The organism is Thalassospira indica, assembly GCF_003403095.1.
Taxonomy (GTDB): Bacteria; Pseudomonadota; Alphaproteobacteria; order Rhodospirillales; family Thalassospiraceae; genus Thalassospira; species Thalassospira indica.
The window spans coordinates 4,327,826-4,443,168 of sequence record NZ_CP031555.1 but is presented as its reverse complement, the minus strand read 5'-3'; the positions used below and the strand labels follow the sequence as shown (position 1 = coordinate 4,443,168).

Genomic DNA, 115,343 nt, shown 5'->3' with positions numbered 1-115,343 from the left:
CTACGCCGAGGGCGTCAAGGGCGGTGTTGCGGCGACGGGCGGAACCACCTCGATGGGCACGGTCGGCAGCGCGGCATCCGAGCCTGGCAGCTCCGGCCCGTCCTTCGCCGATGGCCCGCCAGCCTGGGCGAAGCGCATGCGCCATAGCCACGCCGTGAGCCATGGCGTGCGCGCTGCGGCCCATGCCGTCCGGTCGGGCGACAGCCACGGCTCGGGCTCCTCCGTCAATCTCTCCGAAAGGGATCGCTCATGAACCTCTTCAGGCGCTCCGCCACCCATTATGGCAAGACACCTCAGCCAGAGACGCCCTATCAGAGGGCCGCGCAGGTCTGGGACGAGCGTATCGGCTCCGCCCGCGTCCAGGCCCGCAACTGGCGCTACATGGCCTTCGCCAGCCTGATCCTAGCGGCGGGCTTTGCTGGCGCCCTGGTCTGGCAATCTGCGCGTGGTACCGTCGTACCCTGGGTCGTTCAGGTCGACGCGCTCGGCGAGGCCCAGGCTGTCGCGCCGGCCTCGGCCGACTACGAGCCCACCGATCCGCAGATCGCCTTCCATCTTGGCCGTTTCATCGAACAGGTTCGTTCCATCCCCGCTGACCCGATCATCGTGCGGCAAAACTGGCTGCGCGCCTATGAGTTCACTACGGACCGTGGCGCGGCAGCACTTAACGACTTCGCCCGCGCCAACGACCCGTTCACCCGCGTCGGTCGCCAACAGATCGCTGTCGAGGTGTCCTCTGTCATCCGGGCCTCACCGGGATCGTTCCGCGTCGCCTGGACCGAGCGCCACTACGAGAACGGCCAGCTTTCCACGACCGAGCGATGGACCGCGATCCTGACCGTCTTGATCCAGACCCCGCGCAGCGCCGAGCGCCTGCGCGCCAATCCCCTCGGAATCTATGTCAATGCGATCTCCTGGTCGCGGGAGATGGGCCAATGACTGAACAGCATCTTCATGCAACCAGGTCTCCGGACATCAGGACGCCGATGTTGGTGGCCTTGTTGCTTTCCGCATCCATGCTGGCGGGGTGCGCCAGTAACCCGGTACCGGAATTCAGCTACGACGAGTCCGTGCCGCCGTTGCCCACTCCACCTGTCTCGGTCACCGAGAAACGCCCTCGGCCGCTGCATACGCCGCCCGTCTGGATAGTGGCGCATGGCGGAGCGGCGGCAGGCACACCGACCGGACGTATCGAAAACGCCAATGCCGCCGCCCGGGTCGAGCCGCGCCGCGAGGGCTACTACAATGCGATCCAGATCTACCCTTGGTCGGAAGGCGCGCTCTATCAGGTCTATGCCGCTCCCGGTCAGATCACCAACATTGCACTCGAGCCAGGCGAACGTCTGACCGGCGCGGGTCCGATCGCTGCGGGGGATACCACGCGCTGGATCATCGGCGACACGGAGAGCGGGTCCGGATCCACTGCCCGCGTCCACATCCTCGTCAAACCGACGCGGGACGACATCTCGACCAACCTGGTAATCAGCACTGACAGGCGGGTGTATACGATCGAGCTGCGTGCACGCGAGGCGCTCTACATGCCCTCGGTTGCCTGGGCCTATCCGGCAGCGCCTCGTGGTGGGCGACAGGCTGTGGCAACCGCGCCGACCATTCCGGCGCCCTCTGCCCGCAATCATCGCTACGGCTTGCAGATCCAGGGGGAAAGCCCGCCCTGGCGCCCGGTTTCTGTCTTCGACGACGGCCGCCGCGTCTATGTCGTTTTCCCGGCTGGTATCGCCCAGGGCGAGATGCCGCCGCTCTTCGTGCTCGGCGCCGACGGAGAACCACAGATCGTCAACAGCCGCATTCACCGGAACGTGCTGATCGTGGATCGCCTCTTCGGTGCGGCGGAGCTCCGGCTGGGGGCAGGAGACCGCCAGCAGGTGGTCCGGATCGTGCGCATGGAGGAGCGCGAGGCGGATGCGCGGGCGGAGGGGGATGCGCGAAAGGGAGGGGCGTCATGAGTGACACCGATCCCGCGGCTCCGATGCGTCTGCGTCCCGATCCGCCCCGCGTGACCAGACTGTCGCGCAAGGTTCTGGCCGGTGTCGGAGCGGTCGCGCTGTTGGGAATCGGGGGGGCGCTGATCTATGCGCTCCAGACCCGTGAGGCTGGGCCGGGAGGTGGAGAACTCTATTCCATAGACAACCGACCGGCAGCGGACGGCCTGGAAGGGCTGCCGTCCGACTATACCGGCCCGGTTCTGGGACCCGCACTGCCCGGTGACCTCGGGCGACCGATCCTCGATGCGCAGGAGCGCGGAGTGCCCGTGACCCCTCCGCCGATTGTGGGCCCGACCGTCGATCCGGAAGCGGAGCGCCGCAGGGCAGAGGAGGAAACCGCGCGTCTGAGCGGTGTCTTTTTCCAGACGGCATCTGGCAGGGCGACGACGGCCGGGGTCGGCGTGAACCTTCCGGGTCTGGGCGGCACCGAACAACCCGAGGGCAGCCGGCATACTTCTTTCCTCAACGGTCCGGTGGACCGGCAAACCGTCGCATCGGATCGCATTCAGCCGCCAGCCTCGCCGTACATCCTTCAGGCCGGAGCGGTGATACCCGCCGCGCTTGTCACCGGCATTCGCTCCGATCTCCCGGGGCAGATCACCGCGCAGGTCACCGAGAATGTCTATGACAGCCCGACCGGATCGCTGCTGCTGATCCCACAAGGAACCCGCATCATCGGCCAATACGATGACGGTGTGACGTTCGGCCAACGCCGCGTGCTGCTGGTCTGGAACCGCCTGATCCTTCCCGGAGGCCGGTCCATCGTTCTCGAACGTCTGCCGGGCGCGGATGCGAGCGGCTATGCCGGCCTCGAGGATGGCGTCGACTACCACTGGTGGGATCTTATGCGCGCAGCGGGTCTGTCCACGCTGCTCGCGATCGGCGCGGACCTCGCCACCGATGACGAAGACCGCCTGGTCCAGGCGATCCGCGATGGCGCGGTGGACACGATCAACCAGGCCGGACAGCAGATCGTCCAGCGTCAGTTGCAGGTCGCGCCGACACTGACCATTCGCCCGGGGTTCCCGGTCAGGATCATCGTCACCCGCGATCTGGTATTCGAACCGGCAGGAGGTTGATCATGTCGAAACTGAAGCTTGGGCCGCTGCCCGATGACAAGCCGGTGAAGGTGACAGTGGAATTGCCCGCGACCGTTCATCGCGATCTTGTCGTCTATGCCGAGGTGCTGGGACGGGAGACGGGGCAACCTGTTGCCGATCCTGTCCGGCTGATCGTTCCCATGCTCGAAAGGTTTATGGCAACGGATCGCGGCTTCGCAAAAGCACGTCGCTCGCCCCAATCTGCGAAGCCGCTTGCCTAAGCTTCGCGGCCTTGGCAGATGCCGCCTTTGCCATGGAGAGCAACCTGCGGAACGAGGGATTGTCGTTCGCCGGAGACCAGACCGCCGAAAATGGAAGCATCTCGCCGGCGATGGGCCGGTATGTGATGTCTGGAAGCGCGGCCACTGTCATGGCCTCGCTTACCAGCGTAAGGCCCTGGCCGATCGCCACCAGAGGCAACAGATTGTCCCGGCCGACCGATTGAACCTGGATTTCGGGATGCCGGCCGAGGTCCGCCAACTCCCGCACCAGATGGTCATGGATCTCCTGGCCCGGCGCAGCTTCGCTGACGATGAAGGGCTCATCGGCGAGGTCTCTCCACATCACCTCGTCCAAAGCCGCCAGGGGGTGGAGATCGGGCAGCACAACGAAAACCCGCTCGGACCACAGAGGCGCCCGGTCGCATCCGGGCCATTCCCGGTCGCCGGTCAGGAAGGCGACGTCGAGGCGGAACTGGCGGATGGCCGCGACGTGTTCGGCAGGATTGCCATCGATCAGTTCGATCCTGACGTCTTTATGAGACCGACCATAGCTTGCCAGCAGCTTTGCCAAAAAGCCCGAAGCGATGGACGAATAGATGCCGATCCGCACTCGTCCCTGCTCGGATCGTCCTGCGGCGGCAACTTCGTGAGCGCCTTCGTCTATCGTCTTGATAGCCCGACGCGCGCGATGAAGGAAACGCTGCCCCGCAAAGGTCTGCGATACGCCCCATGCGTGCCGGTGAAAGAGTGACGCGCCCATCCTGTCTTCGAGGTCGGCGATGCAACGGCTGATTGCCGATTGCGATAAACCTAACGAACTCCCTGCCTTTCGGAAGCTGCCATGTTCGGCAGCGGCTATGAAGTAGCGAAGGTGACGAAACTCGATGGAGTCAGGGAACTTGGCGGTCTCCTTCATCCGAGGGCCGCCGTCCGGATCATATGCTCACGGACCATAGGCAAGCCAATTGTCCCTCTCCGATTGTCGAGCATTCACGCGATGACGAGATGTATCGCGCGTAGCGGGTCACAGCCAGATTATACAACATTTGAACACATAAACAACTGTTCAATATTTGTATGGAGACGGGAGATGATCGAGAGAGGCGATGCCACCGCCAGTCCATCATGCCGGGGTCTTAAAACGAGCCCGTGGCGCTTGAGGATCGCGGTCTTGGCATGTCGGATGCTTGCGGCTTACAACAGTGGCAAGGTCAAGCAGATAGTTTCTGAACTTTGCCTCTTGACCTTCCAACGGTGGAAAGCCCCATTTCCCAGAGGACTCAAATCAAGGAGCCCTCCATGTATCTCTTCACCGTTCCCAACATGACATGCGGCAGTTGCGCCAAGTCGGTAACCAAGGCGCTGCAAAGCGTTGATGCCGCCGCGAAGATCGAGACTGATCCGCCCAAGCGTGAGGTCCGTGTTGAATCATCCGCGACCGAGGCGGACCTGCGTGCCGTTCTCACCGAAGCGGGCTATCCGGCCGAAGGCGCCGCGGCGGCCGCCTGATGCTACCTCCTGCCTACTGATCGCGAGCGCCAAGCCGCTACCGAAGGTGTCCCCAGGTTCATAGCAGTGTCAAAATGGGCAGTCCTTGGACTGCCCATTTTGTTTTCGAGGATGAGCCAGATCTTCAACGTCGAAGGTGTCAGCATTGCTCTGTACGCGGTCACTGCCCATCGGCTCTAGAGGCTCCGGGCAGATGGCAAAAAAATCGCGCAGCCGGTTGACAGACATATACTTGAACACCTATTCAATTGTTGACTTGATGTAATCGGAAACGAGCAATGGCAAACTCATCACACTCCCACAGCGACCATGACGGTCACGACCACTCCAAGCACGACCATAGCCACGGTGGCAGCCACGATCATGACCACTCGCATGTCCCGACAGTCACGAAGGACAACGAGCGCAAGATCCTCATTTCGTTCTTCATCATCTTCACTTTCATGATCGTGGAGGCCGTCGGCGGCGTGATCTCGGGCTCGCTCGCGCTGCTTGCCGATTCCGGCCACATGCTGACCGACGCAATTGCGCTCGGCCTCGCCTATGTCGCCTTCCGCCTCGGCCGCCGCGCCGCCGACAGCCAGCGCACCTTTGGCTATGCCCGCTTCGAGGTAATCGCCGGCCTGGTCAACGCCCTTACACTGTTCGGCATCGTCGGCTTCATCGTCTATGAAGCTATCGAACGGTTCCGGGAACCCCAGCCGGTCCTCGCTGGCTCGATGTTCGTCGTTGCCATTATCGGCATGCTCGTGAATCTCTTCGTGCTTTGGTATCTGACGCGCGGAGATTCCGAGCACGTCAACGTCAAGGGCGCCATCCTGCACGTCATGGGCGACCTGCTCGGCTCGGTCGGCGCGATCGTTGCAGCTATCGTGATCTGGTATACGGGCTGGACCCCCATCGACCCCATCCTGTCGGTCTTCGTGTCCCTGCTGATCCTGCGCAGCGCATGGAGCCTGCTCAAGAACACCTTGCACATCCTGCTCGAAGGCGCACCTGTTAACGCCGGAAGCACCCAGATCTCCGAACATCTGCTCAAGACCGTTCCGGGGCTTCAGAAAGTCAGCCATATCCATGTCTGGTCGCTGACCTCCGGTCGTGTGCTGGCGACGCTTCAGGTGCAGCCGACGGAAGATGCCGATATTCGGGGTGTCTGCAAGCAGGTCGAGCATGAGTTGAAGAGGAAGTTCAGCATCGAACACCCGACGATCGGCATCGACTGGGACGGTATGGCCAGTTGCAGCCTGGAGGAGCCGAACACCGCAGCGCTCTCCCATGCGGGTCATTCGCACTGACCGGCTCCACTTGAGGGAAGGGTTCATTCGAAAGGTCGTGTCCGTCAAGGTGGTGTAAATTCCCGGATGGCCTGAGGTCATGATCAGGCGGCTTTCGTGGTAATGCTGAGAATGGGGTCGATCTCCTCCTTGTCGATCTGGGCGAAGGCCTCGACCATCATGTAGCGGCTTGATGTCTGCCAGTCGTCGTTGGCTTCGAACAGGACGGCACCGATCAGACGTGTGATGGAGGCTTCGTTCGGAAAGATCCCGACGACGTCGGCGCGACGCTTCACCTCTTTGTTCAACCGCTCGATGGGGTTGGTCGAGTGCAGCTTGGTGCGGTGCTGGCGGGGGAAGGACATGTAGGCCAGAACATCGTGCTCGCTGGCATCCATGAGGTCTGCGAGCTTTGGCCAGCGGGGGCGCAGCTGTTCTGAGACCTTGTGCCAGATCTCACCAGCATGGGTGCGGTCAGGCTGGTCGAAAGCCTGGCGGATCGCCGCGGCGACCACAGTGTGCTGGCCCTTCGACACGTGGGCGAGTGCATTCCGCATCCAATGAACGCGGCAGCGTTGCCAAGTCGCCTCGAAGACGCGAGCGATGGCAGCCCTGAGCCCCGTGTGCGCGTCGCTGATGACCAGGCGCACGCCGTCCAGTCCCCGAGCTTTCAAGGAACGCAGGAACTCGGTCCAGAATGTCTCGGCCTCCGACGGCCCGATGCCCAGGCCGATGATTTCCCTGCGCCCCTCCGTGTTGGCTGCCACGGCGATTATGGCCGCGACTGGCACGATACGCCCGCCCTGGCGGACCTTGAGGTAGGTCGCGTCGAGCCAGACGTAGGGCCATTCGCCGGTCAACGGGCGGTTCAGGAACTCGCCGACCCGCTCATCGATGTCCTTGCACAGCTTCGACACCGTGCTCTTGGAGATGCCGGACAGGCCCATCGCCTGCACCAGCTCGTCGACGCGACGGGTGGAGACGCCGCCGATCCACGCTTCCTGGATTACGGCCACCAACGCCTGTTCAGAGGTCTTCCGAGCCTCGAGGAAGCCCGGGAAGTAGCTGCCCTGCCTCAGCTTCGGTACCCGCAGGTTCAGCGTGCCCAGACGGGTATCGAGCGCGCGCTCACGATACCCGTTCCGCCATGTCGTTCGTTCGCCGCTGCGCTCGTGGCGCCCAGCACCGATCAAGCTGTCGACATCGGCCTCCATGATCAGTTGCAGCACCGCCTCGGCGATAGTGCGAAGGAAATCGCCCTGGTCATGCTTGGCCATAAGCTCGGACAGGTCCATGTTCGTCTTGGTCATCGGGGTCTCCGTGTGATCCGTGGTTGAAGTCGCCAAACTCCACCTCGATCATACACCTCGGTGACCACCCGGGATTACACCTTCGACGGCGCTGAAATTACACCACGTGCGTGGACGCTACCATTCGAAAGATCGGAAAGGTAACGACGTGAATACGGCAGAACCTATCTCATCGCAGGATCTGAACTTTCTGGCCGAGGCCTTCCGCCTGCAGGGATCACCCAGCAGGCGGAAGATTCTCCTGCATTGCGAAGACAGTCCGAAGTCAGTGACCGATATTTCCGAGGCGCTGGAGCTATCCCAGTCACTCGTTAGCCATCACCTGCGTCTTCTCCGTGGAGCGCGGCTGGTGACGCGCGTTCGCCATTCGAAGCAGATGTTCTATGAGGTCACAGACAGGCATGTCGGTGACATCCTGCTCGACATGCTTTCCCATGCGCGTGAGGAAAGACGGAACGATCCGCAAAGCGACGGCATTGCTCGCCACTCATGAGTCCTGAATTTTCCCGCAACACCACGAAGCCGAAGCGCCTGCTTGCGGCAATGTTTGCTACCTCTCGATAGCCGTGCTGCCAAGATCGGCTCGTTACAGGTCGGCCAGACATGAGGCATTTGTCTGCCGGTGCCCTCGACGCCTACAGCCGGCTTCGGATGCTCTCCATCTGGTCAATCTCCTCGCGCTGCGCCCCGATGATTGCCTCGCACAGCGTCTTCAGTTCTGGGTCAGCGAGCTTCGCCTCACGGCACATCAGGATCGCCCCGGAATGATGCGGGATCATCGAGTCGATGAACTGGCCGTCATCAATCAGTGCCTGGCTTCGGGTCGCCCAGAAGGAACCGGCCGTCAGGAGGGCGAAGACGACATAAAGGACAATATTCACGCTGGGGTTCGGAAACATGCCCGGCATCGTCGCTAACATGAAGATGCCCATCGGTGCCCACATGGTTATCGCCATGTAGAGCATGTTCAGATTGTTCCGGAAGTCGCCCCAACCGTCGATCATCGAAAACATCACGACATACATGACGACGAGGCCAAGGATCATGTTGATCCAGAACATCAGATAGGGACGGCCATGGGAGCCGTGGCTATTCCCCGAATGCCCCCCATGAGCCGTGTGGCCGCTCGCCATTTGATCGTCCTTTCGCGGTTGTCAGTGTCCAATGCCCATCGGCTTGAAGATCATCCAGACCGCCATGCTGATCATCATGAGGTTCTCGGTGAGCGACACGAAGCCGAGCGGCACATTGCTGTCGCCGCCAACGCAGGCGCATTTCAGCTCGCGCTTGTCGATATAGACCGCCTTGAACACCGAGACGGCGCCGATGCCACCGATGAACAGCGCGACGGGGATCGACACCCACATCAGCGCGCCGGCCATCATCAGGACACCGGCGAGTGCCTCCGCGAAGGGATAGATGTAGGCATATCGGACCCATCGCTGCGCCAGAAGGTCGTAGTTCAGGAACATGGTAGCGAAGCCTTCCACGTCCTTCAGCTTCTGAAGGGCAAGAAGGCACATCGCGATGGCGATGAACCATTCGGCGGCCTGGACCGTTGCGAGGTTTCCGAACGCCGCCCAGCTCGCGGCCAGCGCCATCAGCGCGGCCATCGCGAACAGCGCGATCACCGGCTTGTAGGTGACGGCATCCTTGTCCTTGACCTCGCCGCCGAAGAACCGGACGAGATCGTCATACCCGCCGATCCGCTTCCCGCCGATAAACGTCTGCGGCGTCGATTGAACATTATGCTTTGCCTTGAAGGCGTCCGTTTCGGCGCGGGTCGTCAGATGGTGATCGTCGACCTCGTAGCCTCCGCGCTTGAGCAGATCGAGCGCCTTAAGCCCGTAAGGACAGGTATGGTTTTCCATCACCATTCGATGAAGCTCGGCGCGTTTGGCAGCATGGGTCGCCATTGTCTGATCCCTTCGATCTATAGTTTCGCCTTTGCGAACACCTCGACCAACTCGTTGAACTTAGCCCGCTGAAGGTCGGCATCGCCCGAGGCGATCGCCTCCTCGACGCAACAGGCGGCATGCGATCGCAACACCTGGTTCTCCACCTTCGACAAGGCGGCTTTGACCGCGTGGATCTGGTTGAGAATGTCGATGCAGTATCGCTCGTCCTCGACCATCTGACCGACACCGCGGACCTGGCCGGCGATCCGGTTGAGCGACGCAATGATCTGCTTCGAGTTTTTATTGCACATCCATCTACCCCTACCCGGTATGGGTATATATACGTTTGAGGAAAGGTTTCGTTCCCGCAAAACCCAAGAGTTTTGCCGGCCTGTCAGCATCGAAGCAAATAATTGTGGGAGTTCCGATGGACGATACTGCAACTGTCCGGCGCAACATCACCGTGCTGACCGCCGCGCAGGCGCTCGGAGGATCGAGCGCGCCGATCGTCATGTCGCTCGGCGGCCTGGTCGGCCAGCAGCTTGCCGACAACCCCGCATGGGTGACGCTGCCGGTCAGTCTCTTCGGTCTCGGGCTTGCAATCGGCACGCTGCCGGCCGCATTCGTCATGCGCGCCTGGGGACGCCGGGGCGGTTACCTGTTCGGTGCTTTATTCGGCGTCGCGGCGGGTCTCATTGCCGCGCTTGGCATCTTCGCGACATCGTTCCTGCTGTTCTGCGTCGGCTGCTTTACCGCCGGTCTCTATGGCTCCTACGTCCAAAGCTATCGCTTCGCCGCTGCCGACGCTGCCGAGGGCGCTTTGAAGGCAAGAGCAATCTCCGAGGTGATGGTCGGCGGGCTCATTGCCGCCGTCATCGGTCCGCAACTCGTCATCTGGACACGCGATTCCTTCCCCAGCACGCCCTATGTAGGCAGCTTCCTCAGCCAGGCGGCGCTTCCGCTACTCTCCATTCCCATTCTCCTGATGCTGCGCACGCTGAAATCGGCTTCGCAGTCGGCGTTGGAAAGCTCGGGCAGATCCCTAATGGAGATACTTCTGATGCCCCGCTACATGCTGGCGGTCGCGGCCGGCGTCGTCTCCTACGGTCTCATGGCTTTCGTCATGACGGCCTCACCGATCGCGATGGTCAACACCGGCCATTCGGTCGACAGCGCCGCGCTGGGAATCCAGTGGCATCTTCTGGCGATGTTCGCGCCGAGTTTCGTTACTGGACGTCTCATGACGCGCTTCGGCAAGGAGCGTGTGACGGCGGCAGGGATGCTGCTCATCGCTGTCTCGGCCGTGGTCGCGCTGGCGGGGCTTGAGCTGATCAATTTCTGGGGGTCTCTCGCTATCATGGGGATCGGCTGGAACTTCAGCTTCATCGGAGCGACGGCGATGGTCACCGACTGCCACACCCCCGGCGAGCGTGCCAAGGCACAGGGCGCGAACGACTTCATGGTGTTCGGCGCGACCGCCGCCGTCTCGTTTCTGGCAGGCAGCGTCCTGCACAGCTCGGGCTGGGCGACGATCAACTGGTTGCTGTTTCCTCCGGTCGCCCTGATCCTCGTGCCTTTGCTCTGGCAGGCGGCGCGTAAGCCGCAAGACTGAACCCAATGTCCCCGCCGTTGCCTTCGGCTGGAACATTGCAGAGTTAAAACCGCACTCAGCGCCTTCGCGGTCGAAGGGCGGAGGATGCGGTTATTGCAGCGAGCGACTAACCGCGCCGGAACGAGGCCGGATCGAAAGATCCTCGTTGTCCTGGTCGGTTTCAAGGCGCTGGAGGATCGGGCAATGCGGGCGATGGTCCCCATGGCAGGCATTCACCAGCATGGTGAGCGAGTGGGCCATGTCTTGCAGAACCACGATCTTCTTCTCCAGCGCGTCGATATGGCCTTGGGCCAGGCGCTTCACTTCCGCGCTCTGCCGCGTCTCGTCGCGCCAGAGGTTCAGCAAGTCGCCGATTTCGGCCACCGAAAAACCGAGGTCGCGCGCGCGGCGGATGAAGCGCAGCATGTGGACGTCGGTATCCGAATAGTCGCGGTAGCCGGAGTCCGTCCGGTCGGCGGCCGGGATGAGGCCGGTCTGCTCGTAGTAGCGGATCATCTTGGCCGAAACGCCTGATGCCTTTGCTGCCTGTCCGATGTTCATCATCAATCTCCCGTATGGTGCGACAGCCGACCCTTCATATAGGGTCGGCTGTCTGGTTCTTCAGTTCGCAACCTTGAAAGTCTTGAGCCGCAGCGCATTGCCGAGGACGAAGACGCTCGACAGGGCCATGGCGCCGGCGGCGAAGACCGGCGACAGCAGGATGCCGTAGCCCGGATAGAGCAGACCGGCGGCGACCGGGATCAGGGCCGTGTTATAGGCGAAGGCCCAGAACAGGTTCTGCCGGATATTGCCAATCGTCGCCTTGGACAGCGCGATGGCGTTCGGCACCCCGGTCAGGCTGCCTGACATCAGCACCACGTCCGCCGCCTCGATGGCGATGTCCGTCCCCGTGCCGATGGCGAGGCCCACATCTGCCTCTGCCAGCGCCGGAGCGTCGTTGATGCCGTCGCCGACGAAGGCCACCTTGCCATACTCGGCCTTGAGGCGACGGATCGCCTCGACCTTGCCGTCCGGCAGCACTTCCGCCACCACCTCGTCGATGCCCAGGCGGGCCGCGATGGCCTTGGCCGTCCGCTTGTTGTCGCCGGTGATCATTGCGACCTTCAGGCCGAGGTCGTGCAGCGCCTTGATCGCGGCAGGCGTCGTCTCCTTGATCGGGTCCGCAACGGCAATGATCGTCGCCAGCTTGCCGTCGATCGCGGCATAGAGAGGTGACTTGCCCTCGTTGCCCAGACGTTCGGCGACCTTGGCGAAGCCCGCCACATCATGGCCGAGTTCGACCATGTAGCGGTCCGCGCCGATCTCGACACGCTTGCCGTCGACCACGGCCTTCACGCCGAAGCCAGTGACCGACTCGAAGTCCGACACTGCGGGCAGTGCGATGCCTTCCGCCTCGGCCGCGTCCACGATGGCGCGGGCGATCGGGTGTTCCGACTTGGCTTCAACGGCTGCGACCAGGCCCAGCACCGTCGTCCGCTCGAAGCCGGCGGCCAGTTCGAGGTCGGTCAGGGCCGGCTTGCCTTCGGTCAGCGTGCCGGTCTTGTCGACGGCTACCACCTTGGCATCCTTCAGCAGTTGTAGAGCTTCACCCTTGCGGAAAAGCACGCCCAGTTCCGCGCCCCGGCCGGTGCCGACCATGATCGAGGTCGGCGTCGCCAGACCCATGGCGCAGGGGCAGGCGATGATCAGCACAGCGACGGCATTGACCAGCGCGAAGGTCAAAGCGGGCGAGGGGCCGAAATAGAGCCATGCAGCGAAGGTGAGCGCGGCGACGGCGAAGACTGCCGGCACGAAATACATCGTCACCTTGTCGACCAGAGCCTGGATCGGCAGCTTCGAGCCTTGCGCTTCCTCGACCATGCGGATGATCTGCGACAGCACGGTATTGCCGCCGACCGCCGTGGCGCGGATCGCGAAGGCGCCCTTCTGATTCACGGTTCCGGCAACGACCTCGCTGCCGCTCGTCTTGGACACCGGGATCGGCTCGCCGGTGATCATGGATTCGTCAACATAGCTTTCGCCTTCGATGACCTCGCCGTCGACCGGGATACGGTCGCCGGGGCGGACCTCCACGACGTCGCCGGACAGCACCGAGTCGATCGGCAGATCCACCGTATTGCCGTCACGGCGCACGCGCGCCGTTTTGGCCTGAAGGCCGACCAGACGCTTGATCGCTTCCGAAGTGCGGCCCTTGGCGCGGGCCTCCAACAGCCGGCCGAGCAGGATCAGCGTGACGATGACCGCTGCGGCTTCATAATAGACGTTCACCGTCCCGGCAGGCAGGAAGCCCGGCGCGAAGGTCGCCACCAGCGAATAGAGGTAGGCAGCGAGTGAGCCGACGGCGACCAGCGAGTTCATGTCGGGAGCCAGCCGCCAGATCGCGGGAAGGCCCTTGTCATAGAAGCGGATGCCGGGCACGAACAGTACCAGCGTCGTCAGCACGAACTGAAGATACCAACTGTTCTGCATGCCGATGGTCGCGGCGATCATGTCGTGCGCGCCCGGAATGAGGTGCGACCCCATCTCCAGGATGAAGACCGGCGCGGTCAGCACCGCCGCGATGGTAAAATCGCGGGTAAGCTCCCGGCGTTCGGCTTCCTTCTTCTCGGCGCGATCATCGACCTCGGCCTGGCTCGACCCGGTTGCCGCTGCGATCACCTTGGCGTCGTAGCCCGCGTTCTCGATTGCCGCGATGACGGCCGCCGCGGCGGCGGTTCCCTGGATCGTGGCCTTCTCGGTTGCGAGGTTGACGACGGCGTTGGTGACACCCGGCACGGCCTTGAGGGCTTTTTCGACACGCCCGACGCAGGAGGCGCAGGTCATGCCCTCGATCGCGACCTCAAGCGAAGCCGCCGCCGGCGCAGTGAAACTTGCCGAAACCGCGTAGCCTGCGTCTTCCACGGCCTTCACGACGACCGCTCGGCCCACCGGGCCGTTCGTCGTGATGCTGGCTTTCTCGGTAGCTAGGTTGACCACGGCATTGGCAACGCCGGGGATGGCCTTGAGGGCCTTTTCCACCCGCCCCACGCAAGAAGCGCAGGTCATGCCTTCGATCGGCACCTCAAGGAGAGCAGATTTCGGCGCACTGAAGCTGGCCGGCACTTCATAGCCAGCTTTCTCGACAGCCTTGACGAGCGCTATGCGATCAACCGTGTCGTTCGTCGTGATGCTTGCCTTCTCGGTCGCCAGATTGACGACCGCGTTGGCGACGCCGGGGACGGCCCTCAGGGCGCGCTCGACACGGCCGACGCAGGATGCGCAGGTCATGCCCTCTATAGGCAGGGAAATTGCTGCATTCATCTTGTCCGCAGCTCGAACAGGGGCATCCATTGCCGCCTCCTTTCTAAGTCAGAATTCGAGTTCGGACACTGATATGCTCCTTCCAACGATGGGAAGGTCAAGGGTAAAAATTACTTTTCGATTCCTCTTGACCTTACCATCTTTGGAAACCCCAACTTAAGGACCATGAGAACCGAACCCAAAGGAGAAAGCTCATGGAACTCAAGATCGAAGGCATGACCTGCGGCGGTTGCGCCAAGTCCGTCACCAAGGCGATCCAGTCGGTCGATCCGACCGCCAAGATCGACACCAACCCAGCCCAGCGGACAGTCAAGGTCGAGACGACCGCAACCCCCGCTGTCCTTCAGCAGGTTCTCGAAGAGGCTGGGTATCCGGCGACCGTGAATTGAACAGGAGCAAGATCATGCACAAGCTGACCCCGATTTTCATTGGCGGCGCACTCGCCATCAGCGCCGGCCTCGCCATCGCACAAAGCCAACTGAACACGGATACCACCATGCAAGGCCACGAAATGCCGGGGCATTCGATGCCGGCCTCCGACAACCCATCCACGCAGGCTTATATCGAAGCCAATGATCGCATGCACAAGGACATGATGGTCGAGTTCACCGGCGATGCCGACATCGACTTCATGCGCGGAATGATCCCGCACCACCAGGGCGCGATCGACATGGCGCGGGTCGTTCTGCAATACGGTACCGATCCTGAGGTTCGTAAGCTGGCCGAGGACGTGATCTCGGCCCAAGAAGGCGAGATCGCCATGATGCGGGAATGGCTCACCGCACGCGGGCAATAAGAATCGCACCCGCGGCAACGCCTCGCAGATCCACAAATTTGGGGGCATTCTGCGAGATCGCCCATACCGGGCCGGGCTGTCCAGTTTGAAACGGCACATGAAAAGCCAGCAGCGAAGTCGTTCGCGGCTGGCTTTTGTCACTGGCGGACTCGGACCGCGGCAGATCACTCTACCGTCGCTGCCGCCACTTGCTCTTCCGGCGTGAAGAAGACATCGGCGTGCATGTCTTCGGGACGCAGGCCCCGCGCGAAAACCACGTCCATCGCCGCATCGACCATCGGGGGCGGACCTGCAACATAGGCTTTCCACCCGTCGAAGTCGGCGAGATCCTCGACCACCGCATCGGTCACGAAGCCGTGCCGATGGAGTGCTGCCTGCATATCCGACAGGACAGCCGTAAAGCTGAGGTTATTATGACGGTCCGCCAGTGCCTCGAAATGCTCGACGAGATAGAGGTCGCGCGCGCCGCGTGCGCCAAAGTAGACATGGATCGGCTGCTTCATGCCGTGAGCAAGGGCCGTTTCCACGATCGACTTGATCGGCGCCAGACCGGAACCGCCAGCGATGCACAGGATCGGGCCGGAATGATGCTGACGGAGGTAGGAGGAGTCTAGCGGAAATTCGAGCGTCACCTTGTCGCCGGCTTTCAGCGCGTCATGGACGTGCTGTGACGTGATGCCCCCCGGAACCTTGCGAATGTGGAATTCGAGGCTGTCGTCGCCGTGACGATTGGCCATGGAGTAGCTGCGCGCAGGCACACCATCGAATCCGACCTGGGCATACTGACCGGCCGTGAAGAGCAGGGGAGAGCCGTCGGCAGGCGCGATCCGAACCAGCTTGATGTCGTGAGTGAGGTCATCGAGGCCGATCACGATGGCATCCAGCCGTCGAGGAGCCGTAACGGCATCATCGTCATCGCTGCCCAGCCAGGCGACTGCCGCATCGGTCTTCGGCACCGCACGGCATGCCAGGATCAGGCAATCGGCCTTCTCTTCCTCGCTGAGGGCGAAGCGAGAATGCTGGAGCAGCTCCACCTTACCCTCGATCAGGCGGGACTTGCAGGAGCCGCAGCGGCCGGACCGGCAACCGTGAGGATAGGGGATGCCGGCGGCGAGCGCGGCGTCGAGAATTGTTTGGCCCTCATGGACCTCAAGGCTGGTCCGCGCCTGCCGGATGTCAACAAACTTGCTCGTCATCTGCGTCTCCTCACAGGCTCCCGGCGAGCCCGAGCGCCTTGACGAGGCCCGGCTTCTGGCTCGGGAAGGTCCCGTAGAAGACGTCCGATCCGATGATGGTGATCGGAGCGACCCGGACGCCGGTCCGGGCCTTTGCCTCCTCGGCGATCTTCGGGTCGGTGAGGTCGCGTTCCTCGTAGGCGAGGCCCTGTTGGTCGAGCCAGCGTTTGAGCGTGTGGCAGTCCGGACAGGTCGGTGTGGTGTAGATGAGAATCTGGGGGGTGCTGCTCTCCGTCATCGGTCTTGCCTTTCTCTGAATTCGACATGGTTGCCCCGCTGCCTAGCCGCGTAACGGCGGGCGGATTTGGCAGGATTGTCGTCAGCGTGCGGCTTCCAGCGCTTGTAAGGTCAAGACTGTTCTTGCGCGGAAAAGGAAAATTCGAGATGTGACGCAGGGGCAGAGAAGGGCAGCGCCAACTGTCCCGCCGATCGACAGCGACCGTGTTTCGCATTGTAATTGCGCGCCCATCCGGTAGATTGGGCGGGACCAAACAACGCGGACAGCTCTTGGCGGTCAAATGCCGGCAGGTTCCGTCCCAAAACTCAGGTAAATCTAGCAGATGACTGCTCTCAAGAAGACAAACATCAAAAAGCCGGACGAACGTGCGATCTCCGCACATGCGGAGGCTGAAGGCCATCTCCTGCTTCCTTCGCTCTCACAGAACGAGGTCACGATCCTGGCGGAAACGTTTCGGCTGCTTGGCGATCCCTCACGGTTGAAAATCCTGTTGAGTTGCGTCCCGGCGCCGATCTCGGTGGGCGACATCGCCGAGCGGCTCGACCTGTCCGTGACCCTCGTCAGCCACCATCTGCGCCTGCTGCGCGGGGCGCGTCTCGTCAAGGGCGATCGCCAGGGCAAGCAGATCTTCTACGAGATCGCCGATCATCACGTCAGCCATGTTCTTCAGGACATGGCGACGCATATTTCGGAGGACCATGCGGACGACTGATCTGCCGGGAAAACAGCACTATTTTCAAATGAACACTTGAATAGCTGTTCAAGTGTGTTATTTACTCCTTCCGAAGCCGCGCATGGCGTCTGAGCACGCGCGCCCGCTGCGGCGGCCGGAAAGGAGATCGGAATGACAACTGGACTTTCAACGCCGGGCGCTGATGAGCGGCTCGGCTTTCGCGTCGACGGCATGGATTGCGCAAGCTGCGTCGGCAAGATCGAGACGGCCTTGGGCCGTCTGGGAGGTATCTCCGAGGTAGCCGTCAACTTCGCTACCGAGACACTCTTGCTATCCCGCGATGCGACGAGCAAAACGACCTCGAAGGATATCGCCAAAAAGATTCGCTCGCTCGGGTTCGACGTGACGGAACTGCCGGCTTCTGCGATTCCCGCCGCGCCTGTGCAGCGCTCCGACGCCCATGCCGGTCATGATCACAACGGCTGCGCCGGCGATCACGGTGCTTGCGGTGGCGATCACGACCACGCTCACCACGATCATGATCACGGCCACGGTGGCTGCTCTGGACATGATCATGCGGGCCATGCGCCAACTCCGCGCGCCGCACCGGTCTCTCCGCCCAATGTCTCGATGCGCGTCGAGGGGATGGATTGCGCAAGCTGCGTCGGCAAGATCGAGGTCGCGCTGGCGCGGATGCCAGACGTTTCCGACGTGCGCGTAAACTTCACGACCGAAACGCTCGAACTGACGCTCGGCGCCGGCGCGCTCACCAAGGTCGCGGACATCGAAAAGACGATCAAGAGCCTCGGCTTCGGGGTGTCCAACACACGCGAGCTTTCGGCTTCGTCCGATGCGGCCATCGACGTCGAACCCGCGCCAGCGATGCGCAATCAGCGCTGGTGGCAGACCCGCAAGGGCAAGCACGTCATCGGCCTCGGCCTGCTGATGGGCTCGGCCTACGTCGTTGCCCAGTTCATCCCGCTTTATGCGGAATGGATTTTCGCTGCTGCCGTCATTGCCGGTGTCATTCCCTTTGCTCGCAAGGCGTTCGCGCTCGCGACCTCGGGTTCTCCCTTCTCCATCGAAACGCTGATGGTCGTCGCCTCGATCGGCGCCCTCGTGATCGGCGAGGCTGAGGAGGCGGCGGCGGTCGTGTTCCTGTTTGCTGTCGGCGAGCTGCTCGAAAGCGTCGCGGCCGGGAGAGCGCGTGCCGGCATAAAGGCTCTCGCGTCGCTGGTGCCAAAAACGGCTGTTCTCCTCGACTCGAATGGCGGCCAGCGCACCGTGCCGGCATCGGCGTTGCGAGTGAATGATCTCGTTCTCGTGCGGCCGGGCGACCGCGTGCCGGCCGACGGACAGATCCTACAGGGAACCTCCAGTCTGGACGAGTCGCCCATTACCGGCGAGTCGGTGCCGCGCTCGAAGACCACTGGCGAAAGTGTGTTCGCCGGTTCGATCAATGTTGATGGTGTCCTCCAGGTCAGTGTCGAGAAGACTGCCTCTGACAATACCATCTCGCGCATCATCCAGCTAGTTGAGCAGGCGCAGTCGGCCAAGGCCCCGACCGCTCGGTTCATCGAGAACTTCAGCCGGTATTATACTCCGGCGGTGATGCTGATCGCCGCGCTGATCATCACCGTCCCGCCGCTGGCGATGAACGGCGATTGGGACACGTGGATCTACCGTGGTCTCGCCCTTCTACTCATCGCATGCCCCTGCGCGCTCGTTCTTTCGACGCCTGCAGCGATCGCCTCGGGCCTCGCCGTGGGTACGCGCCGCGGTCTGCTGATCAAGGGCGGCAATGCGCTCGAAACGATTGGCAAGGTTCGCGCCATTGCTTTCGACAAGACGGGAACGCTGACCGAAGGCAAGCCGCGTGTCACCGAGGTTCTCGCGCTCGGAAACAATGAAGAAAGCGATGTCATTGCTCTGGCAGCGGCGGTTGAAACAGGTTCAAGCCATCCGCTTGCCAAAGCAATCATCGGACGCGCCGAAACCGACGGTATCGCCGTTCCGCTCGCTCGGGACGCATCGGCGACCGCCGGCAAGGCCGTGCATGCGACTGTAGCCGGGCGTCGCCTCGCAGTCAGTTCCCCGACCCATGCCGCCAAGGCGGCAACGCTCGGCGCGCTGGAACGCAGCGCCATCGAGAAGCTCGAGGATCTCGGCAATACGGTTGCCGTTCTTTTCGACGAGCAGGCAAGGGAAGTCCTCGGTCTCATAGCCCTGCGCGACGAACCGCGCCGTGACGCGCGCGAGGGCGTTGCCCAGCTCAAGGCGATGGGCGTTCGCTCCGTCATGCTGACCGGAGACAACCAGCGCACCGCCCAGGCGATCGCCAAGGGTCTCGGTATCGAGTGGAGCGCCGAGCTGCTTCCGCAGGACAAGCTCGATCTCGTCAACGAGATGAAGCGGAAGACCAAGGTGGCCATGGTCGGCGACGGCATCAACGATGCTCCGGCGCTGGCGACGGCGGACGTCGGGATCGCCATGGGCGGCGGAACCGATGTGGCGATCGAGACCGCGGACGCCGCCCTGCTCAAGAGCCGTGTCACGGACGTTGCCCATCTCGTCGCGCTTTCGCGCGCCACCATGGCCAACATCCACCAGAACGTGATCTTCGCTCTTGCGCTGAAGGGAGTGTTTCTCGTCACCAGCGTCCTTGGGCTTACTGGCCTCTGGATCGCGGTACTCGCAGATACGGGCGCGACCGCCATTGTCACACTGAACGCTCTGCGGCTCCTGCGGTTCAAGGGTGCCAAATCCCCAGAGGATAGCGGCCGTGACGAAGGAATGCCTTCACGCCAGCTTATCGCGGCCGAAAGTCACTAATTCCCTGCACTAAAGACGTCGCCAGTCATCAAGACTGGCGGCGTCGGCCAACCGGGCCTGCTGGTTCACCGATCTAAATTTGGGAACGGCGCCGGCTCGAAGATGTCGGCGAAGTACGGAATGCGGCAGTCCGCGGCATGAACTGATGATCGCGTCAAGGGCCTATACGGAAATCGTTTTCCAAAGGTCTTGACCTTCCTATCGTTGGAAACCGCACCTTCGTCGAAAATGCACTCGCCGCGCCCTGGTCGCTGGGTACGCGCGCCCTATGAAGGTGAACGAGAATGAGTAAAAAAGCCGCCGCTCTGCGATTGGTCGGTGCTGCTATCGCGGTCGGTACTCTTGCAATCATATATCGAGAGGACATTGGCCCGTATACAAAGGGCCTGAGGTAGCGTCCACGCACGTGGTGTAATTTCAGCGCCGTCGAAGGTGTAATCCCGGGTGGTCACCGAGGTGTATGATCGAGGTGGAGTTTGGCGACTTCAACCACGGATCACACGGAGACCCCGATGACCAAGACGAACATGGACCTGTCCGAGCTTATGGCCAAGCATGACCAGGGCGATTTCCTTCGCACTATCGCCGAGGCGGTGCTGCAACTGATCATGGAGGCCGATGTCGACAGCTTGATCGGTGCTGGGCGCCACGAGCGCAGCGGCGAACGAACGACATGGCGGAACGGGTATCGTGAGCGCGCGCTCGATACCCGTCTGGGCACGCTGAACCTGCGGGTACCGAAGCTGAGGCAGGGCAGCTACTTCCCGGGCTTCCTCGAGGCTCGGAAGACCTCTGAACAGGCGTTGGTGGCCGTAATCCAGGAAGCGTGGATCGGCGGCGTCTCCACCCGTCGCGTCGACGAGCTGGTGCAGGCGATGGGCCTGTCCGGCATCTCCAAGAGCACGGTGTCGAAGCTGTGCAAGGACATCGATGAGCGGGTCGGCGAGTTCCTGAACCGCCCGTTGACCGGCGAATGGCCCTACGTCTGGCTCGACGCGACCTACCTCAAGGTCCGCCAGGGCGGGCGTATCGTGCCAGTCGCGGCCATAATCGCCGTGGCAGCCAACACGGAGGGGCGCAGGGAAATCATCGGCCTGGGCATCGGGCCGTCGGAGGCCGAGACATTCTGGACCGAGTTCCTGCGTTCCTTGAAAGCTCGGGGACTGGACGGCGTGCGCCTGGTCATCAGCGACGCGCACACGGGGCTCAGGGCTGCCATCGCTCGCGTCTTCGAGGCGACTTGGCAACGCTGCCGCGTTCATTGGATGCGGAATGCACTCGCCCACGTGTCGAAGGGCCAGCACACTGTGGTCGCCGCGGCGATCCGCCAGGCTTTCGACCAGCCTGACCGCACCCATGCTGGTGAGATCTGGCACAAGGTCTCAGAACAGCTGCGCCCCCGCTGGCCAAAGCTCGCAGACCTCATGGATGCCAGCGAGCACGATGTTCTGGCCTACATGTCCTTCCCCCGCCAGCACCGCACCAAGCTGCACTCGACCAACCCCATCGAGCGGTTGAACAAAGAGGTGAAGCGTCGCGCCGACGTCGTCGGGATCTTTCCGAACGAAGCCTCCATCACACGTCTGATCGGTGCCGTCCTGTTCGAAGCCAACGACGACTGGCAGACATCAAGCCGCTACATGATGGTCGAGGCCTTCGCCCAGATCGACAAGGAGGAGATCGACCCCATTCTCAGCATTACCACGAAAGCCGCCTGATCATGACCTCAGGCCATCCGGGAATTTACACCACCTTGACGGACACGACCGGGCCTGATGTCGCTGGTCTCTTCGACATCGGCATCGGAAGCTGAGGCACAGCCGGCGCAGATGCCCGTCCCGCAAGTTCCCGTGGCTGAAGTCATCATTCGCCAAGTTGCGGCTTCTACGGAATTCACTGGCCATCTCGAAGCGATGAAGACCATCGAACTGCGTTCGCGTGTTGGCGGTGCAATCGATACCGTGAGTGTCCCCGAAGGCGGTATGGTGCAACCTGGAGACCTTCTCTTCCAGATAGATCCCAGACCTTTCGAGGTTGCATTGAATGCAGCAAAGGCTCAGTTGCAGCAGGCCAATGTCCTGCTTGAACAAGCCGAGACCGACTTCAGGCGTACAGAATCGCTGTCTCCCAATGGTACGGTATCACGCAAAACACTCGATGACGCGCAAGCGCTGCTCGGTCAGCGCCAAGCCCAGGTAGAGATTGCCAAGGCGGCTGTCGCGGCTGCCGAGCTCGACCTTTCCTACACAAGGGTCACTGCCCCAATTGCCGGACGCGTTGACCGGGTTCTTGTCACGGAAGGCAATCTTGTTGCAGGCGGCAATGCCGGTGCGGCTACGTTGCTCACCACGATCGTCTCGGTCGATCCACTCTATGTTTATTTCGATATTGACGAGGCCACCTATCTCGGCTTCGTCGGTAATGCGCGCGCGCCCGAAACGGGCAAGGTCGCGGAAAAGCTTGTTGTCCAGCTCGGTCTGATGACCGATACAGGCTTTCCGCATACCGGCCAACTCGACTTCCTTGGCAATCGTGTCGACCGGAGTACGGGCACGATCCGCGCCCGGGCCATCGTCAGGAATTCCGACGGCAGGCTGACTCCCGGCCTCTTCGCACGGGTCAAACTCGTTACCGCGCAACCGGCTCAAACCGTTCTTATCGACGATCAGGCGATCGGCATCGATCAGGGACGGCGCTACGTCCTGGCGCTTGGCCCCGAGAACAAGGCGGAATACCGCCCCGTCGAAATCGGACCTATGGTCGACGGACTGCGCGTCGTCTCCAAAGGTCTCACTCCGACTGACAAGATCATCATAAAGGGCCTTGTGCGCCCCGGTATGCAGGTTGTCCCGCAGATGGTCTCAATGCTTCCAGGGCAGGCTGCTGACGGCGAGCGGGCCTCCGGGCAAGCGCAGGAGGCGCGTCGATGAACATTCCGCGCTTCTTTGTCGACCGCCCGATCTTCGCGGTCGTTCTCTCCGTCTTGATGCTGATCGCCGGCGGCCTGACGCTGCTGAAGCTCCCGCTCAGTGAGTACCCGCAGGTGACGCCGCCGACAGTCCAGGTCACTGCGAGCTATCCGGGCGCCAATCCCGAAGTGATTGCCGAAACAGTCGCCGCTCCGCTGGAGCAGGCGATCAACGGCGTCGAAAACATGCTCTACATGAGTTCGCAGGCAGCGACCGACGGACGCATGACCCTGACAATTGCGTTCAAACAGGGCACTGACCCCGACATGGCGCAGATTCAGGTGCAGAATCGGGTTTCTCGCGCCTTGCCCAGGCTTCCGCTGGAAGTGCAACGCATCGGTGTCGTGACGCAGAAAACCTCCCCCGACATCCTTATGGTTGTCCATCTCGTCTCACCTGATGACCGCTATGATCCGCTCTATCTGTCGAACTTCGCGATCCTTCAGGTGCGCGACCAACTGGCCCGCTTGCCGGGCGTGGGCGACGTCATCCTCGGGGGCGCTGGCGAGTATTCAATGCGGATCTGGCTCGACCCTGCCAAGGTGGCCGCGAGGGGGTTGACTGCCAGCGACATCGTCGCGGCGATTCAGGAACAGAACGTGCAGGTAGCAGCCGGCTCGGTCGGTCAGCAACCGGAAGCCTCGGCTGCCTTTCAGGTCACCGTCAACACGCTTGGGAGGCTTTCTAGTGAGGAGCAGTTCGGCGAGATCGTCATAAAGGCTGGTACGGACGGCCAGGTTACCCGTTTGCGCGACGTCGCCCGTATCGAACTTGGCGCAGATTCCTACGCCCTTCGCAGCCTGCTGGACGGCAAGCCGGCACTCGCGATGCAAATCATCCAAAGTCCTGGCGCAAATGCGCTCGACGTGTCGAGCGCCGTCCGCACCACCATGGCCGAGTTTCAAAAGGGCTTTCCGGAAGGCATCGAATATCGGATCGCCTACGATCCCACGGTGTTTGTGAAGGCGTCTCTCGAGGCCGTGGTCATGACGCTGCTAGAAGCCGTCGTGCTGGTGGTCATCGTCGTCGTGCTGTTTCTCCAGACCTGGCGGGCGTCGATCATCCCCCTCGTCGCCGTTCCCGTCTCCTTGGTCGGCACGTTTGCGCTCATGTATATGTTCGGCTTCTCGCTGAACACCTTGTCCCTCTTCGGCCTCGTTCTCTCGATCGGCATCGTGGTCGACGACGCGATCGTCGTGGTCGAGAACGTCGAGCGCCACATCGCGCTTGGAGAAACGCCGAAAGAGGCGGCGCGCAAAGCCATGGATGAGGTGACAGGACCGATCGTCGCCATCACCTCCGTCCTGTCGGCCGTCTTCATTCCATCCGCGTTCCTGTCTGGCTTGCAGGGCGAGTTCTACCGCCAGTTTGCGCTGACGATTGCGATCTCGACCATCCTGTCGGCGATCAACTCTCTTACGCTCTCTCCCGCGCTTGCTGGCGTGCTGCTGAAGCCGCACCACGGTGACGTGAAGCGGGACCTTCCTACACGCGTGATCGACTTTCTGTTTGGCTGGTTCTTCCGGCTGTTCAATCGCTTCTTCGACGGCGCCTCGAACGCCTATGTCTGGTCGGTGCGCCGTGCCGCGAGGCTCAGCGTTCTCGTCCTGCTGGTCTATGCCGGCCTGGTCGGCATGACGTGGGTCGGCTTCCAGACGGTGCCCAACGGCTTCGTGCCGGCCCAGGACAAATACTATCTCGTCGGCATCGCCCAGCTCCCGACCGGCGCTTCGCTCGACCGGACCGAGGCCGTCGTCAAGAAAATGTCGGAGATCGCACTGGCCGAGCCGGGCGTTGAGAGTGTCGTTGCTTTCCCGGGGCTCTCGGTCAACGGGATGGTCAATATCCCCAACGCAGCGGTCATGTTCACGATGCTGAAGCCGTTTGACGAACGAAAGGACCCGTCGCTTTCCGCCTTTGCCATCGCCGGCAAGCTGATGGGCAAGTTCAGCCAGATCCCCGATGGCTTCGCCGGTATGTTCCCGCCGCCGCCCGTTCCGGGTCTCGGTTCCACCGGCGGCTTCAAGATCCAGATCGAGGACCGAGCGGGCCTGGGCTTCGAGGCACTCGCCCAGGCTCAGGGTGCGATCATGGGTCGGGCGATGCAAACGCCCGAACTGGCGGGAATGCTGGCGAGCTTCCAGGTGAACGCGCCGCAGGTGCAGGTCGATATCGACAGGGTGAAAGCGAAGTCGCAAGGCGTTCCGCTCAACACGATCTTCGAGACATTGCAGGTCAATCTCGGCTCGCTCTATGCGAACGACTTCAATCGCTTCGGTCGCACCTACCGGGTGATGGTGCAGGCGGACGCACCGTTCCGCATGCAGCCCGAGGACATCGGCCGCCTTAAGGTGCGCAATTCAGCCGGCGACATGATCCCCCTCTCGGCCTTGCTCACCATCAAGCACAGCTCTGGCCCCGATCGGGTTATGCACTACAACGGCTTTCCGTCTGCCGATATCAGCGGAAGTCCCGCGCCCGGATATTCGTTCGGGCAGGCGACGGCAGCGATGGAGCGCATCGCATCGGAGACCCTGCCGCCCGGCATGGCCTTTGAATGGACCGATCTCGCCTATCAGGAGAAGCAGGCCGGCAACACCGCCATGTTTGTCTTCCCGCTGTCCGTCCTGCTCGCGTTCCTGATCCTCGCGGCGCAGTACAACAGTTGGTCGCTTCCTTTCGCGGTGCTGCTGATCGCTCCAATGGCGCTCCTCTCGGCGATCGCCGGGGTGTGGTTCACCGGCGGCGACAACAACATCTTCACGCAGATCGGATTTGTCGTTCTGGTCGGTCTTGCCGCGAAGAACGCAATCCTGATCGTTGAGTTCGCCCGAGCGAAGGAGGACGAAGGGGTCGATCCGTTGGCTGCCGTCCTCGAAGCGGCTCGCCTGCGTCTGCGGCCGATCCTGATGACGTCGCTCGCCTTCATTGCCGGCGTGGTTCCGCTCGTCATCGCCACCGGAGCGGGCGCCGAAATGCGGCACGCCATGGGCATCGCCGTCTTTGCCGGCATGCTCGGCGTAACGCTGTTCGGCCTGCTTCTGACGCCGATCTTCTATGTGGTTGTGCGCCGGCTTGCGATCAGGCGGGACCCGTCGCCCCAACAGGCGACCAAAGCCCATGCCTGAGCAGGTCGACACACGATTCCGCGCCGGGGCGGCCCATGGGCCGTCGCCGCACCCCGGCGCGGTCGGGCCTTGAGGGCCTCAGCGATAGAACACGCAGCAAATCATCAACACGCGGCTATCCGGAAGGAACTTCAAACATGGATATCGGCATCGGCGAACTCTCTCAGCTCACCGGCGTCAAAATTCCGACGATCCGCTACTACGAGCAGATCGGGTTGCTGCGCGAGCGCTCGCGGAGCAAGGGAAACCAAAGACGCTACGACCACGGGGCGGTCCATCGCCTTCTCTTCATTCGCCGCGCCCGCGATCTCGGGTTCAGCATCGAGGCGATCAAGGACCTGTTTCGACTTGCCGACGCCTCGTTCTCAAGCCCGGCCGAGGCGCTCCGCATCGCAAAGGAGCAACTCGCTGCGGTCGAGGAAAAGATCGCTCAACTGGAAACACTCGAAAAGGTGATCCAGCTCGTTGCTGAAAGCGAGAATGACGGGGATCTGATCCCGCTCGATATTTTGCCCTCTAATGACAGCGACCGCGATGGCGATGCTGAGGTGAAAGCTTCAAGCAGAGGCCGAGGATCGATTCACTAGCCTCATCCCAAGGACCTGCGAAGTTGAGATACTATTCCCATGTGAAAAGGAGCCAGAACTGCATCGTGGTCGGTGCGGGACCGGCGGGCCTGATGCTCGGTCTCCTACTGGCCCGGTCGGGGAACCGCCGTCGGACAACGCCGACCTGGTTCTCGACCTGTCCCTTCTCCCAGCCGGATGCCGGGGTGCAAGCGACGGGATCGACGAGGTAATGGCTGCACATCTGCTGGAACCGGCGGTTGTAGGCTCGGTCGCGGCCGACGAAGATCGTGTCGACCGCGGTCTTCATGTTGTCGTAGATGCCCCGCGTGCAGGTGCCCCCGAAGAAGGCGAAGGCCTTGTCATGGGCGTCGAAGACCATCTCCTGCGTCTCGCGGGGATAGGCACGCACGAACAGCATCCGGCTGTGACACAGGCGGACATGTGCCACCTTCACCGTGGTCGTCGCGCCGTCGATCACCACGATCTCGTGGCTCCAGTCGAACTGGTAGGCCTCGCCTGGATCGAAGGTTAGCGGGACATGGGCGGCCGCAGATGCCACCGCTTCCTCCTTCGACCAGGAGGCCGCGTATCGCCGGACCGCATCATAGCCACCGTCATATCCTTGAGCCCGGAGTTCCTCAAAAATGCGGATGCGAGTCAGTCGCTCGCGCTTGGGCTTCCGCGCGTTCACCGCCAGCATCTCGTCGAGCATGTCTTGCCAAGGCCCGATCTTCGGCAACGGCTGAATGGTTCGCTCATAGGTGAGCTCCGTCGCACCGGACCGGATCACCTTGCGCACCGTGTTCCGCGATACTCGCAGCTCCCGGCAGATCTGCTTGATCGACTTCTTGTCCTGAAAATACGCCCGCCGGATCTTCGCTATCGTCTCCACGACCAACATCCCACACTGTGCTCCCCGATGACCTCGGGGGCATCATCCACATCAGTGTAAGGGGGTCATTTTTGGACGCCGATCACCCCGCTACGGGGTCAATTTTGATGGTGTGGATGCCCCCGCCCGACGGCATCGCGATGTGTCAAGATGGTGATGCTGAAGTCACCATAGGGAGAGGAGGCATCCATGGATGAGATTAGCATCGTCGGCGTCGATCTGGCAAAGCAGGTCTTCCAGCTTCATGGCGCTGCGGCGGACGGGCGCGCGCTTTTCCGCAAGAAACTGTCGCGGCCACAGTTCGCGAAGTTCATGGCGGCACTGCCGCCATGCATCGTGGCCATGGAGGCCTGCGGGACCGCGCATTACTGGGGCCGGGAACTCGCACTGCTCGGCCATGACATCCGGCTCATCCCGCCTGTCTATGTCAAACCCTTCGTGAAGCGGCAAAAGAACGATGCCGCGGATGCGGAAGCGATCGCCGAGGCGGTCCAGCGACCGAACATGCGGACGGTGGCGGTGAAGAGCTCCGCACAGCAAGCCCGCGCGATGCTCTTCCGGACCCGCGATCTGCTCGTTGGTCAACGCACCCAGCTGGTCAACGCACTGCGTGGCCATCTCGCCGAACACGGCATCGTTCTGGCCAAGGGCATCGCCAACGTCGAACGTCTCGCCCTTCGTCTGGAAGACGATGACCTGCCAGACTTGGTCCGGCACTTGGGGCGGATCTATCTCGATCAGATCGCGCAACTGGGGGCTGAGATCGAAAAACTCGACAAGCGCATCGTCGCGGCCGCGAAGCAAAACGGGGAGGCCCGAAGGCTTCAGACCATGCCTGGGATCGGCCCGGTCTGCGCGATGGCGATTACGGCTTTCGCGCCGGACATGCGTGAGTTCCGTAGGGGACGCGACTTCGCGGCCTGGCTGGGCCTTGTGCCACGACAGCATTCGAGTGGCGGCAAACAGAAGCTGGGTCGGACCTCTAAGATGGGGCAGCGCGACATCCGACGCCTGCTGATCGTGGGGGCGATGTCGATCGTCCATTGGCGAGGTCGCGACGGCGGGCGGCCAGGATCATGGCTCGCGCGTATGCTGGCCCGAAAGCCGCGCATGCTGGTGGCTATCGCGCTGGCCAACAAGATGGCACGCATGGTCTGGGCCATGCTCGTGCGCGAAGAGGACTACCGGGATCCAACCGGCGCGGTCTGCTGACCGCGGCGCGCGGAGCGTCGGCGATGTGAGGAGAGCGACGACCCGTATGGGCAAATGATCGAACAGATCCGGGTTGGGAAAACCAGTGGCGTGCAACGAGCCGCGAGCTCGCAATTTTGATCTGGTCCCCGATCCGCGCATCACCATACCGGCCCGCGGCATGTCTTGGCCGCACCTGAGAGGCCTGAAACATGACCGCACTCGATCACGCGCTCAAAAGGTCAGAGAAAATCCTTGCATCGAAGGGGGCATCCAAACATGCATGCCGGTTCACACAAGTGCGCTCCTCCATTGCCCGGCGCCTCGGGATGGAGATCGGTGCGCTTGCCCCGGTCGATCGTGACGTCGAGGGTGTGGTCGAGATGATGCTGGATGCGACGCAGAACTATGCGTCCCCCCTCACCGCGGAACGGCTCTTCGCCTGGCATGCCGCACTGTTCCCGACCGGGCGCAGCGGCATGGCCCGGATCGCCGTCGGCGCATGGCGCCCCCCGGAGACCGGACCGATGCAAGTCGTCTCCGGCCCCTACGGGCGTGAGCGCGTGCATTTCGAAGCGCCGAAGGCAGAACGCCTGCCGGACGAGATGGCGGCGTTCCTGGACTGGTTCGAGACGCGCGATGCCACGGATCCGGTCATCCGCGCGGCCATCGCCCATCTCTGGTTCGTGACGATCCATCCGTTCGAGGACGGGAATGGGCGTATCGCCCGCGCCATCGCCGATATGGCTCTGGCCCGATCCGAGGGGAGTGCGCAGCGCTTCTACAGCATGTCGGCCCGGATCCGGCGTGAGCGAGGAGAATACTACGCCATGCTGGAAAGAACGCAGAAGGGCGGGTTAGACATCACCGGCTGGCTCGACTGGTTCCTCGGATGCCTGGACCGGGCTTTCGACGGCACTGAAGAGGTTCTGGGCCACGTTCTGCACAAGGCACGCTTCTGGGAGGCCATGGCAGGCGAGATCTTCAGCGAGCGTCAGCGCGCCGTGATCAACCGGCTGCTCGATGGATTTGAGGGAAAGCTGACATCCTCGAAATGGGCAAAGCTGACCAAGGTTTCCTCCGACACTGCGCTCCGCGACATCACGGACCTGGTTGACCGGGGTGTGCTTGAGAAGGAGGATGCTGGTGGCCGCAGCACCAGCTACAGGTTGGTTGGGCGGGCGCGGGGCTGAAGGTTGGAGGCTACCTGGTCAGTTCCGACTCGTATCCGTAAGCAAGTCAGCGGGCCGCCAAAGCGGTTTTCAAAGCCGGCAGAACAGGTTATGCTAAGCGGCAAGCTTCGGGATTTGACGCTCGACCAATCGCAAGTATCGTTGGTTGCACGCCCCCGCAACCACTTCTGTTATAAATCGCTCCTTTGCGAGATATAACAGAACCCTAGATCAAAACACCCCGCTCGGCTTTCGCCGGGCGGGGTGTTTTGTTTGATATCTCTGCTGATAAACGTGCAGTCCACTATGGGGTAGCATCTTGACACTTGATGGACAGATCGCTCTTTAAGCTAAATTTGCCGTAGATTGTGTCAGCTATACGCCAGCCTGCGCGCGTTCTTTGAAGATTATAGAGGAGGTCAACTTTCTCACCAAAATTTTCAAAACGAACCAGAAGAACGGTTTGGTTCCCGGATTGTCCAATTTGGGAAATTTGTAAATTATCTAGGCTATAATCTTGGCCGGGGACTATGTAGTCAAAATCAAGATGGGACAGACCAAATGCTTGCTCATAGCAAGCTTCCTTTGCGTCAATCAGGTCAGCAATTTCTTCTGTGAAAAATGAACGCCGGAGCAACGGATCGTGAAAGGCCATGAAATTGGGATCCGGTAGAGTGTAGACCTGTTCAAGCAATTCTATCGCAGCAGGCTCAGATATTGTGGGTTCTCGCAAGCATCCTCCAATTGAGAGCAATATTGTACCCAGAAAGAGTTGAGTAGCTATTTGGGGTAATGGCATAAGCAATCTCTATTTGGTGCTAGAAAAGCCATGGATACTGAATTTCCAGAAATATCAATGCACAACCAGCAAAAACAAGAACAGCGACTGGAGAAATGTGCTTCAGTGCAAGATTGTATTTTTTGAACGTCCCAACCGTTAATGCCAGGATCAAAAAACCAATAATATACGCGGGCCACAAGTGGTCATAATCGACCAATCCGATAAGTTTCATAAAAGCAATGATTGCTACCGCGAAGACGAATGCGGCGAAGATAATTGCGCTGCCCAGTAAATATGAATGCCAAGATTGGGTTGTTTGCATAGTTCGAGTCCTAAACAGAACTGTGTTTTCCAAAATCTGCACCGAGCCAAGCTGCCCTACAATAGATCAATTGACCTAATAGATAATCACCCCAAAGTTAAATAAAATCTTGAAATATTTCATCGCGGGGAGGGGCTAATGGATAATCATTGGAAATCGGGATTTGTTGTAATCTCTGTTATGTCATTGTCGGGCTGTCTCACCGATCAGGTTACGCGGCCGCAGCTGGAAATGGCATCTCGGACAGTAGCCCAGCATATCAAAACCACTGGCGTTGGAAAAACGGATGAAGTTGGCGAGAATGCAGCATTCATACCCATTGTTGGTGTCTTGGTTGCCGGTGACAACGATCAGATAAATTCCCAAAGATCTGAGGGGTGGGTTTCGTCCGGAACGCTTGAAGATCGATCTGTTGCCGTGGTCATTAACTCTGTAACACGCAATAATGTGTTTTCAGGAGGGGCTAAATCTTTCGCAGCAGGCGCCCGTACCGCAGTTGTTCCTTTGGGGGAAGCCGTTGCAATCAATGCTCCCGTCGTCTTCGGGGCGGTTTATCGCGACGTCTCAGTCATCAGTTCTTCATCTGATGCTAAGCCCGACGATGATCTTGTGATTACCCCGTCAATTATTGACTATGAGCATGTATATGGTGGCGGATTTGTTTCGACGATCAGTAGCAATATTACACTTGGTTTGTCTGTAAGTGGTGGGGGCAGGCCACTTTATAGCGGTCAGTATCAATCCGGGTTTGTTGGCTCGGATTTTTCCGCAGGGTCTGAATTTTCGAGTTCAAGCCATGCAGAAAATCATGCCTATGCTGTAACAGGCGCGGTTATGACTGCCATGGGCAAGGGAATTGATGATTACCGTGCCCAGCAGCAAGTTCGAAATTGGCTGTCGGACCGTGACAAAAGCAGAACAAAGCCGGCTGACAGCGTGAATATCGCGCGGTTTGGATTGGCCGATAATTTGCGTGAAATGCTGTCTTACTGGCAGCAAGGCGGGGAAATTGAGGGTGCTCAGTTTCAGCGCGCAATCGGCTATGCCGAAGAACTGGCAACCGATGCCGGTTATGATGTAACGCGATTGCGGCAGTTACATGAGATCGCAAGGTCATCTGTAAGACGTGCTGATTTTGAAGCCGGTCTGGATGATACTCTTTCAGCAGAAGAAAAAGCGGTTCGTATTTCCGAAGTTCGAACCGCGACCTATCGCCGCGTCAATCTCGCCTATCTGACAGCATTGCTTTCGGAAACACCAGCGGCAAGTGTCACCCATATGCGAGATTATGCCAATGCCGTGCGGACGATTGGTGGTGCGGATGCACTCGATCTGGCTCGTCAGGCGGACATGATTGCGGCGGAACAGAAACTGGTTGCTACCATGGTTTCTGGCGTGCCGTTGGTTGGGGAGGCTGTTGATTTATACTCCGTCGCGACCGGTGAACATGCCCTTACCGGCGAAGAACTAGGGGCGGTTGATTATGCTTTTGCCGCCATGCCGCTTTTGCCAAGCACCATTTCGACAATTGCCCGACAATCGGACAATGCCGTTTCTGCGTTCAGTCGTGCAGTGGCGGTGTCTGAAGCAAATCCCGCCTTGGTTGCATCTGCTGTATCAAGATATACCGATGATGTGCTGAATATGACGGAAACTCTGTCAAAGCAGCATGTTAAAATTGAGTCATCCGCATTGGATGGCTTCAATGCACGGGCAATGTCAAAGATTGACGCGTTTGCAGAAACCACAGCAGGACAAACCAATCGTCAGGCCTGGCAGCGCGTGGAACAGGAAGGGGCGACCAAGGCGAACGCCGCTCTGCAAGCCATAGGAGACAAAAGTGCGAATGAGCTTTTGTCTGATCAAGCTTTTCTGGAGGCATATCAGGCAGCCAGATCCGATACCCGTGCCGTTGCTGCCCTTAAACAAGCCGACATTGGGGAAAGATCAGCACTTTTCCGGTTCGAGGAACATCTCTTTGGCCAGCTTGAGCTGATGCCATCAACCGGGCAACTGATCAATAATGGAAAAGGTGTGGTCGATCAGGATGCATTCAAGACCATTGCAACCGACCTTGCCAAGGCAATTAACAATCCGGCAGGTGGCAACCTTGCTGATGCGACATGGACCCGCATTCAGTCTGAAATGCGCAACAAGGCCGGCAAGGCCGGAATGATCAATGCGGATGAGAGTTTTGACATCGCACATTATGTTGATCCGAATGATTTGAAGTTTGAAGTCCTTAATGTAACCAATAAACCGCCCAAAGTCGGGGATATTGGTTCTGATCGCGATATTACATATCGCTTGGTTACGAACCAGACTGATAAAAACGGAATACCACTGAAGGTCGATCTACCCGCCGAGTTTGTCGAAGAACATTATCTTACCGCCCTCTATCGCAAGCTCAATCCAGGCAAAGCCCCAAAGACCGGCAATGAATTGCAGGAGTGGGGAGCCGCAATTGATCATACGGTTACCGACGAATGGGCGCTTGATGCCTATCGACCAGGGATGGATATCTTTTCCTTCGTGAATGATCGATCGTCGCGGGTATCTTCCGTGGCTGCGGAAGATATGAAGCAAACCTTTGCCTATAAAGGGCATGAATGGTTCGAGCGTGCCAAAGCCGCTGCATCAAACAACGAACTTGAGCGAGCCTTAGCGCTGAAGGCTGAAGGCGCTCGTCAGATATGGAAGCAATATGAAAATCTGATTGTTGCTCGCCTGCCGGATGGAACAAGTGTCGGGCAAGCTTTGCCCCTGAAGGCGCAAAAAACCTATTTCTGGCTTCGCAATATCGGTGAGAAAGCGGAATTTCCGGATGGGAGTATTCGTACAGTCTCACCTGTCGATGCGGAAATTGCTCTGGGTGAGATCGGATTGTCACTTGATCAGGCAGGATCCTATCTTGCAGATACGTTTGAGGCTGTGATCAAACTTCGTCCAGAGATGAGGGGAGCAGGTGCGTGAAAACAGAGCCAGAACCTGACCTGCTTTGGTGCCGATCAGGCATTGTCTGCATTATACTGGTTGGAATGATTTCTCTGACCCTGACGGAGAATGCATCTGCCTGTGGAACAGGACGTTCGTATCAGGGGTACTCAATAACAAGACCGGTGGAATCTGAGGAAAAAGCAGGAAAACACCCCGATGATGAAGCCGGAGCAAAGAACAAGAAGGCTGGTGGTCAGACCGCAAACGGTACGACGTCAGAACAGCAAAAAACTGAACGAAAAAACAAAGACTCTCTGAAGCTTATCGACCGAAAATCTTTACCCAAGACCAGGTGTTGAGTGGGTGGCCGGACGGAACATCTAATCCTGATTTGCCTCAAGGGCTGGTTGCGTCTTGCTGATTCTAGTGTTGCTGATGTGGGTTCTGGCTGCCCATAGCATGTCGAGTAGCCGCTCGCGTTTGCATTCGTGCTGCAGGCCACTGTCAAGCTGACGGCAATAATCATCAGCGATGCTTTGCCAGTCATCAAAAATCTGACGGATGGTTTGAGAAGCATCTTTCAGATAGGCGTCTTTTTCGTTTTGCAGGCGCAGAATTTCGGCGGCATGACAGCTTTCATTCAATAGTCCCCCTGCTGACCAGCATTCAAGATAGGGAATGTCATCAATTGCCGCAGCATCAATGGCGATGGCTCTCAGGCTTGAGAGGCAAATTTCGGGCTGCTGAGTCGAAAATTCAAAACGAATGCTTCGTGATTGGCTCCACCCCGGCAGATATATGGTCTGGATATCCGGGGCAAAGTCGAGTTTGCCAGTCAATGTAATACCGTTTTCAAGCGCAGCGGTGAAGTCAACTTCCTGTGACGTATTGGGTGTTTTGAAAATGCTGCAACCGAGGTCTATTTCCAGACGTTCAAAGGCAAAGCTTTCCCGCAGATGTAGTTCTATCCATCTCGTACCTGTTTCGATTGAGACTGGCAAAACCCAGGAGTGATCGTCTGCTGGGGGAACGGAGCTGCACAGATGCTGAATTTCTTCTTGAGCAGGGTCACTTGCAAGGGCGCAATAGGTCCTTGGAACCGGTGCCCCATCACTTTTAGCTGACGTTGCATATGATGAGGCAGAGATAAAAGTACAGCACCCGACAGCCAGTATGGAAAGCATTGGAATATTCAACTGCATGTCAATCTCCGCTCGGATTGTTCCTGTCATATTCTTTCGCGCGCCGCAATGGCGGCAGCGGCAGCCCGGGTGGTGACGCCAAGTGTTTTCAGCAAGGCTGATACGTGAATGCGGACAGTAAATGGCGAAATATCCAGGGCGCGGGCAATTTCCTTGTTTGATAAACCTTGCCGCAAATAAAGCAGTACTTCCTTTTGTCGGGGTGACAGGGCTTCAACCGGTGTCGGAGAAGTCTTGACCTCCCAGGCAGGTATATCGGACTCACGACAAATGACGATTTCGCCGTCCATAACCTTTGTCAGGGAATTTTCAAGAACCGCAGGAGGTGCGGCCTTACTTGTAAAGCCGTTGGCGCCAGCTTCAAGCAGAGTATTGATCACCGTATCATCGGCCATCATCGAGACAATCAATATCGGACTGATCGGAAAACGGTTTCGCAGTTCCTGAACACTGTGTGCGCCGTCAAAACCAGGAAACAGAAGATCAAGCACAAACAGGGAAGGCGGGCCAAAACGCTCTGCGGTTTCGCAGACTTCGGCATATGTCTCGCTTTCATGCACAAGGCTGCCAACAATCGCATTTTCGACCAGTCGACGTAACCCTTCCCGGAAAAGAGGGTGATCATCGGCGACAATGATATGGTTTGTCACAAGTAAACCTTTCCCTGAATGCCCAGCAGGCAGGATAGCCCGAAACAAAGGCGATCCCTATAAGGCAGATGACCTATTTTACCTGTTGGGCGGGACAGCAGATAATTGCAGATCATGATCTGGGAAAATGGAACATCGACCGATGCGTGCTGTGCTGCCATATCTGTTATGTCTAACACCCATCGCTTTTGCAGGGATATTTGTCTTTGACAGAAACTTGCCCCTGCTTCTGGTACCTGTTGGTTATTTTATCTCGGCCTCCGGTCTGGCTTTATGGCTCCACCGACAAAGTTTTTATTGTCGGTGTCTGTGGGGAATTTTGACTTTGCTGGCACTATTGGGGGCCGTTGGCACTTCATTTTATCTTCTCGGGCCAGTTCTGGTCGAAGGTCTTGCCGGAATAGCTGGGTTTTCCGGTGCGGATGAAGGGCTGATCATCGTCGCGGTTGCCAGCTTTTTTCTTGGCTTGTGGGGGCTGGCTAGCATCGTTGCTGCGAATATTATTCTTGCAGGCAGATCAATGCGGGCAGGGGCGGCGGCATTCGTTCTCTGTGTGATCGCGGCCATCATGTCCGCGTTCTGGCCATTGCTGGCCGCACTCCTTCATGGGATAGCTTTTGCCGGTCTGTTTGTGTCGAGCTCGGACGCATTTGAATCTTCTTCACAGGCTGATATCCCGTCGCGAACTCCCAGATCATAGTCAGGGTCGGCATATCGGCGGCTTACATCAATTTCCCAGGCATTGCTATGGCCATTGAATGCACGCACGAAGTTGCATCCATCGGACCAACCCTTTTGCCATTCTTTTTTGCCGTCGGGAATAGTGGGGGAGAGATAACTGCAGGCGTTTAATGCTGATAGCAGTAGTACCGAGACGATCTGGTAGCGGAGTTTGATCATATTGAAAATGTGCTTTCTTCGAGTTTTCAATGCAACATTTTATGGACCGTTACTGTTGACCAAACATTTCCAGGAAATGTTATACGATCCCGGGAAAATACTTCAGAAGCTCAATTTGAATACTTTTCGGGAGCCCACTTCGCCGTCTTATCCTAACCATCTGACAAAAATAGCCTCTTTCAGCTATCTATGTCAGCCCCTTGTTTTTTTTCGCTTTCTGAGGCCGTAATTATACATGATATGGAATTAAGCTTCGCTAGAACGGGCAGTACCCCAACAGCTTTCCTCCCCCCCGGACTATCAGTACGTTGGCACTTGAACTCCAGCTTTTTCCTCCTTTTATCGTCTTCTGAACTTTGTTCGGGAAATCGGTAAAAACATTTACAGATACGCCGCAGGCGTCAAACGGCTCTCGTAACTTGTAATCATTCTGCATTTTCCTGTCTGCGCAACCATTCTGCGTTTCGCCATGGAAGAATGCCCCGGGAACTGGAGAAAGCCCCCGTCCTTTCAGCACCCCGACTTCAAACGCCAACAAACAGGGCAAAGGCTGAATGTGTGGGCCAAACTTCTCCCACTCACTGGATGTTGCCTTTGAGTTGTCAGATGTCTCAATTTCCGGCGCGGCAAAAGACGAGATTGATGACCCGCTTGAATATGGCGACTGTGTTTGGTTTAAGCTGTTATACATCTGCCCAAGCTGACTATTGTAAGTGTCATTAATATCGGCAACGCGCTGATTATATTGTTGTTGGGCGGCAGCCACATTCTGTCCGAATTGCTGCAATGCAGGCTGCATTCGGCGGGCGAATTCGGCCCAGTCAAAGCCTGGGTCGTTTGCCTTGGCTTCATATTCCCGTGCTTCGGGATAACCTGCTGCAACGGCAAGCTCTACGTCCTTGGTGAGCCAGTAGATGTAATATCCTGGTGTGTGCCCTGCATCATCGGTGGTTATTTGGGCCCCGTTTTGCAACAGTTCTCTAAAGAGCTGTATGTTCTCCGCCGTTGCCGCTATGTGCAGGGCAGAGTAGACCTTTCCGTCCTCGCGATAGGGCACATTGACATCTGCACCGCGCTGCATCAGCCATCTCGCCAGATCAATCCGGCCAATGGCCAATGCCGTTATAAACGCATTACTGCCGTTGGGGTTGATGTGATTGATATTCGCACCGGCATCAACCAGGATTCGTGCAATTTCCGGGCGTCCGCCGGCAACTGCATAGGTCATGGGGGAATATCCCTTGTTCCAGTTGCTCGATGCAAACCGCGAATCAGGATGAACGCCAGCAACAAGAAGTGCATCTACAGCAGATGTGTCATTAGCTGCTATCGCAGCGACCAATGCGAACCCACTGAGCATCATGCGACATTGCATCGTTTCCTGATCCCAGTTGACACATTCTCGCGACAGGATGTTGGCTGTTTTCGGGTTTGAGGCCAGCTTTTTGATTTCGGCCATATCCTTGCTTTTGATCGCCTCGGTAGCCCTTTTGACCAATTCGGTATAACCAAGTTCAGACGTGAACCTTGTTGACCAAGTGCCCTTATTCCCTGCGGCATCGGTCACACGTACGGTAAAATTGGATGTCCCTTCATTTTTGGCGACGACTTCAAAAGAAAAGGTTCCTTCTTCCGATGTTGCCCGTGGTCGCCAGCCCAGTATTGCGACATCATCGATATAGATTTTCCAGTCAAGCGGACCCTGGGTTTGTTTGGCCAAACGCAGATCTACAAATTCGACATTACCTGAAATGATTGTCGGCTGAAAAGGGCTGGCTGACACGATATCAAGCGGCCCAGCCTTTGTTTCCAATCCTTTGAGATATTCAGCAATTTCCATATGTCCCTTGAGAGAGGCATAATGTGACGCTGTGCCTGATTTTCCCTTCATTGCGGGACTGGCGCCCCCGTCAATCAGGGTCTGGACCGTTGCCATGTTTCCACGCGCCGCGGCAATGATCAAAGGTGTCAGGCCATTGGCCGCAAGCCGGTTCGGTTGCGCCCCGGCAGAGATCAAAAGGGGAATAATATCTGCGCGGCTGCCATTGGCAGCATAGCCAAGCGCATCGATGCCATCACCATCCACAGGGATAACCGACGCTCCGGCAGAAAGAAGTGTTGTGACGATTTCCTGTTGCCCTTTGAAGGCGGCAAGCATCAGGGCAGTTCTGCCATCCTTACGCGGCTTGTCAACTGGATAGCCATGTTTGAGCAGGAAGGTAATCGCACTTTGGGCATTTTTGTCCAGGGCGGCGGTTAACGGAGTCTGATCGCGGCCGAAAAATGCCTGATCAAGTGAAACACCCGATGCCAAAAGACGGGCAAGGCCGTCTTGTCCGTCACCTTCGCTGATCATAAGGACTATACCCGCATCCAATGCGTTGTACCCTTGATCGGGAATGGTTTTTAACGGATCTCCGCCATCGGCCAATGCAGCATCGATTGCATCAAGGTCGTTTCTGCGGACCGCAAAAAACAGCCGTTCATCCGCATCTCCTGCTGTTTGCAGGGATGCCAGCATAGTTTCAACAGTTTGGAGCGTTTGTGCTTCGGCTTTGGCTGCATAGCAAGCACGACGATATTCTTGCGAGGCAACTTCCCAAGCGGCTTCTGCCCGGTCTGCGGTTTCTTGTGCAACCATGGGCTCTATGCGTTCGGTCATGTAACGACCAGCATAGATCTTTTTCTGTTTGGCAATCGCCAATCCATCCCCGATGAAGGGGCGGGGAACGTCCTTGCCCTGAAGATTGGCGTAAGCCCCAGGATCATCCCAGAACTTGTTCAGTTCTGCTTCAACGGCCTGATCTCCGCCGCGTTGGCGCAAATCGACCCAAAAGGCTCCGTTCCGTCCGCCGCTATCATAATATTCCCGGTAGGCATTATACCAGTTAGCATTGTAGGCAGCATGGGCAGCTTCACCAAAGGATGAAACTGCATAGTCAATGAAACTGGCGGAGGCCATCATTGCCCCCATGGTTCCGCCTGCAACCTTTGCCGTGATTGTTCTGGCAATTGACAAAGCAGACTGAGCAGCTTTGGCTTTTGCATAACGATCACCGGTTTGCATACTGGTGATTGTCCAGTCGATCAGATTGATAGCATCCACGGCAATACCGACACGATCCATCCAGATATTCAGATCGTCGGTAACAGCAACACCTTGTTTGATCTTGGAAAGGGTTTGGGCAATGCGTTGCTGATCAACGGGGGCGCCTTTGGCAAGTTTCAGCATCTCGGCATGGCTGAGTGACAGTGCCTTTTCGGCAAGTGCCCGTGAGGGGGCCGTTGCCAGACCTTCACCCATGCCATAGGCCATTATTGTCTTGCTGGCGGTATCGGAAGTCATGCTCCAGGCTGACGAGATTGCCTTGCGCATATAATCGTTTTTCTGCGCCGGGTCCTTGATTGCCAGCATGGCGTCGCGATGTTCGTATACGAAATCCACTGCCAGGCATTCGGCCTGAAGCGATGCCGGAACCATAACCGTAAGTGAAACACCGGAAAGCAGAACGATCAGATTGCGGCGGAGATGTTTCATTATCGTTCTCCACTTTCGGCTTCCAGCGCCCTGATGGCCTCATTGATCGTTTGGCGCCGAGTTTCACTGCCGGGGCGGAATTCCAGATTGCTTTTTTGGTCCGGGGATTTTGATGTGCCGGGCTGCTGGAAATCAAGGTTTCCATCCTGAGCCGGGGTTTGGTCTTGCATTTGTTTGATTATGGGTGTCAGAGCTTCCACCTGATCCCTGATGGAACCTGAAGATGCCGGGAAAGCGATGGTAAGGAACACCAATGTCAGCATGATCATCTTCATCACCGGACCTCCTTTTCAACGGTGGTTGCAACAGCAAGGGCTTGTGCCATCAGATCTTGTGCGTCAGCATCGGCCAAAAGTGCCTGATCAAGTATTTGCCATGCCTGAACATAAGGTTTCCACCAGCCAGCAGTGGGGGTGGAATACCCCTGAAGATATTCATTCGCCTTGTTCATGAAATTGCGGGCAGCTTGCCAATGCATGGACCCGCCATCACATCCGGGAACATTGGACCGTGCCCCGGCATTCAGTAAGGTTTTCAGTCCTTCAAGACCGGTTTGGCTGTTCAATTCACCCAGTATCTTTTCAAGAACAGGTCTGCCGTGAACAGGGCAGGCGTCTTCGGTGGTTCGGGCATTGGGGTCCGCGCCGGCAGCAAGCAGGAGGGGGACACAATCCATTCTGCCACCACTGATATGCAAAGCGGTATGCCCGGCGATGTCTCGGCCATTGGGGTTTGCTCCGGCTTGCAATAATGCTTTGGCAAATTCTCCACGATCTCTGGAATAAAATGCCATGCAGGCCCTTTGCAGCGGTGGTTTTCCAGTGACGGGTTCGTTCGGATTAGCACCAGCAGCCAATGCGGCCCTGACCAGCTCAATATTTGAATCACTCAGTCCGTAATAAAGGTTCCGCGACGGGTCCGCATAGCCGGGGGTGTGGAGTACCAATAGCAATGCTGCTCCGATCCAAAGTGCCTTCACGTCAACCCTCCCGAAACATTTGCAACTCCGTTAGGAGAATAGTCACAGCAAAATTGCCGCTCAATACTATGTATGTACTAGTCGACCTTATGTTTTGTCCAAAACGGTTTGATGGACGAAAAAATATCAATCAAAAGTTTAGTTTCTGCTGATCTAAAAGGTCAAGATAGCTTCGAGGTATACGAGACATCCTGTGTCGGGCGGCACGCAAGCAAAGACCAAACTGCTCGGCAATTTAATGTCGAGATGTGTGGCAACTGGCATTATTCTGCCGCTCTATGGTCTGTGCACTGCGCCCAACACCACCAGCCAGAGGTGGGTGGTATTGGGTGAAGGTCGCAGCTTCTCTTGAAACAGAGAGACGCCTTCATGAGTTGTCTCGGTTTACGGAAGCGTGAAAACATAGGGCTTTTCTGTTGGTATCATTGCCGCCCAGGAACCCCTGGGGTTTTTGACTGCGAAATGGGCGACAAGCTCTTTCACATCGGCGGGCATTTTCGATGCATTGAAGCGAAGCTCGAAGGGGAATTTGTCATAGTCCTTTGCGCCAGTAGTGAATATCTGTTCAGCAGTGGAAGCCATACCCTTGATCGCTTGGGCTGTCTTTTGACCATTCTTTGTGACGACCTGACTTACTGCCACGACGATTTGGGCCTCAATCGCCTCCATACAGCAGCGACTGATCTTGCCGCTGAAAACGATGTCAGATCCTTCAATGCGATGGGAGACATCCTCAATCTTGTTGGGGGCGAGCTTCGCGCTTAATGCCTTCTTGTCAAAGATCAAACGGCCATCGGGGACGCCATAGCGGCTGCGTTGGGGCCCCTGCGGATTGGAGGTAAGATAGGCATGGGTCGATATGCGTTCTGCAACATTCTTGGGATTATAATATTCCCGCGAGGCGATCTTGAGTACTGCTGTAATGAATGGAGCCGCAAATGATGTCCCCTGAATTGTTTCATCATCGGGCGGGACAATGAAAGTCCCTGGCCCTATGACGTGCGGGATGATATTGCCATCCAGGGTTGTTCCGAAACTGGAATAATATGCGGGCGCGTTTTTCCCGCCCTTGGCCTGGCGCGCAAAAGCACCGGCGATCATCACATACGGGCTTTCTACCATTCCATACGCTGTATAGGATTGGTTGCCATCATTGCCACCAACGATCTTGAAACGTGCACTTCCCTGTACTGCCAGTGTCATTTCCCGCCCAACAAATTTCTCTGCCTGTTCACTTGGTTGTATCCAAATGACATAAGGTTTGTCTTTTAATGGCGGCGCGACTGACCGTATTGTGATTTGGCCTGGCGGGGTTTTACGCTTTTTTGGGGGGTCGTTGTTTGCAATGTAATCTAATTGAATCTCGCCGTTAGTTGCTGATTTGTGGAATATTTGGGTTTTTCCATCTATTTTTTGTCCCAATATCACCGTGACGGGTGGATCAGCAGGTTCGGCTTTCCAATAGAGATTCAGACTGTGTGTTTTGCTGGCAGATGGATGGATGGTTGCGGAATAACTGTTGGTGGCGTCCGCTCCTGCTATCTTGATATAGCCTTTCTCGATTTCGTTGATCGTCCATGTGTGATAGTTATCGCGTTGGTTACCCGCAGCGATCAGGGCGAATACCTTATATTTGTCAAAAAGTTGCAGGATATCCTTTGTGCTTGCGGATACTCCATTATACGGGGATGAGTAGCGACCCAAGCTCATATTAACAAACTCGACCCCCATATTAGAAATATCCTTCACAATCAAAGGCATTGCTTTATTAAAAATCTTACTTTCCAAGGGGATTTCATACAGGAAGAACCGTGCCTTTGGCATGAGCTTGTGCGCGATCCGAAGAACCTGAAAGCCGTGGTCACTTTCGGTTTTGAATTCTGTGCGTGGCCTTATTTTGTTTTTCTGAGCTTCGGGAAGCTGGGCTGCCCATTCTTCATATCCTTGGAAACCGGCATCTATGATTGCGACCTTTAGCCCATCAATTGGCAGTGCCGATTTCTCGGTATAACCGATGGCATTCAGGCCTTCTTCAACGCTAAAGGGTATTTTGCCCAGTTCTTCCGAATGGCTGTCAACAGGTAAAGCCAGCGTGAACAGAAGGGCTGCGACCAAGGCGTAAAAGCGGACAAAGAGCAATTTCATCAATCGACCTTTCGCGTTATTTATAATCAACATTAGAGGTCGTGGTTAGCCGCGCGCCCCGCCACCACCGGAACATTTGACCTCAAGTGACGGGCCCTGAAGGCCTTTCTTCAACGCATCGCCAATTTTGACAAAACTGCCGGGTTCGGTTTCCGGGGCCTGTGGTTTGGGAATTTCAAACTTGGTTTTCTCGGTGATTTTCAGAACACCGCTTTCATGCAGATAAATCTGAACCATCGAAGATTCTTCGACAGCGATAATATCAGCGGGTTCTAACTTCATCCCGACTTTGACCGGATAGCTTCGCATTCCCCTGACAACAAAAGCGCGGCCGCGTATTTCGCGAACCTCGCCGCCGGGACGCGGTTCGGGGCTGGCCTGTTCAACAGCGGGGCATGGTGCCGGTGGGGGATCGAACTTGTAATCTTCGGGTTTGCGCCATGTGGTCGCAAATTGAGTTTTTGTCATGATGGGGGCAGAGGATTGCTTGCTCCATTGGCTTTGACTTTTGGCGCAAGAGGCTTGAGCTTTGCTGGTGCTACACCCAACGGCTGTCATCGACGCAACTGCATCGCACCAGGCATTGGCCGCCGACATGCCGTTATGGGTTTGCGAGACGATTTGCCTTTGCAGGCTGTTCAGTTCCGACCAGGTGTTATCAAGTTGGGCGGCCATGTTTTCTGCCTCGGCCATTTTGCCATCCTTGCGAAACTGCCGATAGCTGGACTTCTGGGCGTTTGCGGTTTTTATCGTCGCATTGAACTGATCAAAAAGTTGCCAGATCGAGCGCCCCGCACTTTGCACAGCCTGAAATGTTCCCCTATGTCCTTCGAGCAATGCCCTGCAGTCAGGGCCTTTGCGTTCCGGGGCTTCTGTTTGGGCGTAACCGGAAGCTGAAAACAATAAAGGTACGGAAATGCTTGCAGCACAGAAAAATTTGGATGCCAAAGACATTGGAACCTCCATCCACCATCAATCTCATGATCAAACATCATAAACCATCTGGTTTGATGTGCCCGACCAATATTAGTTTATGGTTGTTCTTTTCGTGATGCAATTAGGTTGTATGTGCTACCGGATACTCCGGTGTCGCCAGTTGTGAGCTTTCAACAGGTTGTCCGTTATCAAGCTTCATGGAGGTGATGGGTTCGAGGTCGTATCTCGATGTCGTCTGGTCGCTGCAATCAGCAAAGACCTGAGTTGCCCGGGCTGCACAGGTTTTCTTAATATCGGTACGGATAATGTACGGCATCTGATGGTAAGATCCTCTTCCAAACTCGCTGTTAAAAGAGCGGCAGGAGGCTTGTGTCCCTGACGGTGGAGTTGTTCCAGCCAATCTATTCCCGACATATCTGATCCAAAGGATTGATCAATAATCAGGAAATCTGATTGAGGAAGACCGGCAGGCAGTGAATTGAACACTGTTGTCTTGCATCCCCAGCTTCCGAGCAACGAAGCAATTCCGTCGGCACAAAGAGCATCGTCGTCAATTATGGTGACCCTGAAATTTTCAAAATTTCGAGGTTTTCTGGTGTCGGGCTGTTCACTGGGACGTGGCGATGTTTGTGCAATGCCAGAAACAATGAAACGGCTTCCTTTTCCTTCAAGGGAATAGACGGCAACAGTTGCACCGATTAGATCTACCATTCTTTTAACAATGGCAAGACCAAGTCCTAGTCCGTCAATTCCTTTCATAAGAGCTTCCGGCAATCGGGAGAATTCTTTAAAAATTTCATCGTATTTAGCTGGCTGTATCCCTTGTCCCCGATCAATAATCTCTATCGACAAAGTGTTTTTTACTTGACGACAGCCAACCAGAATGTCTTTGCCAGGCGCATATTTGATAGCGTTGGTCACAAGGTTCTGCAGGATGGTTTCAAGCAATGCCGGATCGGTTCGTACCCATCTTCGGGTAGGGACAGTGCGTATTGTGATTTCATTCTTCTGCGCTAGCGCTTCAGTTTGACGAATGACCTGATCAATTACTTCCTGTATCGGAAATGCTGTGGCTTGCACAGTAATCCGGCCAAGATCCAGGGCGGCGATATCAAGCAGAGAACGAAACAGTCTGGAAAGACTGGCGAGAGACAACCCGACCCTGTCCAATATTTGGAGGCTCTCAGGATCTGTTGTTTTTTCTTTCAAGTGAGCGATAAAAAGTCCGGCAGCATGAACCGGTTGGCGCAAGTCATGACTGGCCTGCGCAAGCAGTCGCGACTTTGCCTCATTGGCGTCTTGGGTAACTTTGAGCGCCTGATCGAGCCTATGCCGGACATCTTCAAGTTCGTTAACTTTTGCATCCAGACTTTTGTTGAGTGCGACGTTGTTGGCCAGAAATCGGTACATTCGCCAGCCAAGAATAGATAGCATCACGCCAAATAGCAAAATCAGGATGCCTGCTACCCGGTTTTCGAGATTGGTGCCGGCAAGAAAATGCGCAACCGACAACATAGGAATGGATGTCCAGAGCGATAGGTAGCAGGAAACAAGATAGCTATGTTGAGAGCTCACCGCACCAAGTGCCGTGCCGCCGAGAGCCAAAGTGTAAAACAACAATTTATCGGGTGTTTCCAGGCTACATAAAATTGCACCTGTACCCCAAATCAAACCTGCAACCGTTGTGAACATGGCGTGAAGATGAAGCCAGTGCTTTGAATTTAGCTGCAGGCTTGTACTTCCAAAGGAATATACAGCGCTTGTCCCTCCTAGAAGGACGGATATCAAAGCCATGGCGGCAAGCCATTCGAAGGGCCACTTGGGTGTTCCGCGGAGAACGAGGAAACATAGCGTCACAACACACAGGTGCACAATCCAGCTACCTATGCCAAGCCGGAACAGGTATTCTGCTTTCCAGTGATCAGGGAAAAAGCTTTGTACTTTGATAAAAAATCTCCTGAATAGGACGCAAAGAAACAAAATAAATTGGTTTTTCTCTTGAATCACGTCAGATGCATACTTGCATATTCAGGTTTGGATACAAATAGTCTGCATGTGCTAGAGCGCGTTTGCGAATTTTAGCTCATTATTGTGTGAGCAAAGCGGATAAGAAGGTTGGCACTTGGTTGTCGAATTCTGTTGATAGGGGAGGCTCGTGCCAGATCAAAATTTGATAATTAGAGCGTCACAAAACGGCAGAACAGGTACGGTGCTTCTTTCTTGGACACTGCTTTTGGGAGGAGTGACTTTTGTGATCGCGTCACCCGGCTTTCTGTCAGCATATCCCGCAGCTGCTACGGTCTTGCTGGGGGGGCTGATCTTGCTTGCTCTTGGTTCTTCAGTTGAAATGTATGGTGTGAAACATCTTGGTCATGGCAGTCTGATACTTTCAACCAATGGCATTTTACTTAAGAATATATGGAAAAAGGACAGGTTCTTCGAATGGGAAGAAATTGATCATTTTGATCTTCGCTTGCATGATGGACATGACCATAAGTCGAACCTACAGGCGGGATTCTATCTGAAAAACAGTGTTGAAGGTCGAGACAGGTTTGTAAAGTTCTCATTGGATTTGGAGCTAAATCCCACTCAATTGATTGAAAAGTTACAGGACTTCAAAGATCAGAATTCACACGATTAATCATAGTGATTGTTGGGTCTACTGTACTTTTGAAAACTTTATCGCATGGGGTGCATATTTATCTTTGTTGCGCGGTGTGTAAGAGATATTGACCTAAAAAGGGTAGAAAAGCTTCTTTGCAGCGAGCGTTGGCGTAGAACAGCGTATGTAGTTGCGCGCCCCCGCAACCAACATTAAATAAGCTCGCCCTTGTGGCGGGCTTTTTTAATGTTCGCTTGCCGGGTGCATACGGATTGGAAGATCGCAAACAGGCCATGCCTGTTTGCAGGTTCTTTGCGAAGGCCAAAGGCCGGAGCTGGCGGAGCCCATAGGGCGGAGACTAATCCTGCCCCCGCAACCAATAAAAAGACCCTGCCCCCTTCGGTGGTAGGGTTTTTTTATTGCCCAGAGAGTCAGTCTTAGGCCACGACCGTCGTCCCTGAACAATGCGAGGTTGCAAGGCGGATTATGTTAGGATCGTCCTCGTCGGGTGCGGGGCAGTAAATCCGATGCCCTATTTGCACGTATTAAAGTCAGCGGATCAAAACTCAATGTGATGAAACAGTGGAGGACAGATCATGAAGACGAGTGGAAAATGGGGTGGATTTGCTGCGGGGTTGATTACCGCAGCATTGGCCATCGGTGCATCGGCGCAGGCCCAGACTGTTAAAGTAACGCCGCTTGGTGCGGTTGATGGCGAGTTCTGCCCGCTTGATCGGGCGATGATATTCGAAGATCCGGATGGTACCCGTATTCTTTACGACACCGGTCGAACGGTGGCCGGGCCAGACGACGCGCGATTGGGCGAGATTGATGCGGTATTGCTCAGTCATATGCATGGCGACCACCTTGGTGACCGTCATATCGAGGCGGTGAATGCAACCGAGTGCGGCAAGCCATCCTTCCCGGTTGATGTCCGGTCCGTGTCGAACACGGTTCAGATTGCACATGCCAAGGATGCGTTGATCGTAACCGGTAGCGAAATGCCCGGTATTCTGGGGCGCAAACTTGAAAGTATCGGGGGTGATCCGGACAAGTCCGTTCTGGTGCGTTTCGGGGCTTCGCGCATGGTCGGTGGTGTGAGTATCACCACGGTTCCGGCTGTGCACAGCAACGGCGTTTCAGGTGACTTCCTTGGCGGGCCGCTGGGTGAGATGCTTAAATCTTCCGGGGTGACCGCGTATGCAGGGCCGCCGACTGGTTATGTCCTGACCTTCTCGAACGGATTGTCGGTCTATCTGTCCGGTGATACGGGCATCACGGCCGAACAGGACGCTGTGGTGCGTGGCCATTACGGTGCGAAGCTTGTGGTGATGAATATCGGTGATACCTACACTACCGGCCCGACAGAAGCCGCCTATGTCATCAATGACCTGATCATGCCAGCATCGGTTATTCCATCGCATGCCAATGAATGGGCAACGGATGGCGGTAATGTGCGTTCCGGTACCCGGACCGAGGCCTTTATCAACGCAGTGAGTGTTCCGACCCATGTTCCGCTGAGTGGTAGGACCATGGAATTCGACAGCGCCGGGATCTGTTCAGCCGGTTGTTAAGCCTTGATCGGTTCGAATATGAAAAAAGGGCGGGATTTACCCCGCCCTTTTTGTTCGTATGGCGCGTAGGCGATTTAGCTGCGCGGCTTGAGGTTTTCCGGATCGTAGATCGGTTTGTAGCCGATGCCATAAACTTCGACCGGATAGATCTCGTCCATATAAGACACGATCAGTTTGCGACCTTCCTGGCAGTAGTCCCATGGCAGGTAGGCAAGGGCGATGTTTTTGCCGATGCTTGGACCAAAGGCGATCGAGGTGGTGTAGGAACGACGGCCCAGTTCATCAATCAGGGTTTTGCCAGTTTCCGGATCCATCACCGGCAGACGTCCGACCGGGTAACGGGCAACACTATTGGCATCGACATTGTCGGTCATGATCAGGGTGCAGAGCATGGCTGGTTGATGATCGCGTTCGCGATATTCAACGTGCTTTGCCTTACCGCGGAAGTCGGCTTCCTTGACCTTCGGGCGAGCAAGGTCGGCTTCCAGCAGGTTGTACTGGGTGTGCAGATCTGCGTTCTGCAAGCGCAGCGATTTTTCCAGACGGCGCGAGTTGGCATAGGTTTCAACACCAACCGCCAGAACGCCAATGCCGCGCAGCGCATCCCAGACAGCCAGGCCGTCTTCATAACGCATGTGAAGTTCCCAACCCTGTTCGCCGACATAGGAAATGCGGAAAGCCGAGACGGTTTTGCCAGCAATCCTGATCTGACGGATGGCGGCAAACGGGAAGTTTTCCACATTGAGCGCCTCGGGGTCTTCGACAACCTTTTTAAGGTTCTCACGCGCGTTCGGGCCCCAGATGCCGATGGTGGTGAAATCTTCGGTGACATCGGTGATCGTGACATCCCAGCCCTTATCCTGGGCGGTGCGGCGCATATAAGTCAGGTCACGCGGGCCGGCATCGGCACCATTGACCAGACGGCAGCGGTCTTCCATGCGGAAGACGGTGAAGTCGGCACGCACCATGCCTTCGTCATCAAGCATGTGGGTATAGATACCCTTGCCGATATTGGCATCCCCACCGATCTTGGCAGCGCAGAGCCATTCCATCAGTTCGACGTGATCGGGGCCGGAAATGTCGGTCATGTGGAAGTGCGACAGGTTGATGATGCCGCAATCGTCGCTCATGGCCAGCTGTTCGGCGTTTGATACGCGCCAGAAGTGGCGGTTGTCCCATTCATGTTCACGGACCGGTACGCGGTCAGCGTATTTTTCAAGAAGGTGCTCGTTGGCGGCATAGCCATGTGCACGTTCCCAACCGCCCAGTTCCATGAAGTAACCGCCAAGTTCAACTTCGCGTTCGTAGAACGGCGAACGACGGATACCACGGGCATTGGCGAATGGCTCGCGCGGGTGGACGGGCGGGTTGTAGATCTTTTTTGCCGTTTCATAGCAACGGTCGTGGATATACTGTTCGTTGAGCTGGAACTTGTTAAAGCGCGAGAAATCGACCGAGGCGTGGTCGATGTGCGTGCGGCCATGGGTCATCCAGTCGGCAATCAGTTTGCCCATGCCCGGTCCGTCTTTAATCCAGATGCCAACCGCGTACCAAAGGCCACGCAGGTTCTGACTTTCACCCATGCTTGGGCCGCCGTCGGCTGAGGACTGCAGTAGACCGTTGAACGAGTGGCTTTCGTTAAAGCCAAGCTCGGTCAGGATCGGGGTCAGTTCCATGGCGCGTTCAAGCGGTTCCATGACGTCTTCGAGCTCAAGGTCGCGCTGCGACGGGGACAGGCGTGCCTGATCCTTTTCAAGAATGTCGCGCGGATGGACCAGACGCGGGTTTTCCTCGTAATAGTAACCCCATTCGATCTGGCCACCCTCAGTGCTTTTGGGATCGCCGGTGTCGCGCATATAGGCCGAGTTGCCCTGGTCACGCAGCAAAGGATAGCCGATTTCAACACCGGTACCTTCGAACTGGTTGTACGGCCCGAAGAAGGTCAACGGGTGATCAACCGGCATGACGGGAAGGTCTTCGCCGGCCATTTCCGCAATCAGACGGCCCCAGAGACCGGCACAGACAACAACATAGTCGGCATGGATCGTACCGCGCTCGGTGACCACACCCTTGATGCGGCCATCTTCGGTGATCAATTCAAGCGCCGAGGTGTTGGAAAAGATCTTGAGCTTGCCGGAGGCGACGCCCTGATCAATCAGTTTGCCAGCAACCGTCTGGGAGCGCGGAATAACAAGACCGGCGTCCGGATCCCACATCGCACCCATGATCTGGTCTTCTTCGAGAAGCGGGAATTTTTCCTTGGCTTCAGCGGCAGAGATGATTTTGACGTTGGTGCCAAATGCCTTGCCGGAATCAACGCGGCGTTTAAGTTCACCCATGCGTTCGTGATCACCGACACGTGCCACTTCCAGACCACCGATGCGCGCGTAATGGCCCATTTTTTCATAGAAATTCATGGAATACATGGTGGTCCAGGTGGTCAGCTGATCATGGCTGGTGGCATAGCAGAAGTCGGATGCGTGGGCCGTCGAGCCGATATCGGTCGGAATGCCCGATTTGTCGATGCCAACAATGTCATCCCAGCCGTTTTCGATCAGGTGATGCGCCACCGAGGAACCAACAATACCCCCGAGACCGACGATGACGACTTTGGCCTTGCTTGGAAATGCGCTCATTTCTCTCAATCCTTCTTTCCGAGATGTTTGTCAGTGCTCGGCATGGCGAAAACGCGTCAGGGACCGGTCAAAGCCGGCCCCTTTGCGAAGTTTACTACAAAGTGAAGACAACCGTTCGGTGATCGTTAAGCATCACCCTGCCTTCAAGATGGTATTTAACTGCGCGGGCGAGAACCCGGGATTCGATATCGCGACCAGCTGCGACGAAATCGTCTGCGGACATCGCGTGGTTTACGCGTTCGGTTTCCTGTTCAATGATCGGGCCTTCATCGAGATCCGGCGTGACATAGTGTGCCGTCGCGCCGATCAGTTTCACCCCGCGCTCGTAAGCCTGATGATAGGGCTTTGCGCCCTTGAAGCTTGGCAGGAACGAGTGGTGAATGTTGATGATCATGCCATAGAACTGGCTGGAAAACTCGTTGGTCAGGACCTGCATGTAACGAGCCAGGACAACCAGTTCAGACTTGGTTTCCTTGATCAGGTCAGCAAGTTTGGCTTCCTGTTCAGCCTTGTTTTCCTTGTTCACCGGCCAGTGGTAGAAGGGAATACCTTCCTGATCGGCGACCTTGCGGGCATCTTCGTGGTTCGAAACGATGGCCGCAACTTCGGCGTCGAGCCAGCCGACCTTGATTTGGTAAAGAAGGTGCAGCATCGCATGGTCGAATTTCGACACCATGATGATGATTCTCGGACGGCGTGCAACTTCATCAATCTTGAGCTTCAGGTTAAAGCGATCCACCGCGGGGTTCAGCGACAGGGCAACAGATTCCTTGTCGATATCTGCCGGTGTGATGATCGCAACACGCAGGAAGAACTTGTTGGTGTGGCGGTCCCAGAACTGGTTGGACTCGGCGATATTGGCGCCGCGCGTGGCCAGAGCAGAGGTAACGGTCGCAACGATGCCCGGCTGATCATCACAGGCAACACGAAGGATATAAGAGGTATCATTCACTGGTTTGGTTCCGTCTTGATGTCTCGTGTTGAATGTTAAAGCTGGTTTTCCAGCTGCGGCAGGATTTCAAACAGATCACCGACAATGCCGTAATCTGCGACCTGGAAGATCGGAGCTTCTTCATCGGTATTGATGGCAACGATGATCTTGGAATCCTTCATACCCGCCAGATGCTGGATCGCGCCGGAAATACCACATGCGATATATAGGTCAGGTGCAACGACTTTACCCGTCTGACCAACCTGAAGGTCATTGGGGGCATAGCCCGCATCGACAGCCGCACGCGATGCGCCAACGGCGGCGCCAAGTTTGTCGGCCAATGGCGTGATGACGGATTTGAACTTGTCTTCCGAACCAAGGGCACGGCCACCGGAAACAATAATCTTGGCAGATCCTAGTTCCGGCCGATCATTTTCCGACAGAATGTTTTCAAGGAAGGAAGATTTCCCGCTATTCGCACTGCCCGCGTCAACCGGCTTGATTTCGACAGTGCTTTCGCCAGCCTCGGCTGCGCCAAAGCTTGAGGTTCGGATGGTCAGGACCTTTTTGGTGTCTGTGCTTTGCACCACTTCGATGGCGTTACCGGCATAGATCGGGCGTTTGAAGGTATCGGCATCGACAATTTCCATCACCTCGGACACCTGCATGACATCGAGCAGGGCGGCAACACGCGGCAGAATGTTTTTGCCGTTCGCCGTTGCGGCGGCGACGATGGTGTCGTAATCGTCCGCAAGTGAAACGATCAGGTTGGCTGCATTTTCGGCAAGATGGTTTGCAAGTGCGTCGTTGTCAGCGACCAGGACGCTTCGAATACCGGCAAGTTTGGATGCCTGATCGGCAACCGCACCAATGCCCGCGCCCGCGACCAGAATATCAATATCGCCGCCGATTTGGGTTGCAGCACTCAGGGCCTTTGCGGTCTGTTCGGACAGGGTGGTGTTATCGTGTTCGGCAAAAAGAAGAATAGCCATGATTTCAATCTCCGCCTGGGTCAGATGACGCCAGCTTCATTCTTGAGTTTGTCGGTGAGTTCGGCAACGTCGGCAACCTTGATGCCAGCCTTGCGTGTTGCGGGTTCTTCAACCCGGATCAGGCGCAGGCGCGGGGCAACGGTAACGCCAAAGTCAGCGGCGGTTTTGGTATCGAGCGGCTTTTTCTTTGCCTTCATGATATTGGGAAGCGACGCATAGCGCGGCTCGTTCAGGCGAAGGTCGGCGGTGACAATTGCCGGGAGGCTGACGCTGATGGCCTGAAGACCGCCGTCAACCTCGCGGGTTACTTTTGCATGATCAGCCGAGAGTTCCAGCTTGGAGGCGAAAGTTGCCTGTGACCAACCAAGCAGGGCCGAAAGCATCTGGCCGGTCTGGTTGGCATCGTCGTCAATCGCCTGTTTGCCCAGAATGACAAGGCCGGGTTCCTCGGCGTTCACAACACCTTTGAGGATTTTCGCGACGTCAAGCGGCTCAACCGGACCATCAACCGTGACCAGGATGGCGCGATCAGCACCCATGGCAAGGGCGGTGCGCAGGGTTTCCTGTGCCTGTGCCGGACCAATCGAAACGGCGACGATTTCGTCAGCCTGACCGGATTCCTTAAGGCGAATGGCTTCTTCGACCGCGATCTCGTCGAAGGGGTTCATCGACATTTTGACATTGGCAAGGTCGACACAGGAACCATCCGCCTTGACGCGGATCTTCACGTTGTAGTCGACGACCCGTTTGACCGGTACGAGAACCTTCATCATTTCCCTCTCTGACGAAATCCGGATCAAACAAACTTTTGGCCCGGGGTGGGTGCGTCTTGCAGCAACCCGATGTAAGTTTCAAAGACTGGAAGCGTTACGCGATGCGACACTACCGGAGGCGATATTGACCGTGGTGCAATTCTGGATGCCGAGTTTCCGGGGTCGGGGCAATTTGGACACGTTTCTGGCGATCATTCCGGGGCGCGAATGTACTGTTTGCCGATTTTGGCATCTTGATCGCAATCCGATTGTTGATTCTGCCGTGACCCTGTGTTTCTCTTGCTTAGCCGACATACCCTTCGGTATCATGAAAAGTAATCTGGCGACTTTTTGCGCCAAAAAATAGAATGTTTGCGTCAAAGTGAGATTACCGCTACGACAAAGCCGGTAACCTTGTCTGTATCGGAGGAACCGATGCTCAAGAAGCCTGAAGCACGTGCCCAGACTGCGCCGCGTTTAACCGTCGGTTTTATCCTCGCAAAACGCTTTACATTGTGCGCCTTCGCCAATTTTGTTGATGTTCTGCGTCTTGCCGCAGACGAAGGGGATCGCAGTCGTCCGATCCTGTGTAAATGGACGGTTCTGTCCGACACGATGGACCCGATCACATCAAGTAGCGGCATCGCGGTGCAGCCCAAGGAACGCTTGGGCGATCCAAGGCGGTTCAATTATATCGTAGTTGTTGGCGGGCTGATGGATGACGCCGAGAAGCTGAGCCCGGCTTATCAGAAATTCCTGCATGAGGCGGCCGCGGCCGGGGTGCCGCTTGTCGGTGTTTGCACCGGGGTCTTTATGCTGCATGAGGCCGGGCTTCTTGACGGGTATCGTTGTTGTGTCAGTTGGTTCCATCATTCCGAAGTTGTCGAACAGTTCGAAGGGCTTGACCCGGTAACCGAACAGATTTTCGTGGTCGATAGGGATAGGTTGACCTGTTCGGGTGGGGTCAGTTCGGCACATTTGGCGGCCTATCTGGTGGACAAGCATGTCGGGCGGGCGCAGGCGAATAAAAGCCTGCATATCATGATTATTGACGATGCCCTTCAGGCGGAAAAACCGCAGCCGGGCATCCCGCTTGATTTGAAGACGCAGGATCAGATCGTGCAGCGCGCGCTTTTGATCATGCAACAAAATATCGACATGCCGATTTCGGTTCAGGAAATTGCGCGCCGCATGGGCAATAGCAAACGCCAGATCGAACGGCATTTCAGGATGGCACTTGATACATCACCACAGGTGGCGTTTCTGAATATCCGCCTTGATCTGGCCCAGCACCTGATCGAGAAAAGCGACAAGTCGGTTGCCCAGATTGCGGTTGATTGCGGCTTTTGCGACTCGTCGCACCTTAGCCGGATGTTCCGCCGTCGTTATGGCTGTACGCCACAGGCATTGCGCCGCCCGATCCCGGATTCACTGGCGTCCAGTGCGATGGTCGAAGACGCACCGCAGCTTGAGGCTGGGGCATAATAAAAAAACGCCCTGCTTACTGTGAAGGTAAGCAGGGCGTTTGAATTGATGCGCCAGAGATTGCCGAGCGTATTAAATCTCGACCTCGACATCGGAAAGCGGGGTGGAGCAGCAAATCAGGATCTTGCCCTGATCAATTTCGCGCTGACGGATGCCGCCACCATGATTCATATCGACATCGCCCGATACCAGTTTGGATTTGCAGGTGCCGCAAATGCCGCGCTGACAGGATGACATCGGCATCAGGCCTGCTTCCTTGGCAGCCGACAGGATGGTCATCCCCGGGCTGCATTCGACCACATGACCGGTCTTGCTGAAGCTGACACGGAAGGTTTGCTCGCTGATTTCCGGTGCGACAGAGGCGTGCTCTTCGAAGGTGCCCGCAGTCTCGGCCCCGAAATCAAAGCTTTCCTCATAATACTTGCCCATGTCGAAGCCGGCTTCTTCGAGCATGTTGCGAACCCCTTCCATGAAGCGGCCCGGTCCACAACAAAACACCTTGCGATCCTTGAAGTCGGGCGACATCAGCGACAACATCGCCAAGCTCAGACGGCCGGTATAGCCGGTCCACTGATGGCTTGCAGACGTGCTGTCGCAGGTCAGAGCAACCTTGAGCGTCGGGTTTTGTGACGCCAGAAGGGCAAGTTCATCACGGAAAATCAGATCAGACGGCGTGCGCGCTGCATGAACGAAATGAAGGTCGGTCGGTTCTGACAGGTCACAGGCGGTACGTGTCATCGACATCATCGGGGTGATGCCGCTGCCTGCTGAAATGAACAGAAGCTTCTCTTCACCGGTTGCATCGGCGGTAAATTCGCCGCCCGGGCCAGAGACATTGATTTCCTTGCCCGGGAGCATGTTGTCATGCAGCCAGTTCGAACCCGGGCCACCCGGAACCCGTTTAACCGTAATTTCAATACGGTACGGGCGGGCTGCCGAGGCCGAGATGGTATAGCAACGGGTAATCATGCCATCGACCGGCAGTTCAAAGGTCATGAACTGGCCGGGGTAAAAACGAAACGCCCGCGGTTCGCGCGCAGAAAAGACAAAGGTCTTTACGTCATGCGTTTCCTGACGCACCTGACGGCAGACAAGAACGTCGTCATTCTCCGGGTCCCAAAGCGGGACCCGGGTGACTTCGGTCAGAATTTCTTCCACCGGGGCTTCATTGCCCTTGTTGCTGTCAGTGGTGTTCTTGTCGGTCATTCTGCGGCAATCCCGGCTTTGGTCGATGCAAAGTGGTCTTCCAGACGCTTGATGTACCAGTCACAGAACGCCTCGACATGCGGTTCGGTAAACTTGGAATAGGGGCCCGGTTCGTATGCAGGTTGTTCACTGCCAATCTGGGCAAGACGCACAAGGTCTGCATCCTGCTGGTTGGTCATGTTCCACACATGGGTGAGGTTATCAAGGTTGTAATCCTCGTTCTCGTGCGCGTCCTTGTGAACCAGCCAGGTCGTGCGCACTAGCGTTCTGTTCGGCGATAGCGGCAGGACACTGAACGTGACCACATGGTCGGCCATGAAGTGGTGCCAGGAGTTCGGATGCGTCCAGAAGCTCAGGCCACCAAGTTTGGCATCGGTGAAATTGCCAAGCAGTTTTTTGGAGGCTGATTTTGTATCAAGAGTATGCGATTCCCCTTCACGCATCAGCGGCAGACGCATGGTGCGGAAACCGGTCACGTTCGACAAATGATCCTGTTCGGCGGACGGCAGACCGCACGCTTCCCAGCGGGCATGGTCATTGGCGATGGTTTGGCTATATTTCGCAACGTCTTCGGAGCGGCGCTGATCAAGTTCATCAGGCGAGAAGCCAAATCCAAATTCCGAGAGCGGCACGGTCAGTTGTGGGTGGTTGCCCTCGCAGTGATAGCACTCGCGGTTGTTTTCCATGGTCAGCTTCCAGTTTCCTTCCTCGATCAGTTCGGAAACGTGGGCGACCTTGCAGTTGGCAAGATCGTGCGGCGCAAGATAGGGTTCCATGACCTTGGCCATGTCTTCGATATCGGCCGGTGCATCCTTGGCAAGGCAGATAAAGATCAGGCCAGCGATGGAACGAACATGGACCGTTTTAAGGCCATGGCAGCTTTTATCAAATCCCGATCCCATGTGTTCGGCAAGGATAAGGTCGCCATCCTCGTTATAGGTCCAGCCATGATACCGGCAGACGATATTGCCAATCGTGGTCTGGCGTTCGTCGATCAGTTTCGCACCGCGGTGACGGCAAACGTTATGGAAGGCACGAATCCCCATGTCGTCGCCACGCAGGATCAGGATTGACGCGCCGCCGATTTCAACGGTGACGCAGTCGCCCGGTTCCGGAAGTTCCGGCTCTACGCCAACAAAAATCCAGTTCTGGCCAAAGATCACTTCCATATCCAGATCGAGAATACCCTGGTCACTGTAAAACGGTGCTTCAAGGCTTTTGAATGTCTGGCGGCGGGCGACGAGTTTTTGAATGTCAGAAGAATGCATGGTCGGATACCTCGGCTTTTCTCAATGGTATCTGGATGGAATCCTGTGCATGGCTAGCCGTTTGCATCAGGGCGTAAGCATATCACCGAACGCGTTCATCGGTGTACAGACAATTGAAACCGGTTGTCTCCGGCCTCGGGCTTATTTCCTGGACGTCTTCGGTGGCTAACTGCGCGCGAGTAAGTTGGTATTGCCGAGGTAGCTGACAGTTTGGTGTTCTTGCACTGTGTGTTGAACCCGAACGCAGTAACCCGTGCCCCGCAATCCCCAAGGTGCAGGCACGATTTGTATTCGCAACCAAAGGCGAATACGAAAAGTGGTTCACGTACGCTTTACGTGCTGGTCTGCGGGCTGTCAGTTGCACCCAAAGTCTCCCTCTACTCCGCCGGCAGGTAACCTGCTCTTTGGCACGCCCACAGTAAAGAGTGAGCGATCCGAAAATCTATTTCTAAATGAGGTCGCTAAGGGAGAAAGCATAAGTCAATTGGGCAGTAGTTTTGCGACGCAGTTATCATTGTCAGGCACGCGATACCGGCTAGGTGGCCTTTGTCTGGAGAAATTTCAATGTGCAGCGGCAGATTTCCTTGCTTTTTTGACCTTGCTGGAGGGCAATGGCATCATCATTACAACAAACTGTGAAAATTGGGGATTCGGGTGATGAAAGTCGGAATTGTCGGGGCCGGAATGGTCGGAAGTTCGGCGGGCTATGCGCTTGCCGTCATGGGACTCGCAAGTTCGGTGGTTCTGGTTGATCAGAACCATGATCTGGCCGTCGCCCAAGCCGAAGACATTGCGCACGCAGTGCCCTTTCTATCCTCAACAATCGTCGAGGCGGCTGACTATGTCGGGCTTGCCGGGGCATCGGTGATCATCCTTGCCGCCGGGGTCAGTCAGAAACCCGGTGAAAGCAGGCTGGCTTTGCTGGAAAGAAACGCAGCCGTTTTCAAGGACGTGGTCGGCAATGTTCTTGCGGTGGCGCCTGACGCAATTCTCCTGATTGCGTCGAACCCGGTCGATATCATGACCCAGATCACGCAACGGATATCCGGGTTGCCTGCCAACCGCGTGATCGGTTCGGGGACCATCCTTGATACTGCCCGTTTCCGCAGTCTTTTGGGGCGTCATCTGGGCATTTCGCCGCAATCGGTTCATTCCTATGTTCTTGGCGAACATGGCGACAGCGAAGTTCTGGCCTGGTCGAATGCCAAGGTGGGATCGCTTTCACTGGCCGATATTGCCGCCCAGGTCGGATCCCCGATTACAGAACATGTACGTGCCACCATTGATGATGGTGTGCGCAATGCAGCTTATAAAATCATCAAGGGCAAGGGGGCGACCTATTACGGGATCGGGGCCGGCTTGGCGCGGATCATCAAGGCGATTGCTCGGGATCAGCATGACGTTCTGACCGTATCGTGCGTGACCCCCGAAATTGTCGGGGTCAAGGACGTTGCACTGTCCATTCCCCGCGTGGTCGGGGCGCAAGGGATTGAGACCGATCTGATGCCTGACCTTGTCAGTGCAGAGCGTGACGGCCTTGAAAAAAGTGCGCGGCTTTTGAAGAACAGTGTTGAGTCAATTCGGCTGTAACGTGGTCTGTTATGTGCCTATGATCGCGGCAGGTCGACGTTTGCTGCGCATGGCGCGCAAGGTTGTGCCAAAGGCCTGCGCATAGGCCCGGCTGAGTGCCGCGTGGCTTTTGAACCCGGTTTGAAGGGCGATATCGGCAAGCTTCATGTCGGTTGATCTTGCCAGATCACGGGCCCGGCCAAGGCGCAGCATCTGATAATATTTGCCCGGCGCCATTTGAAGATTTTCCTGAAAGGCGCGATCCAGACTGCGCAACGAACATCCCGCGTGGCTCGCGATGGATTTCAGCGCAACCGGTGTTTCGATATGGGCGATCATTTCGGCAACCGCACGCCTTACATGATCCGCGCTCGGACCATGTAACCTGTCTGCGCCGCGTCCAGATATATTGGGGGCGCCGTGCCGCTGATGACAGGCATCATAGACAAACAGATTGCTGACATCAAAGGCAACCGCTGGCCCATATTGCCGCGCGAGGATGTGCAGCATCATTTCCATGACGGTTGCGGCCCCCCCGGATGTGATCATTTTACCGTCTTCGACAAAGCGATCGGTCAATACGGTGACATCGGTGAACTGTTCACGGAACTGATCAAGTTCCTGCCAATGGATGGTTGCCGATTTGCCCGCCAACATATTGCACGACGCCAGCAACCATGCGGCGGTATCGACACCGATCACGGTGTTGGCATGTTGCGCAGCATTTTGCAGTCGTGCGCGGGTACGCGAAGATAAATGTTGGCGCATATCATAGCCCGATATCACCACCAGATAATCAATCCGCGTCGGATCGGGGATGGCATTCAGGGCAGCCCTGGGCGTGATGACAAGATCACTGGAACTTGTCGCGGGTGTTCCGTCAATTGTGCAGATATCCCAACGGATGTCGGATCCGTTCGGCAGGCCTGCAGCTGCGCGCAACGGTTCCAGCGCACTGGCCAGAACCAGATTGGAAAATCCGTCAAACAGGACAAAGACAAATCGATGATGCGTGCTTGGCATGATCAGAAAAGTAAATGACGGAATATGTAAAATCAATATCGGCAATCGAGATATCCTGATGGCAGAGAATGATTGCAAAAACAGTGAGGCCATCATGCCGCTTTCGATGAACAAGGAAGTCTTCATTACCGCCGCCGTTACAGGGTCTGGCGGAACACAGGACAAATCCCCGCATGTGCCAAGATCCCCCGAACAGATTGCCAATAGCGCGATTGACGCGGCGAAGGCCGGGGCGGCCGTGGTGCATTGCCATGTCCGTGATCCCGAAACCGGGGCACCGTCACGTGACTTGAAATATTACCGCGAACTGACCGAACGGGTGCGTGCCGCGGATGTTGATGTTGTTCTGAACCTGACCGCCGGCATGGGCGGGGATATCGTCTTTGGCTCCACCGAGGCGCCGCTTCCGGTTAATGAAGCCGCGACTGACATGATCGGGGCCACTGAACGCATGGCTCACATCGCCGATTGCCTGCCGGAAATCTGCACCCTTGATTGCGGCACGATGAACTTTGCCGAGGCCGATTATGTCATGACCAACACGCCGGGCATGTTGCGCGCCATGGGTCAGATGATGACCGATCTTGGCGTCAAGCCCGAGATCGAGGCATTCGATACCGGCCATCTGTGGTTTGCCAAGCAACTGGTAAGTGAAGGCATTCTTGAAAGTCCGGCTCTGGTGCAGCTTTGCATGGGCATTCCGTGGGGCGCGCCCAATGACCTCAATACCTTTATGGCGATGGTCAATAATGTGCCTTCTGACTGGAATTGGTCGGCCTTTTCCATTGGACGTGATCAGATGCCCTATGTTGCGGCATCGGTTCTGGCTGGTGGGAATGTCCGGGTTGGTCTGGAAGACAATATCTATCTGTCCAAAGGCGTGCTTGCCACCAACGCCCAACTAGTTGAGCGCGCGGTTGGCATTATCGAAGGCATGGGGACCACCGTGATTGGCCCGGATGCGGTCCGCAAGAAGCTTGGCCTGACCAAGCGGGAACCACGCTAATGTCCACTAGTACAAACAAAAAAGCTGCAATCATTGGCGGTGGTGTCATTGGTGGCGGCTGGGCCTCGCGCTTTTTGCTAAATGGCTGGGATGTCGCGGTTTTCGACCCCGATCCACAGGCAAAACGCAAGATCAACGAAGTACTGGCCAATGCGCGCTGCAGCCTGCCCGCACTGTATGATCGCTCCTTGCCTGATGAGGGTACGCTGACTTTCCATGACGACCTGGCAAAAGCCGTTTCTGATGCGCAGTGGATTCAGGAAAGCGTGCCCGAACAGCTTGCGCTTAAACACAAGATCCTCGCACAAATTCAGGCCCATGCCCCGTCGGACTGCCTGATCGGGTCATCGACGTCGGGCTTTAAGCCAAGTGAGTTGCAGCAAGGATCGATCAAACCCGAACAGATCGTTGTCGCCCATCCGTTCAACCCGGTTTATCTGTTGCCCTTGATTGAAGTGGTGCCGTCGGCTGCGACCGACGCATCGGTGCTTGAGGCGGGGTGTGATTTGCTGCGCTCCGTCGGGCTTAAGCCACTTGTCGTGCGCAAGGAAATTGACGCCCATATTGCCGACCGACTGCTTGAGGCCGTTTGGCGCGAAGGGCTGTGGCTTGTTCATGACGAGGTCGCCACAACCGAGGAAATTGATGACGCCATCCGCTATGGCTTTGGGTTGCGCTGGGCACAGATGGGATTGTTTGAAACCTATCGCATTGCTGGTGGCGAGGCCGGGATGGAACATTTCATCGGGCAGTTCGGACCGGCACTTAAATGGCCATGGACGAAGCTTATGGATGTGCCGGAACTGACTCCGGAACTGACCGCGCGTATTGCGCAGCAATCAGATGATCAATCTGGCCATATGAGCATCCGCGACCTTGAGCGCCTGCGCGATGACAACCTTGTCGGTATGATGCGTGCGCTCAAAAAATCGGGCAGTGGTGCAGGTGGTACGATCAATGATCATGAAGCGTCCCTGCCTGAACCGATGCCGATGGATGATCTTCCGGTGACGGGCGATCGACAGATCCCGCAAAGCTGGACCGACTATAACGGGCACATGAACGAAGCCCACTATGTTGAAGTCAGCGCACAGGCAAGCGACCGCTTCATGGAGATGATCGGTGCGGACGCCGATTACATTGCCAACGGCGGCAGCTATTTCACCGTGGAAACCCACGTTTGCTACCTGAACGAAATCAGTGCCGGGGATCATATTCGGGTCACGACACAACTGATCAACGGCGAAGGCAAGAAGCTTCATCTGTTCCATCGCCTGATCAATGATGAGGGGGCTGTGGCCGCAACCGTGGAAACCCTGTTGTTGCATGTGGATATTAAAACCCGCCGCACATCCGAGCCCGGCGGTGTGGTGGCAACCAATCTGGCTGAAATGGCCAAACGCCATGCAAGCCTAGCCAAACCCGATCAGCTTGGGCGTGCAATCGGTTAGGCCGAATGCCTTATCCGTTTTGCATCGAACCAGTTCACAATAACGTTGTGACATGTCCCTGCAGTCTTTAACTGCGGGGGCATCCGCGTTAGGCTGCTCCATCACGTCTTTGACCAAGGATCCGTTGATGGCCAATTCCGATCAGGTTTCTTCCAAAATGACCTATGACCCGATGCCGGAGGAAGACGGCATTCGTGCCTTTATCGCCAAATGCGACGGGTTCTATCCGCCCGATGCGGTGGCGGCATCCATTGACCAGCAACGCAGTTGGTATGATGCTCTGTGCGCTGAATTTGCATTCCCCCATCCGGACGGAATGCACGTCGAAGATGACGTGATTGCCGATGTACCGGTGCGCCATTACCGCCCGGCCGATTGCACCTCACACCACAAGATCGTCTATATGCATGGCGGTGGCTTTGTGGTTGGTTCGCGCGATAGCCATGATGCGATTTGTGCGGAAATATCCGAGGCGGCAAAGGCAGAACTGATCGCGATTGATTATCGTCTTGCGCCGGAACATATCTGGCCAGCTCAGCATGAAGATTGCCATCGGGTGACCCAAAGTATTTTGGCATCGGGCAAGAAGATTGTTCTGGTTGGCGACAGTGCTGGTGGCATGCTGGCCGCCGGGATCGCGGTTCGGGCCCGCGAAGAAGGTTTTGGCGATCGCGTTTTGGGGCAGGTCCTCATTTATCCGGCCCTTGGTGGCGATTTGAACTGGCCCAGCTACGGGCAGATGGCCAATGCGCCGGGGCTGAGCACTGACGACGTGATTTATTACCGTGATGTGCTGAAGGCACCGATGGATGATCCGTTTGCCCATGCGCTTTCAGTCGATGATCTGCGTGGACTTCCGCCGACCTTTATCACAGCGGCCTATTTTGATCCGCTGCGTGATGACGGTCGAGAATATACCGCCCGTCTTGCCCGTGCAGGTATTTCCGTGCAGTACCGCGAAGAACCGCAAATGATCCATGGCTGGCTGCGTGCCAGGCATATGAGCCCGGGGGCAAAAACAGCGTTCGGGCATCTGTGCGATGCCATCGCTACTATGGTTGAGTAGGAATAGCAAAAAGGGCCGGTCATCCGGCCCTTTTTTCGTGAAGATGGTTACATGAAGTTTCGGGGAATGGTCTTTTCCCAAGTTTTTTCAAAGACCTGTTCACTGCCTTCATAACCGATGACCCAGGCCGACACATACCAATTGTGACGGTCACATGTCAGTTCTGCGTGGCAATCTGTCCGCACTGACCATTCATCGCGTTCAAGATCGCAGGTCCAGGCGGCTTCACCCGTGACGGATGTCGGATCAAGCGGATTGATCGTCCAGGTTTCGCTGCGTACTTGGCGGGTCGACAGGCGTGAGTCCGGATGTTCATTAACACCCGTATCTTCATAGATGCGATAGCGCGTTTCATTCTGCGTCAGGTTGCGCTGAACGCTGCGTTCCGTCCGGCCCGGTTTGTGTTCGATATATTTGGGCAGCGGATCGGGATTGTCGGGTTCCTTAACCTCGATCTTTTCATGCGCGCCGAGCAACGGCAGATCAAACGCAATTGAAGACGGCGCAATGGTCAGGCCCGCATCAAAAGGCGGCGGCAGGATCATTGGCCAATAGGATGTCGAAAGCGCCAGACGCAGGCGATGCCCCGCATTGAAACGATACCCACAGGCATCAAGCACCAGCGTAATGGTGACTTTCTGGCCACGCGGCATTGGCTTTGGATCTGCATAGTTGGCATCAAGCTCGCGATGAGCAAGGTTAAGCACACCGAACGATACGCGGGTTGCCGTGCCATCCGGATGGACATCGACCAGACGCGCACACAGGTTTGACCAGTCCGCATCACATTCCAGATCAACCCGCAACACCGGACGACCCAGAAGGTCGATCTCGGCCTCAAGCGGGGCGGTTTCAAAGACAAGCGATCCGGCGTCATCAGGACGCTGATCAATTGCCATTTCGGCATCGGGTTTCAGTGTGAAGTACTCGCCCGCCGCGGTGCCGGTATCAAGCGGTGACTTCAGGTAAATGTCGGGCGCAATTGACGCATCGTCGGCGGCGTCAAAGGCAAGCTTGCCGTCATTGACATAAAGGGTTTTGGTTTCCGGCTGCGACCAGTTGTCCTTGGCAATCCAGAAGCCCGGATCAAAATCACGGCGCGGTGCCGGTTTGGGGCCATTCAGGATATAGGCGCGCATCTGCGGCAGGTCATCCATACCGTTATCATCACCCCGCAGCCACTTGTTCCACCATTTGATGGCTTCGCTCGTGAAGTCAGCACGTGGTTTTGGCCAGGCGAAATGCGGGTATTTGTGCACCCATGGGCCGATCAGGGCCTTGGACCTGTCTGGCATGCCTTCAATCGCGCGCATTGGCGTGTTGCGATAGCCATCAGCCCACCCGGCCAAAACCATCGACGGGATTTTGACTTCATCAAAATCCTCGCAAATCGAGGCGTGCTTCCAATATTCATCACGGGTCTGATGTTGCAGCCATTCCTCAAGGAAAAACGGTTCTTCCTTAAGACGATCCAGCCACATCGCGCGCCAGTCATCGCCAACAAGCGCCGGGTCTGGTGAGCGTGACTGATAGGCCAACATGGTGCCGGCCCACGAAAGCTGCGCACCCAGATGACAGCCATTTTTGTAATGAATGTCGTCGTTGTAGCGATCCACGGTGGATGCGATGGAAATCACGGCCTTAAGCGCCGGAGGATTAAGGGCTGCGACCTGCAGGCAGTTAAATCCTCCCCAGGAAATTCCCATCATGCCGACCGATCCGTTGCACCATGGCTGATCGGCGATCCAGGCAATCAGTTCGCAAGCATTGGCCAGTTCAAGTTCGGTATATTCACCGTCAATCACACCATCTGATTCACCTGATCCGCGAATATCAATCCGCACGCCGGCAATGCCGGCCTTGGCAAATTGGGGATAGGTCGACTCATCGCGCGCACAGGTCCCATCGCCCTTGCGATAGGGTAGAAACTCAAACACTGTCGGAACCGGATCGTTTTCGGCATTTTCGGGCATCCACATGCGGGCAGCCAATCGGGTGCCGTCTGCGATGGTGATAAAGGTGTTTTCAATAACAGTGAAATTTCTGTCGGACATATTGGGGCGTGGTCCTTTGGATTGGTTATGTGGGGCTTATTCAAAAAGGCGGCCCATGATCCGGGCCGCCTTTTTTTGTTTTCGCACGGTTTTTAGTGACCGGCACTTTCCATTTTGCGAGTGGCCAGAACTTTTTCCAGCCAGCCCAGTTCCATTTCCGGCACCGACTTCAACAGAAGGTCGGTGTAATCGTCAAATGGCGGGTTCAGGACTTCGGACCGCGGGCCGAAATCGACCAGCTTGCCCTGCAGCATCACGGCAACAGAATCGGCAATTGCACGCACAATTGCGATGTCATGGGTGATGAACAGGTAGGATACCTGACGTTCTTTTTGCAGACGCAGCAAAAGATCAAGGATGCCTTCGGCAACCAGTGGATCAAGGGCCGAGGTCGGCTCGTCACAGAGGATCAGTTCCGGCTGCGCGGCCAGGGCACGTGCAATGGCGACACGTTGCTTCTGCCCGCCGGAAAGTTCGGCCGGGTAGCGGTCATAGAAGGCTTCACCCATCTCGATTTCATCAAGAAGTTTGATGACTTCCTTTTTGCGTTCCGCACCACGCTTGCCGAAATAGAACTGCAACGGACGACCAATGATCTGCCCGACGGTCTGGCGCGGGTTCATGGCGGTATCAGCCATTTGATAGATCAGCTGGATACGTCGCAAGTGATCGCGTGACCGGTCCTTTTGGGCGTTGGACAGTTCCTCGTCACCGAATGTGACGCTGCCCTGGAAGGGCGGCAGCAATCCGGTGATGACACGGGCCAGTGTGGATTTACCCGAACCGGATTCCCCCACCACAGCCAGTGTCTGACCACGCGGCACATGCAGCGATACGTCATGAAGAACCTGCACCCCGTTGCCATATGCCGCCGAGATGTTTTCAACTTTCAGCAACGCATCGGATTGATCACGGGCTTCGGTCTGTTTGGTCTGGCGCACATTGACCAGCGCCTTGGTATATTCCTGACGCGGGTTTTCAATGATCTGCTGGACCGGGCCATATTCGACGGTTTCACCATTGCGCAGCACCATGATGTCATCGGAAATCTGGGCGACAACGGCCAGATCGTGGGTGATGTAAAGGGCGGCTGTGCCGGTCATTTCAATCGCATTCTTGATCGCGGCCAGAACATCAATTTGGGTGGTCACGTCAAGGGCGGTGGTCGGTTCGTCAAAGACAATCAGTTCCGGTTTGGAACAGAGTGCCATGGCGGTCATTGCACGTTGCAACTGCCCGCCCGAAACCTGATGCGGGAAACGGTTGCCGAAATTCTTGGGGTCGGGAAGACCCAGAATTTCAAACAGGTAGTCGGCCCGTTTGCGGGCCTCATCCCGGCTCATCAGGCCGTGTTCGACCGTGGCTTCAATCACCTGATCGCCCAGCTTGTGCGCCGGGTTAAACGATGCCGCAGCCGATTGGGCAACGTAACAGACACGTGCCCCACGGATCTTGCGGATCCCCTTTTTATCAAGCGGCAGGATGTCCTGGCCATCAAGCAGGACTTCACCGCCCGTGATGCGCACACCACCCCGGCCATAGGCCAGTGCCGCAAGGCCGATGGTGGATTTGCCCGCACCGGATTCCCCGATCAGGCCAAGCACCTTGCCCTTTTGCAGATCAAAGGAAACACCATGGACGATTTCGATATCCATCGGGGCTTCGCCCGGCGGGAAGATGGTCGCGCCAATGCGCAGATCGCGTACCGATAAAAGATCAGACATCGCCGCGGCCTCCTTTCAGGCTGGAAGTACGTTTCAGCAACCAGTCGACAACCATGTTGACACAGACAGCCAACGCCGCAATCGCGCCACCCGGAATAAGGGCAGCCTGAATGCCAAAGATGATGCCATCCTTGTTGTCCTTGACCATGCCACCCCAGTCGGCGGCGGGCGGTTGAATGCCAAGACCAAGGAAGGAAAGTGTCGACAGGAACAGGATCGAAAACGCGAAACGCAGCCCGAATTCGGCCAAAAGCGGCGAAAGCGTGTTGGGCAGAATTTCACGGAAGATGATCCACATCCGGCCTTCACCGCGCAGTTTGGCAGCCTCGACGAACTCCATGACTGCAACATCAAGGGCCACCGCGCGGCCCAGACGATAGACACGCGTTGAGTCGAGAATGGCCATCACGGCAATCAGGATGAAGATGTTTTGCGGCAGGACGGCCAACACCACGAGGGCGAAAATCAGTGTCGGGATCGACATCATCAGATCGTTCAGACGCGACAATCCCTGATCAATCGGGCCGCCGGAAACCGCGGCCGTGAAGCTCAGGAAAATGCCGATGGAAAACGAAAGGATCGATGCCGCAAGCGACACAAACAGGGTTGTCTGCGCGCCGTAAATCAGCCGTGACAGAAGATCACGGCCAAGGTTATCGGTGCCCAGAAGATAAAGGTCACTGGCCGGTTCCCAAACGCCCGCAACAATTTCGCGTTCCCCATAGGGCGCGATGAGCGGGGCAAAGACGGCACAGCCAAAAGCAAACAGAATGCCCAGAATTCCGATCCAGGCGGTCAGCGGGATTTCACGTAATCTCATCGCGGATGCCTCAGTCTCGGATTGGCGACAATGGCGACGATATCGGCCACCATATTGAGCAGGATATACACCGCCGCAAAGATAAGCCCACAGGCCTGCACTACGGGCATGTCACGCACTGTCACGGCATCAACCATATACTGGCCCATGCCGGGATAGACGAAGACAACCTCGACCACGACAACACCCACCACCAGATAGGCAAGGTTAAGCGCCACCACGTTGACAATCGGGGCAATGGCATTCGGCGCCGCGTGTTTGACGATCGCCTTGAAGGCGCCAAGGCCTTTAAGCTCGGCCGTTTCCATGTAGGCCGATGACATCACACTGATGATGGCTGCACGGGTCATGCGCATCATATGTGCAAGCACCACCATCACCAGGGTTGCCGTCGGCAGGGCAATTGCGGCCAGTCGTTCCGACCAGCCCATATTGTCATAGACCGTGGACGGGAAAGTCGCGACACCCATCTGCACGGCAAAGAACACAATCAGGATATAGCCGATGAAGAATTCCGGCAGGGAGATTGCTGCAAGCGACAGAACGTTGATCACCCGATCAGGAATACGGTTGCGATAGTGAACCGCCACCATGCCAAGCCCAACCGCAAGCGGGACCGAAATCGCCGCGGCGAAGAACGCAAGAAACAGCGAGTTGCCAAGGCGTTTGGTGATTTGTTCTGTCACCGGTGCACCACTGGCCCAGCTGTTGCCAAAATCGCCTTGAACAACACCGCCAAGCCATTCGAAATAGCGGGTGGTAATCGGTCGATCCAGGCCAAGGTCGGCGCGGATATTGGCAATCGCCTGCGGTGTTGCAGACTGACCAAGATAGGTTTCGGCAAAATCGCCCGGAAGGGCTTCGACTCCGGCAAAAATCAGAATTGATACAGCCCAGAGCAACAACAAACTCAAACCCAGACGTTCGGCAATCAGTACCGATAACGGATGGGTTTCTTTCAGTCTGTGTCGCGTGGCTCGTACGCCGGCCAAGGGATTGGCCATGAACACATACTCCCCCTTAATGGCCTGAACGGAAATTCAAGACGGGTGGGACGGCAAAGGATAATTTGCCTCCATCTGGAAATTTCGATCAGACCATGTGTCAAACAAACAGGCGAACAACAAGACGGGGACCACGGTCAAAACAACCGTGATCCCGCAAGTCTTCAATCATCGGGATGCAATGCACCCCGGCTGATTAGCTGTTGATCCACAGACGCGAAGCAACATAACCGTTCGACATGTCGTTCCCGATGTCATCGACAAAGCCGGAAACGTTGGTCGTGGTTGCGTTCACGAAGTCATTGAACATCGGCAGGATAAGACCACCGGTGTCACGGACCATCAGTGCCATGTCGTGATACATTTCCTTACGCTTGGCCTGATCAAGTTCAGCACGCGCTTCAAGAAGGATCTTGTCGAAGTCGGTGTTGAAGAAGCGGGTGTCGTTCCAGTCAGCACTCGACAGATAGGCCGTCGAATACATCTGGTCCTGGGTCGGACGACCACCCCAGTAAGAGGTCGAGAACGGCTGAACGTTCCAGACGTTCGACCAGTAACCGTCACCCGGCTCACGTTTGATTTCGATATCAATCCCGGCCTTTTTCGCGGTTTCCTGATAGAGAACCGCCGCATCGACAGCACCCGGGAAGGCGACGTCAGACGTGCGCAGAAGAACCGAACCCTCATGGCCGGACTTCTTGAAGTGGAAGGCTGCCTTGTCCGGATCATAGGAACGCTGTTCGATGCCTTCCGGGAACAGGGCATAGGTTTCGTTGATCGGGAAGTCATTGCCGACCTTGCCGTAACCGCCAAGGATCTTTTCGACCATGGTTTCGCGGTCCATCGCATATTTCAGCGCCAGACGCAGGTCGTTATTGTCAAACGGTGCGGTGTTGCAATGCATGATGAAGACATAGTGGCCGCGGCCCGAAGTGGTCTGAATTTCGACATTCGGTGCACGTTTCAGAAGGCCAACGGTCTTCGGATCAACGCGGTTGATGAAGTGAACCTGACCCGACGACAGGGCTGCCATACGTGCGGTGGCATCGTTCATCACGATCATTTCGACGGAATCAACAAATCCACGATCGGTGCGCCAGTCATTTTCGTTTTTCACGAAGGTTGCGCGCACGCCGGCTTCGAAGTTGTCGATCTTGAACGGACCGGTACCGATACCGGCATTCGGGTTATCGTAACCGCCGCCCGGCTGGATCACGAGGTGATAGTCGCTCAGCAGAAGCGGAAGATCGGCATTGCCTTCGGAAAGGGTCAGAACAAGATCGCCACCCTTGTTTTCGATGCCTTTGATCGAGCCCAGAACACCCAGCGCGCCGGACTCGGACTTTTCGTCGGTGTGGCGGTTCAGGGTTTTGACAACATCATCGATGGTCAGTTCGGAGCCGTCATGGAACTCGACGCCCTTGCGGATTTTGAACGTCCAGACAGATGCGTCGGCATTCGGTTCCCAGGATTCTGCAAGCGACGGTACGGCAAGGCCGCTGGTCGGGTGCGATTCAACCAGGGTGTCGCCCCAGTTACGGTTCATGGCAAAGGTGAATTGCGAAGAGGATTTTGCCGGATCAATAACGTCGGTCGAAGCCCCGCCCTGAAGGCCAAGTTTCAGATGCCCGCCGCGCTTTGGTTCCTGTGCCATGGCAGCCTTGCCATAAAGGCTTGTGGCAGCGGCAAGGGTCAGGCCGGCGGCCATCGAACGGCCGATGAATTCACGACGGTTCATTTCAGATGCTGTGACGCGTGACGCGAAATACTTGATAGGGTCAGTCATCCCTGTTCCTTCTCTGATGCTTTTGATTTTGCTGAATTATTTTAATGGTGTGGCAGATCCTACCCGCGATTTGGTTGTGCTTGGTTGTGCAGGTTGGGGTGTCGTTCAGACACAAACGGGCATGCAGCATGAAGATGTGCTGTTGCGCCATGGCACCGCTATTGCGCAGTTGATCAACTCCCCCGTTGGCCACAATAATTTTCCCTTTCGGGTATGTGCACGGCCATGGATGCCTGCCTTTCACAAGACGGATCCAGCAAATATGTCCATTCAGAACTTATGGTGTTCTGATCTGGAGGCACATGTTGTGTGGGACAGACAGTGCACAAATCGCGCACATCGTGACACGAGTTTGGGGGCTTCATCAAGCCAAGTGCGCATGGCCGTGCGATTTTTCGGCATCCGGGGATAGAGTTTTATCATGTGAAACTCTCTGAAAAATAGAATAGAAATCCGATGGATTTTGCCAAGAAACGCCTTGCCAATTAAGGGGTTTACGGGTGGAAAAGCCGATGGGTTGGACAGGCCGATTTTGATTGAGAAAAAATTTTTAAAATTTTCAAGTTCGAACATCGAAAATTCGCTTAAAGGCACCCGATGTTTTGTTTGGAAACCTGAAAAATAATCATCTGGCGATTCGACTTTAGGTGCAGTTTCCCAATGTGGTCAGGTCAATTTTCGGCAACGAGTACTGTCAAACCGTGTGACGGAATTTTACGGCAAATATTGCAGCATTGCTTGTGCGCACTTTCGAAAGCCCGTTTTTGATTTTGTAGACAGTCAATGTTAGGTTCTTTTCGCTGCCCTGATATTTCGTGAAACCACGGACTTCAGGGGTGGTGCACATAACGGAGGAATGAATGTATCAGAAGATGCTCGTGCCTGTCGATTTGGCCCACGTTGAAAAATTGGACAAAGCAATTAAAACGGCGGTCGATCTAGCCAAGCATTACAAGGCCGAGATAAGCCTTCTCGGTGTCGGTACCAATACGCCGTCATCGGTGGCACATACGCCAAAGGAATTTGAACAGAAACTTCAGGCTTTCGCCGAGGATCTGGCGTCCAAGCATGGTGTAAGCACCAAGGCAGTCGCGCATATTTCGCATGATCCGGCGGTGGATCTCAGCAAGGAACTTGTCGCCAAGGCCGACGAGCTTGGTGCCGACGTCATCGTCATGGCATCGCACGTGCCCGGTATTGCCGACCATATTTTTGCATCGCATGGCGGATATGTCGCGTCACACTCGGATCTTTCTGTATTCCTCGTGCGTTAGAGGATGCGGACGAACCTTTACGGCTAGGGGTAGCTGTATAATCATTTAACCTAGGGAGTTTCAAATGGGGTCTGAAGCTGACACGGGCATTGAAAGCCCGGACGGTGCAGCGAACCCGATTGATACAGAATATGAAATCGGGCAAGACAATATCCAAGCAGAGATCGGGCCATTTGGACTGGATGTCCATAACCCGGTCTTTCTGATTTCGGGTCTTGCGATTGTTGCATTCGTCTTTCTCACCCTGGCCTTTCAGGAAAGTGTCGGGCCGATGTTCAACGACCTGCGTGGTTGGCTGACATCGTCGCTTGACTGGTTCTTCCTGTCTGCTGCCAACGTATTTGTTGTGTTGTGTCTGTTTCTGATTGTCTCGCCGCTTGGCCGTGTGCGCCTTGGTGGTGCGGATGCAACACCGGATTATTCCTATGCCGGCTGGTTTGCCATGCTGTTTGCTGCAGGCATGGGCATCGGTCTTATGTTCTATGGTGTGTCAGAACCGATTTCGCACTTCACATCCTCGATGGGTGGAATTGCTGTCGGTGAAGATGGTCTTCGTACCGATTGGGCGCCGCTTGGTGCGGCCGCCGGTGATGCCGATGCTGCATTTGATCTTGGCATGGCTGCAACCATTTTCCACTGGGGTCTTCACCCGTGGGCGATCTATGCCACTGTCGCACTGGCACTGGCACTGTTTTCGTTTAACAAGGGCCTGCCGCTGACCATTCGTTCGATCTTCTATCCGATCTTTGGCGAACGTGTGTGGGGCTGGACCGGTCACCTCATTGATATTCTGGCGGTGTTCGCAACCCTGTTTGGTCTTGCGACCTCGCTTGGCTTCGGAGCGGAACAGGCCAATGCCGGGCTTGATTACCTGTTTGGCATTTCGGTTTCCGATACATCGAAGGTTTTCCTGATTATCGGGATTACCGGTGTTGCACTTATTTCGGTGCTGGCGGGGCTTGATGCCGGGGTGAAGCGTCTGTCGGAAATCAACATGATCCTTGCAGCACTTCTGTTGCTGTTTGTGGTTCTGGTTGGTCCGACGATGGAAATCATCACCGGTTTCTTCTCGAGCCTGCTGTCATATGCGCAATATCTTCCGGCACTTTCAAACCCGGTCGGTCGTGAAGACGCCAACTTCAGCCAGGGCTGGACGTCCTTCTATTGGGCTTGGTGGATTTCCTGGTCACCGTTTGTCGGCATGTTCATTGCGCGTGTTTCGCGTGGTCGTACCGTGCGTGAATTCATCACCTGCGTTCTGATTATTCCGTCGCTGGTGTGTGTTCTGTGGATGACGGCCTTTGGCGGCACCGCGGTGCATATGGTGACCGAAGGCGTTACCGCCATTGCCGAAGCAGGTCTGCCGATCAAACTGTTCACCATGCTTGATCAGCTTCCGCTGCAAGCCATCACCTCCTTCATCGGGATTGTTCTGGTGATCGTGTTCTTCGTGACCTCGTCTGACTCTGGTTCGCTTGTGATTGATACCATCACCGCAGGCGGCAAGGTCGACGCACCGGTCCCGCAGCGCGTGTTCTGGTGCACCTTCGAAGGTCTGGTTGCAATTGCATTGCTGCTGGGCGGTGGTCTTGGATCATTGCAGGCGATGGCGGTTTCGACCGGCTTCCCGTTTGCGATTGTCCTTCTGATGGCCTGTTATTCGATCATCCAGGGTCTGCGGACCGAACCCAAGGCCGTCGGTGCCAATTCCGAGGCGACGGTCAGCAAGGACTAGAATATCGACATATGCGTATCTCGCCGTTTGGCGGTTATGATACCTGTCAAAGAAAAGGGGCACCAACTGGTGCCCCTTTTTTCATTTCGCGCAAGCATGGTGCGTCGGCGGTATGAGATTGATGCCAATGTGCTTATTGTGCGGCGGGTGTCAGCTCGATAACCATGTCGCCGTCATTGTCCTTGAGAACAAGACGCCCATCAACAACGTCCCAGCTGCTGACCAAGACGAATGCGCCGCTAAAGGCATTTTCGATCTGCATAGCGTCGCCGGCGATGCACATCTTTCGTGTCATGGCGAGCTGCGCGACACCGAGTGACGATCCCGCTTGTTCGTAACTACCTGAATACTGATTGCAGCCCGCATTGCCCGACACCATGCCTTCGCTGGAAAATGTGGCGGTCGCCATGACAGGCGGGGTTGGCGACAGGGTGCTGTTGCCATCAATGACCTGCACCAGTTGCCATTCCTGATCGGTTACACTTGCCCAGTCTGTTGTCATGTTGCCTGTGGATGCGGTGCCGCAGGCCGCAAGTGATGCCAACGCCACCAATGCCAAAGGCAAGCCGATCCTGTGTTTAACCTGACGCATATCTGAATTCCTGTAATGCTTGCGCGGCCTCCGCGCGATCCTGTTATTCGCAAATTCTGGTGATGGTATCATATTTTTCAATGTCGTTTGCGCCAAAGGCGCTTCTGGTCGCACCCAAAACGGCTTTGCGCGCAGGGATGGCTTGGGGCTATGTTACGGATCCTGCAGGCGCATGATCCTTGCGCTCGTTTCCCGGTTCCAAAGCCCCACTTTGAAAATCAAGGTTACCTGACGATGAAGATTTCCGTGAAAGATGCCCACGCACTTGTGTGCGAAACTTTGATGCGTTGCAATGTGCGGGCAGACAATGCGGCCTCGGTCGCAACGGCACTTGTGACGGCTGAGGCATCCGGGCAAGGTGGGCACGGTTTTCGTCGCGTGCCGGCCTATAGCGCGCAGGCAAAGGTCGGCAAGGTTGATGGCATGATCAGCCCGATCTTTGAAAAGCCGACACCTGGCGTTTTGCGCATTGATGCGCAGCATGGATTTGCCTATCCGGCACTGGATCTGATGATGGATCAATTGCCCGACATGGCCCGCGCCCAGGGTATTGCGATTGCCGCAATCCACAGGTCGCATCATGCGGGGGTTATGGGGCTTACGGTCGAACGTCTGGCAGAAAAGGGATTGGCGGCGATGATGTTTGCCAATGCCCCGGCGGCCATGGCGGCATGGGGTGGGCGGCGCCCGATGTTTGGCACAAACCCGATTGCCTTTGGTGTACCGGTCGGGGATGCCGGTGATCCGATCATCATCGACCTTGCACTTTCAAAGGTCGCGCGCGGCAAGATCATGGCCGCCAAGCAAAAGGGTGTCGCCATTCCCGATGACTGGGCGCTTGATGTGGATGGCAATCCGACCACCGATGCCGTGAAAGCCATTGATGGCACGATGATCCCGGCAGGTGGGGTCAAGGGGGCGGCACTTGCCATGATGGTGGAACTTCTTGCGGCTGGTCTTACCGGTGCACAGTTCGGCCACCAGTCTTCGTCACTTTTTGATGACAAAGGTGCGCCGCCTGCGCTTGGACAACTGATCATAGCCATTGATCCCAAGGCAACCGGCGGTGTCGGTGTAATGGAGCACCTTGCCTATATTGCCAACGAGATTGCGGCAGAAGAAGGCGTGCGTTTGCCAGGGCGTCGCGGCAAGCAGGCGCGCGCACTTGCCGAAGCGCAGGGGCTTGAGATCGAAGACGACGTCATGGAGACCATCAGTCAAATTAAATAAAGTTCGTGGTCGATGTGTCTGTGTCGGTGTCAAAAGGGTTGATGCAGAATGTTTGACTGTTCTGTAGATTTAAAATTGGATATTCATCAGACAAATTCTTGTTGATAATTTTGAAAATATTACAGAAATAATGTCGAAATTACTGGTAAATACTTCGATGAATTCTTGATGTATAGACAAGTTTAATTGTTGTCGGGGCGATATGCTCTGCGTAATCATCGAACTGTAACATCAGTGTCACCGTAGAGTCGCGGTTTGTGCGTAGCTTCTTCATCCAGCGAAACACATTCAGGCGACTCTTTTGATGCTGGTTGTAGATATCTCTGGACTGAACAAAAGCTTTACCCGTGACAAGCGTGCGCTTAGCGGCGTCAAACTGCAGGTGCGGGAAGGCGAGATGGTGGCGCTGATTGGCGCATCGGGTTCGGGTAAATCCACACTAATCCGTCATATTGCCGGTTTGCTGCGCGGTGATCGCGATGGCGGCAAGATCGTCGTGTTTGGCGAAACCATTCAGGAAAATGGCAAGATTTCACGCGGTGCCCGCAAGGTGCGCTCCGAGATTGGTGTTGTTTTCCAGCAGTTCAATCTGGTTAGCCGCCTTTCGGTTCTGACCAATGTCCTGATGGGGCTTTTGGGCCGTGTTCCGGCATGGCGCGGCTCGCTTGGTCTGTTTACCAAAACCGAAAAGATGCGCGCCATGAGTGCGCTTCATCGTGTTGGCATTGATGCCCATGCGTCGAAAAAGGCGCGTAACCTTTCGGGTGGTCAGCAACAGCGCGCAGCGATTGCGCGTACCATTACCCAGGGTGCCCGACTTATTCTTGCTGACGAGCCGATTGCATCACTTGATCCGGCATCGTCCCGCAAGGTGATGAACACGCTTGATCGTGTGAACCGCGAAGACAACGTCACCGTCATCGTATCGCTTCATCAGGTTGATTACGCAAAAGACTACTGCAAACGCACCATCGCCATGCGCGATGGTGAAGTCGTTTTTGACGGACCGTCAAGCGAACTGACGCCGCAATTCCTTCAGGAACTTTACGGCGAACATTCTTCCGAACTTTTTGCCGATGGTGCGGCAAAGGCCGCAGAGCCAGTTACACGGCCCATCGCAGAAAAGGACCTGGCTGTCGCAACAAGCTAGCCGGGCCAGTTGTCATGACTGCCTTACCTTCTCGAAACATGTCGAAATCTATTCTGACAGGGGACTTCTTATGAACGTTAAGACAATCGCATCCGCAGCATTTGCGGCCACGATGCTGGCATCCGTCGTTGCCAAGGCCGATGTTGAATTCAAGCCGCTCGAACAGGATCCGGAAACCATCGTTTTCGGTATCATTTCGACCGAATCTACTTCCAACCTCAAAGCTCAGTGGCAGCCGCTGATCGATGACATGGAGGAAGCTCTTGGCAAAGACGTCGAGGCATTCTTTGCACCGGATTATGCCGGCATCATCGAAGGCATGCGCTTTGGCAAGGTTCATGTTGGCTGGTTCGGTAACAAGTCGGCAATGGAAGCCGTTGACCGCGCCGGTGGCGAAGTCTTCGTTCAGACCTCCAAATCCGATGGTTCGAACGGTTACTACTCCCACATCATCACGCAGGCTGACAACGACAAGGTCAAAACCCTTGAAGACATGCTGAAATGTGATGGTTCGCTGAACTTCGGTATCGGTGATCCGAACTCGACCTCGGGCTTCCTGGTTCCGTCCTATTATGTCTTCGCCAAAAACGGCGTTGATCCGAAGGAATGCTTCAAGACTGTTCGTAACGCCAACCACGAAACCAACCTGATGGCGACTGCCAACAAACAGGTTGATGTTGCTGCCAACAACTCCGAGCAGCTTGGCCGTACCAAAATGAACAAGCCGGAAATCACCGACAAGGTCAAAGTCATCTGGACCTCGCCTCTGATCCCGTCTGACCCGATGGTTTACCGTAAAGACCTGTCGCGCGAACTGAAATCCGAAATCAAGGCATTCTTCCTTGGTTACGGTCGTTTCGGCGATGTTGAAAGCGCCAAGGAAGTTCTTGCCAACAACTCCGATGGCATGGGTCTTTTCATGGAAAGCTCGAACGCGCAGCTTTACCCGATCCGTCAGCTGGCCCTGTTCAAGGACAAGCTGAAAATCCAGAACACCGAAGAGCTTTCTGCTGAAGAAAAAGCAGAACGCGTTGCCGAGATCGACAAGAAACTTGCTGAACTCGACATCCTGGTTGCTTACCAGTAACCGACTTTTCGACAGGGAGTGCATCAAAGATGCGCTCCCTGTTTGCTTTTAATTCCGGGATTTGAACGATGAACAGCAGCATTTCTTCGACATCATCTGTCGCAACGGAGCTTCCGCCGCGTGACCTTAAGCGGTCGGCATCAAGCTTCCTGCTTTGGGCGATCATCCTTGGACTTCTGGCCATGTCGTGGGAGGGGGCAGATATGCGCCCGATGGCGCTGTTTGAAAACAGCGGCAACATGGTCGACTTTGCCGAGGGCTTCTTCCCGCCCGACTTCCTGATGTGGAAGATGTATGTCGCAGAAATGTGGATCACCATCCAGATTGCGATCTGGGGCACAGCGCTTTCCATCGTTTGTTCGATCCCGTTTGGTATTCTTTCTTCTGAAAATATCGTCCCTGTCTGGGTCTATCAGCCGGTCCGTCGCCTGATGGATTCCTTCCGCGCGATCAACGAAATGGTCTTTGCCATGTTGTTCGTGGTCGCGGTCGGTCTTGGCCCGTTTGCTGGTGTTCTGGCCCTTTGGATTCACACCACGGGTGTTTTGGCCAAACTGTTTTCCGAGGCGGTCGAGGCGATTGATCCCGAACCGGTCGAAGGCATTCGCGCCACCGGTGCCAATGCGCTTCAGGAAGTCATCTTTGGTGTGATCCCGCAGGTCTTGCCGTTGTGGATTTCCTATTCGCTCTATCGTTTCGAGAGCAACGTGCGCTCTGCTACCGTGCTGGGCATTGTCGGGGCTGGTGGCATTGGCATGGTGCTGTGGGAATATATCCGTGGCTTCTATTACGCGGAAACAGCGGCAGTCATGATCATCATCATTATCTCGGTCAGCCTGCTCGATATGGTGTCCCAGCGTCTGCGTAAACTGGTGACCTGATCATGGCGTTTAAGATTACGCAGGCCAAACCGGCAATGAAGGCATTGTCGGAACAGCCCACGATTGACCAAACAGCGATTGTCGTTGATTGCGAAATGGGGATCTGGACCGAAGTTGGTGCACGTACCTCGATGCGCGAAACGAAAATGGATGACTATTCCTATGTCGTGAATGACAGCGAGATCATCTATTCCGATATCGGCAAGTTCGTGAATATCGCCGCCCATACCCGCATCAACCCGGGACAGCACCCGATGGATCGGGCATCGATGCATCATTTCCAATATCGTTCCAGAGCCTATGAACTGGGCGAAGATGACCCGGCGTTTTTTGACTGGCGTCGCGAAAAACGCGTGCGTCTGGAGCATGATGTCTGGATCGGGCACGGCGCGATTGTGCAGGGTGGTGTCACCATTGGCATCGGTTCGGTGGTTGGATCTGGTGCGGTGGTTACCAAGGATGTCGCGCCCTACACGATTGTGACAGGCATTCCGGCTGTCCCCCTGCGCCCCCGGTTTAAGGCAGACATCGTCGATGCCCTGTTGCGCATTCGCTGGTGGGATTGGTCGCATGAAATGCTGCGCGAAAGGTTGCAGGATTTCCGAACGCTTCCGGTGCGTGACTTTTGCCTGAAATACGATACGGTTTAACCGATCAATATTTCTCAGTGTTATGATGGATGCCGAAGGTTAAGCTACTGACCTTCGGCGTTTCTCGCCACGTCACCCGTTTCCAGAGTTCACTCATGACCGACCAATATCAACGCTACGCGCTTTATTATGCGCCAGAACCGCAAAGCGCGTTGGGGCAGTTTGGCAATGCTTGGCTGGGGCGTGATCCGGAAACCGGAAACCAGTTGGCCCGTCCAACTGTTGCGGGCCTGACAGAGGCCGAGATTGTGGTGGCAACCACGTCGCCGACGCGATACGGCTTTCATGGCACCCTGAAACCGCCATTCGCACTGCCAAGCGGAATGGATTGCAGTGACCTGGAAGCAGCCGTTTCGCGCCTTTGCAAAACGACTGCACCGGTAACGTGTGGGCATCTGGTCTTAAAGGCGATGGGTCGTTTTCTGGCCCTTGTTCCAACCGAACCCGTCGCAGATCTGGTCGACCTTGCGGCAACACTGGTGCGCGAACTGGATTACTTTCGCCAGCCCGAAGACGAAGCGGCAATGAACAAACGCCGTGCTAGCGGTCTGACGGATCGGCAGGAAGCCTATCTTGTGCGCTGGGGCTATCCCTATGTGATGGAAGAATTCCGCTTCCATCTGACATTAACCAACAAGCTGTCAGACGACCAGATCGATCCCTTCGAGGCGGCACTGTCCGGCTTTGTCGCACCGCTGTGTCAGGAACCATTTACCGTTCGCGAAGTCTGTCTGTTTGGTGATCCGGGGGATCAGAAACCGTTCAGATTGCTGAAGCGCTTCCCGCTTGCCGGATAAAAATGCTGCGCTTTTAAGGTGCAGCATTTTGGGATGGCTGAAACAGCCTCAGGCGCGGTTTGCAATCGGTTATGGCATTTCAATTGCGCGGATGAAACGTGCGATGCCGGTTTCAAGATCGGCATCATTATCAACATGAACAACATGATCGCCCTCGATCTGATAGGCGGATGCGCGCGCAAGCCGGCGTTCGATATCAGGGGCATCTTCGCGACCCCGGGCTTCGAGCCGTTTGCGCAATGCTTCGCTGCTGGCGCGGATGCTGATCACCCGGACGTTGTTTTGCCCGACAAGGGTACAGGCATCGCCAATGACGCTGCGCGATACATTGACGATGACGGTTTTGCCTGCCTCGACCTCGCCAAGAACATGGCGTGGGATGCCGTAGCCCAGATCATGGGCCATCCAGCTCAGCAGGAACGCCCCCTGACGTGCCATTTGCCCGAAATCTTCGGGCCGGACGGGGATGTGTGTTTCCCCAGCCGATCCGGCCGGGCGGGTGATGCAGCGCCGTGGAAAGCAGAACTGCTTGTCATCAGCCAGTCTTTCGCGCGCTGCATCGAGAAGGGTGTCCTTGCCGACGCCACTTGGACCGACGACAAGGACCAAAAGGCCATATCCTGATCTGCAATTATGTGCAGGCGCCCCGGTCATGACACCCGCACACCTTCGCGCCAGACGCCGCGTACAATCGGATGATGAGGCGAATGGTGTACACGGATCAGGTCGCCGCGTTTGCCAACCGCGATCTCCCCGCGATCATCAAGCCCGACCTGGGTCGCCGGATTAAGCGACACAGTGCGAATGGCACGTGGCAGATCGTAGCCTTCGAACTCATCAAACAGTTTCATCGCACCGTGCAAAAGACTGTGCGGGACATAGTCGCTTGATATGATGTCGAGGTAACCCTGCTTTGCCAGCTCGCCTGCCGCAACATTGCCGCTGTGCGATCCGCCGCGCACAAGGTTCGGGCCCCCCATCATCACACCAAGCCCACCTTCATGGGATGCCTTGGCGGCTTCAAGCGTGGTCGGGAATTCTGCCACGGTCATTTTGTCTGCAACCGCCTCGGCGACGTGTTCGGCGGTTGCGTCATCGTGGCTTGCGAGTGCCAGGCCCTTGGCATGGGCCTGCTCGACCACATGACGGCGATGCTTTTCGGAATAAAGCTCTGCATCACGACGGCGGGTGGCGATGAATTTGCGCATTTCCTCGTCGTTCAGGCCGTATTTGCCCTGATAGTAGGTGTAATAGGCATCAAGGCTGACGAATTGGCGCTGGCCCGGTGTGTGATCCATCACCGAAAGCATGCTGACCAGTGGCAGGTCAATCAATTGACCAAGGGCCTCGACCATGCCCGGGAAGGATGTCTCGCAGCGCAGATGCAGTTTATGGTCCGCACGCAGCAATGCATTTTCCAGCGCGTGTTCAAGGGCATTGACCGATTCAATCAACCTGACAATGCGTTCCGACCCTTCATTGACGTCACCGATGGATACCGCATCAAACACGGTGGTGATCCCGGCACTGGCAACCTGATTGTCATGGGCAACAACGGCGGCTGTTGCTGGCCAGCGGGTCTTGGGGCGCGGGGTCAGGTGCTTGTCGAGATTGTCGGTATGCAGCTCGACCAGGCCCGGCATCAAATAGTCGCCACCCATGTCCTCTGCCCCTGGCAGGTTCGAAGGACGATCGGAAATATCGCTGATCTTGCCGTCCTTGACCTGCACTGCGCCATCAATGACTTCGTTGGCCAGAACGAGTTTGGCATTGGTAAAAATCTGTTCAATCATTGGCCCCAACTTTAAACGAAGTCACATCAAACGACCCGGTGCAGACGGCATCACGGGTTTCGTGGTCATGGAAAATACCGGCAATCGCCGCACCACGGCTTTTGGCTTCTTCAATCAGCGCCAGAACTGTGGCGCGATTTTGGGCGTCAAGCGATGCGGTCGGTTCATCCAGCAGCATGATCGGATAATCGGCAACAAAGCCACGCGCAATATTCACACGCTGCTGTTCCCCACCCGAAAAGGTCAGCGGCGAAAGCTGCCACAAACGTTCCGGGATGCGAAGACGGGTTAAAAGATCACGTGCCTTGTCAGTCGCGGTCTTGCGATCCGTGCCAAGGGCCACCAGCGGTTCGGCAACGATATCAAGGGTCGGCACCCGCGGGATCACGCGCAAGAACTGCGACACATAGCCCAGCGTGCGCTTGCGGATATCAAGGATCGAGTGCGGGCTGGCGGTGGTGATATCAAGCCAGTCGCCATCGTGGAACACCTTGATGGAGCCTTGCGAGCATGTGTAATTGGCATAAAGCATGCGCATGAAGGTACTTTTCCCGGAGCCGGATTCACCGGTCAGCGCGATGCATTCCCCTGCCGAAAGCATGAATTCGACACCTTCGAAGACCGGGATGGTCACGCTGCCCTGTGTGTGCAGGGTAAAGCTTTTGGCGACGTTTTGAGCATGAAGCATTTCAGACATTTTCTTCGCCCCGATCAGTTCTGCAGAATGGAAGAAACGAGCAGCTGGGTATAGGGATGCTGCGGATCATCAAGGACCTGATCGGTCAGGCCGTGTTCGATGACCTTGCCCTGTTGCATCACCATCAGCCGGTGCGAAAGAAGCCGTGCGACGGCCAGATCGTGGGTGACGATGATCACCGCAAGATTAAGGTCGTGAACCAGCCCGCGCAGCAGATCGAGCAATCTGGCCTGAACAGAAACATCAAGCCCACCCGTGGGTTCGTCCATAAAGACGAGGCGCGGGCTGGTTACGAGGTTACGGGCAATCTGCAAACGTTGCTGCATGCCGCCCGAAAAGGTTGAAGGCAGGTCGTCAAGGCGTTCAGACGCAATTTCGACCTTTCCCAGCCAACTGTCCGCATTGCTGCGGATATTGCCGTAATGACGATCACCAATCGCCATCAGCCGTTCACCGATATTGGCCCCGGCACTGACATTCATGCGCAATCCGTCACGCGGGTTCTGGTGCACAAAGGCCCAGTCGGTGCGCATCAGAAGACGACGCTGGGCTTCGGACATCTCATAAACATCGCAAATCCCGTCAATTCGGGTCTGGTATTCGACTGTGCCCTTGGTCGGTTCCTGCTGGGCAGAAATGCTGCGCAGCAAAGTTGATTTACCCGATCCGGATTCCCCAACGATGCCAAGCACTTCGCCCGGGCGAAGTTCAAAGCTTACATCCTTACAGCCGATCCGGTCACCATACACCATGGTCAGGTCATCAACGCGCAGAAGCGGTTCGTTTGTCTGGGTCATTATTCTGCTGCCTTTTCACGCTTTGAATTGCCAAGCGGCTGGTCATGATGTTGCGGGCCACGATGGCCGGCTTGCTGTCGTTCTGCGCAGTAATCGGTGTCTGAGCAGACAAACATGCGGTTGCCCTGATCATCGAGGATGACTTCATCAAGGTAACTGTCGCGCGCACCGCACATGCCGCATTCGTCTTCCCAGGTCTGGACTTCGAACGGATGGTCTTCGAAATCGAGGCTTTTGACCTTGGTGTAGGGCGGCAGGGCATAAATACGCTTTTCACGACCGGCCCCGAAAAGCTGAAGCGCTGCCATATTGTTCATTTTGGGATTGTCGAACTTTGGCGTCGGCGACGGGTCCATCACATAGCGATCATCGACCATAACCGGATAGGCATAGGTGGTCGCGATATGGCCATGACGCGAGATGTCTTCATAGAGCTTTACGTGCATCAGGCCGTATTCTTCAAGCGCGTGCATCTTGCGTGTTTCGGTCTCGCGCGGTTCGAGGAAGCGAAGCGGTTCGGGGATGGGCACCTGATAGACCAGCACCTGATCTCCACGCAGTTCCTTTTCGGGAATGCGGTGGCGGGTCTGAATGATGGATGCCTCGGCGGTCTTTTCCGTGGTGGCCACTTGCGCGGTCTTGGCAAAGAACTGGCGGATGGACACCGCGTTGGTGGTATCATCCGCCCCCTGGTCAATGACCTTCAATGTATCATTCGGTCCGATCACAGCAGCCGTCACCTGAACACCGCCCGTGCCCCAGCCATAGGGCATTGGCATTTCGCGTCCGGCAAACGGCACCTGATAGCCCGGTATCGCCACGGCCTTAAGCAGGGCACGCCGGATCATGCGTTTGGTCTGTTCATCAAGATAGGCAAAGTTATAGTCCGGTGCGCCGTCGGCCGGATTTTGGACAGTCTGTTCCATGGGATTACTCCGCGGCCTCGGGTTGGGATGTGCCGCTTTCGGCGTCGAATTTCGCCAGGCGTTCCTCGACCTCGGCGCGCATGCGGCGCACCAATTCAAGTTCACCTTGGAAATCGACATAGTGTGGCAGCTTGATATGTTCGACAAAGCCGGTGGACTGGACATTGTCGCTATGTTCCATCACGAACTCGCTGTCCTGTGCCGGGCCCATGATTTGTTCGCCCATTTCATTGGCGCGCATCGCACGGTCGACCAGCGCCATCGAAATGGCCTTGCGTTCGTTCTGGCCAAATACCAGCCCATAGCCACGGGTAAATTGCGGCAGCTTGGTTTTTGATCCCTTGAACTTGTTGACCGTCTCGCATTCGGTCAGTTCGATGTCACCGATATCAATCGCAAAGCTGAGCTCTTCGGGCTCGATCTCTACCGAAACGGTGCCATAACGGATTTCACCGACAAAGGCGTGGCTGTTGGCATAGCCGCGTTGGGTGGAATAGCCGAGTGCCAGAACAAATCCCTCATCCCCGCGCGACAGGTTCTGCAAGCGCAAGTCACGCCCGGCCGGGAATTTGACCGGCTCACGCGTCAGGTCGGCAACCGGGGCATTGTCATCAACCGGGGTTGGTTCGTCCTGAATAAGGCCTTCATAGTTCAGAATATCATCGAGAACGCGCGGCATGTTTTCATCAACCGGCTGTTCACCTTGCGGTGCTTCGGCGGGCGCTTCGCCATTGGCCATCAGGGTGAAGTCGAGAAGACGATGCGTGTAGTCAAAGGTCGGGCCCAAAATCTGTCCGCCGGGCAGGTCCTTGAAGGTTGCCGAAATGCGACGTGATATATCCATTTCGGCGGTTTTGATCGGCTTGGAAAATGCAAAGCGCGGCAGCGTCGTGCGATAGGCACGCATCAAAAAGATCGCCTCGATCAAGTCGCCACGCGCCTGCTTGATGGCAAGGGCGGCCAGATCGCGATCATAAAGCGATCCTTCGGCCATGACGCGGGTGACGGACAGCGACAGTTGCTGTTCGATCTGATCGGTTTCGATTTCGGCAATGTCTTTGTTGCCCCGGCGCTGCTCGGCCAGAAGCTTGTGCGCATTGTTGATGGCGCGTTCGCCACCTTTTACTGCAACATACATGATTAATTGACCTCTATCCGGGTAGTGCGCGACAGGGCGGCGATCTGGGTTTCGCTTGCGAAAATCACATCAACGCCGCACGGAAACAGGTGATGGTTTTCTGCGCGCCATGCATGGAAGCTTGTGGGCAGCCCCTTGATGCATAGGCTGTGCGTATCCTTGATGCCCGGTCCCTTAAGGGTCATGGACGGGCGATCTGAAATCTCATCGACCATCAGGATCAGTGTTGTGGATTGATCAGGATATTCCGCATTGCCAACCGCAAGGTCGGTGACAAAGGACAGATCATCGGAAATGCGCGCAACCGCAAAATCGGCCTGTTTGACATCCGTGCTGATCGGGCAGCCGCAATGGAATTTCAAATGATCACCGGCGGCCTTGGTTGCGCAGGAAGGCGACAACCAGACAGTGGTATCCATGTCCGCCATGGCAAGGAGCGTTGCGGTCGCGGCTGCATTCAACCCGTCAGGTGCAGATACATCGACCGGCAAATCATAAATGCGGCCGGGACGCGACATGGCATCAAGCAGGGCGCGAAACACGGCGTTTGAATCATAAGCCGCATGGCCGAAACCGGAAAGGACTTCGCTGGTCTGTACGCTCATTCGTCTTCTCCGCGGACAAGGGTGAAGAAATCAACTTTGGTCGCGGCAACCTTGCGGGCGTGGTCGCGTTTGGCAGCGGCCTGTTCGGCGGCCAGGGTATCGATGAAATCGCTTGCCGATCCGTCGCGCAGCATCACCGCATCAAACAGGGCGGCATATTGCGCCTGAATGCGATCACGTCCCTTGACGTAGGAATGCCCGACCGTGCCGTCTGACAGCGTGACGGCACAACGCGTCACGGTCATTTCACCAAGGTTGAAACGCTGCCCGGCACCACCAGCGCGGCCGCGTACCATCACCATGCCGATTTGCGGTTCGCGCAGGTGCGTCCAGCTTTCGCTGCTGTGATTTTCCGACCATTCGGTTTCAAGGCGTGCACGGGATGTGCGGGCCAGAACCGACATCCATTTTTGGCGCGCGGTAACATACGGATCGGTGGGGGTATCTGCATTCCGGTTTTGATCTGTCCGGGCATTCGGGGCGGGGTGCGCCGTCATCAAACTGATCCCTTTTCAACTTATGTCGACAAATTCAAAATTTGTCTAGACGTCTATACCTATTGACGTTATAAGACGATCCAGCACCAAAGGCAAAGGTCTTGCGGTGAAAGTTTTGTGAACGGGGAATGTAATGGATTGGGAACCGGGCCTATCTATATGGAAGCAAATAGAAAAGCAGCTTCTGGCTGATATCTCTGACGGCGTTTTTACGCCCGGCGAAAAGATGCCGACCGAGATGGAATTGGTCCGGCGCTTTGGGGTGAATCGTCATACGGTGCGCCGCGCCATGGCGGCACTTGTCGATTCCAATGTTGTCCGTGTCGAACAGGGGCGCGGGGCGTTTGTTCAGGAACAGATCCTTGACTACCCGCTTGGTTCCAAGACCCGGTTCTCGCAGATCGTATCGGGCCGTCATCGATTGCCCGACAAACGCCTGATCTCGTCCGAGGTCCTCAAAGCCAATTCGACCATCGCGCAGTTCCTCGATGTCAAACCGGGCACGCGGGTGATCGAATTGTTTTCGGTATCCGAGGCCGATGGTGTCCCGCTTGCGGTTGCGACAAGTTATCTTCCCGCCGCGCGCTTTGACGGCATTGTCGAGATATTTGTCGAAACCAAATCTTTAACAGAAGCCCTCAAGCGCTTCGGGATTGATGATTACACGCGAAAGACCACGCGCATTTCGGCAACGCTTCCGTCATCACGTGTTGCCAACCTGCTTAAACAGGCGCGCAATCGACCAGTGATTTCGACCGAAAGTGTTGATGTTGATTCGGCCGGTGCGCCAATCGAATACGGTGTGACCGCCTTTTCAAGCGACCGGGTTCAGTTGATCGTCGAGTAGGGAATGGGACAGCGGGTGTGCTGCCCTAGTATTCCCGACCTGGACGGGCCCTGTAGACCGGGAAGCTTAGCTTGAACTTGATCGCACATGCCCGCATCAGGAATGCGGCAAAGAACGCAATCACGGCAATCGGCCCGCGCGGCAAATCAAGGATCGCAGTGCCAATCACATAGATCCCCGCACCGACCAGCGCACAGGTGATATAAATCTCCGGGCGCAGGATCAGTGGAATTTCGTTACAGACAACATCACGCACCATGCCGCCAAAGGTGGCCGTGATCATGCCCAGAACGATTGCGACCAGCGGGGATACGCCCAGATTAAGGCCGATGGCCGCCCCGGTGACCCCGAACATTGCCAATCCCAGTGCATCGAGCCACAGCAAGGCAACATAGCGTCGTTCCACCAAATGGGCGGTGAAGTAGGTGATGACGGCAGCCCCGATGCAGGTCACAAGCCAGGTGGTGTCGCGTATCCAGAAAACCGGTGTTGCCCCGGTAATGACATCACGCACAGTGCCGCCGCCGATGCCGGTAAAGGTCGCAATCAGGACAAAACCGACCATGTCCATCTGACGACGGGATGCCTCAAGCGCGCCGGTAATCGCAAAAACGGCGACCCCCGCCAGTTCAAGCCAATAGATGATTTCAGTAATCGTCATGATGTCCTTTGCGGGGCCTGCCCGTGATCTGTGGGTTGCGAAACGGGGTGTTCTATCGGCATGCGCAATCTGGTTGCGGCAACATCTTCAAGCTGTTCACGTAACCAGAGATGCGATGGATCGTGCTGATATCTTTGGTGCCAACACATGAAAATTGGAAGATCAAGCGTGCCCTTTTTTAGACCCGCTAGCGGCATCGGCGCACAGGCGAAATCACGCAGCGCATGTTTTTGGAGAAGGCTTGGCAAGGTTGCGATCATATTGCTTCCGCGCAGGAATTCGGCAATGGCGGTAAAGTTCGGTACCCGCAAAACGATGTTGCGTTCAACATCCTGATTTTCAAGCATGTCGTCAAACTCAAGCGTGCGGTTATTGCCATAGCGCACCGTGATATGGCGCGCGGACAGATAATCGTCATCGCTTTGCGGGGCGTCGCGCGTATCCGGATCATAAAACACCATGTAATGATCGGTCAGAAGACGCTTTTGCACGATATCCACACCTTCGGGCGGGCGCGGCGAAATAAGAAGGTCGCAATGATTTTCACGCAACAAGGCCGGTCCGGGCAGAAGGGACGGCACCACCGTCATCCGGATATTGGCAAGCGCGCCTTCCAGATTGCGAAACAGCGTTGGCAACAAAAGATCACGCTGCAGATCGTTGGCGGCAATTGTCAGGCTCATGGATGCGCCATCCGGCTCGAAATGCGCACCACTGGCAAAGGCCTGCATCTGATCAAGAAGAAACCGCGCCTGTTCGGCCAGGTTTTGGGCATGCGCGGTGGCCACGATCCCGCGCCCGGATTTGGTGAAAAGCGGATCGCGCATAATCCGGCGCAATTTGGTCAAGTTGTGACTGACCGCTGATTGCGTTACGCCAAGCCGTTCGGCGGCGGCTGTGACCGACCCTTCTTCAAGAACGGCCAGAAACAGACGCAGCGCATGGCCGTCCAGTTCCAAATGATCAAAATTGCTCATGAATAAGATGATAAATGATGCATTTATTTTATGCAATTGGCCACGCAGGATGCGTTTAACACGGACATTCAACAGTCTGGAGCATCATCTGCGGAGGAAAAATCATGGAATTCTATCAGCGTGACAGAACGCTGCAGCCAGCAGGCTACACCCCGATCTACAAGACATCGGTTGCGCGTTCCCCGCGCCAGTCGCTGCTATCGCTGCGAGGATCCTTGTCGGAAATTACCGGTCCGGTGTTCGGTCAGAACGAACTGGGGCCACTTGATAACGATTTGATCCGCAACTATGCCAAGGATGGCGATCCGATTGGCGAACGTATCATCGTGCACGGTCGGGTTCTGGATGAAAACAACCGTCCGGTGCCCAATACGCTGGTCGAATTCTGGCAGGCCAATGCCGGCGGACGCTATCGCCACAAGAAAGATACCTATCTTGCGCCGATCGATCCGAACTTTGGCGGCTGTGGCCGTGCGCTGACCGATGAAAACGGGTACTACTTTTTCCGCACAATCAAGCCGGGTCCGTATCCATGGCGCAACTACGTCAACAGCTGGCGTCCGGCCCATATCCATTTTTCGGTATTCGGTTCCGGCTTTGCCCAACGCCTGATCACCCAGATGTATTTCGAAGGCGACCCGCTGATCAAGGAATGCCCGATTGTGCATGTCGTCCCGGACGAAGATGCGATCAACCGCCTGATAGCGCCGATTGATCTCAAGGGCTCCGTGCCGCTTGATACCATTGCCTACAAGTTTGACATCGTCCTGCGCGGCCGTCGTTCAACCCTGTTTGAAAACCGTCTGGAAGGAAATTGACCCATGGTTCAAAGCCTTGATTATCTCAAAGAAACCGCCTCCCAGACGGCGGGCCCCTATGTCCATATCGGGCTCATTCCCAATCAGGCCGGTTTTGACATTTTTGAAAACAACTTCACCAACGTTCTGGCCGATGAAAACACCCGTGGGGAACGGATCATCATCGAAGGGCGGGTGGTTGATGGTACCGGAACGCCACTGCGTGATGCGCTGCTTGAAATCTGGCAGGCCAATGCAGACGGGCGTTACAACCACGAACTTGATCATCAGAATTCTGGCAAGGTTGATGAGGATTTCCGCGGCTGGGGCCGGACGGGAACGGATTTCGATACCGCCGTCTATCGATTTGAAACCATCAAGCCCGGCGTGGTTTCCGGTCGCAATGGCAAAGACATGGCGCCGCATATCAACTTCTGGATCGTGGCACGTGGTATCAATATCGGGCTGAATACCCGGATGTATTTCGCCGACGAACAAGAAGCAAATGCGGCTGACCCTGTTCTGAACCTGATCGAACAGAAAACCCGTCGCAAGACCCTGATTGCTGATCGTGATGACAGTGGACCGATCCCGGTCTACCGGTTTGACATCATCTTGCAGGGCGATGGCGAAACCGTGTTTTTTGACATCTAACAGCGCGTAAAACTTTAGGGGTAATGCGGCGACCGCCCTTCGCGGTTGCCGTATTTTTGTTCAATCAACTACTTAAAAAGCCGTCTGCTGATTCTTATATTCACGTTCATAAAAGCGGTGTGGTAAAACAACCGCTGCTGAGGGTTTCAAACACAAAAAGAAGACCCCGGTGATAGAGAGTGAGAGGATCAGCCTTGAACAAGTTGTTACAGGTCGGAATCCGTGTGCAAGTAGCTCTGGCAACAGCGCTGCTGCTGGTTGGCCTGACCGTACTGATGAGCTTTGTGGTCGGAAAGCGATCCGGTGCTGATCTGCAAAAGCAGATTGGTCTGGGCGTTTCTGATATTGCCCGTCAGATGGCTGATGAGCTTGACCGTACCATGTGGACCCACCGTGGCGAGGTTTCGGTCCTAAGCACGCTCTCTGTCCTGCAAGAGCTCGAAGATACCCAACAGATTTCAAGTATCGTCAATCGCCTAAGTCGTGAAATCCCGATCTTTACCTGGATAGGTGTGCTTGATCGCGACGGGACGGTGGTTGCGTCGACGAATGACTTGTTGCTCGGGGCTAATATCGCGCAGCGTCCGGTGTTTCAGTATGGAAAAAATGGGCAGTTCATCGGCGATGTTCACGATGCGAAATTGCTGGCTGAAAAATTCCCGCTTTATAACGGGGAGCCGATCCAGTTCGTCGACATTGCCGTTCCGCTATTTAATAACAACGACCAGTTCACCGGCGTACTTGCCACCCATCTGAGTTGGGAATGGGCCGATAATGTCCGCAAAACCCTTTTTGCCGGACAGGGGATTCATCGCGCTGTAGATATATTTGTCATATCAGCCGATGGCACAGTTCTTTTGGGCGCGGATGGGGCGCTGGTCGGATCATCGCTTGAACTTGATGCCCTGCAGCAGGCACAGCGCAACAATGTCGGGTGGAAGATCAGTACTTGGCCGGATGGCGCGGAATATCTGACCGGGTATGCTCCGGCCGACGGGCACCTTGATTACGCCGGCCTGAACTGGTCAATCCTGGTGCGTCAGCCTGTCGAAGAGGCGCTCGAACCAGTTTATATCCTGCGCCGCGACATTATGGCGTGGGGGTTGGTGTTAAGTATCATCTCCAGCGTGATTGCATGGTGGGGGGCTGGTTTCTTTGTTGGACCGATCGGCAAGATGGCCCGTTCGATCGAGGAGATGAAACGTGGCGAAATTGAACGTCTTCCTGATTTTGATGGCGCAAGAGAAATCAAGATCCTGTCAAACAGCCTTAATGCCTTGCTGGCCAAACTGACAGAGAAGGACGCAGCCCTTGGTCAGATGGAACACATTGCCCATCACGATAACCTGACCGGACTTGGCAACCGTCTGGCACTTGATGTCTATTTCGAACATGCCCTTGCCCATGCCGATCGCCACAAGACCCAGCTTGCGGTCATGATGCTTGATCTTGATGACTTTAAACCGATCAATGACAAGTTCGGTCATTCAGCTGGCGATGATGTCCTGCGCGAGGTCGCAAAGCGGTTGCGCCGTTGTGTGCGCGGTGGCGACCTGGTTGTGCGTCTCGGCGGTGATGAGATGGTGGTGGTGTGTCATGTCGGAGAGAGTGGTGAGGGCGAAGCCACAATGTTGGCCGAACGGATATTGAACGACATCCAGATGCCCTTCATTACCGGTGGCAATCGGGTTTCGATTCATATGAGCATCGGCATCGCCCTTTGTCCGGTGCATGGCAAGACCATCGACGTGCTTCTAAATCAGGCGGATGATGCCCTTTACGCTGCCAAGGCGCGCGGCAAGAACTGTTATGTGCTTGCTTCTGATGAGGGTGAGCCGTCCGGCAGCAAGTCGTCGCTGGCATGAGATGCGGGTTTTCTTGACTTTGTGTCAGGGCATCGCAATAAGCATTTCATGACAATTTCATCCGAAAAAGAACTCGAACAATTGCGCAAGATTGGGCGGATCTGTGCCCGTGCGCGCGATGTCATGGGGGCGGCAGTTGTGCCGGGGATTACAACCGCCGAGCTTGATGTTATCGGCCGCAAGGTTCTTGAGGATGCCGGTGCGGTGTCAGCCCCGGAAAGCGAATACAAGTTCCCCGGTGCGACCTGTATCAGTGTGAATGATGCGGTTGCGCACGGTATTCCCGGGGATCAGGTTCTGGCCGATGGCGATTTGGTCAATATCGATGTTTCGGCATCCCTTGATGGCTATTTTTCCGATACCGGTGCCAGCTTTATCTGCGGCACGGCCAAACCTGAAATCGCCAAGCTGTGCGAAGACGGCAAGAAAGCCATGTGGGCGGGCATCAAGGTGGTGCGTGACAAGGCGCCTATTCGCGAGATCGGGCTAAAGATCGAAATGTTCGCCCGCAAGGGTGGCTATACCCTGATCCGCAATCTTGCCAGCCACGGTATTGGCAAGTCGCTGCATGAACATCCCCACACCATCCCGACCTGGGATGACCCCAAGGAACGCCGCGCCCTTAAAAAGGGGCAGGTGATTACCATCGAACCGTTTCTTTCACGTGGCGCGAAATGGGCCCTTGATAGCGAAGATGGCTGGACGCTGTATGCCGATACCGGTGACGCAACCGTACAGTACGAGCACACCCTTGTTGTAACCGAAAAGGGCTATGAAATCATGACGCTGGGGAATTGATCCCCGTTAAAAATGTTGCAGTTTATGCTGCAGAATTTCGTGCAACATAAAAGCCGCCCGAATGTGTCAGGCGGCTTTTATTTCACGTGTGTTTGATGTGCGGTGTCGCGGTTACGAACCGTATTTTGCCTTGGCTTCGCGACGGCGCGCATGCAGGACTGGTTCGGTGTAACCGTTCGGCTGCTCGCGCCCCTTGAAGACCAGATCACAGGCGGCCGCAAAGGCGATGCTGTCATCGAAGTTCGGGGCCATGTTGCGATAGGTCGGGTCACCGGCATTCTGTTTGTCGACGACGGCGGCCATGCGTTTCATGGTTTCCATCACCTGTTCTTCGCTGCACAGGCTATGATGGAGCCAGTTGGCGATATGCTGGCTTGAAATACGCAGCGTCGCACGGTCTTCCATCAGGCCGACATCATTGATGTCTGGCACCTTCGAACAGCCGATCCCGCTGTCGATCCAGCGCACAACATAACCCAGAATGCCCTGGGCATTGTTATCAAGCTCTTCCTGGATTTCGCTTGGCATCGGTTTGATGTCACCCAGACGCGGAATCGCCAGAATATCATCAAGGCTTGCACGTTCGCGTTTGCCAATCTCGTCCTGAACCGCACGGACATCAACCTGATGATAGTGGATGGCGTGCAGGGTTGCCGCGGTCGGTGACGGAACCCAGGCGCATTTCGCACCGGCCTTGGGATGGCCGATCTTGGCTTCCATCATTTCGGCCATGCGGTCCGGTTTGGCCCACATGCCCTTGCCGATCTGGGCAACGCCCTTCATGCCGCATTCAAGACCGATATCGACGTTCCAGTTTTCATAAGCCGCGATCCAGTACTGGTCTTTCATCGCTTCCTTGCGGACCATGGGGCCGGCTTCCATGCTGGTATGGATTTCATCACCGGTACGGTCAAGGAAGCCGGTATTGATAAAGACCACACGGTCCTTGGCGGCACGGATGCATTCCTTGAGGTTGACCGTCGTGCGGCGTTCCTCATCCATGATCCCGACCTTGAGCGTATGTTCGGGCAGATCAATCGCCTTTTCGACAAAGGCAAACAGATCGTTGGTCAGCGTGACTTCTTCGGGGCCGTGCATTTTCGGCTTCACGATATAGACGCTGCCATGGCGGGAGTTCGAAAGTTCGTTATTGCCGATCACGTCATGCTTGGCGATCAGGCTGGTAACCATGGCATCAAGGAAGCCTTCCGGGACTTCGTCGCCATTGGCATCAAGCACCGCGTCGGTGGTCATCAGGTGACCGACATTACGGATCAGCATCAGGCTGCGGCCCGGCAGGACAACTTCAGTCCCGTCAAAGCCCTGATAGGTCCGGTCCGGGTTCAGACGACGGGTGATTGTCTTGCCACCTTTTTCGAATTTTTCTTCAAGCGTGCCTTTCATCAGGCCAAGCCAGTTGCGATAGGCAACGGTCTTATCCTCGGCATCAACGGCGGCAATCGAATCTTCGCAATCCTGAATGGTGCTGACCGCAGATTCCAGGATGACATCACACACGCCCGCGGCATGTTCCTTGCCAATCGGATGCGTCGGGTCGATATGGATTTCGATATGCAGGCTGTGACGGCGCAGCAGCACATCGGTCAGCTTGCCGCCCTTTTCGTTATAACCGATGAACTGGGATGGCAGCTCAAGTGCGGTTTCGCTGCCATCAGACAGGGTGACAACCAGCGTCCACCAGCCTGATGCGTCTTCGCGCACTTCGTATTTTGTGGCGTCGGCATGTTTGCCGGTTGCAAGCGGGGCGGCTTCATCAAGGAAGTTCGCGGCATAAGCCACAACCGCAGCACCGCGTTTCGGATTGAATGACTTGGTCTTTTCCTTGCCGTCGGCTTCGTCGATGACATCGGTGCCATACAGCGCATCATACAGGCTGCCCCAGCGCGCATTGGCGGCGTTAAGCGCATAACGCGCATTCATCACCGGCACGACAAGCTGCGGACCTGCGACCCGGCCAATCTCCGGATCGACATGGGTGGTGGTGATATAGAAATCATCGCCTTCGGGCAGCAGATAACCGATCTCGGTCAGGAATTCCTTGTAGGCAGCCGGGTCGCGTGGCTGGTCCTGACGCGACAGATGCCAGTGGTCGATCTTGGCCTGCAATTCGTCGCGCTTTGCCAGTAGCGCCTTGTTGCGTGGTCCAAGTTCAGTGACGAGCTTTTCAAAGGATGCCCAGAACTGATCGGAACTGATCCCGGTTCCCGGAATGACTTCGTTGGCCACCAGATCGTGCAGCACTTTTGCAATCTGAAGTCCACCTTCTTGGATGCGTTGGGTCATGTTTTCTCTCACCAGACTTGGAACTGTTTCGGGCGATTAATATGGCTTTGCCGACGAACACATAAAGCGCGGCAAACGCAACTCGCCTATCGTTGGTTCACAACATATGGGTTGAAGCAGGCCCGGGTCCACAGCAGGTTTCAAAATTGCGGGATGTTTTCCGCATTATGGAAGCCTGATCATTCTGTCCTAATCGACAGAGGTTCACATCTTCTTGTCTGCATTCGGATCCGTCGTACTGTCCGTCTCTGCCGGCGGTACCTGTCCGATGTCGTCGGGATGTGCCGTGCCATCCGGCGTCAACACATCCTGCAGATCATGCGGGTCCATTGGTTTTGTGTCACTATCTGGCTCTGTGCTGTCGTCTTCGTCATTGAGACTGATGTCGTCGGTAATCGGTGACAGCTCAAACGCCATTGGCGTTGTGCGCGGTACGGCAACGAACTGACCCTGTTCCTCGATCGAGATACGACGGCCAAAGCCTGCGCGGTACATGGCAAAGCTCGCAACGCAAATGCCAACGATTGAAAACAGGACCGGCAAGGCCCACGGGCCGAAATAACCGATTGCACTGGATCCCAGAATTGGACCAAACGCAGCAGACCCGCCATAAATGATCAGAAGGCCACCAGATGCAGGAACAATGTCCTCCGGTTCAAGGTAGTCATTCACATAGGCCACAGCCAAGCCGTAAACCGGCATGATGAACACGCCGGTGATCCCGCCCCAGACCGTCAGATTGTCGCGGACAAGATCCGGCGCAACCAGCGGGAAAAATCCACAGATCGCAAGTCCGGTCAGAACGAAAATCATCACATATTGGCGCGGCACCATGTCCGAAATCTTGCCGATCGGAAATTGCATGATCATGCCGCCAAGAATGACGAAGAACATAAAATAGGCGATTTCATTGGTCGCAAGACCGAGGTCAGCGGCGAAAACCGGCCCGACACCATAAACCGCCCCCGAAAGCACGCCTGCACCCGATGCGGCAACAAAGCCCAGCGGCGAAATCTTGTAAAGACGGCGGAATGTCATGCGTTCACCGCTGACCGCAGACGGCGGTGGCTGACGGGTCAGGGCAAGCGGAACGAGCGACAGCGAAAGCAGGACGGAGGCCACCGTAAACAGCTCGAAACTGCTGACCGGGGCACCGTTCAGCAACAGCTGACCAATCGCCAGCCCGCCAAGCGAAACCGTCATGTAAATCGCGATTGTCCCACCGCGCGATGTATTGTCCGCCTGTGCGTTCAGCCAGCTTTCAATCACCAGATACAGGCCCGAAACACACAGGCCGGTCATGATACGAAACAGCGACCAGGTAATCGGATCAACCAGAACGGCATGTAAAAGCGTGATGGCCGATGCGGCCGATGCCAATGCGGCAAATGTCCGGATGTGGCCGACCCGGTTGACAAGGCTCGCTCCCCAGATGATGCCGGCAACGAACCCGATATAATAGGATGCCATGATGATACCGGTATAGACCGGCGCAAATCCCTCAGCGGATGCACGCAGTGCAAGCAGCGATGATTGCAGAGATGCCCCACTATTCAGCGCAAACGCCGCGAAAAGCGTTGCAGACAGTGCAATAATAAGGGCGACCGGCGAACGCGGCATGGCATCCTCGTTTGAGTTTCAATCAGGCAGGCACCCTGCGGCAAGGGGATCGACCGTGTCAATCCTTACAAGCCCTTGGCACACAAGGGGAATAGTGCATTTTGTGTTTAACACCACGGCGCACAAGAAGTTCCGCAAAAATTATGAACCTTCTTTAATCCCGCTTGGCCCAGGCGCATAGTGCCGGTTTCGCGCAACTGATATGTGTAAAGCGGCTTTACTTGGCGCCGAAGCAGGCTTTGTTCGGGGAAAATCGCATAAGCAGCTTGACCTTGGGGGTGTTGATGCTTTCTATGGACCGAAATCAGACGCAATTTGCCAAAATACCCGCGATCCGGGGTTGGATTTTGCGTTTCGCCACCAGACTTCAGGTTCATTGATGATAATCGGCATTCAAGCCAAATGATGAACCGACCATACAAGGGGAGGAAACCTTGAAAATTTTGCGCACACTCGGCGTGATTGCCGCCGGTATGATGGCTTTGTCCGTGGCGAATGCCGCGCAGGCTGAAACCCGCGTCACCCTGAAATCGGCCAAGGCCGCGTCATCCTATTACCAGATGGCCGCCCAGTTTGCCGAGGCGATGAAAACGGGCACCGATGGCGATATCATCGTCACCGTCGAGGAAAGCCAGGGTTCGGTTCAGAACGTCATGGAAGCCATGGTGCGTTCGGGCAATTATGTCTTTACCTCCCCGCCCGGTCTCGTAAGCCTGGCGCAGAACGGCAAAGGCCCGTTCGACGGACGTCCGACCGAAAAGTTTGCCGAAGTCCGTGCCCTGTTCCCGATCCCGTCGCTGACCATGCATTTCGTGATGCGTGCTGATTCCGGTGCGACCAGCTTTGCCGATCTGGAAGGCAAGACCATCCTGCTTGGCAAGGGATCCTTTGGCGCGCGTGAAGGTGAAAAATACCTTCAGCTGTTTGGTCTTGAAGGCAAGGTCGATTTGGCTGATGCCGAACTGTCCAATGCGGTGGCAGCCCTTAAAAACGGTCAGATTGATGGCTTTGTGACCGCTGGTTCCTGGCCTGCCCCGAACGTGATCGAGGCCGCGGCAGGAACCGATGTGATTGTTCTGTCGCTGTCCGAAGACCAGCTTGCCGAGACCAAGCGTGACAAAACCGTCATTCCGGCCGGGACCTATAACGGTCAGGAAGAAGACATCACCACCGCATCGCTTTCGGTTGTTGCCTTTGCCACCACCCAGATGGATGCCGATACGGCTTATGCGCTGACCAAAACCTTCTGGGAGCAGAAGGCGAAAATGGGTGAAAGCTCTTCTTGGTGGAACGGTGTCAGCCCGGAAATGCTTGCCAACATCACGGGTAAAATGCATCCCGGTGCGCTGCGTTACTATGACGAAGTCGGGTTCTCCATCCGCGACGATCAGCGATAAGTGCTGATCAGATAACATGTTCAAGGCCCGGCAGTTTTGCCGGGCCGTTTCTTGTCAAACAAGCTATTTAGATTATGTCAGCCACCACTCGTCCCTTCTGGATCGCCCTTGGCGCCGTTTCAATTGCCTTTCACCTGTGGCTGATTTTTTCAGGATTGGTTCCCAATCTTGTAAGCCGCCCAATCCACATGGCGCTTGCCCTGCCTTGGGCCCTGATCTTTGTTGCCAAAACCCCTGCACAGAAAATTTCTGGCATCATCCTGACCCTGATAGGTCTGATCGGGTGTGGTTGGATCGTCGCCAATCATCAGACGCTTGGCGATCAATACGGTTTCCTGATGGGCAATGGCCAGATCGTGCTGGCAGCGGCGTTATTGCTGATTGTGCTTGAAATGGCACGTCGTGCGATCGGCTGGCCGTTGCCGACAGTGGCGGCAATTGCACTGCTTTATGCGCTGTTCGGCCAATATATACCGGGCGAGTTTGGCCATGCCGGGCTGCCAGTTGAAAGCATGCTGGGCACCTTGACCATCGCAGAGGGCGGCCTTTGGGGCAGCCTGACGGGCGTATCGGTCAATATCGTTGCGATCTTCGTTATTTTCGGGGCGGTTCTGAATGGCGGCGAGGCCGGTCAGGGCTTCATGAATGTCGCAGGTGCCGCCGCCGGTCGGCTTAAGGGCGGGGCGGCGAAGGTTTCCGTCGTGTCATCCGCGCTGTTTGGCTCGATCTCGGGGTCTGCATCGGCCAATGTGGCCTCGACCGGGGCAATCACCCTGCCTGCCATGACCAAGCTTGGTTACCCGAAACGTCTGGCCGCGGCGGTTGAGGCCGTGGCATCCAGTGGCGGGCAGATCATGCCACCGCTGATGGGGGCAGGGGCGTTTGTCATGGTGGAACTTACCGGCAAGCCCTATGTCGACATCATGGTCGCCGCCATCTTGCCAGCAGTGCTGTACTTCCTTGCCGTCTGGGTTGGCATCAATGCCTTTGCCATGCGCTATGACCTTCCCGGTGTACCAAAGGAAGATCGCCCGAACCTGCGCTCGGTCGTAATCACATCGGCCTTCTTCCTGGTGCCATTTACCATTTTGCTTTGGGGAATGTTCGGCGGCGGTTACACACCACAATATGCCGCCTGTCTGGCGCTTCTGGCGGGGGCGGCGTTGCTGCTGCTTGATGCGGATTTGACGGTTGATTTGCCGCGCAGCAAACAACGGTTTGCCGATGTCTGCCTTAATGCCGGGCGTCAGGTGGCGATGATCGGTTCGATTATCTTGTGCGCATCAATCGTAATCGGCGTTCTCGGTCTGACCGGACTTGGTGTGAAGATCACCTCGCTTCTGATCTCCGGATCGGGCGGAATGTTGTGGCCAGCCCTTTTGCTGACCGCACTCGCCTGTCTGATCCTTGGCATGGAAGTCCCGACCACGGCGGCTTATGTGATTTGTGTTTCGGTTGCCGGGCCCGCGTTGATAGAGCTCGGGCTTGAACCGCTTCAGGCGCATTTGTTTGTGTTCTGGTTTGCGCTTTTATCGACGATTACGCCGCCGGTTTGCGGGGCGGTGTTCATTGCCGCGGGCATGGTCGAGGAAAACTGGCTCAAGGTTGCCGGAACGGCGATGGCGCTTGGCATCGGGCTTTATATCGTGCCACTGGCGATGATCGCCAATAGCACGCTGATTGAACTTGGCAGCGATCCGGTTTGGGCGATCATCGCCGGGCTTAAGGTCGCGGTGGGTTTGACGGCCATTTCATATGGCCTGATCGCCCCCAGACCTGTCTGGCAACGGATCGGGATGGTTGCACTTGGTGGTGCTTTAATTTTTGCTGCGGGTGTTTAGAACCACGAAAAAAGCCGACAGTTTCCTGTCGGCCTTTTTCGTCATCGAGGGAAATGATTTAACCGGTTTTAAGCGGTCGCGCGTCCGCTGCGCGGGCCAGCAAAGAACCAGATAATCAGGCCAAGGACCGGCAGGACAACAACAAGTACTGTCCACAATACTTTTGCACCGGTGCTTGCACCGCTGCCCATGATATTCACGATTGCCCAGATATCGGCAATCAGGACGAGAAGTCCGATAATTCCACCATATTCAAGCATGTTCCAACCTCACATTTGTTGCTGCGGTATCTGTACCGCGCTTACAACTCAAACGATTGGTTTTCTTGTTTGTTCCCGCACTGAATTCAATCAGTGCATCAGGCGGGTTCGGAAGGGCAGTTTAAACCACCTGTCCGGCAGACCAGCCCGATGACCATGCCCACTGGAAATTGAAGCCGCCAAGATGGCCCGTGACATCAACCACTTCACCAATGAAATAAAGGCCGGGTACGTCACGCGCTTCCATGGTTTTCGATGACAGGGCATTGGTGTCGACCCCGCCAACCGTGACCTCGGCTGTGCGATACCCCTCAGTCCCGCTTGGTGTCAGGGCCCATTGATTGACATCCATCGCCAATTTGCGCAGTGCCTTGTCACCGGTTTCGCCAATCGGGCGATCAAGGCCATGGGTGGCGGCAATCATCTGGGCAAGGCGGTTTGGCAAGATGCGTGACAGAACCGTGTGCACCGCCTGTTTCGGGTTTTCGCCCTTGGCCGCTTTCAAAAGATCGAACGCGTCTTCTTCCGGGTTGAGATTTACCGTAATGCTGTCGCCTTCGTTCCAATAGGATGAAATCTGCAAGATCGACGGGCCGGAAAGACCACGATGGGTAAACAGCAAACCTTCGCGGAATTGCTTTTTGTTACATTGAACAATGGCATCAACGGATATGCCCGAAAGTTCACCGGTACGCGCACGCAAATCCGGATCGAAAACAAACGGCACAAGTGCAGCACGGGTCGGAATGACATTGATGCCGAACTGATGTGCGATCTGATAGCCAAAGCCGGTGGCACCGATTTTCGGGATCGACAGGCCGCCACATGCGACAACCAGCGACGAGCAGGTCCATTGCGCGCCGGTGCGCGTAGTGACATCAAAGCCGTCATCATCGCGTTTGATGATGTTTGAAATCTCGGTGTTGAGTTTGATCGTCACATCGGCAGCATCGCATTCATCAAGCAACATATCGATGATCTGAAAGGACGATTCATCGCAGAAAAGCTGGCCGAGTGTCTTTTCATGCCAGGCGATATTGTGCCGGTTCACCAGATCAATGAAATCTTGCTGCGTATAGCGTTTAAGCGCTGAAACACAGAACCGCTTGTTTTCCGAAATGAAGTTTTCCGGGCTGGTGTGGATATTGGTAAAGTTGCAGCGCCCACCGCCGGAAATGCGAATTTTTTCCGCCGGCTTGGTCGAATGATCAACCACCACGACGGTTCTTCCGCGTTTTCCTGCTTCAATCGCGCACATCAGGCCGGCCGCACCCGCCCCGATGACAAGAACATCAATCTTTTTCAAGCCCGTCAGATCCATTCATGTGAATTTCGGACCTGCTTATACGTGGAAAACGTGGCCTTGTCAGTGCCAGTGGCGCAAATACCTATTCTGCGGCAATGCCCCTGGAACTCGGGGGTTTTAGGTCGCCGCGTTTGCCGGCGGTTTTGGATTGTTCAATCTGTTGTTCGCTTGCAACCTGATTGCGGCCGTTTTCCTTGGCGAAGTAAAGTGCCCTGTCGGCCCGCTCGATCAGTTTGGCGGCCGGTTCGCCGGGCCGGAATTCAGCCACCCCGATTGACGCCGTCGCCTTGCTGATGATCGTCTTGCCGCTTTTGGTCACGACCTTGTGGCTTTCGATATATTGACGCAGCTTGTTGCCAAACAACACGGCATTGCCAAGCGACGTGCTTGGCAGGATGATTGCGAATTCCTCGCCGCCATAACGGGCGGCAGTATCCTGGCCTTTGATATTGCGTTTCAGCGATTCTGCCATCAACCGGATCACCTGATCCCCGACCTGATGACCATAGGTGTCGTTGAACTTTTTGAAGTGATCAATATCAAGAAGCAAAAGGCAAAGCGGTTGACCGTCTTCCATGGCATGCATCATGCCATCGCGCAGTTGCATATCGAATGCCTTGCGATTGGCAATGCCGGTCAGCCCGTCGGTCATGGCTTCGCGTTTCAGGTTTTCCATATCTTCGCGCAGACGGTTGATTTCCGAAGAACTGTTCGTCAACCGGCTTTCAAGGCTGCGGTTGACGCCCTCCATCTCGCGGGTTGCGCCCAGAAGGGTATGAAGTGCCTGTTCAAGATTGCTGAGGTTGCGGTTCTTGTCCCCGACATAGGAGCAGAAATGATCAAGCGCCTTTTTGTATTTCCGGGTGTCGACGCCGACCTTGTTCACAGTATCAAGGATGCTGCCCAATTGCGCGCGCAAGTCATTTGAAATGCGTTCGATGATTTCGTTTTCGCGCTTGTCGCTGAAGAAACGGGTATGGAGCTCTTCGCACTGTGCTTCATCAAATTCGCGATGGTTGCTGCGCAGAATGTCGATCGTGCGGCAAAGATCGAAGTTCGTATGCGCGACATAGGTAAAAAACAGCTGGAAATTGTCCGGATGCGAAACCACACCCAACTCTGCCATCAGTTTGTGGGCAGCGTTGCTGTGCTGTTGAGCTGTTCTGTGATTAAACCCGTACGCGCTCATCAATTGCCTGCAGTAGAATTATGTCGCCATAAGTTTCGGCAACATCCTATGCAAACGCATATGCGAAAGGTTTGATTTAAATCATCGAACCTCCCGTAATCCGGGCGATTTTTGATTTCACATGATAAAATAGGTCAATAGTGAAGGGGGACGCTTATGCGCTTTCTGCGCGATTGATCGGCTGGGTCAGAAGATCATTCTGGTTCATCACACAGTTTCGACCATTCGCCTTGGCAAGATAAAGCGCCTGGTCGGCACGATCTATCACACGGGTCAGGGGTTCACCCAGCTGATACGTCGCAACCCCGACGGATGCCGTGATCCGGCCCAGATCTTCGTTGCGATTGAAACTTCTGAGATGAAGAGACTCGATTGACGCGCGAATGTTTTCCGCGACCCGCATGGCGTCGGTAAGCGTCGTGGCCGGAAGAACGACGGCAAATTCTTCACCGCCATAGCGCGCGGTGGTGTCGCGTCCTTTGACATTCTGCTGCAGGGTCTTGGCCAACGTCCTGATGACTTGGTCGCCAGCTTGATGACCATGTTTGTCGTTGACCCGTTTGAAATGATCAATGTCGATCAAAAGGATGCTCAGGGGCTCACCCCGTTCCATCGTTGTCATTGCCGCGTCGCGGAGGCTTTCGTCAAAGGCCTTGCGATTGGCAATCCCCGTGAGCCCATCTGTGTGGGCTTCGCGTTTCATTTCCTCAAGATCAAGAAGCAGCTGGGTGACCTCGACCGGTGCCGGATCGGCATCGTTCACGTCTTTTGCGGCCTGTTGTGCGTTGGCCCGGTTTTCCATCCCCAAAAGATCGTGGGCAGCATCCCGCAGATCGGCAGTGCTGATGACGTCCTTGCCTTTTGCCAGTCGATCAATCAGATCGGAAACCTGCCTTTGCAGATCATGGGAAATGGCTTCACGCAGAAGCTCTGCCCGACTGGGTTCGATAAACCGCTGATAAAGCTCGTGGCATTTGACATCATCCAGCGCACGCTTGTTGCCGCGCAGAATATCAATCAGCGCAACAAGGTCATCGTTTGATTTTTCGACATAGGCAAAGAACACAGCATAATTGATCGGGTTTGCACTCAAACCCAATTCATTGATCAATTCCAGCGCTTCGCGCGACAGCGCGTATGACCGCTGCCGGTATTGTTCTTGCTGAGGCATTCCTGGGAACCTGAAGGAGTGATATCGTCGGATGTAAAGGCACTTCTTTAAGTTTGGGCTGCGCATTTCGCACACGCAGTATATCAGCTTTCCCACATGCGCGTACAGAGCGCAGCGGTTGTAGTTTTATTGGTTTGTTCACGTCTGCGCCCTAGTCTGCCTTCATCAGGAAACGGCTTCGATCCGGAAAAGAAAACGGGATAAAAAGATGCAGAAACTATCGGCTTTGATGGCTGCTGTCGTGGTGGCGTTGGGCTTTGTTTTGTCAGGTGTCGTTGCAAACGCCCAGACCAGCGGTTCAACAGACCAGACGACGGTCAATGGCCAGGTCACAGACAGCACGACCGATGTTCCCTCGATCGACTATCGTCCCCTGTCAGCCGAGGAACGGTCCAACATGCCGCCTCTGATGGAACGCTATGTGCTTGATGAGTTGAAAAACCTGCGTACCGAGATGCAGGGCATGCGCGCCGAATTGCTGCGCGAGGTCGTTAACCGGCAGCTTGAGGCCATCGACAAGGCGATTTCCTATTCATCGAACACCGTGACCTACTTCTTCTATTTCGTCGCGGCCGTCGGTGCGCTTCTGACCATGCTGGGATGGCAGTCTCTGCGCGAATTGAAATCAAGCGTGCGCAATCTGGCCAATACCGAACTGCAACGTTTGTCGCAGGAATTCGAAGGGCGGCTTACGTCGCTTGAAAACGAACTGCTGCTGAAATCCAAACTGATCAACGAACATCAGCACGAGATCGAACGTACCCAGACCATTCATGCCCTGTGGCTGCAGGCCAACCAGCTCAGCAATCCGCGGGCAAAGATCGAAACCTATGACAAGATCCTCGAACTTGCACCCGGTGATCCGGAAGTTATGGCCTATAAGGCGGACGCTGCCTTGCAACTCGGGGATCGTGACTGGGCACTAAGTCTTTGTAATCGGCTATTGGCCGAGGCCCCCGAAAACGCCAACGGTTACTATCAGCGTGCCTGTGCCAATGCCGGTCTTGGTTTCAAGGAAGCAGCCCTTGCTGACCTGCAACGTGCTGTTGAATTGTCCGATACCATGCGCCAGCCAGCCTGGGTCGAGGAAGAATTCGAACCGCTGCGTGACATGCCGGAATTCACCCAGATTCTCGGCAAAAAGGAAGACCTGCCGCCAGCCGAGTAACCCGGGAAATTCAAGTCACATACGAAAAAGCCCTGCAGGATTGCTGCAGGGCTTTTTGATATCCGGGTATTTGCAGTCGCTTAGCTGCTTGGCAGTTCGTTCCACAGCGGGTGGATCGGTGCGACGTCTTCTTCGATCTTGGTAAAGCGCGCATCGCAATCAAAGAAGTAGTTATCGGTCAGATCATCATTGACCTGCGACACTTCACCCACGATGACCGGACCTTTGCCCTGTTCGCCATAGAAGCGGTGGATAAGGGTACGCGGCAGCGTCACACTTTGACCCGGTTCCAGAACAACCTTGCCACCAGCGGGCAGGATGTTGAGTTTGCCATCAGTGCGGACACGAACTTCATTTTCGCGGTCCATCTGGCCATCTTCGGTCAGGTTGCAAAGCTCGATCACTAGATTGCCGCCACCACGCACGATGATGTCTTCCATTTTGACCTTGTGGTAATGCCACGGGCATTCCTGATTCTCACCAACGATCATGATCTTTTCGGCATAGGGCACTTCGCCCGGTTGGCGCAGAATGCCGTTGCGCAGGCAAAACAGGATCAGGCCGCGCTTTTCAAAATTGCCTTCGCCGTAATCGGTGACATCCCAGCCCATCTGATGGTTACGGCACCATTTAGCCAGATCAGGTTCGGTTTCCCATTGCGCCGGGCTGTAATGGGCCCATTCCGGCAGTTTGAATGCGATGGATGCATAAAGTTCCTTGGCATGCTCGATACAGGCATTGATTTCAGAACGCAGCATGGTTGACCTCTTGTGGCGTTTGGCACGATTGATTCGGCCGGGTTTTACCACGCCCGAATGGTGAATGCGATAGTTTTTGAATGCATTCAAATGATTTCGATTTCAGGGCTCCGCTGTTGGTCTTTGCGTGAAAAACCTGCCTCGTAATCGCCGTTTTTCAGCGCAATACAGTGAAAATCATACAGTGTGATATCATATTTGCGATATCGCCCGAAACCGGACAGGGGAACAGCATCATGTCGCAATCATCGGGATTTGCCAAAGTTGTCGCGGCAATTGTTGTCGCCGGCGGAATGGCCGCATCGGGCTGGCTGGTCGGGACTGGCATTGAAAACATGCGTGCCCTTGATCGCTATGTGACGGTCAAGGGATTGGCCGAACGTGATGTAAAGGCCGACAAGGCCGTCTGGCCGATTACCTATGTTGCGACCTATGATGTGCTGCAAAATGCACAGGCCAAGATTGATGCCGACACAAATACCTTGTTTGAATTTCTTGCCAGCCACGGCATTGGTCGCGAAGCGACAGAGCTGCAAAACCTTCAGGTAACCGATCAACTTGCCCAGTCCTATCGGTCCGGGCCGATTGAAAGCCGCTATATCGTCAATCAGACCATTCAGGTCCGCACCGACGATGTTGATGCGGTGGTTGCCGCATCCCAGGATATCGGCAAACTGTTGCAGGGTGGTGTTGTTCTGGGCGGGCAGGGCTATAACCCGGGGCCGAGTTATCTGTTCACCGGTCTTAATGACATCAAACCGGAAATGATCGCAGCTGCCACCGCCAATGCCCGCGAAGCAGCCCAGCAATTTGCCGCGGATTCCGGTGGGGAGCTTGGCGGTATACGCCGCGCGACACAGGGCCTGTTTCAGATACTGGCCGCCGATGGCGCCCCCAACATGATGGAAGCCAACCAGATCAACAAGACCGTACGCGTGGTCACCACCATGGAGTATCTCATCCGCGATTAGGGGCTGAACTGAGTTGACAGCCTCGTCAAAGCTGGTTTTATGCGCGCCATGGCGCAACTGATCCTGTTTAACAAACCATATGGCGTTTTGACCCAGTTCACCGACCGTGAAAACGGTCGGGCGACCTTGGCCGACTATATCGATCTGCCCGGCGTTTATGCCGCCGGCAGGCTTGATCGCGATAGCGAGGGTTTGTTGCTTCTGACCGATAACGGGCCGCTCAATGCCCAGATCGCCCATCCGAAATTCAAGAAACCCAAAACCTATCTGGTGCAGGTCGATGGCGAACCCACTGACGCCGCACTTGATGCCCTGCGCAGCGGGGTAGAGCTTAAAGACGGCATGACCTTGCCCGCCAAGGTCCGGCGGATTGATGAACCGGCCGGGCTTTGGGAACGTGATCCGCCGGTGCGCTATCGCAAGGAGATCCCGACAAGCTGGATCGAACTGACCATTACCGAGGGCAAAAATCGCCAGGTACGTCGCATGACCGCCGCCGTCGGGTTTCCGACCTTGCGCCTGATCCGGCATGCCATCGGCGACTGGACGCTCGATGGTTTGGCGCCCGGCGAATGGAAGGTGATTGAGGTCGATGCACCGCCTGCCACCCATCGAAGGCTATCCCCCGGATCGGCCAAGCCGCCGCGCCGCAATCAGGTGCCCGATGTTACCAATGCGCCCAATGCCGACGACAAAGCCAATATCGCGCGTGAAGGCGTAAAGGCGGGCAAAGGTCCACGCAAAGGCGGGTATAAACCTGCACGCCACCGTTCGCGCCCGAAGAAAGGATAGCCGCCATGCTGAGTTACCTGCACGGCTTTCATGCCGGGAATTTTGCCGACATGCACAAGCATGCCGCCCTTTGGCTAATCCTTGAACATTTGCGCAAAAAGAAGAAACCTTTCTGCGTGATCGATACCCATGCCGGATCGGGCTGGTATGACCTTGGCAGTGAACAGGCGGCCAAAACCGGCGAGTGGAAAGACGGTTATGCGCGCGCCAAGGACGGTGCCAATGCACCCGAAATGCTGCAGCAATTCTTAAACTATGTCGCCGCGTTTGATCCGGTTGCGAAGGGCCGTGATTATGGGGTGCGCGAAGGCGATGATTACCAAGGGCCGTTTTACCCGGGATCACCATTTATTATTCGCGATATGTTGCGCGACGAAGATGAATTGGTCCTGATGGAACTTCATCCGCGTGAACATGAAATGCTTCATCACCGGGTCAAGCGTGATGCGCGCATTCATCTGCACAAGCGCGATGGCTATGAGGGTGTTGTTGCCATGATGCCGCCCGCCATCCGCCGCGGACTGGTTCTGATGGATCCAAGCTATGATGTGAAACAGGATTATCAAAAGGCCGCCAAGGCAATCCGCGAAGCCTGGGAAAAATGGCCAACGGCGACTTTCATACTGTGGTACCCGATCTTGTTGGACGGCTTTGATGACGACCTTCGCAAATCGTTTTCCGCGATCAAGGCATCGGGTGGCGTTCTATGTGCCGAACTTGCTACTGATCAGGGTGGGGCCAAGGGCCGCATGCGTGGTACGGGCCTTCTGGTCATCAATCCACCGTGGCAGTTTGATCAGCAACTTGGCGATATCGGAAACTGGCTTGCGAAAACCTGCAAACTGCCTGGGCCCGCAAACCATCAGATGCGCTGGCTGGTGCCCGCCGCATAAACCTGCGTCAAAGAAAAGAGGCCCCGAAGGCGTGTTGCCAGCGGGGCCTCGATGCGTTGGGACGCATTGGTAACAGGTATCAGATGCCAAAGAATGGCTGCAGCAATTTCGGCAGCAGACGGTTGAACTTCATCGGCGCATCGGTTGCGATCAAGCAGATGCATTCCTCGGCGGTATCGGCAATCGGTTGATGATCGACATCGTCATCAAGGTCTGCGACGTCACCAGCCCGGAACCGGCCGATCTCGTCGATATAGGATCCTTTGATCAACAGGGTCATTTCATGACCATGGTGCCCGTGATCGGGGATCGAAACGCCCGGCGCGATCTTCATCAGGCGCACGGTGCCCTTGCTTTCGATGGATTTCAGCTGGAAATGCTTCACACCCGGTGCAAGCGATTTCCACGGAATATCATCAAGCGACGTCACATCGTCGGGCAGCAAATCGGCAAGCGGCCTTGGCAGGGCGCTCATGGCACTGCCGGTAATGCTTTCGCCGACCGCAACGCGACGCAATGATGGCAATTCTTGCGCAACGATGTTTTCGTTCGCTGTTTCACGTTCAAGCATCGCCATGACGTGATCAAGCGAATGATCCGCCATCGACATGCTGTTCGTGGTTTCAAGCGCGGCACCGCCCATGGTTTCGTAACCACTGACCTTGTCACGGCAATGCGGGCACACGGTCATGTGGGTCGCCACCAGAAGCTCCATCGCTTGCGACAGCGAACCACTGGCATATTCCATCAATGTCTGATCGGTTGGATGATGCTTAATGTTCATGCGACACCTTCCAGTCCGCCACGCAACTTGCCAAGCGCAAGCCGCAAACGGGACTTCACAGTTCCCAGCGGGATATCAAGACGCTCGGCAATTTCACTGTGTGAGCAATCTTCGAAAAACGACAATTCAACAACTACCTTTTGGTCCGCGGGTAATTCTTCCATTGCGGCTTTGACAAGGACGGCCTCCTGGTCACGATTGACTACGTCATCTGCCAGCGGATCTTCGTCGACAATCAAAGTCGGGTCGGAATCATCTACCTCGATATGTTTGCGTTGCCGGAACCGGTCAATCCGAAGGTTCCTGGCGATGGTAAAAATCCACGTACTGGCGGCTGCCTTGGCAGGATCAAACAGGTGCGCTTTGCGCCAGACCTGCATCATTGCTTCCTGCGCCATTTCCTCGGCGGTCTCGGGATTACCGCCAAACCGGAACATGTAAGCTTTCACGCGCGGGGCGAAATGCGCAAACAATCGCGCAAATGCTTCCCGATCGCGTGTCGCTGCGACGGAAACAATCCAATCGGCACATCTTTTCGCTTCGACCGGATCGGCTGGCCCGGTGCGTCGTGGTGTGGTGCCGCTCATTTTTGTTTCAGGTCCCTGTTGGGGCCGCGCCAGAATTGTGTTCATCATACAATTCCTACGTCGGCCACGTTCATTCGGATCAAATAAAAATGTATGTTTCCTACCAGACACTTACAATCAGTTCAGGCAAACAAATCCAAAATAATCCGAGTGATCCGCGAATTTCAGATCCGCGTACTCATATAAATAATGTCACACAGTAACAGTAAGCGGGCCGCGCCGATATGAACATTGTCACCCCGGGAAAACTCAATATCGCCGTTGTCGGGTCTGGGATATCTGGCTTGTCTGCTGCCTGGCTGCTGAGCCAGTCACACAACGTGACCCTGTATGAAAAGGATGATCGTGCAGGCGGTCATTCCAACACGGTCGATGCCGGGCAAACGCCGGTAGATACCGGTTTCATTGTCTATAACACCCGCTGCTATCCCAATCTGTGTGCCCTGTTTGATCATCTGGGCGTTGAAACAACCCCGACAGACATGTCCTTTGCTGCCTCGATGGATGAGGGCGGCCTGGAATATGGCGGTGGCGATCTTTCCGCCCTGTTTGCCCAGAAACGCAACCTGTTCCGCCCACGCTTCTGGAAAATGGTGCGCGATATTTTACGGTTCTATCGCGAAGCCCCTGCTGCCCTTGAAGACGGCACGGCTGAGCATATCAGCCTTGGCGATTACCTGCGCGACAATGGCTATTCCAAAGCCTTTATCAATGACCATCTGCTGCCGATGGGGGCAGCCATCTGGTCTACGCCGGTTGATACCATGATGGCCTATCCACTGGCGGCGTTCGTGCGGTTCTGTCAGAACCACGGCCTGTTGCAGATCAAGGACCGTCCGCAATGGCGCACCGTGGTTGGCGGATCACGTGAATATGTGAAACGCATGACGGCACAGATTTCCGGCGGTGTGGTTCTTGATCGCGCCATTGCCAAGGTCGGCAAGACCGCATCTGGTGGCGCGTTTGTCGAGGACCGCTATGGCAAGCGCGAAGAATATGATCATGTCGTTCTGGCCTGCCATGGTGATCAGGCACTGGCATTGCAGGAAACACCCGACCCGCGCACTGCCGAACTGCTTTCGGCGTTCAAATACGAGCGCAATCTGGCGATCCTGCACAATGACGCCAGCCTGATGCCAAAGACCGAGAAGGTCTGGTCAAGCTGGAACTATCTGGCTGAAGATCACGACGGCGAACAGAAAGTCTGTGTCACCTATTGGATGAACCGCCTGCAGCATCTTGATCCGGGGCAGCCGCTTTTCGTGACCCTTAACCCGCCACGCCATCCGGCTGAAGGCAGTGTGATCAGATCCTTCCTGTATGATCATCCGCTGTTTGATGCGGGCGCAATGGCCGCACAAAAGGAACTCTGGTCGATCCAGGGGGTGGATAACCTTTGGTACTGCGGCAGTTACTTTGGCTATGGCTTCCATGAAGATGGCATTCAATCGGGTCTTGCGGTTGCCGAGGCCCTTGGCAATGTGCGACGCCCATGGAATGTCGAAAATGAAAGCGGCCGTATCCATGTTGGCGAAACAGCTCGTTCGCAATCAAGCGAGGCTGCATGACACGTCCTGTTGCGACAAAACCGGCATCGGCCCTGTTTGAAGGGGTCGTCACGCATCATCGTTTGCGTCCGAAAAAGCACAAGCTGCGCTATCGGGTGTTTTCCTTTTTGCTTGATCTCGACGAGATTGATGGCCTTGCTGCCAAGCTGAAATTGTTCAGTCGCAATCGCTTTAACCTGTTTTCATTCCATGACCGCGATCACGCCGATGGGGGTGCCACCGATTTGCGTACCCGGTTGGAGGCAATTCTGAGTGAGCATGGGCTTGGTGATTGCGCGGACAAGATCCGGCTGTTGTGCTATCCGCGCTTGCTGGGTTTTGTGTTCAATCCGCTCTCGGTTTATTTCTGCCATCGTGCTGACGGGTCGGTGGGCGCTGTTCTGTATGAGGTCTCCAACACCTTCGGGGATCGTCACAGTTACCTGATCCCGGTCAGCGAAGGCGCACTTGATGACAAGAACGTGCTGCGCCAGTCCTGTGCGAAGGGTTTTTACGTCTCACCCTTTATCGACATGGTCGCGGACTATCATTTCCGCATTCGCATGCCCGATGAAAATGTCGCGGTTGCCATTCGCGAAACCGACGCAAAGGGTCTGTTTTTGAATGCTGCCTTTGTCGGTGATCGAACCGAACTTTCCGACCGTAAACTTTTAGGAGCGTTCATTCGATACCCGCTGATGACCCTAAAGGTCGTGGCAGGTATCCACTGGGAGGCGCTCCATCTTTGGCGCAAGGGTATGACATTCCATAAACGACCAGCACCGCCAGAGCAGCCTGTAACCTATGTGCTGGAAGCCGGGACAGCAGCGGCCCAATCAGGGAAGAGATAAAAACAATGCCAAACCGCAATCGTAATGCATCCGTTTCCGCCTTTTCACTGCGTGACCGCATTCTGCCGATGCTGGGCAGCATGACCGGCAGCCGCAGCCTTCTAAAAGCGATGCTCAAGCGCGTTCTGGCGCATCTACATTACGGTCGTTTGACAATTGTTTTGCCCGATAACGACACCCTGCATTTTTCCGGCGAACATGAAACCAATCTGCGCGCGGCCATCCATATCCATGACTGGCAGGCAATCCGAAAACTGGCCACGGGTGGGGATGTTGCCTTTGCCGAGGCCTATATGGACGGCAGTTGGAGCAGCCCGGATCTGACCCATCTGATGCACTTTGCCATGCACAATGAAACGATCGTGCGGGCCCGTCTGGCTGCAGGATTTCTGGCGCGTACGGTGGCGCGGATCGGACATCTGCGCAACGCCAATACGCTTGAAGGATCAAAGCGTAACATTGCCTATCACTATGACCTCGGCAATGATTTCTATCGCGCATGGCTTGATCCCAGCATGACCTATTCATCGGGCCTGTATACCGCGCCCGACATGACTCTGGATGCGGCGCAATCTGCAAAATACGAACGTATTTGCGAACTTGCCGACCTGAAATCAGGTGAAGATGTGCTGGAAGTCGGATGCGGCTGGGGCGGCTTTGCCGAACTTGCAGCCGGCAAGTATCGTTGCAATGTCACCGGTCTGACCCTGTCGAATGAACAGCATGCTTTTGCACGTGAACGCCTTTTGATGCAGGGACTTAGCGACCGCACAGAAATCGTTCTGCGCGATTACCGTCATGAAGAAGGCCAGTATGACAAGATCGTCTCGATCGAAATGTTCGAGGCGGTCGGTGAAGAACACTGGCCAACCTATTTCGAGATGATCCGCAAACGCTTGAAACCGGGCGGCAAGGCAGTGTTACAAATCATCACGATTGATGATGACCGGTTTGAAACCTATCGCCGCGGGGCGGATTTCATTCAACGCTACATCTTCCCGGGCGGCATGTTGCCATCGCCAACCGCGCTGTCGGCGGCGGTTAATACCGCCGGGCTTGAACTGCGTCATTCGGAATTCTTCGGCAAATCCTATGCCCGCACACTGGCCGAATGGCAGCGCAGCTTCCAGCATGCCTGGGATGGCATTGCCAAGCAGGGATTTGATCTGCGTTTCAAACGCATGTGGGAATACTACCTTGCCTACTGCGAAACCGGATTTGATCAGGGCTCAATCGATGTCGGGCTGTTCGTGATCGAACATCGCGAAAATGCGACAGGCTGAATACCCCACCCGTATTTCGGTTCTCTACGCGCTTCCGGCGATGGCAGCAGCCGTGCCGACAATCCCGGCCTATGTGTTGTTGCCAAGCTATTATGGCGATGACCTTGGCCTTGGATTGGCGATCACGGGTGTTGTTTTGTTGCTGGTCCGCATGATCGATATGCTGACGGACCCCGTTGTTGGTTGGCTTTCCGACAAGACCGGCAATCGCAAAATCTGGACCGGTGCCGGGGCGGTGATCGCCGGTATCGGGCTTTGGTATTTGTTCAGCCCGCCATCCCAACCGAGCGCGATATATCTCCTCATCTGGGCAAGTGTGCTGTTTCTGGGCTGGACGATGTTTCAGGTGCCCTATCTTGCCTGGGGGGCGGACCTTTCGGGCGACTATAAAAAACGCACAACGCTTACCGCCCTTCGTGAAGGGGCGGGCTTGATCGGGATTGTATTGGCCGGGGCCATTCCGGTATTGATCAATGCGCCGGATCGCGCCGCCGAGATTCAAACCCTTGCCACCGTGACGCTGACGCTCGGCGCTGTATTTGTTGCCCTTCTGGTCTGGAAGGTACCCGATCCGGTTGCGCAACATAAACGCACAAGCCGAGCCAGTTTTGGCAGAGGAAACCTTTGGGCAACTTTGCGCTTGGGCGCCCGAAGCCTGCGTGACAATGGTCTTTTCATGCGTCTGCTTGCGGCGTGGATGATCAATGGTCTTGCGGCCGGATTGCCGGCCGTGTGTTTTCCATTGTTTGTGCGCTATTACCTCGAACTTGATCAGGACAGCGAAAATATCCTGATCCTGCTTTATTTTGCTGCGGCGATCATTGCCATTCCGCTTTGGGTTGTGATGGCCGGCCGCATTGGCAAGCACCGCGTCTGGTGTTTTGCCATGGTGATGGCGATTGTCGCCTTTGC

At 56.1% G+C, this 115,343-nt stretch carries 104 protein-coding genes and 2 pseudogenes (2 of these 106 running past the window's edge); 53 read left to right on the top strand and 53 right to left on the bottom strand.

Features of this window, described 5'->3' with window-relative positions; translation table 11 throughout:
- The 5 genes in view from trbL to DY252_RS20730 are tightly spaced (at most 2 nt apart) and all read left to right on the top strand, a layout consistent with a single transcriptional unit that may run on beyond the window.
- On the top strand, positions 1-253 hold the end of the coding sequence (trbL, locus tag DY252_RS20750) for a P-type conjugative transfer protein TrbL (RefSeq protein WP_114089511.1). It extends 1,100 nt beyond the left edge of the window; the window shows 253 of its 1,353 coding nt (coding positions 1,101-1,353); its start codon lies beyond the left edge, outside the window; its stop codon occupies positions 251-253.
- Positions 250-939, top strand: a complete 690-nt coding sequence (gene trbF, locus DY252_RS20745; protein WP_064790343.1) for a conjugal transfer protein TrbF — start codon at positions 250-252, stop codon at positions 937-939. Before trbL ends, trbF begins: the two co-directional genes overlap by 4 nt.
- Positions 936-1,964, top strand: coding sequence for a P-type conjugative transfer protein TrbG (trbG, locus tag DY252_RS20740; protein ID WP_064790344.1), 1,029 nt, complete (start codon positions 936-938; stop codon positions 1,962-1,964). Before trbF ends, trbG begins: the two co-directional genes overlap by 4 nt.
- Complete coding sequence (locus DY252_RS20735; RefSeq protein WP_064790345.1) at positions 1,961-3,082, top strand: TraB/TrbI/VirB10 family type IV secretion system protein; 1,122 nt, start codon at positions 1,961-1,963, stop codon at positions 3,080-3,082. The genes trbG and DY252_RS20735 overlap by 4 nt, the downstream gene beginning before the upstream one ends.
- A gap of 2 nt (positions 3,083-3,084) precedes the next feature.
- Positions 3,085-3,324, top strand: a complete 240-nt coding sequence (locus tag DY252_RS20730) for a DUF2274 domain-containing protein (RefSeq protein ID WP_064790346.1) — start codon at positions 3,085-3,087, stop codon at positions 3,322-3,324.
- On the opposite strand, the gene DY252_RS20725 is transcribed toward DY252_RS20730, so the two are convergent.
- A complete protein-coding gene (locus DY252_RS20725) occupies positions 3,257-4,240 on the bottom strand; it encodes a LysR family transcriptional regulator (protein ID WP_064790347.1) in 984 nt (327 codons plus the stop codon). The two genes, DY252_RS20730 and DY252_RS20725, sit on opposite strands and share 68 nt — an antisense overlap.
- Positions 4,241-4,623: 383 nt before the next feature.
- Here DY252_RS20725 and DY252_RS20720 point away from each other — a divergent pair, with 383 nt between their 5' ends.
- Together DY252_RS20720 and DY252_RS20715 are read left to right on the top strand one after the other, a co-directional pair.
- The gene (locus DY252_RS20720) at positions 4,624-4,833 is read left to right on the top strand and encodes a heavy-metal-associated domain-containing protein (RefSeq protein WP_064790348.1); all 210 of its coding nucleotides are present in this window, start codon (positions 4,624-4,626) and stop codon (positions 4,831-4,833) included.
- Between the two features lie 278 nt (positions 4,834-5,111).
- Positions 5,112-6,128, top strand: coding sequence for a cation diffusion facilitator family transporter (locus DY252_RS20715; RefSeq protein WP_064790349.1), 1,017 nt, complete (start codon positions 5,112-5,114; stop codon positions 6,126-6,128).
- Between the two features lie 83 nt (positions 6,129-6,211).
- Here DY252_RS20715 and DY252_RS20710 read toward each other — a convergent pair whose 3' ends face one another.
- A complete protein-coding gene (locus DY252_RS20710; protein WP_064790855.1) occupies positions 6,212-7,417 on the bottom strand; it encodes an IS256 family transposase in 1,206 nt (401 codons plus the stop codon).
- Between the two features lie 148 nt (positions 7,418-7,565).
- On the opposite strand from DY252_RS20710, the gene DY252_RS20705 reads away from it, so the two are divergent.
- Positions 7,566-7,910, top strand: a complete 345-nt coding sequence (locus DY252_RS20705; protein WP_245960864.1) for an ArsR/SmtB family transcription factor — start codon at positions 7,566-7,568, stop codon at positions 7,908-7,910.
- 142 nt (positions 7,911-8,052) lie between these two features.
- Here the strand turns inward: DY252_RS20705 and DY252_RS20700 are convergent, their stop codons facing one another.
- Genes DY252_RS20700 through DY252_RS20690 form a run of 3 tightly spaced genes read right to left on the bottom strand, consistent with a single transcriptional unit; the run spans position 8,053 to position 9,626 of the window.
- Positions 8,053-8,550, bottom strand: coding sequence for a DUF305 domain-containing protein (locus DY252_RS20700; protein WP_064790836.1), 498 nt, complete (start codon positions 8,548-8,550; stop codon positions 8,053-8,055).
- 21 nt (positions 8,551-8,571) lie between these two features.
- Positions 8,572-9,333 (bottom strand): MauE/DoxX family redox-associated membrane protein, encoded by a 762-nt coding sequence (locus tag DY252_RS20695; RefSeq protein ID WP_064790835.1) that lies wholly within the window; start codon positions 9,331-9,333, stop codon positions 8,572-8,574.
- A gap of 17 nt (positions 9,334-9,350) precedes the next feature.
- Positions 9,351-9,626, bottom strand: a complete 276-nt coding sequence (locus DY252_RS20690; protein WP_064790834.1) for a metal-sensitive transcriptional regulator — start codon at positions 9,624-9,626, stop codon at positions 9,351-9,353.
- A 116-nt stretch (positions 9,627-9,742) separates the two neighbouring features.
- On the opposite strand from DY252_RS20690, the gene DY252_RS20685 reads away from it, so the two are divergent.
- Positions 9,743-10,927, top strand: coding sequence for an MFS transporter (locus tag DY252_RS20685; protein ID WP_064790833.1), 1,185 nt, complete (start codon positions 9,743-9,745; stop codon positions 10,925-10,927).
- A gap of 90 nt (positions 10,928-11,017) precedes the next feature.
- Here DY252_RS20685 and cueR read toward each other — a convergent pair whose 3' ends face one another.
- Both cueR and DY252_RS20675 read right to left on the bottom strand, forming a co-directional pair.
- Positions 11,018-11,470: a Cu(I)-responsive transcriptional regulator gene (gene cueR / locus DY252_RS20680; RefSeq protein ID WP_425451884.1), complete on the bottom strand. Its 453-nt coding sequence runs from the start codon at positions 11,468-11,470 to the stop codon at positions 11,018-11,020.
- A 57-nt stretch (positions 11,471-11,527) separates the two neighbouring features.
- On the bottom strand, positions 11,528-14,257 hold the full coding sequence (locus DY252_RS20675; RefSeq protein WP_082923644.1) for a heavy metal translocating P-type ATPase: 2,730 nt from the start codon (positions 14,255-14,257) through the stop codon (positions 11,528-11,530).
- A 164-nt stretch (positions 14,258-14,421) separates the two neighbouring features.
- Here DY252_RS20675 and DY252_RS20670 point away from each other — a divergent pair, with 164 nt between their 5' ends.
- Both DY252_RS20670 and copM read left to right on the top strand, forming a co-directional pair.
- Positions 14,422-14,616 carry a heavy-metal-associated domain-containing protein gene (locus DY252_RS20670; RefSeq protein WP_064790831.1) on the top strand — a complete coding sequence of 65 codons (195 nt, stop codon included), beginning with the start codon at positions 14,422-14,424 and terminating at the stop codon, positions 14,614-14,616.
- Positions 14,617-14,630: 14 nt separating this feature from the next.
- Positions 14,631-15,023 (top strand): CopM family metallochaperone, encoded by a 393-nt coding sequence (copM, locus tag DY252_RS20665; RefSeq protein ID WP_064790830.1) that lies wholly within the window; start codon positions 14,631-14,633, stop codon positions 15,021-15,023.
- 164 nt (positions 15,024-15,187) lie between these two features.
- Here copM and DY252_RS20660 read toward each other — a convergent pair whose 3' ends face one another.
- Both DY252_RS20660 and DY252_RS20655 read right to left on the bottom strand, forming a co-directional pair.
- Positions 15,188-16,219, bottom strand: coding sequence for a 2Fe-2S iron-sulfur cluster-binding protein (locus tag DY252_RS20660; RefSeq protein WP_064790829.1), 1,032 nt, complete (start codon positions 16,217-16,219; stop codon positions 15,188-15,190).
- Positions 16,220-16,229: 10 nt separating this feature from the next.
- Positions 16,230-16,496, bottom strand: coding sequence for a glutaredoxin family protein (locus tag DY252_RS20655; protein ID WP_064790828.1), 267 nt, complete (start codon positions 16,494-16,496; stop codon positions 16,230-16,232).
- Positions 16,497-16,818: 322 nt separating this feature from the next.
- Here DY252_RS20655 and DY252_RS20650 point away from each other — a divergent pair, with 322 nt between their 5' ends.
- The 7 genes and pseudogenes from DY252_RS20650 to DY252_RS22785 all read left to right on the top strand — a co-directional run.
- A complete protein-coding gene (locus DY252_RS20650) occupies positions 16,819-17,208 on the top strand; it encodes an ArsR/SmtB family transcription factor (protein ID WP_197482613.1) in 390 nt (129 codons plus the stop codon).
- Between the two features lie 132 nt (positions 17,209-17,340).
- Entirely contained in the window at positions 17,341-20,001 is a 2,661-nt protein-coding gene (locus DY252_RS20645) for a heavy metal translocating P-type ATPase (RefSeq protein ID WP_082923643.1), read from the top strand.
- A gap of 512 nt (positions 20,002-20,513) precedes the next feature.
- Positions 20,514-21,719, top strand: a complete 1,206-nt coding sequence (locus DY252_RS20640) for an IS256 family transposase (protein WP_064790855.1) — start codon at positions 20,514-20,516, stop codon at positions 21,717-21,719.
- 57 nt (positions 21,720-21,776) lie between these two features.
- Positions 21,777-22,931, top strand: a complete 1,155-nt coding sequence (locus tag DY252_RS20635; RefSeq protein WP_082923445.1) for an efflux RND transporter periplasmic adaptor subunit — start codon at positions 21,777-21,779, stop codon at positions 22,929-22,931.
- Complete coding sequence (locus tag DY252_RS20630) at positions 22,928-26,098, top strand: efflux RND transporter permease subunit (RefSeq protein WP_064788632.1); 3,171 nt, start codon at positions 22,928-22,930, stop codon at positions 26,096-26,098. Before DY252_RS20635 ends, DY252_RS20630 begins: the two co-directional genes overlap by 4 nt.
- A gap of 137 nt (positions 26,099-26,235) precedes the next feature.
- Complete coding sequence (locus DY252_RS20625; RefSeq protein WP_064788633.1) at positions 26,236-26,685, top strand: MerR family transcriptional regulator; 450 nt, start codon at positions 26,236-26,238, stop codon at positions 26,683-26,685.
- Between the two features lie 41 nt (positions 26,686-26,726).
- Positions 26,727-26,783: pseudogene (locus tag DY252_RS22785) on the top strand (hypothetical protein); the annotation flags it as partial.
- A gap of 26 nt (positions 26,784-26,809) precedes the next feature.
- On the opposite strand, the pseudogene istA reads toward DY252_RS22785, so the two are convergent.
- Positions 26,810-27,568 (bottom strand): annotated as a pseudogene (istA, locus tag DY252_RS20615) (IS21 family transposase); the annotation flags it as partial.
- 180 nt (positions 27,569-27,748) lie between these two features.
- Between istA and DY252_RS20610 the strand changes: the two are divergent.
- Positions 27,749-28,771, top strand: coding sequence for an IS110 family RNA-guided transposase (locus DY252_RS20610; protein WP_064788634.1), 1,023 nt, complete (start codon positions 27,749-27,751; stop codon positions 28,769-28,771).
- 191 nt (positions 28,772-28,962) lie between these two features.
- Entirely contained in the window at positions 28,963-29,943 is a 981-nt protein-coding gene (locus tag DY252_RS20605) for a Fic family protein (RefSeq protein ID WP_082923446.1), read from the top strand.
- A 283-nt stretch (positions 29,944-30,226) separates the two neighbouring features.
- Here DY252_RS20605 and DY252_RS20600 read toward each other — a convergent pair whose 3' ends face one another.
- Both DY252_RS20600 and DY252_RS20595 read right to left on the bottom strand, forming a co-directional pair.
- Positions 30,227-30,577 carry a DUF3828 domain-containing protein gene (locus DY252_RS20600; RefSeq protein WP_165374931.1) on the bottom strand — a complete coding sequence of 117 codons (351 nt, stop codon included), beginning with the start codon at positions 30,575-30,577 and terminating at the stop codon, positions 30,227-30,229.
- 163 nt (positions 30,578-30,740) lie between these two features.
- Positions 30,741-31,025 (bottom strand): hypothetical protein, encoded by a 285-nt coding sequence (locus DY252_RS20595; protein WP_062959819.1) that lies wholly within the window; start codon positions 31,023-31,025, stop codon positions 30,741-30,743.
- A 138-nt stretch (positions 31,026-31,163) separates the two neighbouring features.
- Here DY252_RS20595 and DY252_RS20590 point away from each other — a divergent pair, with 138 nt between their 5' ends.
- Positions 31,164-33,998, top strand: coding sequence for a pre-toxin TG domain-containing protein (locus DY252_RS20590; RefSeq protein ID WP_064788636.1), 2,835 nt, complete (start codon positions 31,164-31,166; stop codon positions 33,996-33,998).
- Positions 33,995-34,321, top strand: a complete 327-nt coding sequence (locus DY252_RS20585) for a hypothetical protein (protein ID WP_129542783.1) — start codon at positions 33,995-33,997, stop codon at positions 34,319-34,321. The genes DY252_RS20590 and DY252_RS20585 overlap by 4 nt, the downstream gene beginning before the upstream one ends.
- 21 nt (positions 34,322-34,342) lie before the next feature.
- Here the strand turns inward: DY252_RS20585 and DY252_RS20580 are convergent, their stop codons facing one another.
- Together DY252_RS20580 and DY252_RS20575 are read right to left on the bottom strand one after the other, a co-directional pair.
- A complete protein-coding gene (locus DY252_RS20580; protein ID WP_129542782.1) occupies positions 34,343-35,164 on the bottom strand; it encodes a hypothetical protein in 822 nt (273 codons plus the stop codon).
- Positions 35,165-35,190: 26 nt separating this feature from the next.
- Positions 35,191-35,814, bottom strand: coding sequence for a LuxR C-terminal-related transcriptional regulator (locus DY252_RS20575; RefSeq protein WP_064788638.1), 624 nt, complete (start codon positions 35,812-35,814; stop codon positions 35,191-35,193).
- Positions 35,815-35,956: 142 nt separating this feature from the next.
- Between DY252_RS20575 and DY252_RS20570 the strand changes: the two genes are divergently transcribed.
- A complete protein-coding gene (locus tag DY252_RS20570; protein WP_064788639.1) occupies positions 35,957-36,514 on the top strand; it encodes a hypothetical protein in 558 nt (185 codons plus the stop codon).
- A gap of 456 nt (positions 36,515-36,970) precedes the next feature.
- Here DY252_RS20570 and DY252_RS20565 read toward each other — a convergent pair whose 3' ends face one another.
- From DY252_RS20565 to DY252_RS20540, 6 genes are all read right to left on the bottom strand, one after another.
- On the bottom strand, positions 36,971-40,018 hold the full coding sequence (locus DY252_RS20565) for an ankyrin repeat domain-containing protein (protein WP_165374930.1): 3,048 nt from the start codon (positions 40,016-40,018) through the stop codon (positions 36,971-36,973).
- A 233-nt stretch (positions 40,019-40,251) separates the two neighbouring features.
- Positions 40,252-40,527 (bottom strand): hypothetical protein, encoded by a 276-nt coding sequence (locus DY252_RS20560; protein WP_064788641.1) that lies wholly within the window; start codon positions 40,525-40,527, stop codon positions 40,252-40,254.
- Positions 40,527-41,231 (bottom strand): ankyrin repeat domain-containing protein, encoded by a 705-nt coding sequence (locus tag DY252_RS20555; protein ID WP_082923447.1) that lies wholly within the window; start codon positions 41,229-41,231, stop codon positions 40,527-40,529. Before DY252_RS20555 ends, DY252_RS20560 begins: the two co-directional genes overlap by 1 nt.
- A 384-nt stretch (positions 41,232-41,615) precedes the next feature.
- Positions 41,616-43,376: a S8 family serine peptidase gene (locus DY252_RS20550; RefSeq protein ID WP_064788643.1), complete on the bottom strand. Its 1,761-nt coding sequence runs from the start codon at positions 43,374-43,376 to the stop codon at positions 41,616-41,618.
- 45 nt (positions 43,377-43,421) lie between these two features.
- The gene (locus DY252_RS20545) at positions 43,422-44,180 is read right to left on the bottom strand and encodes a FecR family protein (protein ID WP_064788644.1); all 759 of its coding nucleotides are present in this window, start codon (positions 44,178-44,180) and stop codon (positions 43,422-43,424) included.
- Positions 44,181-44,507: 327 nt separating this feature from the next.
- A complete protein-coding gene (locus DY252_RS20540; RefSeq protein WP_064788645.1) occupies positions 44,508-46,319 on the bottom strand; it encodes a hybrid sensor histidine kinase/response regulator in 1,812 nt (603 codons plus the stop codon).
- 148 nt (positions 46,320-46,467) lie between these two features.
- Between DY252_RS20540 and DY252_RS20535 the strand changes: the two genes are divergently transcribed.
- Positions 46,468-46,953, top strand: a complete 486-nt coding sequence (locus DY252_RS20535) for a hypothetical protein (protein ID WP_129542781.1) — start codon at positions 46,468-46,470, stop codon at positions 46,951-46,953.
- A gap of 557 nt (positions 46,954-47,510) precedes the next feature.
- Positions 47,511-48,488: an MBL fold metallo-hydrolase gene (locus DY252_RS20530; RefSeq protein ID WP_064788647.1), complete on the top strand. Its 978-nt coding sequence runs from the start codon at positions 47,511-47,513 to the stop codon at positions 48,486-48,488.
- A 74-nt stretch (positions 48,489-48,562) separates the two neighbouring features.
- Here DY252_RS20530 and DY252_RS20525 read toward each other — a convergent pair whose 3' ends face one another.
- The 4 genes from DY252_RS20525 to DY252_RS20510 form a co-directional block, all read right to left on the bottom strand.
- Positions 48,563-51,124, bottom strand: a complete 2,562-nt coding sequence (locus tag DY252_RS20525) for a GcvT family protein (protein WP_064788648.1) — start codon at positions 51,122-51,124, stop codon at positions 48,563-48,565.
- Positions 51,125-51,218: 94 nt separating this feature from the next.
- Positions 51,219-52,076, bottom strand: a complete 858-nt coding sequence (gene purU, locus DY252_RS20520) for a formyltetrahydrofolate deformylase (protein ID WP_064788649.1) — start codon at positions 52,074-52,076, stop codon at positions 51,219-51,221.
- Positions 52,077-52,111: 35 nt separating this feature from the next.
- Positions 52,112-53,047, bottom strand: coding sequence for an electron transfer flavoprotein subunit alpha/FixB family protein (locus tag DY252_RS20515; RefSeq protein ID WP_064788650.1), 936 nt, complete (start codon positions 53,045-53,047; stop codon positions 52,112-52,114).
- Between the two features lie 20 nt (positions 53,048-53,067).
- Entirely contained in the window at positions 53,068-53,817 is a 750-nt protein-coding gene (locus DY252_RS20510) for an electron transfer flavoprotein subunit beta/FixA family protein (protein WP_064788651.1), read from the bottom strand.
- Positions 53,818-54,234: 417 nt separating this feature from the next.
- Between DY252_RS20510 and DY252_RS20505 the strand changes: the two genes are divergently transcribed.
- Positions 54,235-55,284, top strand: coding sequence for a GlxA family transcriptional regulator (locus DY252_RS20505; RefSeq protein ID WP_064788652.1), 1,050 nt, complete (start codon positions 54,235-54,237; stop codon positions 55,282-55,284).
- A gap of 72 nt (positions 55,285-55,356) precedes the next feature.
- On the opposite strand, the gene DY252_RS20500 is transcribed toward DY252_RS20505, so the two are convergent.
- Both DY252_RS20500 and DY252_RS20495 read right to left on the bottom strand, forming a co-directional pair.
- Positions 55,357-56,490: an FAD-binding oxidoreductase gene (locus DY252_RS20500; protein ID WP_082923449.1), complete on the bottom strand. Its 1,134-nt coding sequence runs from the start codon at positions 56,488-56,490 to the stop codon at positions 55,357-55,359.
- Positions 56,487-57,758 carry an aromatic ring-hydroxylating oxygenase subunit alpha gene (locus DY252_RS20495; RefSeq protein ID WP_064788653.1) on the bottom strand — a complete coding sequence of 424 codons (1,272 nt, stop codon included), beginning with the start codon at positions 57,756-57,758 and terminating at the stop codon, positions 56,487-56,489. The genes DY252_RS20500 and DY252_RS20495 overlap by 4 nt, the downstream gene beginning before the upstream one ends.
- 657 nt (positions 57,759-58,415) lie before the next feature.
- On the opposite strand from DY252_RS20495, the gene DY252_RS20490 reads away from it, so the two are divergent.
- Complete coding sequence (locus tag DY252_RS20490) at positions 58,416-59,348, top strand: L-lactate dehydrogenase (RefSeq protein ID WP_064788654.1); 933 nt, start codon at positions 58,416-58,418, stop codon at positions 59,346-59,348.
- Positions 59,349-59,357: 9 nt separating this feature from the next.
- On the opposite strand, the gene DY252_RS20485 is transcribed toward DY252_RS20490, so the two are convergent.
- Entirely contained in the window at positions 59,358-60,395 is a 1,038-nt protein-coding gene (locus tag DY252_RS20485) for a GlxA family transcriptional regulator (RefSeq protein WP_165374929.1), read from the bottom strand.
- 13 nt (positions 60,396-60,408) lie between these two features.
- On the opposite strand from DY252_RS20485, the gene bcoG reads away from it, so the two are divergent.
- The 3 genes from bcoG (at position 60,409) to DY252_RS20470 (ending at position 63,873) form a co-directional block, all read left to right on the top strand.
- Positions 60,409-61,356, top strand: coding sequence for a 3-dehydrocarnitine:acetyl-CoA trimethylamine transferase BcoG (gene bcoG, locus DY252_RS20480; protein ID WP_231959698.1), 948 nt, complete (start codon positions 60,409-60,411; stop codon positions 61,354-61,356).
- Entirely contained in the window at positions 61,356-62,807 is a 1,452-nt protein-coding gene (locus tag DY252_RS20475; protein WP_064788656.1) for a carnitine 3-dehydrogenase, read from the top strand. The genes bcoG and DY252_RS20475 overlap by 1 nt, the downstream gene beginning before the upstream one ends.
- A gap of 127 nt (positions 62,808-62,934) precedes the next feature.
- The gene (locus DY252_RS20470; protein WP_129542780.1) at positions 62,935-63,873 is read left to right on the top strand and encodes an alpha/beta hydrolase; all 939 of its coding nucleotides are present in this window, start codon (positions 62,935-62,937) and stop codon (positions 63,871-63,873) included.
- 47 nt (positions 63,874-63,920) lie between these two features.
- On the opposite strand, the gene DY252_RS20465 is transcribed toward DY252_RS20470, so the two are convergent.
- The 5 genes from DY252_RS20465 to DY252_RS20445 form a co-directional block, all read right to left on the bottom strand.
- Positions 63,921-65,927, bottom strand: coding sequence for a CocE/NonD family hydrolase (locus DY252_RS20465; protein ID WP_064788657.1), 2,007 nt, complete (start codon positions 65,925-65,927; stop codon positions 63,921-63,923).
- Between the two features lie 92 nt (positions 65,928-66,019).
- Positions 66,020-67,651 (bottom strand): ABC transporter ATP-binding protein, encoded by a 1,632-nt coding sequence (locus DY252_RS20460; RefSeq protein WP_008889681.1) that lies wholly within the window; start codon positions 67,649-67,651, stop codon positions 66,020-66,022.
- A complete protein-coding gene (locus DY252_RS20455) occupies positions 67,644-68,471 on the bottom strand; it encodes an ABC transporter permease (protein ID WP_008889682.1) in 828 nt (275 codons plus the stop codon). Before DY252_RS20455 ends, DY252_RS20460 begins: the two co-directional genes overlap by 8 nt.
- Positions 68,468-69,475: an ABC transporter permease gene (locus DY252_RS20450; RefSeq protein ID WP_064788658.1), complete on the bottom strand. Its 1,008-nt coding sequence runs from the start codon at positions 69,473-69,475 to the stop codon at positions 68,468-68,470. Before DY252_RS20450 ends, DY252_RS20455 begins: the two co-directional genes overlap by 4 nt.
- Positions 69,476-69,671: 196 nt before the next feature.
- The gene (locus DY252_RS20445; protein WP_064788659.1) at positions 69,672-71,261 is read right to left on the bottom strand and encodes an ABC transporter substrate-binding protein; all 1,590 of its coding nucleotides are present in this window, start codon (positions 71,259-71,261) and stop codon (positions 69,672-69,674) included.
- An 860-nt stretch (positions 71,262-72,121) separates the two neighbouring features.
- Here DY252_RS20445 and DY252_RS20440 point away from each other — a divergent pair.
- Entirely contained in the window at positions 72,122-72,535 is a 414-nt protein-coding gene (locus DY252_RS20440; RefSeq protein WP_063089282.1) for a universal stress protein, read from the top strand.
- Between the two features lie 64 nt (positions 72,536-72,599).
- Entirely contained in the window at positions 72,600-74,270 is a 1,671-nt protein-coding gene (locus DY252_RS20435) for a BCCT family transporter (protein WP_064788661.1), read from the top strand.
- Positions 74,271-74,403: 133 nt separating this feature from the next.
- Here DY252_RS20435 and DY252_RS20430 read toward each other — a convergent pair whose 3' ends face one another.
- Complete coding sequence (locus DY252_RS20430) at positions 74,404-74,862, bottom strand: META domain-containing protein (protein WP_064788662.1); 459 nt, start codon at positions 74,860-74,862, stop codon at positions 74,404-74,406.
- Positions 74,863-75,096: 234 nt separating this feature from the next.
- On the opposite strand from DY252_RS20430, the gene DY252_RS20425 reads away from it, so the two are divergent.
- The 6 genes from DY252_RS20425 (at position 75,097) to DY252_RS20400 (ending at position 80,657) form a co-directional block, all read left to right on the top strand.
- Positions 75,097-76,092 carry an Ldh family oxidoreductase gene (locus tag DY252_RS20425; protein ID WP_064788663.1) on the top strand — a complete coding sequence of 332 codons (996 nt, stop codon included), beginning with the start codon at positions 75,097-75,099 and terminating at the stop codon, positions 76,090-76,092.
- Between the two features lie 304 nt (positions 76,093-76,396).
- Entirely contained in the window at positions 76,397-77,242 is an 846-nt protein-coding gene (phnC, locus tag DY252_RS20420; protein ID WP_008889690.1) for a phosphonate ABC transporter ATP-binding protein, read from the top strand.
- Between the two features lie 70 nt (positions 77,243-77,312).
- Complete coding sequence (gene phnD, locus DY252_RS20415) at positions 77,313-78,329, top strand: phosphonate ABC transporter substrate-binding protein (protein WP_008889691.1); 1,017 nt, start codon at positions 77,313-77,315, stop codon at positions 78,327-78,329.
- A gap of 68 nt (positions 78,330-78,397) precedes the next feature.
- A complete protein-coding gene (gene phnE / locus DY252_RS20410) occupies positions 78,398-79,210 on the top strand; it encodes a phosphonate ABC transporter, permease protein PhnE (RefSeq protein WP_008889692.1) in 813 nt (270 codons plus the stop codon).
- A gap of 2 nt (positions 79,211-79,212) precedes the next feature.
- Positions 79,213-79,860, top strand: a complete 648-nt coding sequence (locus DY252_RS20405; RefSeq protein ID WP_064788664.1) for an LbetaH domain-containing protein — start codon at positions 79,213-79,215, stop codon at positions 79,858-79,860.
- Positions 79,861-79,955: 95 nt separating this feature from the next.
- Entirely contained in the window at positions 79,956-80,657 is a 702-nt protein-coding gene (locus DY252_RS20400) for a DUF1045 domain-containing protein (RefSeq protein WP_064788665.1), read from the top strand.
- 69 nt (positions 80,658-80,726) lie between these two features.
- Here the strand turns inward: DY252_RS20400 and phnN are convergent, their stop codons facing one another.
- The 8 genes from phnN to phnG are packed head-to-tail and all read right to left on the bottom strand — an operon-like array spanning position 80,727 to position 87,110.
- Complete coding sequence (phnN, locus tag DY252_RS20395; RefSeq protein WP_082923452.1) at positions 80,727-81,266, bottom strand: phosphonate metabolism protein/1,5-bisphosphokinase (PRPP-forming) PhnN; 540 nt, start codon at positions 81,264-81,266, stop codon at positions 80,727-80,729.
- 41 nt (positions 81,267-81,307) lie between these two features.
- Positions 81,308-82,450 (bottom strand): alpha-D-ribose 1-methylphosphonate 5-triphosphate diphosphatase, encoded by a 1,143-nt coding sequence (locus tag DY252_RS20390; RefSeq protein WP_064788667.1) that lies wholly within the window; start codon positions 82,448-82,450, stop codon positions 81,308-81,310.
- Positions 82,443-83,147, bottom strand: a complete 705-nt coding sequence (gene phnL, locus DY252_RS20385; RefSeq protein ID WP_064788668.1) for a phosphonate C-P lyase system protein PhnL — start codon at positions 83,145-83,147, stop codon at positions 82,443-82,445. Before phnL ends, DY252_RS20390 begins: the two co-directional genes overlap by 8 nt.
- Before the next feature lie 14 nt (positions 83,148-83,161).
- Positions 83,162-83,944 (bottom strand): phosphonate C-P lyase system protein PhnK, encoded by a 783-nt coding sequence (gene phnK / locus DY252_RS20380; protein ID WP_064788669.1) that lies wholly within the window; start codon positions 83,942-83,944, stop codon positions 83,162-83,164.
- Positions 83,944-84,870 (bottom strand): alpha-D-ribose 1-methylphosphonate 5-phosphate C-P-lyase PhnJ, encoded by a 927-nt coding sequence (locus DY252_RS20375; RefSeq protein WP_064788670.1) that lies wholly within the window; start codon positions 84,868-84,870, stop codon positions 83,944-83,946. The genes phnK and DY252_RS20375 overlap by 1 nt, the downstream gene beginning before the upstream one ends.
- Positions 84,871-84,874: 4 nt before the next feature.
- Positions 84,875-86,008, bottom strand: coding sequence for a carbon-phosphorus lyase complex subunit (locus DY252_RS20370; RefSeq protein ID WP_064788671.1), 1,134 nt, complete (start codon positions 86,006-86,008; stop codon positions 84,875-84,877).
- 2 nt (positions 86,009-86,010) lie between these two features.
- Complete coding sequence (phnH, locus tag DY252_RS20365) at positions 86,011-86,613, bottom strand: phosphonate C-P lyase system protein PhnH (RefSeq protein ID WP_064788672.1); 603 nt, start codon at positions 86,611-86,613, stop codon at positions 86,011-86,013.
- The gene (phnG, locus tag DY252_RS20360; protein ID WP_064788673.1) at positions 86,610-87,110 is read right to left on the bottom strand and encodes a phosphonate C-P lyase system protein PhnG; all 501 of its coding nucleotides are present in this window, start codon (positions 87,108-87,110) and stop codon (positions 86,610-86,612) included. Before phnG ends, phnH begins: the two co-directional genes overlap by 4 nt.
- A gap of 133 nt (positions 87,111-87,243) precedes the next feature.
- Between phnG and phnF the strand changes: the two genes are divergently transcribed.
- Entirely contained in the window at positions 87,244-87,957 is a 714-nt protein-coding gene (phnF, locus tag DY252_RS20355) for a phosphonate metabolism transcriptional regulator PhnF (protein WP_064788674.1), read from the top strand.
- A gap of 25 nt (positions 87,958-87,982) precedes the next feature.
- Here the strand turns inward: phnF and DY252_RS20350 are convergent, their stop codons facing one another.
- Together DY252_RS20350 and DY252_RS20345 are read right to left on the bottom strand one after the other, a co-directional pair.
- Positions 87,983-88,618: a trimeric intracellular cation channel family protein gene (locus DY252_RS20350; RefSeq protein ID WP_063089269.1), complete on the bottom strand. Its 636-nt coding sequence runs from the start codon at positions 88,616-88,618 to the stop codon at positions 87,983-87,985.
- Positions 88,615-89,595, bottom strand: coding sequence for a LysR family transcriptional regulator (locus DY252_RS20345; protein WP_064788675.1), 981 nt, complete (start codon positions 89,593-89,595; stop codon positions 88,615-88,617). The genes DY252_RS20350 and DY252_RS20345 overlap by 4 nt, the downstream gene beginning before the upstream one ends.
- Before the next feature lie 104 nt (positions 89,596-89,699).
- Between DY252_RS20345 and pcaH the strand changes: the two genes are divergently transcribed.
- From pcaH to map, 4 genes are all read left to right on the top strand, one after another.
- Positions 89,700-90,413: a protocatechuate 3,4-dioxygenase subunit beta gene (pcaH, locus tag DY252_RS20340; protein ID WP_129542778.1), complete on the top strand. Its 714-nt coding sequence runs from the start codon at positions 89,700-89,702 to the stop codon at positions 90,411-90,413.
- A 3-nt stretch (positions 90,414-90,416) separates the two neighbouring features.
- A complete protein-coding gene (pcaG, locus tag DY252_RS20335) occupies positions 90,417-91,046 on the top strand; it encodes a protocatechuate 3,4-dioxygenase subunit alpha (protein ID WP_064788677.1) in 630 nt (209 codons plus the stop codon).
- A gap of 194 nt (positions 91,047-91,240) precedes the next feature.
- Positions 91,241-92,911: a GGDEF domain-containing protein gene (locus DY252_RS20330; protein WP_082923453.1), complete on the top strand. Its 1,671-nt coding sequence runs from the start codon at positions 91,241-91,243 to the stop codon at positions 92,909-92,911.
- A gap of 48 nt (positions 92,912-92,959) precedes the next feature.
- Positions 92,960-93,709 (top strand): type I methionyl aminopeptidase, encoded by a 750-nt coding sequence (map, locus tag DY252_RS20325; RefSeq protein ID WP_064788678.1) that lies wholly within the window; start codon positions 92,960-92,962, stop codon positions 93,707-93,709.
- Positions 93,710-93,820: 111 nt separating this feature from the next.
- Here the strand turns inward: map and DY252_RS20320 are convergent, their stop codons facing one another.
- From DY252_RS20320 to DY252_RS20310, 3 genes are all read right to left on the bottom strand, one after another.
- Complete coding sequence (locus tag DY252_RS20320; RefSeq protein WP_064788679.1) at positions 93,821-96,013, bottom strand: malate synthase G; 2,193 nt, start codon at positions 96,011-96,013, stop codon at positions 93,821-93,823.
- Positions 96,014-96,217: 204 nt separating this feature from the next.
- A complete protein-coding gene (locus tag DY252_RS20315; protein ID WP_064788680.1) occupies positions 96,218-97,633 on the bottom strand; it encodes an MFS transporter in 1,416 nt (471 codons plus the stop codon).
- Positions 97,634-97,740: 107 nt separating this feature from the next.
- Positions 97,741-98,010, bottom strand: coding sequence for a hypothetical protein (locus tag DY252_RS20310; RefSeq protein ID WP_129542777.1), 270 nt, complete (start codon positions 98,008-98,010; stop codon positions 97,741-97,743).
- A gap of 57 nt (positions 98,011-98,067) precedes the next feature.
- Between DY252_RS20310 and DY252_RS20305 the strand changes: the two genes are divergently transcribed.
- Positions 98,068-99,030, top strand: coding sequence for a TAXI family TRAP transporter solute-binding subunit (locus tag DY252_RS20305; RefSeq protein ID WP_082923454.1), 963 nt, complete (start codon positions 98,068-98,070; stop codon positions 99,028-99,030).
- A 74-nt stretch (positions 99,031-99,104) separates the two neighbouring features.
- On the top strand, positions 99,105-100,871 hold the full coding sequence (locus DY252_RS20300; protein ID WP_064788682.1) for a TRAP transporter permease: 1,767 nt from the start codon (positions 99,105-99,107) through the stop codon (positions 100,869-100,871).
- 68 nt (positions 100,872-100,939) lie between these two features.
- Here DY252_RS20300 and DY252_RS20295 read toward each other — a convergent pair whose 3' ends face one another.
- From DY252_RS20295 to DY252_RS20280, 4 genes are all read right to left on the bottom strand, one after another.
- Positions 100,940-101,131, bottom strand: a complete 192-nt coding sequence (locus DY252_RS20295; RefSeq protein WP_008889714.1) for a PLDc N-terminal domain-containing protein — start codon at positions 101,129-101,131, stop codon at positions 100,940-100,942.
- 121 nt (positions 101,132-101,252) lie between these two features.
- Positions 101,253-102,437 (bottom strand): BaiN/RdsA family NAD(P)/FAD-dependent oxidoreductase, encoded by a 1,185-nt coding sequence (locus DY252_RS20290; RefSeq protein ID WP_064788851.1) that lies wholly within the window; start codon positions 102,435-102,437, stop codon positions 101,253-101,255.
- A gap of 82 nt (positions 102,438-102,519) precedes the next feature.
- Positions 102,520-103,626, bottom strand: coding sequence for a GGDEF domain-containing protein (locus DY252_RS20285; protein WP_231959700.1), 1,107 nt, complete (start codon positions 103,624-103,626; stop codon positions 102,520-102,522).
- 154 nt (positions 103,627-103,780) lie between these two features.
- Positions 103,781-104,797, bottom strand: a complete 1,017-nt coding sequence (locus tag DY252_RS20280; RefSeq protein WP_064788684.1) for a GGDEF domain-containing protein — start codon at positions 104,795-104,797, stop codon at positions 103,781-103,783.
- Positions 104,798-105,005: 208 nt separating this feature from the next.
- Here DY252_RS20280 and DY252_RS20275 point away from each other — a divergent pair, with 208 nt between their 5' ends.
- Entirely contained in the window at positions 105,006-105,965 is a 960-nt protein-coding gene (locus tag DY252_RS20275) for a TPR end-of-group domain-containing protein (RefSeq protein WP_064788685.1), read from the top strand.
- A gap of 80 nt (positions 105,966-106,045) precedes the next feature.
- Here DY252_RS20275 and DY252_RS20270 read toward each other — a convergent pair whose 3' ends face one another.
- Positions 106,046-106,723, bottom strand: coding sequence for a D-lyxose/D-mannose family sugar isomerase (locus tag DY252_RS20270; RefSeq protein WP_064788852.1), 678 nt, complete (start codon positions 106,721-106,723; stop codon positions 106,046-106,048).
- A gap of 236 nt (positions 106,724-106,959) precedes the next feature.
- On the opposite strand from DY252_RS20270, the gene DY252_RS20265 reads away from it, so the two are divergent.
- From DY252_RS20265 to DY252_RS20255, 3 genes are read left to right on the top strand one after another with little or no spacing between them, the layout of a single operon-like run.
- Complete coding sequence (locus tag DY252_RS20265) at positions 106,960-107,694, top strand: SIMPL domain-containing protein (protein ID WP_064788686.1); 735 nt, start codon at positions 106,960-106,962, stop codon at positions 107,692-107,694.
- A 48-nt stretch (positions 107,695-107,742) separates the two neighbouring features.
- The gene (locus DY252_RS20260) at positions 107,743-108,486 is read left to right on the top strand and encodes an rRNA large subunit pseudouridine synthase E (RefSeq protein WP_082923474.1); all 744 of its coding nucleotides are present in this window, start codon (positions 107,743-107,745) and stop codon (positions 108,484-108,486) included.
- Between the two features lie 5 nt (positions 108,487-108,491).
- Positions 108,492-109,379, top strand: coding sequence for a 23S rRNA (adenine(2030)-N(6))-methyltransferase RlmJ (locus DY252_RS20255; RefSeq protein ID WP_064788688.1), 888 nt, complete (start codon positions 108,492-108,494; stop codon positions 109,377-109,379).
- Positions 109,380-109,458: 79 nt separating this feature from the next.
- Here the strand turns inward: DY252_RS20255 and DY252_RS20250 are convergent, their stop codons facing one another.
- Entirely contained in the window at positions 109,459-110,163 is a 705-nt protein-coding gene (locus DY252_RS20250) for a ChrR family anti-sigma-E factor (protein ID WP_064781240.1), read from the bottom strand.
- Positions 110,160-110,750 carry a sigma-70 family RNA polymerase sigma factor gene (locus DY252_RS20245; protein WP_063089255.1) on the bottom strand — a complete coding sequence of 197 codons (591 nt, stop codon included), beginning with the start codon at positions 110,748-110,750 and terminating at the stop codon, positions 110,160-110,162. The genes DY252_RS20250 and DY252_RS20245 overlap by 4 nt, the downstream gene beginning before the upstream one ends.
- A 224-nt stretch (positions 110,751-110,974) precedes the next feature.
- Here DY252_RS20245 and DY252_RS20240 point away from each other — a divergent pair, with 224 nt between their 5' ends.
- The 4 genes in view from DY252_RS20240 to DY252_RS20225 are tightly spaced (at most 5 nt apart) and all read left to right on the top strand, a layout consistent with a single transcriptional unit that may run on beyond the window.
- Entirely contained in the window at positions 110,975-112,318 is a 1,344-nt protein-coding gene (locus tag DY252_RS20240; protein ID WP_064788689.1) for an NAD(P)/FAD-dependent oxidoreductase, read from the top strand.
- Positions 112,315-113,148 carry a DUF1365 domain-containing protein gene (locus DY252_RS20235; protein ID WP_063089253.1) on the top strand — a complete coding sequence of 278 codons (834 nt, stop codon included), beginning with the start codon at positions 112,315-112,317 and terminating at the stop codon, positions 113,146-113,148. The genes DY252_RS20240 and DY252_RS20235 overlap by 4 nt, the downstream gene beginning before the upstream one ends.
- Positions 113,149-113,153: 5 nt before the next feature.
- Complete coding sequence (locus DY252_RS20230; protein WP_064788690.1) at positions 113,154-114,431, top strand: SAM-dependent methyltransferase; 1,278 nt, start codon at positions 113,154-113,156, stop codon at positions 114,429-114,431.
- A protein-coding gene (locus tag DY252_RS20225) for an MFS transporter (RefSeq protein ID WP_064788691.1) crosses the window boundary here: on the top strand, positions 114,418-115,343 show its 5' portion. The gene runs 415 nt beyond the window's last position; the window shows 926 of its 1,341 coding nt (coding positions 1-926); its start codon is at positions 114,418-114,420; its stop codon lies off the right edge, out of view. Before DY252_RS20230 ends, DY252_RS20225 begins: the two co-directional genes overlap by 14 nt.

Coding starts and splice junctions, on each gene's coding strand:
- trbF (WP_064790343.1), top strand. CDS start 250: ATGAACCTCTTCAGGCGCTCCGCCACCCATTATGGCAAGACACCTCAG.
- trbG (WP_064790344.1), top strand. CDS start 936: ATGACTGAACAGCATCTTCATGCAACCAGGTCTCCGGACATCAGGACG.
- DY252_RS20735 (WP_064790345.1), top strand. CDS start 1,961: ATGAGTGACACCGATCCCGCGGCTCCGATGCGTCTGCGTCCCGATCCG.
- DY252_RS20730 (WP_064790346.1), top strand. CDS start 3,085: ATGTCGAAACTGAAGCTTGGGCCGCTGCCCGATGACAAGCCGGTGAAG.
- DY252_RS20725 (WP_064790347.1), bottom strand. CDS start 4,240: ATGAAGGAGACCGCCAAGTTCCCTGACTCCATCGAGTTTCGTCACCTT.
- DY252_RS20720 (WP_064790348.1), top strand. CDS start 4,624: ATGTATCTCTTCACCGTTCCCAACATGACATGCGGCAGTTGCGCCAAG.
- DY252_RS20715 (WP_064790349.1), top strand. CDS start 5,112: ATGGCAAACTCATCACACTCCCACAGCGACCATGACGGTCACGACCAC.
- DY252_RS20710 (WP_064790855.1), bottom strand. CDS start 7,417: ATGACCAAGACGAACATGGACCTGTCCGAGCTTATGGCCAAGCATGAC.
- DY252_RS20700 (WP_064790836.1), bottom strand. CDS start 8,550: ATGGCGAGCGGCCACACGGCTCATGGGGGGCATTCGGGGAATAGCCAC.
- DY252_RS20695 (WP_064790835.1), bottom strand. CDS start 9,333: ATGGCGACCCATGCTGCCAAACGCGCCGAGCTTCATCGAATGGTGATG.
- DY252_RS20690 (WP_064790834.1), bottom strand. CDS start 9,626: ATGTGCAATAAAAACTCGAAGCAGATCATTGCGTCGCTCAACCGGATC.
- DY252_RS20685 (WP_064790833.1), top strand. CDS start 9,743: ATGGACGATACTGCAACTGTCCGGCGCAACATCACCGTGCTGACCGCC.
- cueR (WP_425451884.1), bottom strand. CDS start 11,470: ATGATGAACATCGGACAGGCAGCAAAGGCATCAGGCGTTTCGGCCAAG.
- DY252_RS20675 (WP_082923644.1), bottom strand. CDS start 14,257: ATGGATGCCCCTGTTCGAGCTGCGGACAAGATGAATGCAGCAATTTCC.
- DY252_RS20670 (WP_064790831.1), top strand. CDS start 14,422: ATGGAACTCAAGATCGAAGGCATGACCTGCGGCGGTTGCGCCAAGTCC.
- copM (WP_064790830.1), top strand. CDS start 14,631: ATGCACAAGCTGACCCCGATTTTCATTGGCGGCGCACTCGCCATCAGC.
- DY252_RS20660 (WP_064790829.1), bottom strand. CDS start 16,219: ATGACGAGCAAGTTTGTTGACATCCGGCAGGCGCGGACCAGCCTTGAG.
- DY252_RS20655 (WP_064790828.1), bottom strand. CDS start 16,496: ATGACGGAGAGCAGCACCCCCCAGATTCTCATCTACACCACACCGACC.
- DY252_RS20650 (WP_197482613.1), top strand. CDS start 16,819: ATGACTGCTCTCAAGAAGACAAACATCAAAAAGCCGGACGAACGTGCG.
- DY252_RS20645 (WP_082923643.1), top strand. CDS start 17,341: ATGACAACTGGACTTTCAACGCCGGGCGCTGATGAGCGGCTCGGCTTT.
- DY252_RS20640 (WP_064790855.1), top strand. CDS start 20,514: ATGACCAAGACGAACATGGACCTGTCCGAGCTTATGGCCAAGCATGAC.
- DY252_RS20635 (WP_082923445.1), top strand. CDS start 21,777: ATGTCGCTGGTCTCTTCGACATCGGCATCGGAAGCTGAGGCACAGCCG.
- DY252_RS20630 (WP_064788632.1), top strand. CDS start 22,928: ATGAACATTCCGCGCTTCTTTGTCGACCGCCCGATCTTCGCGGTCGTT.
- DY252_RS20625 (WP_064788633.1), top strand. CDS start 26,236: ATGGATATCGGCATCGGCGAACTCTCTCAGCTCACCGGCGTCAAAATT.
- DY252_RS20610 (WP_064788634.1), top strand. CDS start 27,749: ATGGATGAGATTAGCATCGTCGGCGTCGATCTGGCAAAGCAGGTCTTC.
- DY252_RS20605 (WP_082923446.1), top strand. CDS start 28,963: ATGACCGCACTCGATCACGCGCTCAAAAGGTCAGAGAAAATCCTTGCA.
- DY252_RS20600 (WP_165374931.1), bottom strand. CDS start 30,577: ATGGCCTTTCACGATCCGTTGCTCCGGCGTTCATTTTTCACAGAAGAA.
- DY252_RS20595 (WP_062959819.1), bottom strand. CDS start 31,025: ATGCAAACAACCCAATCTTGGCATTCATATTTACTGGGCAGCGCAATT.
- DY252_RS20590 (WP_064788636.1), top strand. CDS start 31,164: ATGGATAATCATTGGAAATCGGGATTTGTTGTAATCTCTGTTATGTCA.
- DY252_RS20580 (WP_129542782.1), bottom strand. CDS start 35,164: ATGCAGTTGAATATTCCAATGCTTTCCATACTGGCTGTCGGGTGCTGT.
- DY252_RS20570 (WP_064788639.1), top strand. CDS start 35,957: ATGCGTGCTGTGCTGCCATATCTGTTATGTCTAACACCCATCGCTTTT.
- DY252_RS20565 (WP_165374930.1), bottom strand. CDS start 40,018: ATGGGTGAAGGTCTGGCAACGGCCCCCTCACGGGCACTTGCCGAAAAG.
- DY252_RS20560 (WP_064788641.1), bottom strand. CDS start 40,527: ATGAAGATGATCATGCTGACATTGGTGTTCCTTACCATCGCTTTCCCG.
- DY252_RS20550 (WP_064788643.1), bottom strand. CDS start 43,376: ATGAAATTGCTCTTTGTCCGCTTTTACGCCTTGGTCGCAGCCCTTCTG.
- DY252_RS20530 (WP_064788647.1), top strand. CDS start 47,511: ATGAAGACGAGTGGAAAATGGGGTGGATTTGCTGCGGGGTTGATTACC.
- DY252_RS20525 (WP_064788648.1), bottom strand. CDS start 51,124: ATGAGCGCATTTCCAAGCAAGGCCAAAGTCGTCATCGTCGGTCTCGGG.
- DY252_RS20515 (WP_064788650.1), bottom strand. CDS start 53,047: ATGGCTATTCTTCTTTTTGCCGAACACGATAACACCACCCTGTCCGAA.
- DY252_RS20510 (WP_064788651.1), bottom strand. CDS start 53,817: ATGAAGGTTCTCGTACCGGTCAAACGGGTCGTCGACTACAACGTGAAG.
- DY252_RS20505 (WP_064788652.1), top strand. CDS start 54,235: ATGCTCAAGAAGCCTGAAGCACGTGCCCAGACTGCGCCGCGTTTAACC.
- DY252_RS20500 (WP_082923449.1), bottom strand. CDS start 56,490: ATGACCGACAAGAACACCACTGACAGCAACAAGGGCAATGAAGCCCCG.
- DY252_RS20495 (WP_064788653.1), bottom strand. CDS start 57,758: ATGCATTCTTCTGACATTCAAAAACTCGTCGCCCGCCGCCAGACATTC.
- DY252_RS20490 (WP_064788654.1), top strand. CDS start 58,416: ATGAAAGTCGGAATTGTCGGGGCCGGAATGGTCGGAAGTTCGGCGGGC.
- bcoG (WP_231959698.1), top strand. CDS start 60,409: ATGGCAGAGAATGATTGCAAAAACAGTGAGGCCATCATGCCGCTTTCG.
- DY252_RS20475 (WP_064788656.1), top strand. CDS start 61,356: ATGTCCACTAGTACAAACAAAAAAGCTGCAATCATTGGCGGTGGTGTC.
- DY252_RS20470 (WP_129542780.1), top strand. CDS start 62,935: ATGGCCAATTCCGATCAGGTTTCTTCCAAAATGACCTATGACCCGATG.
- DY252_RS20465 (WP_064788657.1), bottom strand. CDS start 65,927: ATGTCCGACAGAAATTTCACTGTTATTGAAAACACCTTTATCACCATC.
- DY252_RS20460 (WP_008889681.1), bottom strand. CDS start 67,651: ATGTCTGATCTTTTATCGGTACGCGATCTGCGCATTGGCGCGACCATC.
- DY252_RS20455 (WP_008889682.1), bottom strand. CDS start 68,471: ATGAGATTACGTGAAATCCCGCTGACCGCCTGGATCGGAATTCTGGGC.
- DY252_RS20450 (WP_064788658.1), bottom strand. CDS start 69,475: ATGGCCAATCCCTTGGCCGGCGTACGAGCCACGCGACACAGACTGAAA.
- DY252_RS20445 (WP_064788659.1), bottom strand. CDS start 71,261: ATGACTGACCCTATCAAGTATTTCGCGTCACGCGTCACAGCATCTGAA.
- DY252_RS20440 (WP_063089282.1), top strand. CDS start 72,122: ATGTATCAGAAGATGCTCGTGCCTGTCGATTTGGCCCACGTTGAAAAA.
- DY252_RS20435 (WP_064788661.1), top strand. CDS start 72,600: ATGGGGTCTGAAGCTGACACGGGCATTGAAAGCCCGGACGGTGCAGCG.
- DY252_RS20430 (WP_064788662.1), bottom strand. CDS start 74,862: ATGCGTCAGGTTAAACACAGGATCGGCTTGCCTTTGGCATTGGTGGCG.
- DY252_RS20425 (WP_064788663.1), top strand. CDS start 75,097: ATGAAGATTTCCGTGAAAGATGCCCACGCACTTGTGTGCGAAACTTTG.
- phnC (WP_008889690.1), top strand. CDS start 76,397: ATGCTGGTTGTAGATATCTCTGGACTGAACAAAAGCTTTACCCGTGAC.
- phnD (WP_008889691.1), top strand. CDS start 77,313: ATGAACGTTAAGACAATCGCATCCGCAGCATTTGCGGCCACGATGCTG.
- phnE (WP_008889692.1), top strand. CDS start 78,398: ATGAACAGCAGCATTTCTTCGACATCATCTGTCGCAACGGAGCTTCCG.
- DY252_RS20405 (WP_064788664.1), top strand. CDS start 79,213: ATGGCGTTTAAGATTACGCAGGCCAAACCGGCAATGAAGGCATTGTCG.
- DY252_RS20400 (WP_064788665.1), top strand. CDS start 79,956: ATGACCGACCAATATCAACGCTACGCGCTTTATTATGCGCCAGAACCG.
- DY252_RS20390 (WP_064788667.1), bottom strand. CDS start 82,450: ATGATTGAACAGATTTTTACCAATGCCAAACTCGTTCTGGCCAACGAA.
- phnL (WP_064788668.1), bottom strand. CDS start 83,147: ATGTCTGAAATGCTTCATGCTCAAAACGTCGCCAAAAGCTTTACCCTG.
- phnK (WP_064788669.1), bottom strand. CDS start 83,944: ATGACCCAGACAAACGAACCGCTTCTGCGCGTTGATGACCTGACCATG.
- DY252_RS20375 (WP_064788670.1), bottom strand. CDS start 84,870: ATGGAACAGACTGTCCAAAATCCGGCCGACGGCGCACCGGACTATAAC.
- DY252_RS20370 (WP_064788671.1), bottom strand. CDS start 86,008: ATGTATGTTGCAGTAAAAGGTGGCGAACGCGCCATCAACAATGCGCAC.
- phnH (WP_064788672.1), bottom strand. CDS start 86,613: ATGAGCGTACAGACCAGCGAAGTCCTTTCCGGTTTCGGCCATGCGGCT.
- phnG (WP_064788673.1), bottom strand. CDS start 87,110: ATGACGGCGCACCCCGCCCCGAATGCCCGGACAGATCAAAACCGGAAT.
- phnF (WP_064788674.1), top strand. CDS start 87,244: ATGGATTGGGAACCGGGCCTATCTATATGGAAGCAAATAGAAAAGCAG.
- DY252_RS20350 (WP_063089269.1), bottom strand. CDS start 88,618: ATGACGATTACTGAAATCATCTATTGGCTTGAACTGGCGGGGGTCGCC.
- DY252_RS20345 (WP_064788675.1), bottom strand. CDS start 89,595: ATGAGCAATTTTGATCATTTGGAACTGGACGGCCATGCGCTGCGTCTG.
- pcaH (WP_129542778.1), top strand. CDS start 89,700: ATGGAATTCTATCAGCGTGACAGAACGCTGCAGCCAGCAGGCTACACC.
- pcaG (WP_064788677.1), top strand. CDS start 90,417: ATGGTTCAAAGCCTTGATTATCTCAAAGAAACCGCCTCCCAGACGGCG.
- map (WP_064788678.1), top strand. CDS start 92,960: ATGACAATTTCATCCGAAAAAGAACTCGAACAATTGCGCAAGATTGGG.
- DY252_RS20320 (WP_064788679.1), bottom strand. CDS start 96,013: ATGACCCAACGCATCCAAGAAGGTGGACTTCAGATTGCAAAAGTGCTG.
- DY252_RS20315 (WP_064788680.1), bottom strand. CDS start 97,633: ATGCCGCGTTCGCCGGTCGCCCTTATTATTGCACTGTCTGCAACGCTT.
- DY252_RS20310 (WP_129542777.1), bottom strand. CDS start 98,010: ATGAACCTGAAGTCTGGTGGCGAAACGCAAAATCCAACCCCGGATCGC.
- DY252_RS20300 (WP_064788682.1), top strand. CDS start 99,105: ATGTCAGCCACCACTCGTCCCTTCTGGATCGCCCTTGGCGCCGTTTCA.
- DY252_RS20295 (WP_008889714.1), bottom strand. CDS start 101,131: ATGCTTGAATATGGTGGAATTATCGGACTTCTCGTCCTGATTGCCGAT.
- DY252_RS20285 (WP_231959700.1), bottom strand. CDS start 103,626: ATGAGCGCGTACGGGTTTAATCACAGAACAGCTCAACAGCACAGCAAC.
- DY252_RS20280 (WP_064788684.1), bottom strand. CDS start 104,797: ATGCCTCAGCAAGAACAATACCGGCAGCGGTCATACGCGCTGTCGCGC.
- DY252_RS20275 (WP_064788685.1), top strand. CDS start 105,006: ATGCAGAAACTATCGGCTTTGATGGCTGCTGTCGTGGTGGCGTTGGGC.
- DY252_RS20270 (WP_064788852.1), bottom strand. CDS start 106,723: ATGCTGCGTTCTGAAATCAATGCCTGTATCGAGCATGCCAAGGAACTT.
- DY252_RS20265 (WP_064788686.1), top strand. CDS start 106,960: ATGTCGCAATCATCGGGATTTGCCAAAGTTGTCGCGGCAATTGTTGTC.
- DY252_RS20260 (WP_082923474.1), top strand. CDS start 107,743: ATGGCGCAACTGATCCTGTTTAACAAACCATATGGCGTTTTGACCCAG.
- DY252_RS20255 (WP_064788688.1), top strand. CDS start 108,492: ATGCTGAGTTACCTGCACGGCTTTCATGCCGGGAATTTTGCCGACATG.
- DY252_RS20250 (WP_064781240.1), bottom strand. CDS start 110,163: ATGAACATTAAGCATCATCCAACCGATCAGACATTGATGGAATATGCC.
- DY252_RS20245 (WP_063089255.1), bottom strand. CDS start 110,750: ATGAGCGGCACCACACCACGACGCACCGGGCCAGCCGATCCGGTCGAA.
- DY252_RS20240 (WP_064788689.1), top strand. CDS start 110,975: ATGAACATTGTCACCCCGGGAAAACTCAATATCGCCGTTGTCGGGTCT.
- DY252_RS20235 (WP_063089253.1), top strand. CDS start 112,315: ATGACACGTCCTGTTGCGACAAAACCGGCATCGGCCCTGTTTGAAGGG.
- DY252_RS20230 (WP_064788690.1), top strand. CDS start 113,154: ATGCCAAACCGCAATCGTAATGCATCCGTTTCCGCCTTTTCACTGCGT.